General features: G+C 54.4%; 127 protein-coding genes, 1 tRNA gene and 4 pseudogenes (1 of these 132 only partly in view). 43 read left to right on the top strand and 89 right to left on the bottom strand.

Annotation, left to right across the window (positions count from 1 at the left end; genetic code table 11):
* The 4 genes from SynBIOSE41_RS07585 to SynBIOSE41_RS07570 form a co-directional block, all read left to right on the top strand.
* Positions 1 to 96 carry the 3' end of an SGNH/GDSL hydrolase family protein gene (locus SynBIOSE41_RS07585; RefSeq protein WP_186540264.1) on the top strand. It extends 597 nt beyond the left edge of the window, so 96 of the gene's 693 nt are visible here — the last part of the coding sequence; the start codon falls outside the window, past its left edge; the stop codon is at positions 94 to 96.
* A 73-nt stretch (positions 97 to 169) separates the two neighbouring features.
* Positions 170 to 613, top strand: a complete 444-nt coding sequence (locus SynBIOSE41_RS07580) for a LexA family transcriptional regulator (RefSeq protein WP_066906419.1) — start codon at positions 170 to 172, stop codon at positions 611 to 613.
* 5 nt (positions 614 to 618) lie between these two features.
* Positions 619 to 1,893, top strand: coding sequence for a Y-family DNA polymerase (locus SynBIOSE41_RS07575; protein WP_186540262.1), 1,275 nt, complete (start codon positions 619 to 621; stop codon positions 1,891 to 1,893).
* A 74-nt stretch (positions 1,894 to 1,967) separates the two neighbouring features.
* A complete protein-coding gene (locus tag SynBIOSE41_RS07570; protein ID WP_255475999.1) occupies positions 1,968 to 2,852 on the top strand; it encodes a DUF481 domain-containing protein in 885 nt (294 codons plus the stop codon).
* Between the two features lie 13 nt (positions 2,853 to 2,865).
* Here the strand turns inward: SynBIOSE41_RS07570 and SynBIOSE41_RS07565 are convergent, their stop codons facing one another.
* From SynBIOSE41_RS07565 to SynBIOSE41_RS07550, 3 genes and pseudogenes are all read right to left on the bottom strand, one after another.
* Complete coding sequence (locus tag SynBIOSE41_RS07565) at positions 2,866 to 3,114, bottom strand: hypothetical protein (protein ID WP_231857022.1); 249 nt, start codon at positions 3,112 to 3,114, stop codon at positions 2,866 to 2,868.
* 204 nt (positions 3,115 to 3,318) lie between these two features.
* Positions 3,319 to 4,692 (bottom strand): annotated as a pseudogene (locus tag SynBIOSE41_RS18060) (sugar porter family MFS transporter).
* Positions 4,693 to 5,141: 449 nt separating this feature from the next.
* Positions 5,142 to 5,324 carry a hypothetical protein gene (locus tag SynBIOSE41_RS07550; RefSeq protein ID WP_066906425.1) on the bottom strand — a complete coding sequence of 61 codons (183 nt, stop codon included), beginning with the start codon at positions 5,322 to 5,324 and terminating at the stop codon, positions 5,142 to 5,144.
* A 196-nt stretch (positions 5,325 to 5,520) separates the two neighbouring features.
* On the opposite strand from SynBIOSE41_RS07550, the gene SynBIOSE41_RS07545 reads away from it, so the two are divergent.
* On the top strand, positions 5,521 to 5,685 hold the full coding sequence (locus tag SynBIOSE41_RS07545) for a hypothetical protein (protein WP_186540258.1): 165 nt from the start codon (positions 5,521 to 5,523) through the stop codon (positions 5,683 to 5,685).
* Positions 5,686 to 6,203: 518 nt separating this feature from the next.
* On the top strand, positions 6,204 to 6,428 hold the full coding sequence (locus SynBIOSE41_RS07540; protein ID WP_186540256.1) for a hypothetical protein: 225 nt from the start codon (positions 6,204 to 6,206) through the stop codon (positions 6,426 to 6,428).
* 120 nt (positions 6,429 to 6,548) lie between these two features.
* Here SynBIOSE41_RS07540 and SynBIOSE41_RS07535 read toward each other — a convergent pair whose 3' ends face one another.
* A complete protein-coding gene (locus tag SynBIOSE41_RS07535) occupies positions 6,549 to 7,025 on the bottom strand; it encodes a hypothetical protein (protein ID WP_186540254.1) in 477 nt (158 codons plus the stop codon).
* Positions 7,026 to 7,239: 214 nt separating this feature from the next.
* Between SynBIOSE41_RS07535 and SynBIOSE41_RS07530 the strand changes: the two genes are divergently transcribed.
* Positions 7,240 to 7,413 (top strand): hypothetical protein, encoded by a 174-nt coding sequence (locus tag SynBIOSE41_RS07530; RefSeq protein ID WP_186541447.1) that lies wholly within the window; start codon positions 7,240 to 7,242, stop codon positions 7,411 to 7,413.
* A 572-nt stretch (positions 7,414 to 7,985) separates the two neighbouring features.
* Here SynBIOSE41_RS07530 and SynBIOSE41_RS07525 read toward each other — a convergent pair.
* The gene (locus SynBIOSE41_RS07525; RefSeq protein WP_186540252.1) at positions 7,986 to 8,390 is read right to left on the bottom strand and encodes a hypothetical protein; all 405 of its coding nucleotides are present in this window, start codon (positions 8,388 to 8,390) and stop codon (positions 7,986 to 7,988) included.
* A 235-nt stretch (positions 8,391 to 8,625) separates the two neighbouring features.
* Between SynBIOSE41_RS07525 and SynBIOSE41_RS07520 the strand changes: the two genes are divergently transcribed.
* Positions 8,626 to 8,784 carry a metallothionein gene (locus SynBIOSE41_RS07520; RefSeq protein WP_186540250.1) on the top strand — a complete coding sequence of 53 codons (159 nt, stop codon included), beginning with the start codon at positions 8,626 to 8,628 and terminating at the stop codon, positions 8,782 to 8,784.
* Between the two features lie 900 nt (positions 8,785 to 9,684).
* Here SynBIOSE41_RS07520 and SynBIOSE41_RS07515 read toward each other — a convergent pair.
* The 4 genes from SynBIOSE41_RS07515 to SynBIOSE41_RS07505 all read right to left on the bottom strand — a co-directional run bounded on the left by SynBIOSE41_RS07515 (position 9,685) and on the right by SynBIOSE41_RS07505 (position 10,894).
* Positions 9,685 to 9,855, bottom strand: a complete 171-nt coding sequence (locus tag SynBIOSE41_RS07515; RefSeq protein WP_074159291.1) for a DUF4278 domain-containing protein — start codon at positions 9,853 to 9,855, stop codon at positions 9,685 to 9,687.
* Positions 9,856 to 10,079: 224 nt separating this feature from the next.
* Entirely contained in the window at positions 10,080 to 10,211 is a 132-nt protein-coding gene (locus tag SynBIOSE41_RS18055; protein WP_255355632.1) for a hypothetical protein, read from the bottom strand.
* A 129-nt stretch (positions 10,212 to 10,340) separates the two neighbouring features.
* A complete protein-coding gene (locus SynBIOSE41_RS07510; protein ID WP_067097922.1) occupies positions 10,341 to 10,637 on the bottom strand; it encodes a hypothetical protein in 297 nt (98 codons plus the stop codon).
* Complete coding sequence (locus SynBIOSE41_RS07505; protein ID WP_186540248.1) at positions 10,637 to 10,894, bottom strand: hypothetical protein; 258 nt, start codon at positions 10,892 to 10,894, stop codon at positions 10,637 to 10,639. Before SynBIOSE41_RS07505 ends, SynBIOSE41_RS07510 begins: the two co-directional genes overlap by 1 nt.
* A 97-nt stretch (positions 10,895 to 10,991) precedes the next feature.
* Between SynBIOSE41_RS07505 and SynBIOSE41_RS07500 the strand changes: the two genes are divergently transcribed.
* Positions 10,992 to 11,759 (top strand): SDR family oxidoreductase, encoded by a 768-nt coding sequence (locus SynBIOSE41_RS07500; protein WP_066906460.1) that lies wholly within the window; start codon positions 10,992 to 10,994, stop codon positions 11,757 to 11,759.
* Entirely contained in the window at positions 11,744 to 12,811 is a 1,068-nt protein-coding gene (locus tag SynBIOSE41_RS07495; protein WP_255475998.1) for a hypothetical protein, read from the top strand. The genes SynBIOSE41_RS07500 and SynBIOSE41_RS07495 overlap by 16 nt, the downstream gene beginning before the upstream one ends.
* Here the strand turns inward: SynBIOSE41_RS07495 and dnaG are convergent.
* The 14 genes and pseudogenes from dnaG to SynBIOSE41_RS07425 all read right to left on the bottom strand — a co-directional run bounded on the left by dnaG (position 12,763) and on the right by SynBIOSE41_RS07425 (position 24,683).
* The gene (dnaG, locus tag SynBIOSE41_RS07490; protein WP_186540246.1) at positions 12,763 to 14,850 is read right to left on the bottom strand and encodes a DNA primase; all 2,088 of its coding nucleotides are present in this window, start codon (positions 14,848 to 14,850) and stop codon (positions 12,763 to 12,765) included. The two genes, SynBIOSE41_RS07495 and dnaG, sit on opposite strands and share 49 nt — an antisense overlap.
* A 2,146-nt stretch (positions 14,851 to 16,996) precedes the next feature.
* Positions 16,997 to 17,872: an EamA family transporter gene (locus tag SynBIOSE41_RS07485; protein ID WP_186540244.1), complete on the bottom strand. Its 876-nt coding sequence runs from the start codon at positions 17,870 to 17,872 to the stop codon at positions 16,997 to 16,999.
* A gap of 836 nt (positions 17,873 to 18,708) precedes the next feature.
* Positions 18,709 to 19,449 (bottom strand): alpha/beta fold hydrolase, encoded by a 741-nt coding sequence (locus SynBIOSE41_RS07480; RefSeq protein ID WP_186540242.1) that lies wholly within the window; start codon positions 19,447 to 19,449, stop codon positions 18,709 to 18,711.
* A gap of 311 nt (positions 19,450 to 19,760) precedes the next feature.
* Positions 19,761 to 19,949 (bottom strand): Nif11-like leader peptide family RiPP precursor, encoded by a 189-nt coding sequence (locus tag SynBIOSE41_RS07475; protein WP_255476036.1) that lies wholly within the window; start codon positions 19,947 to 19,949, stop codon positions 19,761 to 19,763.
* A gap of 392 nt (positions 19,950 to 20,341) precedes the next feature.
* Positions 20,342 to 20,587 (bottom strand): Nif11-like leader peptide family natural product precursor, encoded by a 246-nt coding sequence (locus SynBIOSE41_RS07470; protein WP_186540241.1) that lies wholly within the window; start codon positions 20,585 to 20,587, stop codon positions 20,342 to 20,344.
* A gap of 324 nt (positions 20,588 to 20,911) precedes the next feature.
* Positions 20,912 to 21,175 carry a Nif11-like leader peptide family natural product precursor gene (locus SynBIOSE41_RS07465; RefSeq protein ID WP_186540240.1) on the bottom strand — a complete coding sequence of 88 codons (264 nt, stop codon included), beginning with the start codon at positions 21,173 to 21,175 and terminating at the stop codon, positions 20,912 to 20,914.
* 241 nt (positions 21,176 to 21,416) lie between these two features.
* Positions 21,417 to 21,668, bottom strand: a complete 252-nt coding sequence (locus SynBIOSE41_RS07460) for a Nif11-like leader peptide family natural product precursor (RefSeq protein WP_186540239.1) — start codon at positions 21,666 to 21,668, stop codon at positions 21,417 to 21,419.
* 154 nt (positions 21,669 to 21,822) lie between these two features.
* Positions 21,823 to 22,068, bottom strand: coding sequence for a Nif11-like leader peptide family natural product precursor (locus tag SynBIOSE41_RS07455; RefSeq protein ID WP_186540238.1), 246 nt, complete (start codon positions 22,066 to 22,068; stop codon positions 21,823 to 21,825).
* A 205-nt stretch (positions 22,069 to 22,273) separates the two neighbouring features.
* On the bottom strand, positions 22,274 to 22,549 hold the full coding sequence (locus SynBIOSE41_RS07450) for a Nif11-like leader peptide family natural product precursor (protein WP_186540237.1): 276 nt from the start codon (positions 22,547 to 22,549) through the stop codon (positions 22,274 to 22,276).
* A 270-nt stretch (positions 22,550 to 22,819) separates the two neighbouring features.
* Entirely contained in the window at positions 22,820 to 23,080 is a 261-nt protein-coding gene (locus SynBIOSE41_RS07445) for a Nif11-like leader peptide family RiPP precursor (protein WP_186540236.1), read from the bottom strand.
* A gap of 280 nt (positions 23,081 to 23,360) precedes the next feature.
* Positions 23,361 to 23,510: pseudogene (locus tag SynBIOSE41_RS07440) on the bottom strand (Nif11-like leader peptide family natural product precursor).
* Positions 23,511 to 23,533: 23 nt separating this feature from the next.
* Positions 23,534 to 23,764 carry a Nif11-like leader peptide family natural product precursor gene (locus SynBIOSE41_RS07435; RefSeq protein WP_186540235.1) on the bottom strand — a complete coding sequence of 77 codons (231 nt, stop codon included), beginning with the start codon at positions 23,762 to 23,764 and terminating at the stop codon, positions 23,534 to 23,536.
* A 147-nt stretch (positions 23,765 to 23,911) separates the two neighbouring features.
* On the bottom strand, positions 23,912 to 24,238 hold the full coding sequence (locus tag SynBIOSE41_RS07430) for a Nif11-like leader peptide family natural product precursor (protein ID WP_186540234.1): 327 nt from the start codon (positions 24,236 to 24,238) through the stop codon (positions 23,912 to 23,914).
* 178 nt (positions 24,239 to 24,416) lie between these two features.
* Positions 24,417 to 24,683, bottom strand: coding sequence for a Nif11-like leader peptide family natural product precursor (locus tag SynBIOSE41_RS07425; protein ID WP_186540233.1), 267 nt, complete (start codon positions 24,681 to 24,683; stop codon positions 24,417 to 24,419).
* Positions 24,684 to 24,713: 30 nt separating this feature from the next.
* Here SynBIOSE41_RS07425 and SynBIOSE41_RS07420 point away from each other — a divergent pair, with 30 nt between their 5' ends.
* Positions 24,714 to 25,142 carry a DUF3104 domain-containing protein gene (locus tag SynBIOSE41_RS07420; RefSeq protein WP_370594196.1) on the top strand — a complete coding sequence of 143 codons (429 nt, stop codon included), beginning with the start codon at positions 24,714 to 24,716 and terminating at the stop codon, positions 25,140 to 25,142.
* A gap of 18 nt (positions 25,143 to 25,160) precedes the next feature.
* On the opposite strand, the gene SynBIOSE41_RS07415 is transcribed toward SynBIOSE41_RS07420, so the two are convergent.
* From SynBIOSE41_RS07415 to SynBIOSE41_RS17810, 19 genes and pseudogenes are all read right to left on the bottom strand, one after another.
* Positions 25,161 to 25,460: a hypothetical protein gene (locus SynBIOSE41_RS07415; protein WP_186540231.1), complete on the bottom strand. Its 300-nt coding sequence runs from the start codon at positions 25,458 to 25,460 to the stop codon at positions 25,161 to 25,163.
* Between the two features lie 322 nt (positions 25,461 to 25,782).
* Positions 25,783 to 26,045, bottom strand: a pseudogene (locus SynBIOSE41_RS07410) (Nif11-like leader peptide family natural product precursor).
* Positions 26,046 to 26,227: 182 nt separating this feature from the next.
* Positions 26,228 to 26,383, bottom strand: a pseudogene (locus SynBIOSE41_RS07405) (Nif11-like leader peptide family natural product precursor); the annotation flags it as partial.
* Between the two features lie 146 nt (positions 26,384 to 26,529).
* Positions 26,530 to 26,598 (bottom strand): hypothetical protein, encoded by a 69-nt coding sequence (locus tag SynBIOSE41_RS18050; RefSeq protein WP_255476035.1) that lies wholly within the window; start codon positions 26,596 to 26,598, stop codon positions 26,530 to 26,532.
* Positions 26,599 to 26,862: 264 nt separating this feature from the next.
* Positions 26,863 to 27,084: a Nif11-like leader peptide family RiPP precursor gene (locus SynBIOSE41_RS07395; protein WP_186540230.1), complete on the bottom strand. Its 222-nt coding sequence runs from the start codon at positions 27,082 to 27,084 to the stop codon at positions 26,863 to 26,865.
* A 220-nt stretch (positions 27,085 to 27,304) separates the two neighbouring features.
* The gene (locus SynBIOSE41_RS07390) at positions 27,305 to 27,559 is read right to left on the bottom strand and encodes a Nif11-like leader peptide family natural product precursor (RefSeq protein ID WP_186540229.1); all 255 of its coding nucleotides are present in this window, start codon (positions 27,557 to 27,559) and stop codon (positions 27,305 to 27,307) included.
* 181 nt (positions 27,560 to 27,740) lie between these two features.
* Entirely contained in the window at positions 27,741 to 28,004 is a 264-nt protein-coding gene (locus SynBIOSE41_RS07385) for a Nif11-like leader peptide family natural product precursor (RefSeq protein ID WP_186540228.1), read from the bottom strand.
* A 171-nt stretch (positions 28,005 to 28,175) separates the two neighbouring features.
* The gene (locus SynBIOSE41_RS07380) at positions 28,176 to 28,445 is read right to left on the bottom strand and encodes a Nif11-like leader peptide family natural product precursor (protein WP_186540227.1); all 270 of its coding nucleotides are present in this window, start codon (positions 28,443 to 28,445) and stop codon (positions 28,176 to 28,178) included.
* A 212-nt stretch (positions 28,446 to 28,657) separates the two neighbouring features.
* Positions 28,658 to 28,930, bottom strand: a complete 273-nt coding sequence (locus SynBIOSE41_RS07375; protein WP_186540226.1) for a Nif11-like leader peptide family natural product precursor — start codon at positions 28,928 to 28,930, stop codon at positions 28,658 to 28,660.
* A gap of 190 nt (positions 28,931 to 29,120) precedes the next feature.
* Positions 29,121 to 29,372 (bottom strand): Nif11-like leader peptide family natural product precursor, encoded by a 252-nt coding sequence (locus SynBIOSE41_RS07370; RefSeq protein ID WP_186540225.1) that lies wholly within the window; start codon positions 29,370 to 29,372, stop codon positions 29,121 to 29,123.
* Between the two features lie 163 nt (positions 29,373 to 29,535).
* A complete protein-coding gene (locus tag SynBIOSE41_RS07365; RefSeq protein ID WP_186540224.1) occupies positions 29,536 to 29,796 on the bottom strand; it encodes a Nif11-like leader peptide family natural product precursor in 261 nt (86 codons plus the stop codon).
* Positions 29,797 to 30,009: 213 nt separating this feature from the next.
* A complete protein-coding gene (locus tag SynBIOSE41_RS07360; protein WP_186540223.1) occupies positions 30,010 to 30,267 on the bottom strand; it encodes a Nif11-like leader peptide family RiPP precursor in 258 nt (85 codons plus the stop codon).
* A 325-nt stretch (positions 30,268 to 30,592) separates the two neighbouring features.
* Complete coding sequence (locus SynBIOSE41_RS07355; RefSeq protein ID WP_186540222.1) at positions 30,593 to 30,847, bottom strand: Nif11-like leader peptide family natural product precursor; 255 nt, start codon at positions 30,845 to 30,847, stop codon at positions 30,593 to 30,595.
* Positions 30,848 to 31,019: 172 nt separating this feature from the next.
* A complete protein-coding gene (locus tag SynBIOSE41_RS07350; RefSeq protein WP_186540221.1) occupies positions 31,020 to 31,262 on the bottom strand; it encodes a Nif11-like leader peptide family natural product precursor in 243 nt (80 codons plus the stop codon).
* 188 nt (positions 31,263 to 31,450) lie between these two features.
* Positions 31,451 to 31,681: a Nif11-like leader peptide family natural product precursor gene (locus SynBIOSE41_RS07345; RefSeq protein WP_186540220.1), complete on the bottom strand. Its 231-nt coding sequence runs from the start codon at positions 31,679 to 31,681 to the stop codon at positions 31,451 to 31,453.
* Between the two features lie 188 nt (positions 31,682 to 31,869).
* The gene (locus SynBIOSE41_RS07340; RefSeq protein ID WP_186540219.1) at positions 31,870 to 32,100 is read right to left on the bottom strand and encodes a Nif11-like leader peptide family natural product precursor; all 231 of its coding nucleotides are present in this window, start codon (positions 32,098 to 32,100) and stop codon (positions 31,870 to 31,872) included.
* Positions 32,101 to 32,296: 196 nt separating this feature from the next.
* Entirely contained in the window at positions 32,297 to 32,527 is a 231-nt protein-coding gene (locus SynBIOSE41_RS07335; protein WP_186540218.1) for a Nif11-like leader peptide family natural product precursor, read from the bottom strand.
* Between the two features lie 940 nt (positions 32,528 to 33,467).
* Entirely contained in the window at positions 33,468 to 33,785 is a 318-nt protein-coding gene (locus tag SynBIOSE41_RS07330; protein WP_186540217.1) for a hypothetical protein, read from the bottom strand.
* Between the two features lie 50 nt (positions 33,786 to 33,835).
* Complete coding sequence (locus SynBIOSE41_RS17810) at positions 33,836 to 34,093, bottom strand: hypothetical protein (RefSeq protein WP_222930594.1); 258 nt, start codon at positions 34,091 to 34,093, stop codon at positions 33,836 to 33,838.
* 89 nt (positions 34,094 to 34,182) lie between these two features.
* Between SynBIOSE41_RS17810 and SynBIOSE41_RS07325 the strand changes: the two genes are divergently transcribed.
* From SynBIOSE41_RS07325 to SynBIOSE41_RS07310, 4 genes are all read left to right on the top strand, one after another.
* The gene (locus tag SynBIOSE41_RS07325; protein WP_186540216.1) at positions 34,183 to 35,175 is read left to right on the top strand and encodes an efflux RND transporter periplasmic adaptor subunit; all 993 of its coding nucleotides are present in this window, start codon (positions 34,183 to 34,185) and stop codon (positions 35,173 to 35,175) included.
* 10 nt (positions 35,176 to 35,185) lie between these two features.
* A complete protein-coding gene (gene devC, locus SynBIOSE41_RS07320; protein ID WP_186540215.1) occupies positions 35,186 to 36,346 on the top strand; it encodes an ABC transporter permease DevC in 1,161 nt (386 codons plus the stop codon).
* Between the two features lie 2 nt (positions 36,347 to 36,348).
* The gene (locus SynBIOSE41_RS07315) at positions 36,349 to 37,041 is read left to right on the top strand and encodes an ATP-binding cassette domain-containing protein (RefSeq protein ID WP_186540214.1); all 693 of its coding nucleotides are present in this window, start codon (positions 36,349 to 36,351) and stop codon (positions 37,039 to 37,041) included.
* An 80-nt stretch (positions 37,042 to 37,121) separates the two neighbouring features.
* Positions 37,122 to 38,042, top strand: coding sequence for a DMT family transporter (locus SynBIOSE41_RS07310; protein ID WP_186540213.1), 921 nt, complete (start codon positions 37,122 to 37,124; stop codon positions 38,040 to 38,042).
* Here SynBIOSE41_RS07310 and SynBIOSE41_RS07305 read toward each other — a convergent pair.
* The 3 genes from SynBIOSE41_RS07305 to SynBIOSE41_RS07295 form a co-directional block, all read right to left on the bottom strand.
* Positions 38,015 to 38,416 (bottom strand): hypothetical protein, encoded by a 402-nt coding sequence (locus tag SynBIOSE41_RS07305; protein ID WP_370594195.1) that lies wholly within the window; start codon positions 38,414 to 38,416, stop codon positions 38,015 to 38,017. The two genes, SynBIOSE41_RS07310 and SynBIOSE41_RS07305, sit on opposite strands and share 28 nt — an antisense overlap.
* A gap of 227 nt (positions 38,417 to 38,643) precedes the next feature.
* The gene (locus SynBIOSE41_RS07300; protein WP_067097931.1) at positions 38,644 to 39,006 is read right to left on the bottom strand and encodes a DUF2834 domain-containing protein; all 363 of its coding nucleotides are present in this window, start codon (positions 39,004 to 39,006) and stop codon (positions 38,644 to 38,646) included.
* A 136-nt stretch (positions 39,007 to 39,142) separates the two neighbouring features.
* The gene (locus tag SynBIOSE41_RS07295; RefSeq protein ID WP_255475995.1) at positions 39,143 to 39,286 is read right to left on the bottom strand and encodes a hypothetical protein; all 144 of its coding nucleotides are present in this window, start codon (positions 39,284 to 39,286) and stop codon (positions 39,143 to 39,145) included.
* Positions 39,287 to 39,894: 608 nt separating this feature from the next.
* Between SynBIOSE41_RS07295 and SynBIOSE41_RS07290 the strand changes: the two genes are divergently transcribed.
* From SynBIOSE41_RS07290 to SynBIOSE41_RS07275, 4 genes are all read left to right on the top strand, one after another.
* Positions 39,895 to 40,278, top strand: a complete 384-nt coding sequence (locus SynBIOSE41_RS07290) for a hypothetical protein (protein ID WP_186540211.1) — start codon at positions 39,895 to 39,897, stop codon at positions 40,276 to 40,278.
* Between the two features lie 671 nt (positions 40,279 to 40,949).
* A complete protein-coding gene (gene ruvA, locus SynBIOSE41_RS07285; protein ID WP_186540210.1) occupies positions 40,950 to 41,597 on the top strand; it encodes a Holliday junction branch migration protein RuvA in 648 nt (215 codons plus the stop codon).
* Between the two features lie 55 nt (positions 41,598 to 41,652).
* Entirely contained in the window at positions 41,653 to 41,922 is a 270-nt protein-coding gene (gene rpsO / locus SynBIOSE41_RS07280) for a 30S ribosomal protein S15 (RefSeq protein ID WP_186540209.1), read from the top strand.
* 26 nt (positions 41,923 to 41,948) lie between these two features.
* Positions 41,949 to 42,326: a PAM68 family protein gene (locus SynBIOSE41_RS07275; protein WP_186540208.1), complete on the top strand. Its 378-nt coding sequence runs from the start codon at positions 41,949 to 41,951 to the stop codon at positions 42,324 to 42,326.
* A gap of 19 nt (positions 42,327 to 42,345) precedes the next feature.
* Here SynBIOSE41_RS07275 and SynBIOSE41_RS07270 read toward each other — a convergent pair whose 3' ends face one another.
* The 8 genes from SynBIOSE41_RS07270 to trpD all read right to left on the bottom strand — a co-directional run bounded on the left by SynBIOSE41_RS07270 (position 42,346) and on the right by trpD (position 52,670).
* The gene (locus tag SynBIOSE41_RS07270) at positions 42,346 to 45,867 is read right to left on the bottom strand and encodes a DNA polymerase III subunit alpha (protein WP_186540207.1); all 3,522 of its coding nucleotides are present in this window, start codon (positions 45,865 to 45,867) and stop codon (positions 42,346 to 42,348) included.
* 89 nt (positions 45,868 to 45,956) lie between these two features.
* Positions 45,957 to 47,420, bottom strand: coding sequence for an Asp-tRNA(Asn)/Glu-tRNA(Gln) amidotransferase subunit GatA (gene gatA, locus SynBIOSE41_RS07265; RefSeq protein WP_186540206.1), 1,464 nt, complete (start codon positions 47,418 to 47,420; stop codon positions 45,957 to 45,959).
* 59 nt (positions 47,421 to 47,479) lie between these two features.
* On the bottom strand, positions 47,480 to 47,725 hold the full coding sequence (locus SynBIOSE41_RS07260; RefSeq protein ID WP_066906505.1) for a DUF1816 domain-containing protein: 246 nt from the start codon (positions 47,723 to 47,725) through the stop codon (positions 47,480 to 47,482).
* Between the two features lie 100 nt (positions 47,726 to 47,825).
* The gene (rlmB, locus tag SynBIOSE41_RS07255; protein ID WP_186540205.1) at positions 47,826 to 49,592 is read right to left on the bottom strand and encodes a 23S rRNA (guanosine(2251)-2'-O)-methyltransferase RlmB; all 1,767 of its coding nucleotides are present in this window, start codon (positions 49,590 to 49,592) and stop codon (positions 47,826 to 47,828) included.
* An 11-nt stretch (positions 49,593 to 49,603) separates the two neighbouring features.
* The gene (locus SynBIOSE41_RS07250; protein ID WP_186540204.1) at positions 49,604 to 50,014 is read right to left on the bottom strand and encodes a ribonuclease III domain-containing protein; all 411 of its coding nucleotides are present in this window, start codon (positions 50,012 to 50,014) and stop codon (positions 49,604 to 49,606) included.
* A complete protein-coding gene (locus tag SynBIOSE41_RS07245; RefSeq protein ID WP_074160780.1) occupies positions 50,011 to 50,358 on the bottom strand; it encodes an STAS domain-containing protein in 348 nt (115 codons plus the stop codon). The genes SynBIOSE41_RS07250 and SynBIOSE41_RS07245 overlap by 4 nt, the downstream gene beginning before the upstream one ends.
* Positions 50,359 to 50,446: 88 nt before the next feature.
* Positions 50,447 to 51,589, bottom strand: coding sequence for a glutamine-hydrolyzing carbamoyl-phosphate synthase small subunit (gene carA / locus SynBIOSE41_RS07240; RefSeq protein ID WP_186540203.1), 1,143 nt, complete (start codon positions 51,587 to 51,589; stop codon positions 50,447 to 50,449).
* Positions 51,590 to 51,623: 34 nt separating this feature from the next.
* Entirely contained in the window at positions 51,624 to 52,670 is a 1,047-nt protein-coding gene (gene trpD / locus SynBIOSE41_RS07235) for an anthranilate phosphoribosyltransferase (RefSeq protein WP_186540202.1), read from the bottom strand.
* 208 nt (positions 52,671 to 52,878) lie between these two features.
* Between trpD and SynBIOSE41_RS07230 the strand changes: the two genes are divergently transcribed.
* The 6 genes from SynBIOSE41_RS07230 (at position 52,879) to SynBIOSE41_RS07205 (ending at position 56,436) form a co-directional block, all read left to right on the top strand.
* Positions 52,879 to 54,630 carry an ABC transporter ATP-binding protein gene (locus SynBIOSE41_RS07230; protein ID WP_186540201.1) on the top strand — a complete coding sequence of 584 codons (1,752 nt, stop codon included), beginning with the start codon at positions 52,879 to 52,881 and terminating at the stop codon, positions 54,628 to 54,630.
* Positions 54,631 to 54,702: 72 nt separating this feature from the next.
* Positions 54,703 to 54,954, top strand: coding sequence for a hypothetical protein (locus SynBIOSE41_RS07225; RefSeq protein ID WP_066906518.1), 252 nt, complete (start codon positions 54,703 to 54,705; stop codon positions 54,952 to 54,954).
* 24 nt (positions 54,955 to 54,978) lie between these two features.
* Positions 54,979 to 55,701 carry a peptide-methionine (S)-S-oxide reductase MsrA gene (gene msrA, locus SynBIOSE41_RS07220; RefSeq protein WP_186540200.1) on the top strand — a complete coding sequence of 241 codons (723 nt, stop codon included), beginning with the start codon at positions 54,979 to 54,981 and terminating at the stop codon, positions 55,699 to 55,701.
* Positions 55,698 to 55,931, top strand: coding sequence for a hypothetical protein (locus SynBIOSE41_RS07215; protein WP_186541446.1), 234 nt, complete (start codon positions 55,698 to 55,700; stop codon positions 55,929 to 55,931). The genes msrA and SynBIOSE41_RS07215 overlap by 4 nt, the downstream gene beginning before the upstream one ends.
* Positions 55,932 to 55,997: 66 nt before the next feature.
* On the top strand, positions 55,998 to 56,345 hold the full coding sequence (locus SynBIOSE41_RS07210) for a hypothetical protein (RefSeq protein WP_066906524.1): 348 nt from the start codon (positions 55,998 to 56,000) through the stop codon (positions 56,343 to 56,345).
* A gap of 17 nt (positions 56,346 to 56,362) precedes the next feature.
* Positions 56,363 to 56,436, top strand: a tRNA-Pro gene (locus SynBIOSE41_RS07205).
* Between the two features lie 132 nt (positions 56,437 to 56,568).
* Here the strand turns inward: SynBIOSE41_RS07205 and SynBIOSE41_RS07200 are convergent.
* From SynBIOSE41_RS07200 to SynBIOSE41_RS07185, 4 genes are all read right to left on the bottom strand, one after another.
* Positions 56,569 to 57,147, bottom strand: a complete 579-nt coding sequence (locus SynBIOSE41_RS07200; protein WP_255476034.1) for a Crp/Fnr family transcriptional regulator — start codon at positions 57,145 to 57,147, stop codon at positions 56,569 to 56,571.
* 221 nt (positions 57,148 to 57,368) lie between these two features.
* Positions 57,369 to 58,349: a PstS family phosphate ABC transporter substrate-binding protein gene (locus tag SynBIOSE41_RS07195; protein WP_186540198.1), complete on the bottom strand. Its 981-nt coding sequence runs from the start codon at positions 58,347 to 58,349 to the stop codon at positions 57,369 to 57,371.
* A 100-nt stretch (positions 58,350 to 58,449) separates the two neighbouring features.
* Positions 58,450 to 58,710 (bottom strand): hypothetical protein, encoded by a 261-nt coding sequence (locus SynBIOSE41_RS07190; protein WP_186540197.1) that lies wholly within the window; start codon positions 58,708 to 58,710, stop codon positions 58,450 to 58,452.
* Between the two features lie 70 nt (positions 58,711 to 58,780).
* Positions 58,781 to 59,656: a 3'-5' exonuclease gene (locus tag SynBIOSE41_RS07185; RefSeq protein WP_186540196.1), complete on the bottom strand. Its 876-nt coding sequence runs from the start codon at positions 59,654 to 59,656 to the stop codon at positions 58,781 to 58,783.
* Positions 59,657 to 59,740: 84 nt separating this feature from the next.
* On the opposite strand from SynBIOSE41_RS07185, the gene SynBIOSE41_RS07180 reads away from it, so the two are divergent.
* Together SynBIOSE41_RS07180 and SynBIOSE41_RS07175 are read left to right on the top strand one after the other, a co-directional pair.
* Positions 59,741 to 60,202 (top strand): peroxiredoxin, encoded by a 462-nt coding sequence (locus SynBIOSE41_RS07180; RefSeq protein ID WP_066906532.1) that lies wholly within the window; start codon positions 59,741 to 59,743, stop codon positions 60,200 to 60,202.
* The gene (locus tag SynBIOSE41_RS07175; RefSeq protein ID WP_066906534.1) at positions 60,199 to 60,945 is read left to right on the top strand and encodes a DUF1350 family protein; all 747 of its coding nucleotides are present in this window, start codon (positions 60,199 to 60,201) and stop codon (positions 60,943 to 60,945) included. The genes SynBIOSE41_RS07180 and SynBIOSE41_RS07175 overlap by 4 nt, the downstream gene beginning before the upstream one ends.
* Here the strand turns inward: SynBIOSE41_RS07175 and SynBIOSE41_RS07170 are convergent.
* Complete coding sequence (locus tag SynBIOSE41_RS07170; RefSeq protein ID WP_186540195.1) at positions 60,894 to 61,328, bottom strand: VOC family protein; 435 nt, start codon at positions 61,326 to 61,328, stop codon at positions 60,894 to 60,896. The genes SynBIOSE41_RS07175 and SynBIOSE41_RS07170 overlap by 52 nt on opposite strands.
* Positions 61,329 to 61,461: 133 nt before the next feature.
* Positions 61,462 to 63,435, bottom strand: coding sequence for an acetate--CoA ligase (gene acs, locus SynBIOSE41_RS07165; protein ID WP_186540194.1), 1,974 nt, complete (start codon positions 63,433 to 63,435; stop codon positions 61,462 to 61,464).
* 396 nt (positions 63,436 to 63,831) lie between these two features.
* Between acs and SynBIOSE41_RS07160 the strand changes: the two genes are divergently transcribed.
* Positions 63,832 to 64,083: a hypothetical protein gene (locus tag SynBIOSE41_RS07160; RefSeq protein ID WP_186540193.1), complete on the top strand. Its 252-nt coding sequence runs from the start codon at positions 63,832 to 63,834 to the stop codon at positions 64,081 to 64,083.
* Positions 64,084 to 64,567: 484 nt separating this feature from the next.
* Positions 64,568 to 65,338, top strand: coding sequence for an HAD family phosphatase (locus tag SynBIOSE41_RS07155; protein ID WP_255475992.1), 771 nt, complete (start codon positions 64,568 to 64,570; stop codon positions 65,336 to 65,338).
* Here SynBIOSE41_RS07155 and sds read toward each other — a convergent pair.
* Genes sds through SynBIOSE41_RS07130 form a run of 5 tightly spaced genes read right to left on the bottom strand, consistent with a single transcriptional unit; the run spans position 65,322 to position 69,830 of the window.
* Entirely contained in the window at positions 65,322 to 66,293 is a 972-nt protein-coding gene (gene sds, locus SynBIOSE41_RS07150; protein ID WP_186540192.1) for a solanesyl diphosphate synthase, read from the bottom strand. The genes SynBIOSE41_RS07155 and sds overlap by 17 nt on opposite strands.
* 22 nt (positions 66,294 to 66,315) lie before the next feature.
* The gene (murI, locus tag SynBIOSE41_RS07145; protein WP_186540191.1) at positions 66,316 to 67,122 is read right to left on the bottom strand and encodes a glutamate racemase; all 807 of its coding nucleotides are present in this window, start codon (positions 67,120 to 67,122) and stop codon (positions 66,316 to 66,318) included.
* Positions 67,119 to 68,210 (bottom strand): N-acetylmuramoyl-L-alanine amidase, encoded by a 1,092-nt coding sequence (locus SynBIOSE41_RS07140; protein WP_186540921.1) that lies wholly within the window; start codon positions 68,208 to 68,210, stop codon positions 67,119 to 67,121. Before SynBIOSE41_RS07140 ends, murI begins: the two co-directional genes overlap by 4 nt.
* Before the next feature lie 5 nt (positions 68,211 to 68,215).
* Positions 68,216 to 69,037 carry a carbon-nitrogen hydrolase family protein gene (locus SynBIOSE41_RS07135; protein WP_186540190.1) on the bottom strand — a complete coding sequence of 274 codons (822 nt, stop codon included), beginning with the start codon at positions 69,035 to 69,037 and terminating at the stop codon, positions 68,216 to 68,218.
* Positions 69,038 to 69,089: 52 nt separating this feature from the next.
* Complete coding sequence (locus tag SynBIOSE41_RS07130) at positions 69,090 to 69,830, bottom strand: 2-phosphosulfolactate phosphatase family protein (RefSeq protein ID WP_186540189.1); 741 nt, start codon at positions 69,828 to 69,830, stop codon at positions 69,090 to 69,092.
* Positions 69,831 to 69,893: 63 nt separating this feature from the next.
* Between SynBIOSE41_RS07130 and SynBIOSE41_RS07125 the strand changes: the two genes are divergently transcribed.
* Positions 69,894 to 71,453, top strand: a complete 1,560-nt coding sequence (locus tag SynBIOSE41_RS07125; RefSeq protein WP_066906545.1) for a UbiD family decarboxylase — start codon at positions 69,894 to 69,896, stop codon at positions 71,451 to 71,453.
* On the opposite strand, the gene SynBIOSE41_RS07120 is transcribed toward SynBIOSE41_RS07125, so the two are convergent.
* Positions 71,428 to 72,429 carry an extracellular solute-binding protein gene (locus tag SynBIOSE41_RS07120; protein WP_186540188.1) on the bottom strand — a complete coding sequence of 334 codons (1,002 nt, stop codon included), beginning with the start codon at positions 72,427 to 72,429 and terminating at the stop codon, positions 71,428 to 71,430. The two genes, SynBIOSE41_RS07125 and SynBIOSE41_RS07120, sit on opposite strands and share 26 nt — an antisense overlap.
* A gap of 100 nt (positions 72,430 to 72,529) precedes the next feature.
* Here SynBIOSE41_RS07120 and SynBIOSE41_RS07115 point away from each other — a divergent pair, with 100 nt between their 5' ends.
* Both SynBIOSE41_RS07115 and SynBIOSE41_RS07110 read left to right on the top strand, forming a co-directional pair.
* Positions 72,530 to 73,189 (top strand): Fe2+-dependent dioxygenase, encoded by a 660-nt coding sequence (locus tag SynBIOSE41_RS07115; RefSeq protein ID WP_186540187.1) that lies wholly within the window; start codon positions 72,530 to 72,532, stop codon positions 73,187 to 73,189.
* A 58-nt stretch (positions 73,190 to 73,247) separates the two neighbouring features.
* Positions 73,248 to 73,484, top strand: coding sequence for a hypothetical protein (locus SynBIOSE41_RS07110; RefSeq protein ID WP_066906654.1), 237 nt, complete (start codon positions 73,248 to 73,250; stop codon positions 73,482 to 73,484).
* A 123-nt stretch (positions 73,485 to 73,607) separates the two neighbouring features.
* Here SynBIOSE41_RS07110 and SynBIOSE41_RS07105 read toward each other — a convergent pair whose 3' ends face one another.
* Together SynBIOSE41_RS07105 and SynBIOSE41_RS07100 are read right to left on the bottom strand one after the other, a co-directional pair.
* Complete coding sequence (locus SynBIOSE41_RS07105; protein ID WP_186540186.1) at positions 73,608 to 75,335, bottom strand: iron uptake porin; 1,728 nt, start codon at positions 75,333 to 75,335, stop codon at positions 73,608 to 73,610.
* 558 nt (positions 75,336 to 75,893) lie between these two features.
* Positions 75,894 to 76,121 carry a hypothetical protein gene (locus tag SynBIOSE41_RS07100; RefSeq protein ID WP_186540185.1) on the bottom strand — a complete coding sequence of 76 codons (228 nt, stop codon included), beginning with the start codon at positions 76,119 to 76,121 and terminating at the stop codon, positions 75,894 to 75,896.
* Positions 76,122 to 76,470: 349 nt separating this feature from the next.
* Here SynBIOSE41_RS07100 and aroA point away from each other — a divergent pair, with 349 nt between their 5' ends.
* The 3 genes from aroA to SynBIOSE41_RS07085 all read left to right on the top strand — a co-directional run bounded on the left by aroA (position 76,471) and on the right by SynBIOSE41_RS07085 (position 79,173).
* Complete coding sequence (gene aroA, locus SynBIOSE41_RS07095; protein ID WP_186540184.1) at positions 76,471 to 77,790, top strand: 3-phosphoshikimate 1-carboxyvinyltransferase; 1,320 nt, start codon at positions 76,471 to 76,473, stop codon at positions 77,788 to 77,790.
* Complete coding sequence (locus SynBIOSE41_RS07090; RefSeq protein ID WP_186540183.1) at positions 77,787 to 78,737, top strand: tRNA (5-methylaminomethyl-2-thiouridine)(34)-methyltransferase MnmD; 951 nt, start codon at positions 77,787 to 77,789, stop codon at positions 78,735 to 78,737. Before aroA ends, SynBIOSE41_RS07090 begins: the two co-directional genes overlap by 4 nt.
* Positions 78,738 to 78,987: 250 nt before the next feature.
* Positions 78,988 to 79,173 (top strand): hypothetical protein, encoded by a 186-nt coding sequence (locus SynBIOSE41_RS07085; RefSeq protein WP_066906656.1) that lies wholly within the window; start codon positions 78,988 to 78,990, stop codon positions 79,171 to 79,173.
* Between the two features lie 163 nt (positions 79,174 to 79,336).
* Here SynBIOSE41_RS07085 and SynBIOSE41_RS07080 read toward each other — a convergent pair whose 3' ends face one another.
* The 7 genes from SynBIOSE41_RS07080 to SynBIOSE41_RS07050 all read right to left on the bottom strand — a co-directional run bounded on the left by SynBIOSE41_RS07080 (position 79,337) and on the right by SynBIOSE41_RS07050 (position 83,740).
* On the bottom strand, positions 79,337 to 80,035 hold the full coding sequence (locus SynBIOSE41_RS07080) for a hypothetical protein (protein ID WP_186540182.1): 699 nt from the start codon (positions 80,033 to 80,035) through the stop codon (positions 79,337 to 79,339).
* Positions 80,036 to 80,119: 84 nt separating this feature from the next.
* Positions 80,120 to 80,596, bottom strand: coding sequence for a hypothetical protein (locus SynBIOSE41_RS07075; RefSeq protein WP_186540181.1), 477 nt, complete (start codon positions 80,594 to 80,596; stop codon positions 80,120 to 80,122).
* Between the two features lie 191 nt (positions 80,597 to 80,787).
* Positions 80,788 to 81,039 carry a hypothetical protein gene (locus SynBIOSE41_RS07070; RefSeq protein WP_186540180.1) on the bottom strand — a complete coding sequence of 84 codons (252 nt, stop codon included), beginning with the start codon at positions 81,037 to 81,039 and terminating at the stop codon, positions 80,788 to 80,790.
* 931 nt (positions 81,040 to 81,970) lie between these two features.
* Positions 81,971 to 82,345, bottom strand: a complete 375-nt coding sequence (locus SynBIOSE41_RS07065) for a hypothetical protein (protein ID WP_222930593.1) — start codon at positions 82,343 to 82,345, stop codon at positions 81,971 to 81,973.
* Positions 82,346 to 82,350: 5 nt separating this feature from the next.
* On the bottom strand, positions 82,351 to 82,686 hold the full coding sequence (locus SynBIOSE41_RS07060; RefSeq protein ID WP_186540178.1) for a hypothetical protein: 336 nt from the start codon (positions 82,684 to 82,686) through the stop codon (positions 82,351 to 82,353).
* Positions 82,683 to 83,048 carry a hypothetical protein gene (locus tag SynBIOSE41_RS07055; RefSeq protein ID WP_222930592.1) on the bottom strand — a complete coding sequence of 122 codons (366 nt, stop codon included), beginning with the start codon at positions 83,046 to 83,048 and terminating at the stop codon, positions 82,683 to 82,685. The genes SynBIOSE41_RS07060 and SynBIOSE41_RS07055 overlap by 4 nt, the downstream gene beginning before the upstream one ends.
* A 5-nt stretch (positions 83,049 to 83,053) precedes the next feature.
* Complete coding sequence (locus SynBIOSE41_RS07050) at positions 83,054 to 83,740, bottom strand: hypothetical protein (protein WP_186540176.1); 687 nt, start codon at positions 83,738 to 83,740, stop codon at positions 83,054 to 83,056.
* Positions 83,741 to 84,040: 300 nt separating this feature from the next.
* Here SynBIOSE41_RS07050 and SynBIOSE41_RS07045 point away from each other — a divergent pair, with 300 nt between their 5' ends.
* Positions 84,041 to 84,343, top strand: coding sequence for a Nif11-like leader peptide family RiPP precursor (locus SynBIOSE41_RS07045; protein ID WP_186540175.1), 303 nt, complete (start codon positions 84,041 to 84,043; stop codon positions 84,341 to 84,343).
* An 872-nt stretch (positions 84,344 to 85,215) separates the two neighbouring features.
* On the opposite strand, the gene SynBIOSE41_RS07040 is transcribed toward SynBIOSE41_RS07045, so the two are convergent.
* The 7 genes from SynBIOSE41_RS07040 to SynBIOSE41_RS07010 form a co-directional block, all read right to left on the bottom strand.
* Positions 85,216 to 85,467, bottom strand: coding sequence for a Nif11-like leader peptide family natural product precursor (locus SynBIOSE41_RS07040; protein WP_186540174.1), 252 nt, complete (start codon positions 85,465 to 85,467; stop codon positions 85,216 to 85,218).
* Positions 85,468 to 85,568: 101 nt separating this feature from the next.
* Positions 85,569 to 85,835, bottom strand: a complete 267-nt coding sequence (locus tag SynBIOSE41_RS07035; RefSeq protein ID WP_186540173.1) for a Nif11-like leader peptide family natural product precursor — start codon at positions 85,833 to 85,835, stop codon at positions 85,569 to 85,571.
* A 260-nt stretch (positions 85,836 to 86,095) separates the two neighbouring features.
* Entirely contained in the window at positions 86,096 to 86,317 is a 222-nt protein-coding gene (locus SynBIOSE41_RS07030) for a Nif11-like leader peptide family natural product precursor (protein ID WP_186540172.1), read from the bottom strand.
* A gap of 163 nt (positions 86,318 to 86,480) precedes the next feature.
* A complete protein-coding gene (locus tag SynBIOSE41_RS07025) occupies positions 86,481 to 86,729 on the bottom strand; it encodes a Nif11-like leader peptide family natural product precursor (RefSeq protein ID WP_186540171.1) in 249 nt (82 codons plus the stop codon).
* Between the two features lie 161 nt (positions 86,730 to 86,890).
* Entirely contained in the window at positions 86,891 to 87,127 is a 237-nt protein-coding gene (locus SynBIOSE41_RS07020; protein ID WP_186540170.1) for a Nif11-like leader peptide family natural product precursor, read from the bottom strand.
* Positions 87,128 to 87,342: 215 nt separating this feature from the next.
* Positions 87,343 to 87,600, bottom strand: a complete 258-nt coding sequence (locus SynBIOSE41_RS07015; RefSeq protein ID WP_186540169.1) for a Nif11-like leader peptide family natural product precursor — start codon at positions 87,598 to 87,600, stop codon at positions 87,343 to 87,345.
* 616 nt (positions 87,601 to 88,216) lie between these two features.
* Positions 88,217 to 89,380: a DUF6538 domain-containing protein gene (locus SynBIOSE41_RS07010; protein WP_186540168.1), complete on the bottom strand. Its 1,164-nt coding sequence runs from the start codon at positions 89,378 to 89,380 to the stop codon at positions 88,217 to 88,219.
* Positions 89,381 to 89,515: 135 nt separating this feature from the next.
* Here SynBIOSE41_RS07010 and glmU point away from each other — a divergent pair, with 135 nt between their 5' ends.
* The 4 genes from glmU (at position 89,516) to SynBIOSE41_RS06990 (ending at position 94,364) form a co-directional block, all read left to right on the top strand.
* A complete protein-coding gene (gene glmU, locus SynBIOSE41_RS07005) occupies positions 89,516 to 90,868 on the top strand; it encodes a bifunctional UDP-N-acetylglucosamine diphosphorylase/glucosamine-1-phosphate N-acetyltransferase GlmU (RefSeq protein WP_186540167.1) in 1,353 nt (450 codons plus the stop codon).
* 289 nt (positions 90,869 to 91,157) lie between these two features.
* The gene (locus SynBIOSE41_RS07000; RefSeq protein WP_186540166.1) at positions 91,158 to 92,465 is read left to right on the top strand and encodes a diacylglycerol kinase family protein; all 1,308 of its coding nucleotides are present in this window, start codon (positions 91,158 to 91,160) and stop codon (positions 92,463 to 92,465) included.
* Complete coding sequence (locus SynBIOSE41_RS06995) at positions 92,462 to 94,039, top strand: metallophosphoesterase (protein WP_186540165.1); 1,578 nt, start codon at positions 92,462 to 92,464, stop codon at positions 94,037 to 94,039. The genes SynBIOSE41_RS07000 and SynBIOSE41_RS06995 overlap by 4 nt, the downstream gene beginning before the upstream one ends.
* Positions 94,040 to 94,169: 130 nt before the next feature.
* Positions 94,170 to 94,364: a hypothetical protein gene (locus SynBIOSE41_RS06990; protein WP_186540164.1), complete on the top strand. Its 195-nt coding sequence runs from the start codon at positions 94,170 to 94,172 to the stop codon at positions 94,362 to 94,364.
* 10 nt (positions 94,365 to 94,374) lie between these two features.
* Here SynBIOSE41_RS06990 and murF read toward each other — a convergent pair whose 3' ends face one another.
* The 6 genes from murF to menD all read right to left on the bottom strand — a co-directional run bounded on the left by murF (position 94,375) and on the right by menD (position 101,576).
* The gene (gene murF, locus SynBIOSE41_RS06985) at positions 94,375 to 95,763 is read right to left on the bottom strand and encodes a UDP-N-acetylmuramoyl-tripeptide--D-alanyl-D-alanine ligase (RefSeq protein WP_186540163.1); all 1,389 of its coding nucleotides are present in this window, start codon (positions 95,761 to 95,763) and stop codon (positions 94,375 to 94,377) included.
* A complete protein-coding gene (locus SynBIOSE41_RS06980) occupies positions 95,760 to 96,539 on the bottom strand; it encodes a hypothetical protein (protein ID WP_186540162.1) in 780 nt (259 codons plus the stop codon). The genes murF and SynBIOSE41_RS06980 overlap by 4 nt, the downstream gene beginning before the upstream one ends.
* A 96-nt stretch (positions 96,540 to 96,635) precedes the next feature.
* The gene (gene glgA / locus SynBIOSE41_RS06975) at positions 96,636 to 98,180 is read right to left on the bottom strand and encodes a glycogen synthase GlgA (protein ID WP_186540161.1); all 1,545 of its coding nucleotides are present in this window, start codon (positions 98,178 to 98,180) and stop codon (positions 96,636 to 96,638) included.
* A 72-nt stretch (positions 98,181 to 98,252) separates the two neighbouring features.
* Positions 98,253 to 98,921 carry a L,D-transpeptidase gene (locus tag SynBIOSE41_RS06970; RefSeq protein WP_186540160.1) on the bottom strand — a complete coding sequence of 223 codons (669 nt, stop codon included), beginning with the start codon at positions 98,919 to 98,921 and terminating at the stop codon, positions 98,253 to 98,255.
* 34 nt (positions 98,922 to 98,955) lie between these two features.
* Positions 98,956 to 99,831, bottom strand: coding sequence for a 1,4-dihydroxy-2-naphthoyl-CoA synthase (gene menB, locus SynBIOSE41_RS06965; RefSeq protein WP_186540159.1), 876 nt, complete (start codon positions 99,829 to 99,831; stop codon positions 98,956 to 98,958).
* Between the two features lie 14 nt (positions 99,832 to 99,845).
* Positions 99,846 to 101,576 (bottom strand): 2-succinyl-5-enolpyruvyl-6-hydroxy-3-cyclohexene-1-carboxylic-acid synthase, encoded by a 1,731-nt coding sequence (menD, locus tag SynBIOSE41_RS06960; RefSeq protein WP_255476033.1) that lies wholly within the window; start codon positions 101,574 to 101,576, stop codon positions 99,846 to 99,848.
* A 100-nt stretch (positions 101,577 to 101,676) separates the two neighbouring features.
* On the opposite strand from menD, the gene lepB reads away from it, so the two are divergent.
* Positions 101,677 to 102,294, top strand: a complete 618-nt coding sequence (gene lepB, locus SynBIOSE41_RS06955; RefSeq protein WP_186540158.1) for a signal peptidase I — start codon at positions 101,677 to 101,679, stop codon at positions 102,292 to 102,294.
* Between the two features lie 14 nt (positions 102,295 to 102,308).
* Positions 102,309 to 102,656 (top strand): DUF760 domain-containing protein, encoded by a 348-nt coding sequence (locus SynBIOSE41_RS06950; protein WP_186540918.1) that lies wholly within the window; start codon positions 102,309 to 102,311, stop codon positions 102,654 to 102,656.
* A 49-nt stretch (positions 102,657 to 102,705) separates the two neighbouring features.
* Here SynBIOSE41_RS06950 and SynBIOSE41_RS06945 read toward each other — a convergent pair whose 3' ends face one another.
* Both SynBIOSE41_RS06945 and chrA read right to left on the bottom strand, forming a co-directional pair.
* Positions 102,706 to 103,893 (bottom strand): DUF4336 domain-containing protein, encoded by a 1,188-nt coding sequence (locus SynBIOSE41_RS06945; protein ID WP_186540157.1) that lies wholly within the window; start codon positions 103,891 to 103,893, stop codon positions 102,706 to 102,708.
* 28 nt (positions 103,894 to 103,921) lie between these two features.
* On the bottom strand, positions 103,922 to 105,106 hold the full coding sequence (chrA, locus tag SynBIOSE41_RS06940) for a chromate efflux transporter (RefSeq protein WP_186540916.1): 1,185 nt from the start codon (positions 105,104 to 105,106) through the stop codon (positions 103,922 to 103,924).
* Positions 105,107 to 105,680: 574 nt separating this feature from the next.
* Between chrA and SynBIOSE41_RS06935 the strand changes: the two genes are divergently transcribed.
* Positions 105,681 to 108,598: LVIVD repeat-containing protein (locus SynBIOSE41_RS06935; RefSeq protein WP_222930591.1), on the top strand; the 2,918-nt coding region annotated here is incomplete at its 3' end.

The following is a 108,598-nucleotide window of genomic DNA, read 5'->3' as shown; positions in this document are numbered from 1 at the left end:
GTGGCGACGGCCTCATCCCTGGATGGCATCCATTTCGACAGCCAGGCCCAGTCCGCGATTGCTTCAGGCCTTGCCGATCTCATCGCCCAAATCTGAGCGGCGCACCCAGAACAACCGCTATAGAACATTTGTACTATTCTAGGCGTGTTGGTTTATTGGCCCCATGGCAATGGAGATCGATCGCTCCTTTCTCCAGCCACCACAACCCCTGCGCCCCCAGCGAACGCCAAGGCAGCTGCCACTGGCGGGAGAGCGGGTGGCCGCTGGCTTTCCCTCCCCGGCAGAGGACTACGTGGACGTGGGGATCGACCTCAACGACCAATTGATCCGTCATCCCACCAGCACCTTCTTCCTGCGTGTCAGCGGAGACTCCATGACCGGTGCCGGCATTCATGACGGCGACCTTCTGGTCGTGGACCGCAGCCTTAACCCCTGTCCCGGACGAGTGGTGGTGGCCGTTCTCGACGGCGGCTTCACCCTCAAACGCCTGATGCGCCATCAGGGCCGGCTGCGCCTGGAAGCGGCCAATCCCAGCTATCCACCTCTCGATCTGCAGTCCTGCGACGACGTGCAGATCTGGGGGGTCGCCATCCATGTGATTCACCCCCTCTGAACGCCATGGCTCAGGTCACCGCCCTCATCGACGCCAACAACTTCTATGCCTCCTGCGAGCAGAGCCTCGATCCAGCCCTGATCGGCCGCCCCGTGGTGGTGCTCTCCAACAACGACGGCTGCATCGTGGCCCGCAGCGCCGAAGCCCGTGCACTCGGCATTGCCATGGGTACGCCGTATTTCAAGGCCAAGCAGACGCTGGAACGCTGCGGAGTGGTGGTGCGCAGTTCCAACTACGCCCTCTACGCCGACATGAGCCAACGGCTGATGAGCCTCCTGGAAAGTCAGGTGGAGGAACTGGAGGTGTATTCCATCGATGAAGCATTCGCTCGCATCAGTCGTCCAGCGGCAGCGGATCTGCGGCCCTGGGGACGGCAACTGCGTGCCCTGGTCCGTCGCAATCTGGGGCTGCCGATCGCCATCGGTCTGGGAGCCAGCAAAGGCCAGGCGAAGCTGGCGAACCGTCTGGCCAAGGTGGAGGCAGGCCATGCAGGCCTGTTCGACCTTGGGCACTGCAGCCATCGGGACCACTGGCTGGAAACGATCGCCATCGAAGACGTGTGGGGGATCGGGCGCAAACTGGCCTACTGGTGCCGATTGCGTGGTGTGCGCAACGCCCGGGAACTGCGGGACATGGCCAGCGGACCACTACGGGCCAAGGCAGGTGTGGTCGGCCTGCGTCTGCAGAGGGAACTCCAGGGGCATGCCTGTCTCCCCCTCGACCTGGCCCCATCCCCGAAACAGGAAACCTGTGTCAGCAGAAGTTTCAGTCGACCGATCACGTCCCTGGTGGAGCTGAGAGAAGCCGTGGCGACCTACGTGGTGCGCGCCGCGGAAAAGCTGCGCAAACAGCAGCAACGCGCCGCATCCCTGAGCGTTTACACCCGCACCAGCCCATTCGTGCCAGCCTTCTACAGCCGCAGCGCCAGCACCCAGCTGGACCTCCCCAGCAACGACACCCAGACGCTGCTGAACGCAGCGTTACCACTGGTGGAACGGATCTTTCAGCCAAACCGTCAGCTCGCCAAGGCCGGCGTCCTGATGGAGCATCTGCAGGACACGGAGCAACTGCAGCACCACTTGCTGGTGCCGTGCAGTGCAGCGAACCTGCAACGGCGGGACACCCTGATGAACACCATTGATGGCCTCAACCGCCGCTATGGACGAGGCACCGTGCAGTGGGCAGCCTGCGGCCTGCATTCCAGCTGGTCCATGCGACGGGAACGCCTGGGCCGGGCAGCCACCACACGCCTGAGTGACGTGCCGGTGGTCAAGACCTGAACAGCAGACACGGGGTTGTATGAAAAAATCTGGCCTTTAGAGACGAAAGGGTTGTGTTGCGGCGAATCCCGATCATGACTGCGGGGCTTGTCCTGCTGGGAGCCCAAGCGACTTTCGCCGAGCAGGTCACCCTCAAGCTGAGCAACGGCGACACCCTGCACGGAGAACTCATCCCATCCGAAAGCACAGACACCACAACGGTGCTGCAGCACCCGGTGCTGGGACGGTTGAGCATTCCGAAAACGGCGCTGATGCCCGAACCCAAGCCGAAACCATGGAAGCTGAGTCTTTCCAGCGGAATCACGGGATCCAACACCGACAACGATCTCTCCGCCGGGGGAACAGCGCAGCTCGACACCAGCTACAGCGCAGGCGCCGACAAGGTGTCGTTGAAAGTGAGTGCCCAATACGAGGTGTCCCGTGACGAGGGAGAGAGCGGCAATACAACAGACACAAATGAGGGCGATGCCGAGCTGCGCTACATCCGCAACCTGAACAGCCGCCTGCACGCCTATGCAGGTGCGCGCTTCAATTACGACACACTGAACTTCACCGGTACCGATGTTTTTGAAAGCTCGATTGGTCTTGGCTACGACCTGATCAAGACTCCAAAAACACGACTCACCGTGTCCCTCGGTCCCTCGATCGAGACGATCTGGGGAGGAGATGGCTGCCTCGCAGATCCGGTCTGCGGCGAGACATTCGCAGCATCAACGGCCAGAGCTGAGCTGGAGTGGAAGCCCAGCTCAGCCGCCAGTCTCACGCTGACCAACACCTATACCGGGGCTTACGTCAACGGGATCTCAACCAACAACATCTTTTCCATCGCGTTGAAGGTTTTCCCCATGAACAATCAGCGCCTGTTCACATCCCTGAACGGTCAGACGATCTACAACGAACTGCGCAGTCCGAAAGTGAACAACAGCATCTCGATGCAGGTGGGCGTGAAGCTGGATTGAGACTGAGCGGACATCATTGAGGCGACTCCGGCCAGATGGTTATGCATTGCGGGTCTCTCGAGAGTGCAGCGGATTTTGCCCGCTCTGTTTCTTCTGAATCGAGGTAGTGCGCCGTCAGCAGCAGCATCAGACGCTTCAGAGCCTTCCTTCCCTGATCGGCAGTGATCCACCCCAATCCGTAGTAGGTGCAAGTGGCATCAAGCCATCCCTTGGCTTCACCCTGCAATCTGAGTTCCAGATCATCCATGGCCGGAATAGCCATCACCGGAGAATGCAAAAGACAGGAAGCAGCAGCGAGAGCGATGAAAAAACGATGCACTGAACAACAACAGCTCAAGACATCCTGACGACTCAGGCCAAGCGTGTTCTCAAAATGGTGCACTCAGAAGTCCGCGTTGCACGGAACAACAGTTGCGGAACAAACCGCAACAACTGAACTGCAAAGAAACTGATCTGTCGAAAATGATCAACCCATCTGTTCAAGTTCGCGACCGCGGTTTTCTCGCAGCGCAAACAGGACATAAATGAACGAGATCAAGCTGAACACAGCAAAGCAGGCGAATGGAAGCGATGGTCCTGCATGCTTGAGCCAAAGAGGAAAGCTCAGGGAAATCAGAATCGTGGCCAACCATTTGGCAGTGACAGAAACACCGAGGGCTTTTTCACGAATGCGGTTGCTGAACAACTCACCAAGCAGAATCCAGAGCACGGGACCCCAGGAACAGCCGAATGAGAACACAAACAAATTCACCGCAATCATCACCACAACAGTTGAAGAAACGCAGAGCGAATCAGGACCCTGCGGCATCCCAAGACCTCTGAGCCCGATGGACAATGCCAGCAGGCTCAAGGTCATCCCGGCGGAACCGATCAGAAGGAGCTGTTTGCAGCCCAGTCGATCCACAAGCAACATCGTGATGAATGTGGCAAGCAGATTGTCGGCTGCTGTCACCACACTCCATCCGAGACTGACTTCTGGCGAAAAACCAATCGATCGCCAGATCAGAGTTGAGTAATAAAAAACGGCATTGATGCCATTGAATTGCTGAGAACAGGCCAGAACGATTCCACTCCAGACAACCGGTAAAGCAAGGACCTGTCAGAGGCCAATGGCATCTGTTTGCTGAGAACCTTTCACTTTCACCGCCAATGAATTCTGAACCTGCAGCACCAGACGGTGAGGATCAGAGACACCGCAAACACTGAACACCCTGCGAGCCTGCTCAAGCCGACCTTCACGCACCAACACCCGTGGACTCTCCGGAACCCGTGGCAGCAGAAGCAGATAAAGCAGTGCTCCGGAGAACAGCATCCAGCGCCAGAGTTCCATCGATCCGAGACGCTGGACAGGCTCAGCACCAGGCACAGCAAGAGCGAGCAACGCCTCGAACACCAGGGCGAGCAGAATCCCCAGTCCAATGGCGCAATACATGACACTGCCGATCCGGCCACGCATGCTGGCTGGAGCAATTTCAGTGAGATAGGCCGGAACCACAACGCTGGCGAGGCCAATGCCGATCCCACCGAGCAGTCGCCACAGAAACAGTGAGGGCATCGCGCTGCTGAGCGCTGAGCCGATGAAGGAGCCCATGAAGGCCAACGCTGCCAACTGCATTCCCGGCACCCTGCCGATGGAAGCTGTCATTCGGGTACTGAACAGAACCGTGAGCACAGCTCCTATCGGAGCAGCCGCAACAACAAGGCCCAGATGCGCCGGAGTCAAACCCAAGCTGACGCGAAGCGGATCTGCTGCTCCATTGACAATGACCTCGGCGTACCCGAAAAGGAAGCCGCCCAGAGCAGCGGAGATGACAGGCCAAAGAATCGACAATGCAGCCATGGCCATGGCTCAGTCCCCACCGCAGTTATCAAACTGATCACAAAACGGGCCAGAGACAACGTTGTCGTTTGGGTGCATCAACAAACGACGGGAATCATCATTCTCTGGGGACGGGGAGCCAGACAGAAGCGAAGGATGTGCAAACTCGGTGAAATGCCTCCGGGTGCCATGCGCGATTTCACCGTTGTCACAACAGATCAACGGCTGAAAAAAGACAACAAAAATGAAGATGTCCACGACTGCCAACGCTGATTGAATAGCGTCATTAGTGATCGTGCAGATCACAATCCAAACATTGGAGAATAAAACAAGAGTGCATATTGCCAGAAACTTGAATCCCCTGGCTTGATTTCAAATGATGGGTTGAACAACAGGTAAGCGAACGCGTTGGATGCTTTGCTAACGCGAGGGACGGCCCAACTCAGGCAGGAGAAGCAACAGCGAAGCGTTTAAGCCGTGAGCTGGAGAGATTGCTCAGCCAGAGCTCGGAAAATCTCCTGCTTCTTGCATTCAAGAAAATCCTGCTCATTGGGATCACCTCCGGGCCAGTTGCGCAACGCATCACAGGTGGTCTTGTATTCCAACCGCAGAGCGTTCAAGTCGTACGAGAAGGTGGCGACAGGCTCGTTCATGGGAAACACGAAGGGATGAAGAAATTATTACAAGTTTTCATGCCGCCTTGACGTAGCAGCAGCAACAGTATCCACTTTTCGCGGGAACGTTAGACAGCAGCTGATCTGTTCGCGAGCCGCAACTGTGCGGATATCTCGATCACGGACAACAACCGGATTTAGCGATGGTTTCGATGTTCTTCAACTGCTGGTTCTGATGACTTACGAAATCCGCAACTGGGCCGTGATCGCTGCGGCCATGGAAAAGCAAGGCGCCACTGACAGCCAGATGTATCGACGTGCAAAAGCAATGGCCAACGGCGGCATTGACCCGATGCCGACAAGCTATCCGGCAGCTCCCTACAGCATCTCAGTGGCCTGAACGCTCCCGAGACAATGCTGATCCTGGGGGAGGCTGGACAATCAGACCTCCCTTTTTTGATGGGTCCACACCACTGAGCGGAGCCGGTCATGCGCTCCTCGGCATCGATTCAGAGGCATCTGGTGATCAAGCCCATCTGAATTGATCACGTCGGTTCGCGCCACTCCAGCAATCAGCCGCCGACTGTTCTGCGAGAAAACCGCAGAAAACAGGTCTGATTTGCTGCTGAGTCGAAGTGCACGGAGGGGCCGACCTGGGTTACACCGGAAAGAACCGCTTTTGGTGCTATGCCGTCAATCGACAAGAACGCAACGCAACAGAAGAAAGCCGAAGCGCCAAAACCCCTGACGCTCCTGGCCCGTCCCGTGTATCCGGGAACACGCGGAACACCTCACTCCAACAGCTGAAGGACGACCACTCAGCTTCAAATCGCTGGCATCCGAAGGGCTCAAAACATCAGCCCTTCAGATGCCATCAACACGCACTGGAGCCATGATTGAACCAGGACACGTGGCGGCATGAATGACAGCGACACCACTGACTCCTGGATCCATATCGAACAATTCAGCGAAAAGCACTCCTGGAGGCAAACCTGGATCTTTCTGGGTGGTGCAGTGGTGGTGTTTGCTTTCGCACTGCTCTATGAGATCGACAAAGACCTGAATTGCAAGTCTGATCAGGTTTCGATCAACTCTTTGACACAGACACAAGCCATAACCCTTCACAACGCCATCAAAAAGTGATCAACTCAGCAATCCTGACGGGTAGTTCTCGTCTACAGAACAACAGATCTGGCCATTAAGAGAGAGATTAAACAGTCAAGAAAAGATTATATTTGCATTTAAAAACCCACCAACATAGCCTTACAGAACGTCCTGAACAGCTTTTAAAGCGGCTTGCTGGATTTGGAAAATATAGTTTTCGTTCAAAGCGAGAGTATCCTTGGTCATCAGAATCTCGAGCTGCATTAGCTGCTGATAGTGGGGGTGCCGGCAGAGCTCAAAAATGAAATCGAGCTGATCCGGGCTGCAAGTCTCGGCATACACCTTGATGTAATCCTGCTCAACCTCATTCCAGCTGAAAAGCTGACCGATCGCACGTGTCGCGGCCACCTCCAGACGTTGGCGAACAATGGATGTCAACTGACTTCCAGCACCCATCTTGAAAACGGTTTGCGCCCCCAGGTCGCGCCCAGGAGTGAAACGCTCTTCAAGCTTTTGGCAACGCATCACAGCCTGAATACGACGCTCCTGTTCCTGCGCATGAGACGGATTGACACCGGCAAAGAGAATCGACACGATCACAACCAGCAGCTGACGCCTGCGGAAAAGAACGTTCAAGAAGGGTGAATCAGCATCACGGCAACGAGTTTGACCGCTCAAGCCAAGCCAAGCTTGAACAAGCCTTGGACAACGGGGTCTGTATCCAGAGACAGATGTCTTGTTCAACCTGATTCGAAGATGTCAGCACAAATGACACGGCACGCGCTTTTGGCACAACCAACAACAGATGCACGCCCTTAAGGTTTTCTCAATAATTATTTGATTGTCTCTTTTGCAGTTCACGAATTCACCTCTAGGGCCCCGGCAGACGACTGCTGACCCTGTCAATCTCTACACCGAACGCCTGAATGGACGCATGGCCATGCTGGGGTTGGCCATCGGGGTCACCGTTGAAGCAGTGACCGGCAAAGGAATCCTCGATCAGGTGTTGGGTCTGTTCAGTTGACCCCAATGGGTTGAATTCCCGATGCTCTTCGACGGTCCATGAGCTACGACTGAAGCATCGGTACGTTGAGCATGACCGAACTCTTCAGCAATCCATCTTCAGGTCGTTCTTCAGATGTCTTGATTCATCTTTCCGAGTGGCTCGCGATGATCTGCATGCAGACGCTTCTGACCCTCGCTTTGTGGCCACTGAAATTGATGTACAAGCGTCCAAGGCCTGAAGAATCGTGGCCAGCCTGGCACGCCAACCAGAAACTCTGCCGGACTGACCAGCGCTACTGCTGAGCAATCATCAAGAGGGGTCCCAACAACAGCCCTAAATGATCACGGTGAAAGCTGATTCAAGCGTTGGCCAGAAGAGACCACTCTTCTCTTCACAGAAGGCCTGGCGTCAGCGCAGAGCCTGGATCGGGCGCTAAAAGATCAACAACCTGGTGCAGGCAGTGGTCGACAGAACCCTGTTCATTCAGCGAGCTGGTGAGACTGTCGACAACACTGCGCTTCAGAGGTGGGCATCTCCAATGTCACCCGAGTTGAGCAACAACACATCACCCGAAAGAGGGATTCATCAGTTCAAGCAGAGGGAGTTGAGTTGGCGAGAATTTCACAGGTTCCGGTCACAGGAGGTGCTCCCAACCCGGGGATATCACTGGTGAGTGCTCCGGTTGAACGGTCCAAGACATTGAAAAGGTATGACCCTGTGTGGGGCAGCTCCTTGCCAAAACGAACTTTTGCGCTGGTGAATTCAGCTGGATATTCAGTGCTGCTCAGGAATGAAGGCTGGTAAGTCCATGCTTTACCAGCCTCCTCGTCGAGGGTGATCTCCCAGAAAGTTCGGTTCACTCCAGACACATCGCAGCGCAGATAGACCTGATCGGCCTTGGCAAAGTTGATCCATCCTTCCATTGCTGAAAGCGCAGCTGCAGCAAACAGCCCGCCAACAGCAGAACCAACGACAACCCGACGCAGACAGACCATTCATCGAAACAAGTTGGAGCAAGACTCTTTGATCCAGACGCAGAACACATCCCCCCAGCGAGCGATCGTGCATCCTGGCGATCAGTAAAAATCCTGAACTTGCTGAAGAGCCAGAGCCCTGGCAAGCGGGTGAATGGCCACTGCACTGAGGTGATGGACTGGAGACGAGCACCCATTTGGGGGATGAGTCCGGACACAACCCGTCGTAGAAAGGATTGACTAAAGAGGACTGCTTATGTCGATCCCAACCCCAACCTGCGCCTGTGAGCCCTGCGATTGCACGATTGCTCCCCAAACAGCTGTCGAAAAAGACGGCAAGCTGTTTTGCTCTCAGCCTTGCGCTGATGGACATGCCGGAGGGGATCAGTGCTGCAGCAGCTGCGAGTGCTGCTGATTTCTGACCACACGCTTTGAATAAACCAGGCCCCGCCCGATCGAGTGGGGTTTTTTGTTTGTCCTTGCAAAGACCGTCATCAGCGCACAGGAGCACTGATGGACAAAAGGGCTTGCAGCTGCGCATGGCGGCTGGCGTCCATGGCGAGCAGCCTGTCGAACGCTTCATTGGCACGCTGCATCTGGAGTCGCGACCACCTCAGCTCACAATTTTCGATCCAGGCCAGTCGGACCTCTCCCCAACGGATAACGGGCAGATATCAAGGGTGCGATAACCGCGAATGATCAGGATCTCAGCAGCAGATGCCTTGGCCGAGAATGCAAGCCTTGCCCTGGCAAGCAGCTTGATTGCTGTTGATCAAAGCTGTCTCGGATCTCGCCTGCTTCCGAATCAGGGCACGCCATTCCCACTATTGAAGCTTTTCTCAGCGAAGGCAATGCGCGATTCGACTGATGCCCAAAGCACCACAGCGGGTGGATAGTAAGGCCACGCAACCGGAGGAACCAAACATGGTCGATACTCCACCTGAGCAGATCGAAGAAGCAGACTGACTTCTGGCCCCTGCTCCAACAGTTTCAACAATGACCTGGGTTGGTCGATTGGTTAGGTACACATCAGAGACGTCACGCCAATCGCCGCTTCGTTTGCACCGCCTGAGGTGCCCCAGAAGGAAACAACCCGACACCTAGAGCGATGGCCCCAGGGCGCCTCTAGCCAGAAGCTTCGACCCCTTCCTATCTCCACAAGCGAAGGGTTGAACAATGCACAAACGAGCGAGTTAGGCCGTCTTTCCAGCGGGAAGGGCGGCCTTCCTCTTTGTGGACCAACCCGCGTTGTGACATCAGACTTCGACAAAAAAAGCCTCGCCGAGGCGAGGCCACATACCAAAGCGATGTTGGATTACCTGGCGTAGGAAACACCGCGATAGGCAAGCTTGGGATGAAGGTCCCGCGCTGCCTGCCTGCGACGGGCGTTGTAGTGCTCGCGCCGGTAGGTGAGTTCAACACTCTGCTTTGGAACAGCAGTGTGATGAGGGGTGTAGGTCTGACCTCTGTAGATAAGAGCTGTCATGAATGGTTCCTCGAAGCAAGTTCAGGTCCCCGTTCCTTGGCCTGAATCGAACTGCGCCTCTCTGAAGCAAGAGGTGAACGTTGTTGGTAGCTGTTGCTACAGACTTCTTATAGAACAAACGCCAATGGTTTAGTCGTTCAAATGGATACAAAACGCATCCAACATCTCAGGGAAGGGGTCTCAGCTGTTCAGCACAGAAGCTGCTCTAGTCAGAAGCTCAGTGTTCAAAGGTGGGGATAAGCATTCGCCAACCCCCAGACCGCCAGTGCTGTAATACAGGCGAAGGTCATTGCAGCCCAGGCCGCGGTGCTGGAGCTGGAGCTTTTCGACAGTGGAAGCTGAATTTTGCGTGCCATCACGTGGACATCGACTCACCTCCTTAGTGGCTCAATCAAGCCCAGATCGCCAGTGATATCCGTGACCCCTAACCATTCACCAAGACCGGGAAAGGCGCCACTGGTTTTCAAAATGTTGCCAGCGTCTGCTCAGACAGGGCAGACCAACTGCACTGCATTGGATCTGGAGGAAAACAAGAGCACAAAATTATCGCCATGGCCATTCAATCCAGTTTGCTCGCGCAGCAAATCAGTGCTGGCAAGGGCCAGGCCACAGGTCTCGCAGAACAACACCGGCAACGTTGCAGCACTGCCCTGCATGGCCTGAAGATCCAAAGCCTGGCGAACTGCACGCTGCGAACGCTCCAGTCCGAGTCGCTCCACAAGAGCAGGCCAGAGGTCGTTCACTGGAGCGCTGGCCGCAAAATCAACTGAAGGATGGGACATCAGACAGGCAGCTGTTCAATCGCCACCACAATCATCTGTGGTGAGACCTCGATCACCTCCAGAGGATCCTTGTTATCGAGGTAGGCCTCAAACGACGAAAACCGCTCAATCCGGGGAGCAGCCTCCTTCACGGCACAGGCCGCAATCCAGTCGTTGTCATCCGGTTTAACGGACACATAGGCCTGCAACGCCTCCTCCAAATCTCCGCCATCGCCAATGCCCTCCCCATGCCAGAACGCTTCAAAGAATTCAGACATCGGACACGGGAAACGAGCTTGTTGATCATGGCTCCGACCTGGGCCACTGCACAGTGCCTGAAAGCTCGAGAATGGGGATTGAGGGACCGGCAGAACAATGCAGGATTCGCTGTTCAGGCTTGATGGTCAGGTGGTACTGGTGACGGGCTGCCGGCGTGGGATCGGCCAGGCCATGGCGGATGCACTGGCCGAAGCAGGAGCGGACATTGTTGGCATCAGCGCATCGCTCAACCCCGACAGCAGTGAAGTGGGAGATGCAATCCGTAAGCGTGGTCGTCGATTTTCCGGTTTTCGCTGCGACCTCAGCGACCGCCACACCGTCGACCTCGTTCTGGACCAGGTTCTCAGCCAGCATCCGGTCATCGACGTGTTGGTGAACAACGCCGGCATCGTGCGCAGATCACCGGCGGAGGAGCACAGCGATGAGCTCTGGGACACGGTGCTGGAGGTCAACCTCAGTGCAGCATTCAGAGTCAGTCGCAGGATCGGGGCAGTGATGCTGGCTCGCGGCAAGGGAAGCATCATTTCCACAGCCTCCGTGCTCAGCGATCAGGGTGGATTGAATGTGGCGAGCTATGCCGCCAGCAAAGCGGGCCTGGCCAACCTCACACGCTCACTGGCCAATGAATGGGCAGGACGCGGTGTGAGAGTGAACGCCATCGCACCCGGGTACGTGGACACAGAGATGACTGAGGCGCTGCAGTCAGATCCACTCAGATCGCGGCAGATTCTGGAACGCATCCCCGCCGGGCGCCTGGGATCACCTGATGATCTGCGCGGACCGGTGGTGTTTCTGGCCAGTGAGGCCTCGCGCTACGTGCATGGAGAGACACTGGTCGTGGATGGCGGTTGGATGGGTCGCTGAGCTCTCAGGAGATCAGGAGAGAGCGTTTGGATGCGGCATGGCTAGACACGGGGCAGCGAAGTCGGTGGCCCATGCAGACGCTGGAGGAGTATTGCCGGAGATTTAAAGAGGCCGACGCCATCTGGCCCGATCTGCCGATGGCCGCCGATGACCGGCAACAGTGGTGGGAGCGCTGGCTTGCGGACAGGGACCCTGCGGGATGTTGGGATGATCTCCGTCAGCTCCTGCCGCAGCTGTTACTGCAACCGGGAATCGACGTACACAGCAGCGATGCCTATCAACGACTGGTGATGCGGGGTGAACAAGCACAGGCTGCAGACCTCAAGCTCGCGCCAGTCCTGCGTGACCCGTCAGGAACAACGCTCACCATTGCGCAGCATCCGACCGGTGCCGTTCCAGTGCTGACCTTTCGCAACCATGAGGATTTCGTGCTGGCCGTACGCTGTCTGGCCCACCGCTGTGAAGCGGTTCCGATTCAACCCACTGTGCACGCTCAGGCGATTTCAGGCCTGATCCACTGGGGTTTGATCCGCGCGTTAGGCGTGCAGGCACGATGCCAGATCCTCCTTTTACACCGGGCTCCCTACGCCTCTTTATCGATAGAAACAATTCCTGGTGAGCCACCAATGGAACGCTGGCTGGACCTGTCGCAGACCTGGAGGCTGGAACATGAACTCACCCATATCGCCTGCCGCAGGCTGGTTGGTGAGATGCGCATCAATCTGTACGACGAAATCGTCGCCGATGCCATGGGGATGACGGCAGCGTTGGGACACTTTGATGCCGATCTGTTCCGGAGAGGTCTCGGCCTCTCGATTGAGGGAGTCCCAAACACGGAGGCAAGGGCTCACGTCTATGTCTCAACGCTTGAGCCAAGCCAGCATCAGAAGGCCTTTGAGCTCACACTCCAACGTGCGGGCGAACTGGAAAAGCTGCTGAAAGAGCAGCGCTGGCCAGGGCACTCAATGGCGTTGTTTGCACGACTGGTCCGCGGCCAGCTGACTCAACCGTTGACGGAAGCAGAAGGAGCGGAGCTGGTGTCCGAGGCATAACCGGCACAGCGCTGTTGATCGAGATGTTGGATGTGTCGACGCTCGCTGTAATACAGCTCCTGAAAACGCAGGGCTTCAGCGTTGAGGTCTTCGAACATGGCGTGAATGCGCTGCTCCATGTCCACTTCCATCTCAGCAGCGGGAGTTGACTGCTCATCTTTCTCCTGCTCGATCAAGACGGCGATGCATCGCTCCAGGGTCTGCAGACGCTGTCCAGTCCAGGCTTCGAGCAAATGCCGGCAGCGTTTGTGACTCTTCTGACGCTCGAGCATCGCTGCAGTTCCCCGCAGCTGATCCATGGGCCGCGAGAGTGACACACGCTGCAGCTCATCCGGTTCGAGCAGGGGTGTAAGGCGCGCCACCAGATCACTGTTTTCCAGCAGGAGCTGATCGGTGAGCAGTCGAGGCAGATCGAGATCCGCCAATTCGTCGCCGCGATCCTCACCGCGACTGATCGCTTCCAGACGCATACTGCCGAGATTGCCTTCCTCGAGATCCGTGATGCCTGACCAGAGCAGCCGGTGGTGCTGAAGTGCAAAGTCCTCGAGCTCTCTGCTCCTCAATTCCTGGCGGATGCCAGCCCGATGGGATGGGCAATGGAGATAAAGCAGCAGGATCTCCGCCTCCGAACGTTCACGCTGGGAAGCTTCTCCAGCCTTTTCATGTCGGGTTGAACGACCATGCCAACGCTGACCCTGGACTTGCTGACGGAGATCCTCTTCCAGCTGCAGAGCAAGACGGCCTTGCCCACCGCTGAGGCGCTCTGCCACCTGCTGGATGTAGTGGGTGCGAATGGCGGACTGGGGAAGCTTGCCCAGCAACGCAACCAGCGAAGCCACCGAACGCTGGAACTGATCCGCCTTGCTTAGATCTCTGCCTTCAAGGACCTGATCGATCTGCCAGTCAAGCCACAGCGGCGCCTGATCCAGCAAAGCCCGATAATCACCGGCGCCGTGATCCTTGAGAAATTCATCAGGGTCCTTTCCGGATGGAAGGTGCAGGACCCTCAACTCGAGTTGTCCCTGGAGTGCGAGCTGCTCCACCTCACCAATCGCCCGGTTGGCGGCACGGACGCCGGCTCCATCGGCATCAAAATTCAAAATGATGCGTTTGCCATCACTGCACCGGCACAGCTGGGTGATCTGCTGACTACTGAGAGCAGTGCCTAGGGAGGCCACCGCATTGGTGATACCTGCCGCATGCAGTGCGATGACATCGAAGTAACCCTCCACAACGACAGCACGGTCGTCCTTGCGGATTGCCGAAGAGGCTCGGTCGAGCCCGAAAAGATGCTTTCCTTTCTCGAACACCTCTGTTTCAGGTGAGTTGAGGTACTTGGGCTCACTGCCATCAAGGCTGCGCCCACCGAACCCGATCACCCGGCCCTGTCGATCACGGATGGGAACGATCACCCGATGGCGGAAGCGGTCATAAAAACCGTTCCCCCCCTTGCGGGGAACCACCAGACCAGCCGCCTCCAGAAGTTCGGGCGCGAGACCCTCCACCTGCCGCAGATGCCTGAGCAGGCCGTCCCATTGATCCGGCGCATAGCCGAGCTCAAACTGGTCGAGAGTGGTTTCGCTCAGTCCACGCGTCTCACGCAGGTAGCGAAGAGCCTCAGAACCGGCGTCGGTCCTGAGCTGTGCACGAAACCAGCCGGAAGCCAGCGCAAGTGCCCGGTGGAGCTTGTCGCGACGGGAGAGCTGCTGTTTGAGTTTCTCCTGCTGAGGACCGTCGACGGTCTCCACCGGCAGCTGGTAGCGGCGGGCAAGATCAAGGACGACCTCACTGAAACTCTGGCGTTGAAACTCCATCAGGAATTTGATGGAGTTCCCTCCTGCGCCGCACGAGAAGCAGTAATAGAACTGCTTGGCAGGAGACACCGTCATGGACGGCTTGCTGTCATCGTGAAACGGGCAGATCCCGACGAACTCACGGCCCTTCTTCTTAAGCACAACGTGCTCACCGACCACATCCACGATGTCGGCGCGTTCCTTAACGGCCTCAATGGTGCGGGGGTGAAGTCGTGGGCTGACCATCAGACCATTCTGCGAGAGACCGAGCTCAACGTCGATCGGGATCGCTGATGAAAAGACCCTTAGCAATACGGAGGGGAGAGTTATGGCATGAACAATGGGGTCTGGCGGTTTGTTGTGAGCGCAGCTTGTAACGCCTGGCTGTTAATGAATATCAAAGATCATCCAACACAAAGGACGTTCGAGGTCGATCTGCCCATCTCAGTACCTGCCAAACGTCGCAAGTTGCTGAGAACCGACGCAATCCAGAGGAAGGCAGGCAACACACGAAAAGAATCCATCTAGAACCGTCCAGTAGTGCGGGCGATCTGACGAATCTTCATCAGAGCATCTATGTGTTCAATTGAACAGTGGTACTTTGATTAGCAAGATCCATTGGGCCGCAATTGATCACAGAAAAACAGACACCAACAGAAGAAAAGAAAGCAATTTTCCAAAGAACATTTGTCATGGTTCCTGAAGAAATGAGCCACTTTCAATGCCCACATGGAGCGAATCGCGGTCAGCAAGTCGGATGAGAAGGAACTGAGAAGAACCAGCAGCTCAGACAGATCAAAAAAATGCGATCCTTCACGTGAAGCAACGGGAAAGAGGCACTGTCAATCACGCTAAATCGATGGAATATCAGGCTGCAAAAGAGTCTTAGTAGCAGTCATAGCTGACACTGAAACACTGCCTTCTGACATCCAGATGATTCCTAAAGCTACATATCTATTATTCAATCTGAAAAAACACTGATGTATAAAAACAAAACTATTTGATGAGCAAGCTCGATGAAGAAACAAGCGTGTCAAAGCACTAGCCCTTTATGCAGCGATTGCTGTTAATGACGAAGAAAAACTTAGTAACCGTCGTGAGAAACATCAAACTCGCGATAAAGTGCATCGGCATCCTGCAAATGCTTATTCATAAGCAAGTACTGGATACGATCCTTCCACCACTGTTCAGTCAAACCATTATCGGCTTTGACAAAAGTGTATTTGGGCAATTCCATAAACCTCCTTTAATCCATGCAGGTATAGAGGCTTTTCCTCTACATACCAATTAATCCTTACATTACTTAAGTAGCCTGCAATACATGTATAAGGACCGGCACATCTGGAACAAACCGTCTTATCACCAAGCTGATTGATACTTAAAAAGGGTTATTCAACATAGTCCAACCAACTATATAAAAGATGCCACTCCTAAAAAATGATGGCGAACCAATCTCTGCAGGACCTGGTTCATTCCTTAATAAAATCAAATCAATTGTAGAACTTTAGTCTGATGCAATACAATCTGCTCAAAAGGAACGAATGAGAGTCATTGCAAAGATTGCTGAGTATCAACAAGGGCTGCAACAACAACCCATCAACAATCATGCATTTTCCAAGGCAATGGAAGCGGAAGATTGAAGCAAAGAGATAATCTCCACGCAAGATAATGCTAATCAAGAGTTCAACGGTTAAAAACTCACACTGCTCCGAAGTTCCAAGCCCTAGTTGCTAAAGCTAGCTCCATAAACCAGCATGGAATCGTTGCAGACAAAGGTACTCTCAAGAATGACACTGCTATGCACCTGAAGCGATCCGGCACGATATCCAGTCACAAAGCCATGATGAGTAACAAGAGAGGTCACGACAACAGCAGGTTCAAGCCATTTCGATGTGCTCTCACTCATGCAGCACCCCAGCGAAGAAAGAAGGTAAGCCTGTATTTGAACATCACCAGGAGAGCCCCAATTGATCAAGGTGACTACTGTACCCAATAAAGTGCGGTTACTAATTACTAATACCGAGTCGGATACTCGGTCAGCGTCAAAGGATCTTGAGAAAATCAATACTGCTGGATGAAATGGTCAGTACGTAACCCTGGCTCTTCAGCAGTCAACTCTCAAAAAATCTGTGGACAAAAGAGTTTGATGAAATAAATACTTTGATACTAATTTACTTTTGGTTCTATTAGTCGAAATATTGAGAATCACAATAGGCCGTCTTTGCGACGATGATTCAGATTTGACAAGCAGCCGAGAGTGAGACAAAACGATTTATATCAAGGCATAAAGGTCCTCTTATAGACAAGAACTAATGCTTTGCAGCTGCTAAAAATTGTTAACAATGCCAAAGAATTGAGCAAAAAGAAATATGCCAACAATGAATTTATTTTTTTAGAGTGCTTTGAGGCGTTTCTGACCGGAAAAGATCGCGCTAAGGGCAGATAGCATGATAAGTACAACACCAATCCACTGATAGAAATCTAGATGAATATCGAATATCCAGGATTCTGCAAATGCAACAATCGGCAGATTAAGCAGTAATATATTCTGGAATGTCACAGGTGGCAGGGCAAATACAGTCTTTGATGCAGTAAAGCTTTCCAGCATTTTCAAAATACCTGCAGCTAGCAATAAAATCCAAAGAACTGCTAGTGCAGGGTAAGATGCAGCAGGTAATCTAGATATTAGAATCAAGCCTAAACAAGCAAATGCAACTTTGCTCAGCTGTTTTGAAAAAACGACTTCTTTCACGTTGACCATTCCACGCATTCTACCGGTCAAAATGTCAGCGCTAGTGCTAAATATCAGAGTTGAAACCCCAAACAACAAGCCAACGAATGGAAATGTCTGAATCTTCACTCCTAAGACCAGAAAAGCGCCTGCAGCAGCAAAGACAACAGCTGCTAGTTCCAATGGTATCGGCGGTCTTGATTCAATGCTACAGGTTCTGAGAAGTAGCACAACAGAGGACAGACTGAGGAACATTGCAGCAATTGATGCAGGCAAGTAATTAATACACAAGAGTGCAGAAAAATTAAATAGTCCACTCAATAAAGCCATTGAGACAACAAGTCTCCACTGTCTCCGATTCCACTCTTTGTAAACATGACGTCGCTTTATAATTGATGGTAATAAAGCAACAATTCCGACACCAGAAGCTAGCAGCAGCCACGGGGAAGCGAAATGCCCGAGAAGATATTTAGATAACACAATGTAGACGCTAAAGAGGAAAGAAGTGCTGATTCCCCAAGCGATTCCCTTGAGCATGATCGCAGGCTGCTGTATTGATAGCCTACAAGGTCTTGGAATTGAATTATCATGGCATCACGATAGGTCAGCAATTTTGCAGTTCATAACTTATTCAAACCCCAGATGATAATCAGTGCCAAAGCAGGATCATAGATGTAACAAACGATGCAGAAATTCCTATTGACCCAATCCAAATATTAAGGCGGAAAACTGGCATTCATAAGACTTCAATTGCTATTAGACAACATAGAAAAATTACTCGAGATTCTTGGTAAGCAATGATGGCTGCCAATTAAACTTAAGCAACGATATAACTTGTCTGGAATCGTGAACTGATCAAAACGAAGCCACATGCTATGAAGAGCAAAAAATAAGGCAGAAGGCACTGATTAGTCACTATCGATCTCCGAAAAAAATAGACTCGCATTGAGAGTTGATTTTTAACTTTGGAGGCGATTGAAACAGAAAAAAACGGCAAAGGAAGGAACAACGCTGTCTGCTCAGACGAACCCTACCGCCATATCCCTAGAGATCTAGTGAACCTCAGCAGCTGCATGATCATGCAGCAACACTCAGCAAAAACATATTAAAACTAGATTATATGGTTGTTTACAACCAACACACTCTAACAATCTGAAATAGAGAAACAGTCATTCGCTCTTTCCGGCTATTCTTCAAAAATCCTTGATTGAACGTTGTTCACATCAGAAACAAAGCATCTTTCGCAATCCCAATAAGTGCATACGAAATAGATGATCATTAGAAGCAAGAAAAATCAGCACACATGGAAGAGTTATTGAGATAATTTTACTTATAACTAGCGAAAGGTTTTGAGATACCCCTAGGTCTAAATATTAATATCTCTCCTTTAAATCGATATTCAAACGAATCCATTGATCAACAGTTTTAGAAAGTAATAATGGCCTCTCCCAGATTAAATTATGACCGCATAGGTCAAGTATTTGTGTTTCACACTTCTTATGATACTGCACGTATTCAAATTGTTCAGAAGGCTTTAGCAGTGCGTCCTCGGCTCCAGCAATTGCAAGTATTGGACATTGAATATTAGGAATATTTTCACTCACACCTGGCTTTTCAAGTATAGCTTTTAATTGCCTGAGAAAAGTTTCAGGACCTATTCTTTTAGCCATTGATAACCAACGATCAGCCATGGAATAACTGGTCTGTTGGTTGATAAATCCCTCTTCAACAATTGATCTAAATGAATCCAATGCTTTCCCCGATCTCAGGTCATTATAGAGACTATGAATAACTTGAAGATATTGAAAAGGTGCTTCTGACCAAGACGAAATCAACACCAGACCTTTCACCTGAGATCTCATCCTGCTTGCCACTTCCTGTGCGACCCAACCACCCATTGAAAACCCGAACAAAAGAAGCTCTGAGTCAGAATATTGCTTAACAACTTTACAAGCCATTTCCTCTAATGATACTTCTGAAGTGAATAACTCGCATCTTGTACGACTGACACTGGGAGATTCATTTAGAGCATGATCTAATTCCAACATGGAGTCGAGATCACAAGCAAATCCGGGCAACAAAACCGCTGATAATTTTGTGTTAGGTAAAGTCATCTTGAATCAAACCTTGATTTTGTCAATTGGCAACGTTTCTACTGAACACTGGAATCATGCTTGGCTTTAGTGAGAAATACCTTGAGTTGGTCGAGCTACATGGGTATCAGATCTGTATAGGGTTTATAGCAACAGTCTGTAGCAGCGTCATTGGCTAGCAATTACTGCACTTAATCGTGCCACACATTGGAGACTGAATTGTAAGCTTTTAGGGATGATTGAAGCAATATATTCCCACTGCTAATACAAAGGCTTTTAGTATGTAGGCTGACCCTAAAAGAGTGGCCACAGTCAGGGATAGGAAGAACATATTACCAACAGCAATAGGACACAATGTCGGAAGTACAAAAGTCGGAAACTTTCCCACCAGCCAAAGTTTCAATCTCAGCATCAGATGGGAATTGGCGATGCTCTTCTAATTCTTCTGTAGTGATCGAAAAGCCTGCAGATTTAGCAATAGCAACAGGGTCTGCACCTTCAGCCTTTAACTGTTCCTGCAGTGATGTATCGACTTAAACTTTGGCGATGAATGCCTTCAGTTGCTCTTCTGACATGGGTAACAGGTCTGTTCAACAGTTCTAGCAACGGTACACTTGAGCGTCCTTAGATAATAATTACTGAGCTCAATCGTGGCAGGTATTATCCCAAGCTGATCATGGAAGTGTTGACCCTGACGAACTGACAGCGCAACGAGAACTTGTCGCTGCTTAACCGTAGACAAAGAAAAGGCCCGACGAGTGCATGCGTCGAGCCTCTCTCTATCCTTGAGCAAAAGCAATTGAACTGAACACTTTTACCATTTCTAATCCTAACATTAAACGACAAAAAATGTATCTTGGAATTAGATCAATCATGAATGTTTGAGAAGAGATTACCAAGACTACATTCATTTTCAACCACCAACGCAGGTAGTATTCCACATGGGACCGCTCCACGACGCTCCACCAGCCACTCCTTCGAGCACTTCATCAGGAATGTCTGATTGAGCTCTCTTCAAGTCATCAACAGAAATAGTAAATCCTACTTCTTTAGCAATGGCAGCAACAGCATTGGTATCAGCCGCTGCCTTGAGCCTTTCCTGAAGGCTGATGTTGCCTTTGGCGTTAGCAATGAAAATTGTGAGTTGTTCTTGTGTCATGGTTCTAAAGAGTGAATGAATGGAGGTGTAGCCCCCTCGACTCCTTTAAGATCACAGCTCTTCTGGTGAACACCACTACACAGTTCTGGTGGAAACCCCGCAGGGTTCTGGTGAGCAAATGGTGTATGTCTCAGAACCTTGTCACTACTTAGTTATATAAGGCATCCGCCTCTCGGATTCCTGCTCAACTGCTCTTAACCGTACCAGGTATTGAAAGCTAATTTATGAGCTTTAAGAGTTTATTAAAAAAGACTCTACAGAGTCAGAAGCTTTGATAAGTTTACTAAATCTATGTTTTCTATCCTTATCCTTCATGAGGTAATATCATCCCAATCCCCAAGTATTAACAGTACATGAGGTAACATCATCCCATGTACAGTGACAAAGACACTCATACTCACCGCCAGCAGCTCTTTCCAGCTCACTATCTGAAATCTCGTTCTGAACGTCATCAGCAGAAATACTAAAGCCAGCATCTTTCGCAATTGCAAGAGCTGCGTCAACGTCAGCAGCTGCTTTTAGCTTCTCCTGGAGGCTGGTGTCGCCTTTGACTTTTTCTAAAAAGGCTTTGAGTTGATCTTCTGACATTGGGATAGATAGTCTTTAATGGTTATAGCAACCATATCTCGCAGTGTCTCCATCTAATAATTACTGCACTCAATCGTGACAGGTGTTGAAGGCTTATTGATGGGATCAGTTAGGCTATTGAAGCAATCAAAGTTATTGCAGAGGCAGGTGCTTTGCTGGGCAGCAGGGGGTAAGCAAGAGGGTGACTGGAAATTTTAGAGTAGGCGTAGGAACAACAAAGTGAGTAATATTAATTCATTTCTCAATCACAGACAACAATACACAATCTCATTCTATTACATAGCGTAAAATTCTCGCCATCCCCCCCAGCGGCAGCTCGTTCCAGCTCCTCTTCTGAAATCTCGGTCCGAACGTCATCAGCAGAAATCGTCAACCCAGCCACCTTTGCAATATCAAGAACAGCATCAACAACAGCTGCAGCTTTGAGCTTTTCCTGAAGAGTGGTGTCAGCGTTCACTTTTTCTAGAAAAGCTTTGAGTTGCTCTTCTGACATAAGTAGCAGGTCTGTTCAGCAGTTAAAGCCACGGTCTGCTGCCGTGCCTTTGGTTAATAATTGCTGCGCTCAATCGTTCCAGGTATTGAGGGCTGATTTGTTGGGTTATTGACTGATCCTTCCTGTTCCGATTGTGCTCAAAAAGTCTGAGATCTTATCCAAAGGTCAAACTAATTAAAGTTCCATGACACTCGCATTTAGTAAAAAGCTCACAACCCCCAGAGGCACCTTCCAGCTCTCTTTCACTTAATTTAGAAATATTATCAGTCGTGAATTCGTGGCCGTATTGCTTAGCGATGCTTACGACGTCCTCAGGAGTTTTCGCTGCTTTTAGTTTCTCCTGAAGGCTGGTGTCGCCTTTGACTTTCTCCAGGAAAGCCTTGAGTTGATCTTCTGACATGGGTATGAGGTCTGTTAAGCAATCATAGCAACGGTCTGTTGCAGATGCTTTGGATAGTATTCACTACGCTCAATCGGGCCAGGCCTTGAAGACTGATTTATTGGATTACTGGCATGATTGAAGAAATAAAAAGCCCCTGTGGCGGCAGTTTTAGGTGTTATGTGAACTCCAAGAGCCAGATACTTAAACATGCCAGCATTAACGTTTACGGCAGCTTCGACATTTCTTCAGATATTGGACGGCACAAGCAACAGACAGGAAATGGGGGTGTATTTATATTGCCCAACCCAGCAGCACCTTCAAGCTCCTTTTCAGAAAGCTCTGATTGAGCGTTATTCAAGTCATCGACAGAGATACTAAATCCTGCTTCTTTGGCAATAGAGACCACATCATCAGGGTTAGCAGCTGCTTTTAGCTTCTCCTGAAGGCTAGTGTCAGCTTTTACTTTTTCAATAAAGGCTTTGAGTTGTTCTTCTGACATATGTATGAAGTCTATTCAGAATTCATAGCAACGGCGTGCTGTAGCGTCATTAACTAGTATTTACTGCGCTTAATCATGCCAGGTATTGGAGGCTGATTGGTGGTCTTTTTGGGGTGATTGAAGAAATAAAAAACCACTGCGGCAGGGGGTTTGATGAGCAGCAGGGGGTTAGCAGGTGGGGACTAGGAATTGCTGGAGCAGGAGTAGGAGTAGGAACAGCAAATTTAGTACTGTAGGTTAGTACTTCTGAAATCCTAGTAGATAGCTTTTTCAGCACGCATACGAGCAATCATCCCGACTAGTAGATAGCGTAGGACAACCAAGTTCGTCTTTCGTCTGCTCCCCTCCTGCAGCTCTTTCCAACTCATTATCTGAAATCTTGGTCCGAACGTCATCAGCAGAAATCATAAACCCAGCCTCTTTCGCAATTGCAAGAGCTGCGTCAACATCAGCGGCTGCTTTAAGCTTGTCTTGCAGGCTGGTGTCTGCTTTGACCTTGTCTAAAAAGGCTTTGAGTTGCTCTTCTGACATAGCTATCGGGAGTCTTTAAGGGTTATAGCCATAATGTCTTGAAGTGTCTTTGGCTAATACTTACTGCGCTCAATCGTGCCAAGTAGTGAGGGCTGATTTGTAAGCTGTTTGGGCTGATTGAAGAAATGAAAAGCCCCTGCGAGAACAGGGGCTTGGGGTAAGTAAACTCCACTGAGTTCAGTGACAGCACTCCCAAAGTCAGCCGTCGCATTCCAGCTCCTCTTCGCTCCAAGCTCGGCAGCCATCCGCCAGTTGCGCCTTCCAGCTCCTCTTCGCTGAGCTAGTCGATCTTATCAGCAGTGAATTCGTGGCCATGTTCTTTAGCAATTCCTACAATATCTTCAGGTGACTTAGCTGCTTTTAGTTACTCCTGAAGATTGGAATCGTCTTTGACTTTGGCGAGGAATGCCTTGAGTTGTTCTAGGGACATAATTATTTATAAGTGATGTACTCTCAACACTCACCAGCACACCAAGAGATTGTGATACCGCCAGACACGCCTTCCAGCTCTTCTTCAGAAAGTTCTGATTGAGCCTTCTTCAAATCGCCAGCCGAAATACTAAACCCAGCCTCCTTGGCGATCGCAATAACTGCGTCAGAATCAGCTGCAGCTTTGAGCTTCCCCTGAAGGCTGGTGTCGCCTTTGACCTTTTCCAGGAACGCTTTGAGTTGTTCTTCTGACATGAGTAGCAGATCTTTTCAACATTCATAGCAACGGTCTGCAGCAGTGTCTTTGATTAATAATTACTGCGCTCAATCGTGACGAGTTTTAATATATATCTGATGATTATAAGAGTATTTTTCTTGACAAGGTTTCTGGAGAACACAAATTCAGGCCGTGCATTCATTTCCAATAATTTGCAGCACTAAATTGTGTACTTGAGATGTTAATTTAAACAGGTTTGACAAATCGCATCTCTTGCAGTGAAAAGTTCCAACTACGCATTCTGTGCATCCCCATATGCTGAGCCCTCCGCCTGCCAGGCATTCTAGCTCATCTTCCCTGAGTCGACTGATCTTGTCACAAGTGAATTCATGACCGTGTACTTTAGCGATGCCCACAACATCTTCAGGTGACTTGGCTGCTTTTAGTTTCTCCTGAAGATTGGAATCAGCTTTGACCTTATCTAGGAAGGCATTGAGTTGCTCTTCTGACATGGATGCAGAGCTATTCAGGAGATATAGCAACGGTTTGGTGTAGTGTCTATGGCTTATATTTGATGCGCTCAATCGTGCCAATTATTAAATGCCGATTTATAGGCTTTTTGGAGTGATTGGAGAAACAAAAACCTTGCGCCGACAGGGGCTCTTATGAATAAATTTCTATAACCACTCTCTACAAGGTGAAATAACAGCACGCTTGTGGCTCAAAACAGGTGTTGTTTGTCAAGCACGCCGTTTCGGCACCTCCAGCCGCGCCTTCCAGTTCCTCTTCAGAAATCTCTGATTGAGCCTTCTTCAAGTTGTCAGCAGAGACGCTAAAGCCAGCATCTTTCGCTATCGCAACAACTGCATCAACATCAGCAGCTGCTTTGAGCTTTTCCTGAAGGCTGGTGTCGCCTTTGACCTTTTCGAGGAAGGCTTTGAGCTGGTCTTCTGACATAGGTGATTGGCCAGTACAGAAGACCTAGCCATGGCCAGCAGCGGCGTCATCCGCACTCAGGGCAGCATCCGGCCTCGTCTTACCAAAAGAACTTGGGCAGACCTGCTGTTTCGTTGCTGGTACAGGTGTCCTATGTTCGAGAGCGTGTCAGTCGATCACGGGATCTACAACCAACAGGACCCCTCAGAGCAGCCGAACTTCCTGAGCGTGGTTCCAGACAAAACGGTGATCGTGCAGCACGACTGTCTGTCCGGAGAGAAGAGAGACAAGGATTGGTGGATGGGGCAGGTAATCCACTGCGGCGGCGGTGCCCGAGAACCGAACATCCACAACCTCTTTCAAATCGCATATGTGGATTCTGGCGTGATTTGTTGGATAAACGCCGACCTGGTAAAGCACATCCTGCCGAGGGAACCAGGGCAATTAAAAACCCCGCTCGTGGCGAAACGGGGCTGGTAATGGATTGTTAATAGTCCTTCAGAAGCGCAGCTGTATTCCAAATCCAGCGGGAGCCCCATAAACATTCCCATACCTGAGCCCATATACAGGAATCACAAGTGGATAGCGATTAACTTCTCGGTGATAGGCACGCCGAGCACGCTGGAAATCACGCGTTTCGCGGCGAATCTCCCGCCGCAGCTGTCTCAGCTCATGCCGCCTTTGCTGTTCGTAGCTCCGCGCCTCAGCGGCAGGAGCCAAAGCAGTCGTTGTGGCTCCGATCAATCCAACACAAAGTACGGCTGCGGTGACCTTTTTCACTTTATTGAATGTGGTCATGGTTTTAGGGAGTGAATGTTTAGGGGTTCTGCCCCCTGGACTCTTTCAAGATCACAGCCCTTCTGGTGAACCCCACTGCAAAGCTCTGGTGCAGAAGCGTAGAGGATCTGGTGAGGATCTGGTGAATTATTCAGATCCTTTTCACTGCATAGGCTAGTAGGGCATTCATACGCTTGATCTCTTCTCAACTGCACTCAATGTGACATATATCAGAGGCTGATTACTGAGCTTATTGACGAGATTGAAGAAATAAACAGCCCCTGCTACCGCAGGGGCTTTGATAAGTAAACTTAATCTCTTTAATATTGTTTTTCTAAAAAAATCAGAGCGGTCTGCTGGTAGAACATGCTCCTATAGTACAACACGGCGCCTTACATCCTGCTTCGAGTGAAAAATAACCCCCAGCCGCTCCTTCCAGTTCCTCATCTGAAATCTCTCTGCGGACGTCATCAACAGAAATACTAAACCCAGCCTCTTTCGCAATTGCAAGACCTGCGTCAACATCAGCAGCAGTTTTAAGCTTTTCCTGAAGGCTGGTGTCTGCTTTGACCTTCTCAAGGATGCTTTGAGTTGTTCTTCTGACATTGGCATCGGAAGTCTTTAGTGGTTATAGCAATGGTCTGCTGCAGAGACTTTGGATAATATTTACTGCCTTCAATTGTGCCAGGAATTGAAGGCTGGTTTGTGGGATTACTGGCAAGAGTGAAGCAATTAGAATTCGCTGTGGCAGCAGAGGCTTTGATAATGAGTAAATATATAAAAGTGGGCTACTGTCCACAACAAATTGTGCGACCTCTGTCATGAACTGTCCAGCCACCAGCCACGCCTTCTAGTTCCTCTTCACTGAGCTCAGTAAACATATCAGCAGTGAATTCGTAAGCATATTCTTTAGCGATAACCACAACATCCTCAGGTAACTTAGCTGCTTTGAGCTTTGACTAAAGACTGGAGTCGCCTTTGACTTTTCCGAGGAATGCCTTGAGTTGTTCTGAAGTCATAATTATTTAAAAGCAATGTACTCTCAACAATAACCTGTACAACAAGTAATTGTCCCACCGCGAGCCACACCTTATAGATCTTCTTCACTGAGTTCAGTAATCTTATTAGCAGTGAATTCATGACCGTGCTCTTTAGCGATCCCTACGACGTCTTCAGGTGACTTAGCTGCTTTAAGTTTTTCCTAAAGTGTAGTGTCGACTTTGACCTTTTTTAGGAAGGGCTTTGAGTTGTTCTTCTGATATTGGAGTGCGTTGAGCTACAGCCTGGACGTAGCAACGGTTGGCAGTGATGTCAGACGGCAACTGACACTCAGCAAAGCCCAAATTTTCTGGTAGTCGGAGCTGATTGTTGATGATCAGCAGCTACCCCTCCAGTTGACGAAGCCACCTCCACCAGTGGGGGCTTATGATTTCCAAAATCCAGCGACAACGTGTATGTCAAGCTCGTTTCCTGAAAGTTCTTTGATACCAGATTGAGCCTGCTTGATCTCATCGGTTGTAATGACAAACCCAGCTTCTTTCGTAATCGCAAAAGCTGCGTCAACATCATCACCTTTAAGCTTATCTTGCAGGCTGGTGTCTGCTTTGACCTTTTCTAGGAAAGCTTTGAGTTGTTCTTCTGACACGAATAGCGGGTCTTTTCAGAAGTCATAGCAACGCTCTGCTGCAACGTCTTTGATTAATATTTACTGTGCTCAATCGCACCAGGTATTGGAGGCTGATTGATGAGCTTATTTTGAGAGAGGGGGTGGGGCGATTGAAGCAAATACCCCATTCATCACAGAGCTTTTCTGGCTAAAATTGTAGGATTGGCCAAAAATAGGCTTCGCACTATCCACTCAAAACCTATTTGTGGGTCCAACGCAAGATACAAGGACAGGCAGCAAGAGAGCGGATATTCGTCCCACCAGTCACGCCTTCTAACTCCTCCTCAGAAATCTCAGATTGAGCATTCTTCAAATCATCAGCAGAAATCATAAACCCAGCCTCTTTCGCAATTACAAGAACTGCGTCTGAATCAGCAGCAGCTATGAGCTTCTCCTGAAGATTGGAATCGCCTTTGGCTTTGGCAATAAAGTTTTTGAGTTGTTCTAGGGACATGGGTATCAAGTCTGTTCAGCAGTCATAGCAACGATCTGCTGCAGTGTCTTTAGCTAATAATTACTACGCTCAATCGAGCAAGGTATTGAAGATTAATTCTTGGAGCCTGGAGTGATTAAAGCAATAAAAACTCCTGACAAATAATGGGGTTCAAGTTTGATTTAAGTTAATGGAGAGATAATCAACGCAAAACTTCCCAAGAAACGTATTTACAGCTCTTGCACTCCGCGAAGCAGTCACTGCTTTTCCCCCCAGCTACGCCTTCCAGTTCTTCTTCAGAAATCACTAATTGAGCGTTCCTTAAATCATCAGCAGTGATCATGAATCCCGACTCTTTGGCAATCTCAGAAACAGCATCGGTATCGGCTGCTGCTTTGAACTTTTCCTGAAGGCTTGTGTCAGCTTTGATTTTTTCAAGGAAGGCTTTGAGTTGTTCTTCTGACATGGTTAGCAGGTCGGTTCAGCAGTCATAGCTACGGTATACTGGAGTGTCACTGACTGACAATTACTGCGCTAAATCGTGCCTGGGTGGAGGGAGATTTGTTAGGAAAAGGTTGTGATTAAAGGAATAATAAGACAATTACTGCATATGGTGAGCGGATTGCGATTGCAACTTTCAATTGCAAATATTTTGACAATGTGACTGGCAAAAATAAGACCAAAGTGACCCAACATCACCACCAGCATCACCGCCGGCCATTCTTTCAAGTTCTTTGCCTGAAAGCTCTGGCTGAGCTTCCTTCAAGTCCTCAGTCGAGATGCTGAAACCTGCTTCTTTGGCAGTCGCCACAACGGCGTCAGTATCGGCAGCTGCTTTGAGCTTTTCCTGAAGAGTGGTGTTGCCTCTGACTTTTTCCAGGAATGGTTTGAGTTGTTTTTTAGTCATGCGTATCTCCAAAAGGGACTCTTTGGTTCTACGCCTGTTGCACTGCAGGGAGCAGAGGGGGAAGCCGAACTCAGCGGTACGGTTTCATGTGCTATCTAGACGATTTGCAATGAGAGAATAAAAAATTTGATTGTGTTACCTTTGGCTTGGTGGATAGCGGGTTTGGTGCGTAGATTGACCAACCTTAACAATATGCCACTTCTTGATTTTTCCTAGCAAGTTCCAGCCACGCCACTGCATTGACTGAACTTATTCCAGCAAGAATGGCATCTATAATAGTTTGAACCACCAGCCACGGTTTCAAGTTCTTCAGCTGAAAGTTCTGATTGCTGAACGTTCTTCAAATCATCAGCAGAGATGCTAAAGCCAGCCTCTTTAGCAATCGCACGGACTGCATCAGCATCAGCAGCTGCTTTGAGTTTCTCCTGAAGGATAGTGTCGCCTTTAACCTTCTCCAGAAAGGCTTTGAGTTGTTCTTCTGACATGGTTATTGGGAATCTCTAACGGTTATAGCAACAATGTCTTGAACCGTCTTTGGCTAACAATTACTGAGCTCAATCGTGCCAGGTATTGAAGGCTGATTGATGGTCTTGTTGGTGTGATTTGAAGCATTAAAAAAAGCTGCGACAATATGGTGGGTGGATGGAGTAGGAAAGGGGTTTAATTTACAAAATTCTAGAACGCAAGTGTCCGACAAACCGCGGTTAGACAGCAATTTTTTGATCTCTCTCCCCCAGCCGCGCCTTCCAGCTCTTCTTCTGAAACCTCTGATTGAACCTTCTTCAAATCGTCAGCAGAGATACTAAATCCCGCCTCTTTCGCAATCGCAGAAACTGCGTCTGATTCAGTAGCTGCTTTGAGCTTCTCCTGAAGACTGTTGTCTGATTTAACTTTCTCCAGGAAAGCTTGGAGTTGCTCTTCTGACATCGGTATAAGGGTCTTTAACGGTTATAGCAATGGTTTGCTGCAGTGTCTGTGGCTAACAATTAGAGTGCTCAATCGTGCCAAGTATTGGAGGCTGTATTATGGGATTATTCAAGCTATTGAAGCAATTAAATCCCCTGCTAATGCTAGCGATTTGATGAGTAAACTACAGCTCTACTTCCTTATCCTTTCCTATCGTCAGCAGGTAAATATTAACACAGCTAACGTTCCCGCATTCACCTCCTGCCGCCCTTTCCAATTCATCATCTGAAATCTTGGTCCGAACGTCATCAGCAGAAATACTAAACCCAGCCTCTTTTGCAATTGCAAGACCTGCGTCAACATCGGTAGCTGCTTTGAGCTTTTCCTGAAGGCTGGTGTCTGCTTTGACCTTCTGAATGAAAGCTTTAAGTTGTTCTTCTGACATGGGTTTCAGGAGTCTTTAACGGTTATAGCAATGTTCTTCTGCAGTGTCTTTGGTTAATACTTACTGTGCTCAATCGTGCCACGTATTGGAGGCTGATTGATGGGGTTAGTCAGGGTATTGAAGAAATATGCCCCCCCCGTGGTGGCGGGGGCATTAGACGATGAGTAGTCCAAAAAATCAAGGTCTTATTTTCGTTGTCAACATGTGTCGTGGTCAGCAAAACCAACATTTACATAGATCACATGACGCTGACCATTCGCATGTTTCAGCTCTAGCACCAGCCGCACCTTCCAGTTCTTTTTCTGAAAATCTTGACTGAGCCTTGTTGGGGCCATCAACATTGATAATAAATCCTACTTCTTTAGTAATTGCAGCAACAGCATTGACATCAGCTGCGGCTTTAAGTTGCTCCTGAAGGCTGGTGTTGCCTTTGACATTAGCCAGGAAAGCTGCGAGTTGTTCTTGTGTCATGGTTCTAAGGAGTGAACGTTTAGAGGCGTTGCCCCCTGGACTCCTTCGAGATCACAACCCTTCTGGTGAACCACACTACACGGCGCTGGTGCGTAATCCGTGAAGTTCTGGTGCGCGTCTGGTGAATCGGTCAGAACCTTGTCACTACTAAGGTCAGTAACGGATTCGTTTGCCTAATTACTACTCAACTGCGCTCAATCGTGCCAGGTATCGGAGGCTGATTTGTTGGCTTTTTGGGGTGATTGAAGAAATAAAACCCCTGTAGTGGCAGGAGCTTTTGGTGAATTAGCTTAAAGGGTTTCAAGTAGACTGCCAATCAGTAAGTTCAGCACTTCCTGCAGCCAAGGGTGTTTACCGTAAGAGCACAGCGCCCAAAAGAAGTCCAGTCTCCCCCAGCCACAACCTCAAGCTCTGCATCAGACAGGTTTTGGCGATGAGTGTCTAAGTCTTCTGCGGTAATGGAGAAGCCAGCGGCTTTGGCAATGACTACAACATCAGCACCTTCTGCTTTGAGCTGTTCCTGCAGTGAAGTATCGGCTTGAACTTTGGTAATGAATGCCTTCAGTTGTTCTTTTGCCATGGGTAGCAGGTTTTTTCAGCAGTCATAGCAACCATTTCCTGAAGCGTCTTTGTCTATCGATTAATACGCCCAATCGTGCCAAGTATTGAACCCTAATTGTGGTTTTAGGGGTTGATCTAAGAGCAACGAACTACCTGCTTTCCCTGGACACAAGTATGGGTACAATAAATATTCAAACTGGTGGCTTGACACCTGTCATAACTTTACCATCGGGCATAATCGCACAGGTACCACCAGACACTCCTTCAAGCTCTTCTTCACTGAGCTGGTTGATCTTATCAGCAGTGAATTCATGACCATGTTCTTTAGCGATACCTACAACATCCTCAGGTGACTTAGCTGCTTTTAGTTTCTCTTGAAGATTGGAATCGCCCTTGACTTTGGCGAGGAATGCCTTGAGTTGTTCTAGGGACATGGGTATCAGGTCACTTGAGTAGTCATAGCAACGGTCTGCTGCAGTGTCTTTGGTTAATAATTACTGCGCTCAATTGTGCCAGGTACTGGAGGCTGATTTGCGGGCTGTTTGGGCTGATTAAGGCAATAAAAAGCCCCTGGCAATGCAGAGGCTTTGAGTGTTTAAGTTTTGAAGCCGAGGGTAAAAAGTTATTGACAGCCACACCTGGCACTCTCTGTAATAGCAACAGTCCAGCCTCCAGCCATGCCTTCTAGTTCCTCTTCACTGAGTTCAGTAATCTTATCAACAGTGAATTCGTGGCCGTGTTTTTTAGCGATGCCCACAACGTCTTCAGGTGACTTTGCTGCCTTTAGTTTGTCCTGAATGGTCTGATCATTCTTTGCTTTGGCAATGAAGGCTTTAAGTTGCTCGTCTGACATGGCTATCGGGAGTATTTAGCGGTTATAGCAACAATGTCTTGAAGTGTCTTTGGCTAATAATTATTTCGCTCAATCGTGCCAGGTATTGGAAGCTATTTATAGGATTGGTCAGGCTATTAAAGAAATAAAGAACCCCTTCAGCGGTAGTGTGGTTAATACGCAAACCTCTCACCTGTTAGCGAAAAGATCTACCCTTTACTACAGTTATAAAGATCATTGCAAGTCGGATGACCTCCAGCCGCGTTTTTCAGCTCATCATCTGAAACTGATGCCCGAACGTCATCAGCAGAAATACTAAACCCAGCCTCTTTCGCAATTGCAAGACCTGCATCAACATCAGCGGCTGCTTTGAGCTTCTCCTGAAGACTGTAGTCGACTTTGACTTTTTCTATAAAGGCTTTGAGTTGTTCTTCTGACATGTGTATGAAGTCTGTTCATCATTCATAACAACGGCGTGCTGCAGCGTCTTTGACTAGTATTTACTGCGCTCAATCGTGCCAGGAAGTAAAGGCTAATTTATGGGATTAGTCAAGCATTTGAAGAAAAAATGCCCCTGTGATGACAAGAGCTTTGATGAGTAGACTACTAATCAACACTCAGAACAAAAAGGTAACATCACCATGGTCCTCGCCAGCTCTCTTCTAGAACTCCTCCAGACACGCCTTCCAGCGCTTCTTCAGAAATCTCTGATTGAGCGTTCTTCAAGTCATCAGCAGAGAGACTAAATCCCGCCTCTTTCGCAATCGCAAGAACTGCATCTGAATCAGCTGCAGCTTCGAGCTTCTCCTGAAGCGTGGTGTCGCCTTTGACTTTTTCCAGGAAGGCTTTAAGTTGTTCTTCTGACATGAGTATCGGGACTCTTTAACGGTTGTAGCATTGATATCTGCTAGTGTCTTTGTCTGATAACTAAAAGCATTCTACTTAATCGACAACCTCTCGTAGTACAAAAGCTAGAAGCATCTTCTCAAGCTCCTGTCTTGCGATCAGAACCCTGGTGAGCTCTTCTTCTTCTACCTATTCTTTATGCTTACGTTGCCAGATGTCGTCTTCCATGATCACTTCTTCTCCTCAAGATAACGAGCTACCAGTTGATCATGGTCTGCCAGGAAGGAACTCAAGACATGCCTGATACTGTTGGCTCTATCGCAATCGATGTGCATTGCATACCAAGTGAGAAAGCCTTCTTCAAAGTCAGTAAGCCTGACAGTGATTTGATTATTTCGTTTAGGTGTCGTACTCATGATTCGTAGTCAGTAAGTGAAAAATTGAAGAAGCCTGGAGTACCTGGCTTATGTGAACGCAGGAGCTGGAAGCAAGGACTGATGAACTGTTTCTGTGTCTTTCCCATGAAGGGGCAGAGATAACGCCACTGCTTATCGCTTTCGTTGGCGTAGTGGATTAGCGTTCCAATCCCAATGGCAGAAGTCTCGCTGAAGCGTTCCCAGTTCTGCTCCATATAGGACCAGGCTCTCCACTAGTGACCGTCGTCAAACCGTTAACAGGTTGCAAGCCATGGCTCCTCGAGGTCATCACTGATTCCTCGACAAGCCATACCAACCTTGGCAGCAACAGTGACCACGGTCATTCCGCAGAAGCTGACGAATAATCAAGCCAGCAGGAGCTATAGTTTCAGTGGACATAATTAATGATCATTATTGATCTTTACATAGGTAATGCGCATAGGCACAGCTGACAGCAATTTGGATATCAATCAATTAGCTACGCTTTCAACAATACAAAGAATTATTGACATTGTGGATAAGCTTTTGAAATCTTATCCAGGCTCTTATCCCTGCGAATTCTGCTCACCATGCATCTTGAGCAGGCGCTCAAGTATTACGTTATCAACGAACCTTTTGTCTTTGGTACTCATTCCAGGCACCTTGTCCCCGTACCAGTCTGCGTCCCATTTTACACTCTCCTCTCTCTGGATTTGCGTGAGTGTATTTACTATTTCTTGTTCATTGTTCGCCATAGATACTGCAGCAACAAACCACTTCTCCGCAGCCTGATAGTTCCTCACTGCTTTGTTTCTGTCTTCAGCTGCCTTTCCCGTGGCATCTCTCTCATTTAAGAGCAGCACAGCCAGCACGAAGGAGATCACCACTAAAGCAAAAGTCAAACTGTTTCACTCGAGATATAGATACTTTAGTTCTATGCGCTCAGCAGTTCAAGCGCCTGCTCTGTTGCTGACTGATTGAGGAGAGAAACAGATCCAAATGTCGCTTTCATCATCTGCTTGGTCTCACAACATTCTTCAAAGACTCTCGCCGTCTTATTCACAAAATGAGCAGGGGCTGATGACATTTCACCTTGACGACGTTCCAGGTCATACAGGCAATAGCTGCTTTCACAAACGACAGGCTCGGTATCGACGAACTCAACATCAGCTACGCAAATTAACTGGTACAAATGGAGGTTCAGAGACTGATGAGGATTGCGAGATATCTGATGACAATCCCCAGAGAGCTCAATACGATCTCTGCAAAGGTCGGGGCACCATGAATCAAGGGTCCTCACTGCTTATCACCCTTGGATTATCGGCTGCAATCCTGAGTGGATGCGGTGCTTCTGAAAAGCAAGAAGTATCCACAGCAAGTCTCCAACCCCGTCGGGTTTCTGCCCTTGGACGAATCGAGCCTCTCGACGGAATCCTCAAAGTGAGTCTTCCGAATTCACTCAGCAACGACAGCATCCGCCAGGTTCTGGTGGAGGAAGGAGAGGTTGTTGAACAGGGTCAGCCCCTCGCTCTGCTCGAGACTCAGCCCGTCCTCAAAGCGAATCTGATCAAGGCGGAAGCCGAGGTCACAGCATCACAACGGGCACTGGATGCTCAGATCTCAGTGATTGACCGCTACAGAGCTGAACAGCGTCGGGCTCAGGCTGAAGCAAGCCGCGGCAGGGAGCTTTACCAGAATGGTGCGACCAGTCTTCAGCGCTATGAAGCGCTTCAGGCCGACTCGGACGCAGCCCTGGCGCAGCTCAACGAGGCACTGGCCAACGAGATGACGCTCAAGGCGGATGTGAACGTCAAACAGGCTCAGGTGAAGCAGGCCAGGGCTGACCTGGACCAGGCGACTGTGAAAGCCCCGTCAAAAGGCACCATCCTTGAAATTCTGGCTCGTCCAGGAAACCGAGTCGGAGAAGACGGACTGCTGCTGCTGGGCGACACCACCAGGATGGGCGTGGTTGCTGAGGTTTACCAGAGTGATCTACCCGAAATTCGTCCTGGGCAAACGGCAACCATCAGCGCCAACGGCTTCCCCGGCAGAAGCCAGCAAGCCACGGTCACTGAGATTGCACAACAGATCAGCAGTCAAAGCGTGGCCACCGGCGAGGCTGGCGACAAGGTCGACAAACGGGTGGTGAAAGTAAAACTTGCTCTCCCGAAAGAAAGCCTGGCCATCGCCAGCAGAATCAACAACCTCCAGGTGAACGTTCTGTTCAACCCGCTGACGGACGAGCAACGTCGCATCAGACCCCAGCAACCCTGAAGGTAGTGTTGTGAAACTGATCAAGCGCACTCCAATCGCCTGGCTTCAGTTGTCTCATCGTCCTCTGCGCCTGGCCGCGGCTCTGGCAGGTGTGGGATTTGCCAATGTCCTGGTGTTTTTCCAGCTCGGTCTCTCCGGAGGGCTCTACGACAGCCAGAAACGGCCGATTCAACAGTTCAACGGATCTCTGGCTGTGATCCCTCGTCGGTACACCAATTTCGGAGAACCCGCTGGTTTCCCCAGATCACGGTTGACGCAGGTCCTTGGCTTCCAGGGTGTGCGTGGAGTCAGTCCTTTGCGACTGGGCAAACTGCAGTGGTTGAATCCGAAGACTCAGGAATCAACGCAGGCTTTGGTGATGGGCGTTGACCCCGGCAATCCTGCGCTGAAGCTTCCGGAGCTGACGATGCAGCGATCGTCGCTGCAACTGCAAGCTGGCGTTCTGTTCGACAAGGCTTCCAAAACATCAGCCGGACCTGTGACTTCAAGCCTTGAGCAGGGTCAGTCGTTCACCACTGAACTCAATGGTCAACGCACCAGTGTGAATGGGTTGTTTCAACTTGGCCTCACCTTCGCTGCTGATATCAATCTGATCACTTCAACCAGCAATTTTCAGAGTCTTTTCCCGGAACGTGATCCCGATGAAATTCAGATCGGAGTGGTTCAACTTCACTCTGGTGCTGATGCCAGCGATGTTCAAAGCCAACTGAACAAGGTTCTGGGACCTTCGCTGCAGGTTCTCAGCATGGAGGAGCTGCAGCTGCGGGAAGTGAAGCATTGGAAACGCAACACATCTTTCGGATTGATTTTCGGTCTTGGAGTTCTTGTGGGTTTCAGCGTTGGCGGAATCGTTGTTTATCAGATTCTTTATTCAGAAGTGAGTGAACACATCAGTGAATATGCCACCATGAAAGCAATGGGATACGACGATCGGTTCGTTGTAGCGATTATTATTCAAGAATCGGTGATACTTGCAAGTCTCGCTTTTTTGCCAAGCCTGCTTGTTTCAACTCTGCTTTACAGAGTTCTGATGCAAGCCACTGGTTTGCTGGTGGTGATGTCGTTCAGTCGTGCCGCACTTGTATTCACCATGACGCTGCTTCTTTGTTCAGGCTCAGGTTGGCTGGCCACATCAAAGTTAAGGCGCCTTGATCCAGCCGATGTGTTCTGATCATGAGTGAGCAAAAGCCATTGGTTGAAATCAGGAATTTGAATCACTGGTTCGGAGATGGAGATCAACGCAAACAAGTTTTGCGGTCAATCAATCTCACGGTTCAACCAGGAGAGATCACAATTCTGCTGGGGCCTTCCGGATCCGGCAAAACAACGTTGCTAACAATGGTTGGCGGACTGCGCTCGGCGCAGGATGGCAGTCTGCGAATCTTCAACGAAGAATTACGGGAAGCATCGAAGACCAATCTCACAAGACTGCGCCGCAAAGTGGGTTTTATTTTTCAGGCTCACAACCTGATGCCGTATCTCAACTCTCAACAGAACGTCCGGCTTGGATTGGAGGTAGTCCCTGAATGGCTGGAGCGAGGCCAGGCGGCCATGAACGATCGCTGCAACGAGATGCTTGAGCGGGTGGGCCTTGGGGAACGCCGCGAGTACTTCCCTTCAAAACTCTCGGGTGGGCAGAAGCAACGCGTTGCGATTGCCAGAGCACTTGCCGCTTCACCCCAGCTGCTGCTCGCCGATGAACCCACCGCCGCTCTCGACAAGGACTCCGGTCGCGATGTGGTGGATTTGTTCAGGGCCCTGGCCCGTGACACCAAGACCGCAATCGTGATGGTGACCCACGACAACAAAATTCTCGACATCGCTGATCGGATCGTGAAACTCGAACAGGGCTCGCTGGTGGAATGAGGCCTTCCTGATGTCACCAGCCAGGCTCATCGAGGAACCGCGTCAGTGGCATCGTTGAGAATTAGCGTGCAGACCGTTGAATGCGAGGCCTGCTGACAACCATCCGCGGATCGCAGTCCCCTGAGGAATGGAAGGCCTGCCTGAGTCTGGTAGGAGCGGCATTGGCCTTCAGCCTGATGACCGTTTGCGTCAAGCACCTTGGAGGTCGCTTGCCAGTCGCTGAGGTCGTGCTGATTCGATCGCTGATCAGCCTCGTGATCACGCTCACCATGCTGTCACGACTGGGAGTGTCGCCCTGGGGCCACCAGAGGGGATTACTGCTGGTGAGAGGTGTGCTCGGTACTGGCGCGCTGTTGATGTTTTTCCAGGCCATTTCCAGCCTGCCCCTGGCCGCAGCCACCCTTCTTCAGTACACCTACCCGACCCTCACAACGGTTTGCGCCTGGGCCTTGCTGCGGGAACCGGTACGCAAGCGCATCAGCCTGGCGGTCGTGCTGGGACTGTTCGGCGTTCTGCTTGTCGTGCAGCCTGAATGGGCAGGACAGACGATGGCAGGGCTTCCGCCTCTCTCGGCACTGATCGGACTTGGTGGAGCCCTGCTAACCGCTCTGGCTTACGTGAGCGTGCGCCAACTGTCTGTGCGGGAGCACCCTCTGGTGATCGTGTTCTACTTCCCGCTCGTGTCCGTACCGGCGACATTGCCGTTACTGGTGAACAAGGTGGTGCTGCCAACAGGAAGCGACTGGCTGTGGTTGGTGGGAGTCGGTCTGCTCACGCAGATTGGGCAGGTTTGGCTCACCGAGGGGCTGGCGGCTCTGCCAGCGGCGCGCGCAACTTCGATCAATTACGTGCAGGTGGTGTTCGCAACCCTCTGGGGTGTATTGATCTTTGCTGAACCGGTGACAGGTACCGTCATCGTCGGTGCCCTTTGCGTGCTTGGCGCCACGCTGATCAGCCTCAGTGCCAAACAACGTCAGGCTGGATCAATGGCCAGCGGGTAAGTGATCCAAGTCTGGGAACTGCCGTCATCGGATCCACTCGGCAAAGCCAGTCGCCAGCTCTGGCCGCGTTCACCCCGCTCGAGAAACAGCTCGAAGGGACTATCGACCTTGACCGCATCTCCGGACAATCGCCAATCGAAGCGTCCAATCAGATGCACACCTTTCTGATCACCAATGCTCAAACTCTCCTGCTCCTCAAGACGGACCCTGGTCACCTCTGGAGCCCCAGATGCCTCGAGGTCCAGCGACTGGGCGATCGCACTCTGGGTGAGCTGAATCTGCTGACCCAGGGCGCTGAGAATCACACCACGCGGAGGGCGATCGCCAAGTGAACAGGAGCTCAGCCCGAGGCAGATCAGACATGCCAGCACCATGTTCAGAAGCCATCTCTGCGTGCGGCATAGAGATTGAATCACTGCAAAACGTCGTGAACGATCAGACGCGCTGAAATCTGCAATCTCGCTGAACTGGATGCCAATCATTGCTGGTGTCTGGAGTGATCACCCTGGAAGAACCACTCCAGGCTAGTGGCAGCAGGAATGCTGGAGCCACACTCTTCTGCCTGAAGAGAACATGGCCCCGCTTTCGTGACGCTCAACAACTAGTCGCTCGCTGAGGCAGCAGCCATGTTCCGCTCCCTGTTGAACATGAAAAGACCAAACGAAAAAGCAAAGGAAATAGCAAAGGTAACTGCAATATAGAGATACCAGAACTTCATTTTTAAGCGAATACCTTCAGCCGCGTAAAACACAAACGACGCAATCAGCACAAGTGTGAGATCTGCAGCAATAAAACCTGCAGAGGCATTGGCCCAGACTCCCTGCGAAAACAAATTAACGATTTCAATTGGGTCTGTCAGGCCTAGGGCTTCTGTTTCTTGAATGAACTGATAAATGCAATACCAGGGCCACGCAATACCAGCAAGTGCAGTAGCCCCATAAAGGCCAAGTCGTAACTTTGCCATGTGTCAGAAATCAATCACCCACGATCTCACAGGATAAGCACCAATCAGGTGACGAAAGCTACAAAGACTAAGCAGGGAATAGATTCTTCTGTGGATTGATCAAACAAGTCATTCAAAGACGACGTCATTCAAAAGATCAACGCTCTGAACCTGCCCAAAGACCTTCGTGAGAGCCATGCAGAGGATGACCCGGATGCTGACGCCCCTCTGCGTAATACAGCTTTTCTGCCATCAGATCACCAACCAACGGGCGCGCATCCGATTTCAAAGGGAAAGCCATCAGAACTAGGGCAGCAAGAGAAGCAAATAATTTCATATTCAGCCACAAATAAAAACGTGGAAGCGATCAACATCGTCGACCAGAGCTAAAGCTCCAGGTTCTCCAGCCAGGATTGGCTGAATAAAGCGGAGCAGGGAGCTTGATGCCAAACGATATAGAGGGGTTGTGTTATTCAAAGAGTTCACAACCAGGTGATTCTTTGTACTCCAGCTTCAGGCCAACGTGAAGTGAGGAGAGCCGCCCTAGAAGGTACGGTCAGCGACTTGAAAAACAATCTGCAACGCTCGCTCCCCAGCCCTAGACCATTGTCATGAGAGCAGAGCAGTCAGAACACCGGGTGAACAGCAATCGTTATTCGACGACAAGCAGGGCAGGCCATTTGCTGCTGAAGATGATTCTCAAAAGCAAACAAACACCACTTGGCGATGATTCTCACTTGCAGACAATTCAGGACCGATGTTCAACTTTGAGACATTTCTGAGCGCCAAGAAATAATCCATAACAAAACAATCATGCCGTCGGCGCAGAAGCTGACTAAGCCGCCGGTGGCTCAAGGAATCACGTTGTTTCAAGAGGCTTAGGCGAGCACACTGTGAATGGACGAGCCGATGTCACAGCAACTGATGGACCTGATACAGGCTCAACCCAGGATGGAAAGCCCATGGGCTGCTGGATCCTTCACGACCGTCACCTGGTTTGGCCAACGCGACGCGGATGCCGGCGTGACCCTGAAGCTGCATCAGCAAAGCCAACCGATGCAGAACCAGGCTGCACGGCATGCAGTTGATCGGATCTCCAAAGATCAGACCGTTGAACGCAACAACTTTGAACCACCGCTACAGATCTGGAACGTCATCGGGGATCTGGTCAATGAAATGTTCTCCGTGGAGGCAGAGATCACGTCACTGATTCAGCAGCTGTGCCTAAGCGGTGAAGCTGATCAGGGGCTGAGCACGACAGTGTTTCATGATCGCGCTGGCGGCGGACAATGACAATCGGAGCACGAAGCGGCTGATTCGCTCCAACGCATAAAGTCGCTGAAAATCAGCCTGCGGCATTGAAGATCAACGATGCAGACCCAAGAAAAGATGATCAAATAGGGCGAAACTGACAATCTGAAGACACCACCATCAGCAAGATTGGCAGAACGCCAGTTCACAACGCATAGTCACATATAAAGATGTCAATAACAGCACAAAACACGATCAATGCGATTTTTTAGCAATGCTTGATACCGTTTAAGCAGACAACTCATGAAAACATATGGAACATTATTAAACTTCCAGAGATTCACAATTGAACTGCATCAATAACGAAGCCATGAACAGACACTTCAAAAGTTCAGGGACGAAAAGGATTCCAAACAAATCGGGGCAAGCCCATCGCGATTCCTGGACTGGGTATGAATCCCCTCAACGCCGGCGCTACCTGCGCAGCCTTAAGGACCTGGAGCAATCCGAACAGAATCAGCCCGCCTGAAGCCAGGTTTGCAGAAGCGGTATTTGGCAACAGTTTTCAACCTACCAAGCAAGCGAAATCGACACCCCTACTCTGCAAGGCTGCCAGGCATTGATCAACGCTCTAAATCAAACTGTTCTGCCCTGAATTGAGCTTTTAGCGGCATGATTGGAATCGATCAGTATTCAAAGGACAGGAGCGTTTCATGATCGGCTGGCTTCAGGGTGAAAGGATCCAGACCTGGGAGCAGGGAGGCCGCAGGGGTGTTGTCATCGCCTGTTCAGGGGTCGGTTATGAGGTGCAGCTGACCAGACGCGACCAGGAGGCTCAAACAGGTGACAACTGCACGGTCTGGATCCATCAGGTTCAGCGAGACGACGGTTCAACCCTCTATGGATTTCCACAGCAAAGGGATCGAGATCTGTTTCGAACCCTGATTGCAGTGAATGGCGTAGGCCCCCAGATGGCCCTCTCCCTGCTCGATTGCTGCTCAGCGCCGGAACTGGTGATGGCGATCATTGAAGGGGACCTGAAGCGGCTGACCCAGGCACAGGGAGTCGGCAAGCGCACCGCCGAGCGGATCGCTGTGGAACTGCGCGATCGCCTTGGATCCTGGGCACCCGAGGCCAACGAGGCATCACTGTCCATCGTGGACCGCAGCGACGTGAAAGCCCTCCCGATTCAGCCTGATTCACTCCAAGAGCTGCAACTCACCCTCGAGACTCTCGGTTATGAGGACCTCGAGATTCGACGGGCCATGCGGGCTGTTGCCGGCAGTTCCGAGGTGCCTGAAGACAACGACAGTGAAGGATGGCTGCGCGCCAGTTTGCGTTGGCTCAGCGAATCGGCCTGAGGGGACCGCGGGAAGGTAAGTTGGTTCTTTGCTCTGTCAGGGCCAGAAGCCGCGCATGTCGCTCGATACCACCGAAAAGCAGCAGCTGATCAACACCCACCAGACCCATGCCACCGATACCGGGTCGGCTGAGGTTCAGGTGGCCATGCTGAGCGAGCGCATTTCGAAGCTCAGCAGCCACCTCCAGCAGAACAGCCACGACTACTCCTCTCGTCAGGGGTTGTTGAAGATGATCGGTCGCCGCAAGCGGCTGCTCAGCTATATGAGAGGCAAGAGCGAGCAGCGCTACACCAGCCTCATCGCCAAACTGGGGATCCGCGGTTGAGCCGCATCCCGGAATCTGCATGAGCCATGGCTGAAAAGCGCGATCCTCTTCCCTTTGAACCGCGTCGTTCAGCTCCAGAAACCACCCGTAATCAAGCGATTCCCAGAGAAGTGGCCAACAGAATGGCCCGACGCGTTGCCATTGCCACAGGGGTTCCATCCCTGATGGGAATGGCCGTCTTTGTGATCAGCTACCTCGTGGTGAGTCGAGGCATTCTCGATGTGCCGCCAAGCATCACCCTGCTGGGCTCGGGCTTCTTCTTTCTGTTGGGCCTGGTCGGCCTGAGCTACGGGGTTCTGTCCGCCAGCTGGGAATCCCAGCCTGGATCACTTCTGGGACTTGAGCACCTGAAGCCCAATCTGCAACGTCTGCGCAGCTCAGTGAAAGCCCAGAAGCAGGGCTGATCCGGACACCGGTTCAGCGTCAACTCATCAACGGGTCGCTGCAGCTGACGGTGAACGCACTGTTCTGCAGATGTTGCTGAGCCGCGGCCACATCCTTGACACAGAACTGGGGGCCAAGGCGCACATAACGCACCTCGGGGCCTTTGCGCACGGCAGCCACCACGGGAACGCGCACACCAAGCTCATCCTGATCCGGACGATGGGCCTGGAGGCACTCCCTGAGTTTGTGCTGAACCGCCACATCAGAGGCCTGATCAGGATCCAGCTCCACCAAAAGCAGACGCAGATCATCAATTGCGCGGCAGTCATCCACGATCAGTTGCACGCGTTCATCGCGTCGATCCACAGCGGCCCAGACCAGCAATCTGGCCTCAGCCATGAGGTGATCGGAGAGCCTTGCATAACTTTTCGGGAACACCACGGCTTCACATGAACCGGTGAGGTCCTCAAGCTGAAGAATCGCCATGCGATCACCTTTTCGGGTGGTGACCTGACGCATTTCACTCACCATGGCGATGGCACTGACCTTCGACTTGTCAGCCTGCTCTTCCAGACTGGCCAGTCCGATCGGTGCCAGCAGACGGGCGGGTGCTGTGAGCTGCTTCAGAGGATGATCGGAAAGATAGAAGCCCACCAGGTCCTTTTCGAGCTTCAGTTTTTCGCTGGGGTGATAGTCCTTCACGGGAGCTGCCTTCGGGGCAAGGCTGAGATCCGTGCTGGTGTCGGTTTCATCCTCTGCGGGGGCCGCCATCAGATCAAAGAGATTGCCCTGACCGCTGGCACGGTCCCTTGCCCGGGATCCGGCCCAGTCGAGCAGGAGATCAAGATCGGCAATCAATTGAGCGCGGTTGGCTTCTGGCTCCAGTGCGTCGAGTGCACCGCAATGAATCAGCGATTCCAGGCTGCGCCGGTTGAGCACGCTGGAGGGAACCCGATCACAGAGATCAGCGAGTGACTGGAAGATTCCATCGGATTGCCTGGAGCGAATCAGGGCACGGATCGCACCATCACCAAGATTGCGCACGGCTGACAGTCCAAAGAGGATGCGGCTGTCCTTAGGGGTGAAGTCGGTTCCCGAGGCGTTCACATCCGGCGGCATCACTTCGATGCCCATGGCGTTGCAGTTGGAGATGTACCGCTGAACCTTGTCGCTGGCTCCGGCATTCACCGTGAGCAGCGCTGCCATGTAAGCCACTGGATAGTGCGCTTTGAGATAGGCGGTTTGGTAAGTCACCGCTCCATAGGCCGTGGAATGGCTCTTGTTGAAGCAGTACTCGGCAAACAACACCATCTGGTCGAACAACTCGTCGGCGACCTTGGTGTCAACGCCTCGCTCCGTTGCTCCCTTCACGAAGATGCCGCGATGCTTCTGCATCTCCGAAACCTTTTTCTTGCCCATGGCCCGACGCAGCAGATCCGCTTCTCCAAGGGAGTAGCCGGCCAGGTCCTGCGCGATGCGCATGATCTGCTCCTGGTACACCATGATTCCGTAGGTCTCGCTCAGAATCGGTTCCAGGGTGCTGTGGGCGAAGTCGATTGCTTCGCGGCCGTGCTTGCGGTTGATGAACTTGGGAATCAGGCCAGCATCGAGGGGGCCAGGCCGGTAGAGAGCCAGGATCGAGGAGATGTCTTCCAGAGATGAAGGCTTCAGATCACGCACGATCTGACGCATTCCGGTGGACTCAAGCTGGAAGATGCCCTCAAGGTCACCACGGGCCAGCAGAGCGAAGGTCCCCTCATCTTCAGGGGGCAACTGATCGGGATCGATCCTCGTACCACTGGTCTGCTCGACAAGCTCCAGAGTCTTGTCGATCATCGTGAGGTTTTTGAGGCCGAGGAAATCCATCTTCAGCAGTCCCATCGACTCCACGTCTTCCATGAAGTACTGGGTGATCACCTGACCGTCGTTGTTGCGCTGAAGAGGAACCAGTTCATCGAGGGGGTCAGCGGCTATGACCACGCCAGCGGCATGGACGCCAAAGGTTTTGTTGGTTCCTTCGATGCGCATGGCCATGTCGACCCAGCGCTTCACAGTGGGATCCTTCTCGTAGCGCTCCTTGAAGTCGGGATTCGGCGACTCGTCGCCGATCATGGCCTTGAGTTTGGCGGGCTTGCCCCTCACCACGGGGATCAGCTTGGCTAGCCGGTCCGCATCACCGTAGGGAATATCCAGGACCCGGGCCACATCCTTCAACACGGCCTTTGAAGTCATACGGTTGAAGGTGATGATCTGAGCCACCTTTTCATCGCCGTAACGTCGGGTGACGTAATCGATCACCTCGCCGCGGCGCTCAATGCAGAAGTCGGTGTCGATATCAGGCATCGACTTGCGTTCCGGATTGAGAAACCTCTCAAACAACAGGCCGTTGCTCACCGGATCGATGTTGGTGATCCCGAGCGCATAGGCCACCAGTGAGCCTGCTGCCGAACCACGACCCGGACCCACAGGGATACTCTGTTCGCGAGCAAAACGGATGTAATCCCAGACAACCAGGAAATAGGTGGGAAACCCCATCTGTTCCATGATCTTTAGTTCGTACACCATCCGATCCGCGTACACCGCCTCGATGGTGTCTGTCGCTGTCAGGTCGAGACGGTCGCGCAGGCCCTGCTCGGTGACTTCTCGCAGATAGGTGACAGGGGTATGGCCATCAGGGATCGGAAAACGGGGCATCTGATAGCGACCCAGGATGTCGTAGTCCTCGACTTTTTCTGCGACGGCAACAGTGTTGGCAATCGCTTCCTGTACCACCTCAGGCTCGAGGTGATCGGCGAAGAGATGGCCCATCTCCTCCTCCGATTTGAGGTATTCGGTACCGGTGTAGCGAAGGCGCTTTTCGTCGCTGATCAGCTTGCCCGTGAGCACACACAGCAGAGCGTCATGGGCCTCCACATCGTTGCGCGTGAGGTAGTGCGCATCGTTGGTGGCCACAACCTTGATGCCCAGTTCACTGGCGATCTTGACGATCTCCACATTGACGATGCGATCTTCCGGCGACCCGTGATCCTGAATTTCCAGATAGAAGTCATCACCGAAAACGCTCTGATACCATCGGGCAACATCACGGGCCACATCAGGTCGTTCACGCATGATGGCCTGGGGAATCTCCCCACCCAGGCAGGCTGTGGCAACGATCAGACCCTCGGAATACTGAGCAAGTAGGTGCTTATCAATGCAGGCGCGTGAAAAAATTCCGCGGCCACGCATGCCACGCAGGTGACTGATGCTGGTGAGCTTGACGAGATTGCGATATCCAACGGCATTTTTGGCGAGCACCACCAGGTGATATCGACGCTCCTTCTTCGGTTGGGGGTCATCAATCGAACCGTTGATGACATACATCTCGTTGCCGATGATCGGCTTCACACCACTGCCCTTGCAGAGCTTGAGCAGCTCAACAGCGCCGTACATCACCCCATGATCGGTGAGAGCCAGAGCCGGCATTCCCAGCTCCTTGGCGCGTTCCACCATCTGAGGCAGCTGGGAAGCACCATCCAGCAGGCTGTAGTCGCTGTGGTTGTGGAGAGGGACGAATGCCATGCACCCAGCCTAGGCGCATGCGCAAGATGCAGCGCACAGGTAACCAAGGCAACACCAGATGCGGTGCCGCCCAGGCTCCACCGTTGCTGTCAAGCCGGCACAAGCGCAGCTTCGGGCCTTGACTTCATCACCTCCGCAGCCTGCTCGTACTGATGCGCTACCTGAAGCAGAAGGGGCTCCTCCAGCACATTGCCGATCAGCTGCACGCCGATTGGCAGACCACCAGCATCGAAACCACAGGGGACACTGATGGCCGGTAGGCCAGCGAGATTGGCCGGGATAGTTAGCAGATCCGAGAGATACATGGCCAGGGGATCATCCGCATGGGCCCCGTTGCGGAACGCCGTGCTTGGGGCAGTGGGTGTCAACAGCACATCCACCGACTCGAAAGCCGAGTCAAAATCGCGCCGGATCAGCGTTCTCACCTGCTGAGCTTTTTTGTAGTAAGCATCGACATAACCGGCTGAAAGGGCATAAGTGCCGATCAAGATCCGGCGTTGCACCTCACTGCCGAAACCCTCCGCACGACTTTGGGCCGTCATGGCCGCCAGAGATGTTGCATCCTCGGCTCGATAGCCGTATTTCACACCGTCGTAGCGAGCGAGATTGGCGGAGGCCTCCGAGGGAGCGATCACGTAATAGGTGGCGATGCCATCGTTGAAGCGGGGGCAGCTCACATCCACCAGTTCGGCCCCAAGGGCCTGGAGCTGATCTGCAGCCGCCAGCACCGACGCCTTCACCTGTGGGTCCAATCCGTCCTGGTCAAAGCACTCGGTGACCAGACCTACTCGCAAACCCTTCACCGGAGCGGCAAGAGCAGAGGTGTAGTCAGGAACTGGAACATTTAGACAGGTCGAATCACGAGGATCAGAACCTGCCATGACCTGAAGCAGTTCAGCGGTATCCGCCACCGATGAACTGAAGGGTCCCACCTGATCAAGGGAGCTGGCAAAAGCCACCAAGCCGTAGCGACTCACTCGCCCGTAGGTGGGCTTGAGGCCAACCACCCCACAGAAGGATGCGGGCTGACGAATCGAACCACCGGTGTCGGAGCCGATGGAGGCCAGGCACTCGCCAGCGGCAACAGCAGCGGCACTGCCACCGGAACTGCCCCCAGGCACATGTTCAGGATTCCAGGGATTGGCAGTGGCACCGAAGGCGGAGGTTTCGGTTGAGCCACCCATGGCGAATTCGTCCAGGTTGGTCTTGCCCAGAAGAACCGCTCCGGAAGCCCAGAGCCGATCGGTCACCGTGGATTCATAGGGAGGTACGAACTGCTCAAGCATGCGACTGGAGCAAGTTGTGCGCACTCCCCTGGTGCAGAGATTGTCTTTGATACCAAGGGGAATCCCAGCCAATGGGGGCAGATCCTCGCCGGCAGATCGCGCCTCATCAATGCGATCGGCGTCGGCGCGGGCGCGCTCTGCCGTGACTTCAAGAAAGGCATGCACGCTGGGGTCGACCGCATCAATCCTGGCCAGGTGATGGTCGGTGAGTTCCCTCGCGGACACCTCCCCGTTCGCCAGTTGCTGACGCCATTCGGCGATCGCCATGGTCAGGATTTGCGTGCAGCTGAGACGCTATCAGTCAGATGCGTTCGCATCGAACTCAATCAGCCCTGAGATTCGATCGTGAACGGTTCTGAACGACGACAACGCACGCAGGAATGATCGAGTGAAGCAGGCGATTCCGAAGCCACATCACTGAGAAATGCCGGAAGCTCCCGCTCTAGGGTGGAGCGACGCACAAAAGGACCGAACCAATAGGTGACGTCTGGGCCATGGGTCTGAACCCTGGCCCACCAGGCCATTCCTAGACCGTTGGCAAGTGAGCGCATCGGTCGGTTCAGAGGGCCCATGGCGGAGCGATAAAGACAAGGTCATTGTGCACTGATTCACCGTTGGCGTAAGGATTCCAACCATCGCTGTTCAGAGTCCCTGAAGTTCACCGCCCTGCATTCAGAGATCAACGCTGCCTTCAAAGCGTGGTTCCGCGGTCTGCGCAAGACGTTCGATCTGCAGGTCAATCCCTGGTTGCTCGGGCAGTGAGTGAGAGGCATCAGATTCGCCTGAGGGCTGAATCCCAGTGGTATCGGATGCTTCCACCGGTGATGTTTCTGCCGATGATGCCACTGCTGTTGATGCCACTGCTGTTGCTGACTCTGCGGGAGATCCAGCGGGCGCTCCGTTCTGTGAAACCTCCAGTTGCTCCAACGGCGGCGATGGCGGAGGGGAGATCTGGGGCCTCACGATGCGGGGAGAGGGGTTCTGGCCCTGAAGCCCCTTCATCCAGCCTCGACGTGCCACCTCATACAGGCAGAGCGCCGTCGCAACGGAAGCGTTCAGGCTGGGCGTCACACCACGCAACGGGATACGAATCAACTGATCGCAATGCCGACGGGTGAGCATGGACAGCCCCTGCCCCTCGGAACCCGTGACCACCACCAGCGGTCCTTCCAGATCGACTTCTTCAAGGGTCTGATCACCTTCCTCGGCAAGACCAACCACGCGATAACCAGCATCCTTGAGGGTTTCCAGGGAGCGGTTGAGATTGACAACCCGCGCGACAGGCAGATGCTCCAGGGCTCCAGCCGCAACTTTGGCCACGGATCCCGTGAGACCTGCACTGCGGCGCTGAGGCAGAACCACTCCATGCGCCCCCAAGGCTTCAGCGGAACGGACGATCGCACCAAGATTGTGGGGATCAGTGAGGCCATCCAGGGCCAGTAGCAGTGGAGGTTCATTGAGCTCACTGCAGCCATCAATCAGATCAGGGAGGTTCAGGGTGTCGGCGGCTGCGGTCTGCAGAGCGATTCCTTGATGCACTGCACCACCGGTCATCTGAGCCAGACGCGCCCAGGTGACCTCCTCCACCAGAACTCCGGAGGCCTTGGCATCCCGAAGAAGCTGCATGAATTTCGGAGCACTGCGCATCTCACTGGTGCACCAGATGCGATGGATGGGTCGACCCGCCTCCAGCGCTGCCTGCGTGGCATGCCGACCCCAGAGCAGATCATCTGCCACGGGATCAGCCCCATGGGGAGCCGCTTCGCCGCGGGATTGTTCTGGAACCTGCTGACGATCATGGTGTTCGGCACGTCCAGGACGGAGACTGCGGGAATCGCCATCACTGAAGCGACGGCCTCCAGGACGACGGTCCGTCAAACGTCTGTCTTGGGAACGACTCCCCTTAAAGCGCTGATCAGTTTCGCGGCGGTCCTCAAAACGCCTGTCTTGCAAACGCCGGTTTCCATCACGGCGGTCTCGATCATGACGGTCACCTTCACGACGGTCACCTTCACGACGGTCACCGTCACGGCGATCGTCAAAGCGCCTTTCACTGAAACGTCGATCGTCGGAGCGGCGATTTTCGAAGCGGCGGTCACCCTGACGACGGTCTTCAAAGCGGCGTTCATCCGGTCGGCGTTGTTCAAAACGCCGGTCCCCTTCACGTCGGTCTCCCCGGCCAGCAGGTCTTGATGCCTCTCGTGGGCCGCCTCGGAATGCGCTATTCCTGGACGGGCCGCGTCCTCGGAACTCTCCATCACGAGATCCACGCCAGGGCGTTTCAGTACGACTGTCGTCTGCCTCCCGCCGCCGAGATCCTGTAGGACTGCCATCCACTCTCGGACGACGACCACGAGGCCCGCCACGAGAGGGTCGACCACCTGCTGAATCACCACCACGGGAGGGGCGGCCGGGGCGGCGATCAAAACGGGAGCTCATGGGATCGATGGTTATGACAGGGCGGATTCGGTCTCCTCGAGTCGATCCAGAAGCTGGGCAAGCCGCGTCGGATTCTGCAAAAAGAGCCAGCCAACCATTGTCTCAAACCCCGTGGCCTTTCCATAGGCCGCAGGGTCGGCCCCGCGTGGGCCGCGGCCGGCACGATTGCGGCCACGACGCACAAGATCTTTCTCCTCCTCAGTGAGCCAGGGCTCAAGCCGCTTGAGGGCAATCGCCTGGGCATCGGCACGAACCTCGGCCACCACGGCTCTGTGCAGATCTTTGGATCGTCCCGCCTGTCGGCAATGCCGCAAACGCTGATGAAGCTCCCAGACGGCATCTCCGAGCCAGGCGAGCTGCAGGGCGCCTAGATCGGTGGCGCCTGCCGGAAGAGAGTGCTGCAGCCGGATCCAGTCGCTCAAGCAGCAAGCTGGGTGTAAGCCGTCTCCAAATCATTCACCAGATGAAGGAATGATTCCAGTCGGACCAGTTTCACGGTCTGGGTGACACGGGCATTGCCAACCACCACGAAGCTGCGCTTGGCGTCTTTGCATTGTTTGGCCAGCTGCACAAGGGCTCCGAGACCCGAGGAATCGAGAAAGTCGATTTTGCTCAGGTCAAAGACAGCCGGAAAGGCATTGGCCTTCAAAACATCCATCACATAAGTGATGAACTGCTTTTCGGAGTAGGCATCCAACTGGCCGGTGAAATGAAACACCAGGCAGCCATCCTTCTGCTCAAAGCCTCCACGGAGCGAAACCGTCAGTCGCTGCAGTTCAGTGATGGGACCAGACCCCCCATGTTGCGTCGTCGTCGTGCGAAGTGTAGTGATGCTCTTCGAGACAGACCACGCATCAGCGTCGATCTGACATCAGCGAAACGAAACGGGCGAAATGATGATCGGCATCGTGGGGGCCAGGACTCGCCTCAGGGTGATATTGCACGCCAAACAGCGGCTGCTGCCGATGGGCCATCGCTGCCACGGTGCGGTCGTTGAGATTGAGGTGGGTCACCTCGATGCTCTCGGCAGGGAGACTCGCCGCATCCAGGGCAAACCCATGGTTTTGACTCGTGATCTCCACCTGCCCGGTGGTTCCGCAGGGATGGTTGAGACCGCGATGCCCATAGCCGAGTTTGAAGGTGGTGCCCCCCATGGCCAGTCCGAGAATCTGATGGCCGAGGCAGATGCCGAACAAGGGAAGATCTCGCTGCTGAATCAGGCCGCGGGCCAGAGCGATCCCGTCACTGACGGCAGCCGGATCACCCGGTCCGTTGGACAGAAACACACCCTCAGGCTTGCAAGCCAGCACGCTCTGCAGATCAGAGGCTGCCGGCATGACTGTCACGTCACAACCATGACTGACCAATCGATCGAGGATGGCGCGCTTGATGCCGAAATCGATCGCGACGACGCGGTACGGACTGTCCGGTCGGCCACTTTGCAAACGTCTGTCGAAATCCACTGCACAGGGAGCGTTCCACTCATATGAAGTGGTTGTCGAAACCTTGTCGGCGAGATTCAGACCTTCCATCGAGGGCGCTGAACGCACCACCTCAAGCAGCTCAGCAGGCGACCGTCCATCGGAACTGATCACCCCGTTCATGGCACCTGTTTCACGCAGATGGCGAACCAGGGCGCGGGTGTCGATGCCATGGATACCAACAACGCCATGGGCCTCCAACCAGTCCTGCAGACTCTGACGCGAGCGCCAGTTGCTGGCCGCCGGCGACAACTGGCGGGCGATCAGACCTTGGGCGTGCGGCTTGTCGGCCTCCTGATCATCGGGATTGACCCCGGTGTTTCCCAGCTCCGGGTAGGTGAAGGTGACCAGCTGTCCGGAATAGCTGGGATCCGTCATCACCTCCTGGTACCCGGTCATGCCGGTGTTGAAAACAACCTCACCGACCACGCTGCCACCGGCGCCACAGGGCAGTCCGGAGAAGACAGTGCCATCGGCCAGCACCAGCCATGCCGACTCACTGGATGAAGCAGTCATCAGCAGACGAATCTCCTCAACAACGCTGGAGCACTCATCCTCCCTCGGCGGGGGTCAGTCCGAGGCGCAACTGCTCAAGACGCTCCCAGGCAAGGCCATCACGCAGAGCCGAAAGTGCTCGCTGGGCACCGGACTTCAGATCCACTTCCACACCGGCCACCCAAAGCGCCAGAGCGCAGTTGAAGGCAACCACTTCGGCCTGGGCCTGGGTGCCTCGCCCCTGGAGCAGATCACTCAGGATCGCCTGATTGCAGGCAAGATCTCCGCCGCGCAGCGCTTCGAGCGGTGCCACCTGAAGACCGAGATCTCCAGGTGAAATGGACTCTGAGCGCAGCACTCCCTTTTCGAGAATGCGCAGGGAATTGGGTCCCGCAAGTGACGCTTCATCCAGACCGCCGGCTCCGTGAACCACAACGGCCCGTTCCTGGCGAAGACTCTGCAGTGCCTCCGCCATTGGATCCAGGAGGTCCTCAGTGGCCACGCCCAGCACCTGACCGTTGGGTCTCAGGGGATTCACAAGAGGGCCTAAAAGATTGAACACGGTGCGAACGCCAAGACTGCGGCGCAGTGGCGCCAGGTTCACCAGAGCCGGATGCCATGCCGGCGCGAACAAGAAGGTCACTCCAGCCTGAGAGAGAGCCTCCACCACCTGTGCAGCTGGTGCCTGCAGATGCAGGCCTAGACCTTCGAGCACATCCGCTGAGCCCACCTTGCCGCTGGCGCTTCGATTGCCGTGCTTGGCCACATGGGCACCGCAGGCTGCGGCCGTAAACGCCACGGCGGTGGAGATGTTGAAGGTGTCCGCCCCGTCACCCCCCGTGCCGCAGGTATCCACCATCAGCAGTTCCGGGCGTGCCCCTGGCAGAGGACAGGCTTCACGCAACACGGCCGCCATGGCTCCGAGTTCACCGCCGTTGACACCACGGGCCCGAATGGCAGCCAGAAAAGCCCCTGTCTGCACAGGAGTGAGTTCCTCGCAGAGCCAGGCTCTCATCAAGGCCGCTGCCTGGTCAGGAACGAGCACGCCTCCGTTCAGCAGAAGCTCCAGTGTCTGAGGCCAGGAAGGGCATTGGGAGACCATGGGAATAAGAGGCCTGGAGCCTTGGGGATCGGCGGACAGAAAAAAGCCCGGGTGCAGATGCACTCCGGGCCGGGTGATGGGGACATCAACACTATCCCTTAAAAAAGATGCGATGGCCAGTTCGACGCCAATCTCAACCGTTCCAGGGTCTGGGTGCTCTCCTGAGGATCAGCTCAATGCCTAGGTTGTTCATTGTGCAGGGTTCGCGATGGCCCCTTTCCGCCTCGATCTGATCGGCCGCTACCTGAAACCCCATCGACGCACGGTGCTGATGGGTGCGATCGCTCTGGTCGTCGTGAACATTCTCAGCGTCACCATCCCCCTCGAGATCCGACGGGTGATTGATGACCTGCAGGAGGGTTTCGCCTTTTCGGATGTACTGGCACAGGCGGGCTGGATTGTGCTGCTCGCCACGAGCATGGGGGTGGCGAGGCTCATTTCGCGCCAGCTGGTCTTCGGAGTCGGGCGCCAGGTGGAAGTTGAGCTTCGTCAGAAGCTGTTTGATCAAATGCTCCAGCAGGAGCCCGGTTGGGTCCAGCAAACGGGCAGCGGTGAAGTGATCAGCCGTGCCACAAGCGATGTCGAGAACGTCAGGCGCCTGCTGGGTTTTGCCGTGCTGAGTCTGACGAACACCGTTCTGGCCTACACCTTCACGCTGCCGGCCATGCTGGCGATTGATCCCGTTCTCACCGTTGCTGCAATCTCCCCTTATCCAGTGATGCTCGGCGCCGTTCGCCTGTTCGGAGGCCGCATGATGCGAGAACAGCGGCGCCAGCAGGAAGAACTGGCAGGTCTCAGTGAACTGATCCAGGAAGACCTTTCAGGCATCGCAGCCATCAAGATCTACAGCCAGGAACAGCAGGAGCTGAATGCATTCAGTTCCCGCAACCGCGGATATCGCGATACGGCCATTCAGCTGGCACGCACGCGCAGCACCCTTTTCCCCCTGCTGGAGGGAATCTCATCCATCTCCCTGTTGCTGCTGCTTGCACTCGGAAGCGGCCAGCTCCAGCAAGGAACCCTGTCGATCGGCGGCCTGGTCGCCCTGATCTTTTACGTGGGGCAACTCGTGTTTCCCACCGCTCTGCTTGGTTTCACGCTGAACACCTTCCAAACCGGACAGGTGAGCCTGGAGCGAGTCGAGGAACTGTTGTCGCGCCGACCGCTGATCAGTGATCCGCACGAACCGGAGCATCTGAAACTTCCCGTGCGCGGAGAACTGCAAGCTCGCAATCTGCACATCCGCTACGACGGATCCGATTGCGACACCCTTAACGGCCTCAGTTTCCAGATTCGCTCTGGAGAACTGGTGGCCGTCGTCGGTCCAGTTGGCTGTGGCAAGACCACGCTGGCACGTGCTCTGGGCCGCATGGTGGAGGTGCCAGCCCATCAGCTGTTCCTTGATGGACATGACATCACCAACTTGCGCCTGGACGACCTGCGTGAACAGATCGCCCTCGTCCCCCAGGAGGGTTACCTGTTCACAAGCAGCCTGGCGGACAACCTTCGCTACGGCGAACCCGAAGCCGACATGCAACGGGTTGAGGCAGCGGCTGAACAGGCCCGCTTACTGGGAGATGTGCGCGGATTTCCCGATGGCATGAACACCCTTGTCGGCGAACGCGGGATCACCCTCAGTGGAGGCCAGAGGCAGCGCACCGCCCTGGGCAGGGCTTTGCTGCTCAAAGCTCCTGTTCTGGTCCTGGACGACGCGCTGGCAAGCGTTGACAACAACACAGCAGCCGAAATTCTCGCCTCGGTGCGACGCCAGACGCAGCGCACGATTGTGATGATCAGCCATCAACTGTCGGCAGCCGCGGCATGCGACAGGATCCTGGTGCTGGATCAGGGGCGATTGGTGCAACAGGGGCACCATTCCGATCTGATCAGGGAAAAGGGCCTCTACCGGAGTCTGTGGGAACGGGAACAGGCGGCTGAACGGCTGGAAACGGTGGCCTGACGCAAAGGTTGTGCAACTTACGGGCGACAAACCCTCCAGCCTCGGCTTAGCTGGAGTCTCTGCTGCCGAACCATGACGTCAGGTACCCCTTTCTCGGTCCGCTGCACCCTGACGTTCGGGGATATCTACGGACAGATTTTGGCTTGGATGGCCGTGATCTTTGTGAGCCTTGCCGCAGGACTGGCTCTCATGGGGTCTTCAAGACCGGTGTTTGCCCTGGTGGGAGTCGGTTTAATTCTTGTACTCAGCGTTCCGTTTCTGCTGTTCGCCTTCGTCACCACACTGCTCAATCACATCCGCCTGGATCCGATGACATCTGCCTAAGGTTGCCGAACAGACAAGAATGTGATGCTGCCCAACTGGCTCACGGGTTCTCAGCAGGGACAATCAGACGGCAACAGCGACGAGCGTCACGTTGTTCTCGGAACGCCACTCAAGGCACCGCTGATGGAGGACCAGGAGGAAATTGTTTTCGGCTGCGGATGCTTCTGGGGCGCTGAAAAAGGTTTCTGGCGTCTACCGGGTGTTGTGTCCACGGCAGTTGGCTATGCCGGCGGCCAGACTCCAGCTCCCAGCTATGAGCAGGTCTGCAGTGGACGGACTGGACACACCGAAGTGGTCCGCGTGGTCTACAGCACCCCAGCCATCGACGTCAGCGATCTGCTCAAGCTGTTCTGGGAATGTCATGACCCCACACAGGGAGACCGTCAGGGCAATGACCAGGGCAGCCAGTACCGATCAGCGATCTACACCACCACCCCCAGGCAGATGCAACTGGCCCTGACCAGTCGTGACTGGTATCAACAGGCCCTCACCCAGGCCGAACGGGACAGCATCACGACCGAAATCGCAGCTGACCGCACCTTCCATTTCGCCGAGAATTACCACCAGCAATATCTTGCACGTCCCGGCAGCAGGCCTTACTGCTCCGCCATGCCCACAGGGATCAACCTCGGCGCCTTTGAAGCAGCCGACTACCGCTTGCCCAGTCAGGTCTGGAGCCATTACGACTGGAGCATCAGTCACTGCGTCCTGCGAGGTGACAACAGTCCGATCCAGCTGCAGACATGAACGACTCCCTTCCCGACAGGGTGGTGATCGCCGTCATTGCACTGACGGTGGTCCTGGTCTTCGCCGTGGCCTTCTCCCTGAAACCCCGGTCGGATCAAGAGCGTCCTTTTCTCTGGCGCGATCCATCCCCTGCCCCTCCTGCCCAGGTCATCTCGCCCCCGTCGAGTGCAACTCTGTCGAGGGCAACTCTGGCGAGGGGAACTTTGGCGAAGGGAACCATGCCGATCTGACCACTCCCTCCCATCTGGTTAAACCGACCTGGCAAGGTTGGGAGCGACTGGAACACCTTGCACGGCGTGCCCACCATTCCTGAGCAAAAGCCACCTCGACGTCTGCATCCACTGCCGAGCGGCCTGGTGGAGCTCTATGGCTTGATCGCAGTGCTGGTGGTGCTGATTCCGGAGTGGATCGCTGATGGAACCTTGAGTCTTGGAGACAACAAACGACGTTCCACCCTGCCGATCGCCTCCAGAGCCTGGAGAACGCTGCCGGAGCTGCAGCTGGCCTCGATGAATCTGTCATCGCTGCGTCAGCTGGGCAGACAACTGCGAATCTGGGGGTATTCAAGCGACAGCCGTGACAAGCTCACCACAAGGCTGCTGACACGCATCAAGCGACACACGAAGAGCGGGAATGCCTTGTGATAGCTTGCATCTGCCGTCGGGGCGTGGCGCAGCTTGGTAGCGCACTACTTTGGGGTAGTAGGGGTCGTGGGTTCAAATCCCGCCGCTCCGATGTCAAAGTCCAATCCAAAACAAAGGCTCCTCAAACGAGGAGCCTTTTTTTATTGAATGCTCTGTAATCCGCTCAAAGCAAACAACAACAACCCCGAATGAAGAGTCTAAAAATCACTCGCTCTGCACCAGTTTATTTGCAGGGCGAATGGGTGATCACGAGATGACGCTGACCGTCGATTTTGAGCCAACCCTCATCTCTGAGCAGACCGATGACCCTGGTCACGGTTACACGGGTGGTACTCAGGGCACTTGCCATCTCCTGATGAGTCAGGCGCAGATTGAGGCGCAATCCCTGCTCACAGGGCTGGCCATAATCCTGAGCAAGCAGCTCCAGAAAACCTCTAACGCGCTCCTCAACTCGACGTAGCCCAAGTAGAGAGAGCAGGTACTCCGACTGGCGATGACGAAGCACGACCGCTCCCAGCAGATCGTTGGCAAGATCCTGTGACTCACGCACCTCGCCCATCGTCATGCAAAGAAGATCCGAGTCGGCGAGGGTGACGGCCTCATAGGCCTGGACCGTGCTCAATGGTTCGCCGAAGGTCTCGTTGGGACCTGCCAGGCCCAGCAGTAGCTCATCTCCATGCACAGAAACCGCCCCGAGCTTCACCATGCCACTAACAACAAGCCACAACCTGTTTTTGTGAAGTGGCACCACGTTTCCCGCGGCGAGGTGCAAGCGATTTCGATTTTGAAAACTGAAGTCCAGAAGGCAGTGCCTTGCTTTTTGTGTTTTTGATTCTGAAGGAGATTCGACAGCACCGACTGACGATTCCCTACCGACGAGTGTATGGAGCGCAACATCACACACCCAGACGAAGAGCCCGCAATCGAATCAATAAGGAGTATTCAAAAGTATCGAAAGATCAGGGCAAAAATGACCAATCGACGGGTGTCAAAGCTGGCAATGATCGATCAGAAAGGCTGCGATTACTGACTAATCCGTTCAATCACTGGCCGCGACTTGCTGAGTATTTCAGTCTCAAGGGGAATCAAACCGAGCTCGGCAACCCGGCCCTGGGCCTGGCTGCTCAGCATGAAGTCAAGAGCCGCTCTGACCGCCTGCGTGTTGTCGCCGTTTCCAGACCTGTAGGCCAGACCCCAGATCAGCGTGACGATCGGATAGGCACCCTGGACCGAAGGGTTGGGGTTGCTGCCGGCGAGATTGAAATCCAGTTCGATGCCCTTGAGGGTCTGAGCGCTGGAGACCACGCTGGGTCGCAGGAATTCTCCAGCTTTGTTCTGCACTGCAGCGGACCTCAGACTGCCGCTGAGATGGGACAGACCGAGATAGCCGATGGCACCTCGCCTGTTTTCAATGGCAGCGGCAACACCGGAGTTTCCTTCTGCGGCGATCGCATTGGCTGCTGGCCAGCGAATCGATTGACCTGTCCCCAGCGACCATTGAGAGGAAAACGCCTGCATTGTGAGAGTGAAGGCCTCGGTGGTGCCAGAGGCATCCGATCGATGCACCCAGGTCAGAGCACCCGGCTTGCAGCCGAGCTGTTTCCAGTCGGTGATCCTGCCACTGGCCACCTGTACGGCCTGCTGTTGGGTCAGCTTCAGGTCGCAACCTGGCTGGTTGTATCCAAACGTGATGGCTTCTCCAGCGATGGGAATCTGAACCACACCACGCCTCACCTTGGCCAGGTCCCTGGGCTGTATCGGAGCATCGGACACTGCGAAATCAACGGTCTGCCTGATCAGGGCCCATTGAGCCTCGGCTGAGCTGACGGGTCGAAAACTGACCTCAGGACCGCCTGAACTGGTGATCTGGGCAAACCAGTTTCGATAAAGCCTGGCGGGGAGTGCGGCACCAACTGCGGTCAGAGAAGAATCCGAGGAGGCGGAGACACCGGATGCCACAGCGAGCAGGGAAAACAGGATGAAAGCCTGCCTGGCAAAGCTCATGGGTGGCCTGGAAGAAACCGACCTACCCCTAGCGGAGAGCAGGTCCAGGCAGCGTTCATCAGCGATGTTCGTGAGCGCTTAAGTGCGTTTGAACAGTGAATCAAGGCTTATGGGTGGACGCCCCTGAAGGCAATCGCGTCGAAGCCGAGTAACGCGTCAGCCATCGATTCACCCGCGACCGCTGACAGGACGGGACCTCCTCCAGCAAATGCGAGAGCTCCAGTGCACCGAGTCGCTTGAGTTCGCGCACATCCACATGCCAGAGGCATTCCGCCTCGCGAATCAGGCGCGCCCAAGTCCGTACCTGCTGCCAACGCTGCAGGCGAGAACGAACGGAAGGCGGATGCCTGGGAAGTTCCATGACATCAGCCTGGCTGCCAGATCTCCAGCACGGTCAAACCCTCCGCGAGGTTTCGGACTGATGAAGCAAATCAGGACGCCAGGGGCAAAGGAGGGTCAACAGGCACAACGGTAAAGTCGAGATTGGAGGCCTCCCTCGCCGACAGGCGCCTGGCCCAGGCTCCTTTCACCGGCTCGTTCCAGCGGAAACCGGCATCCCGGGCGAGATGACGGTTGTCGTAAGACACCTGGGCACGCATCAGCTGACGCGGCTCCAGGCCATGCTCGATCAACTGTTCAAGGTCTTCACATCGCCGGAAGACCTCAGCCAGGTAGATGCAATCGGTCAGAGCACGATGGGCAGCCCAGACAGGGATTTCATAGGCCAGGGCCAGATCACGCACCGAAGGCCTGGACCTGAGCTGGCGGTCCGGTGGCCAGCGCATGTCCTCCATGCTGCAGAGCCAGCGCTTGTCCGTCGCCGGCAGGTGACCTCGGCCGAACCACTGACGATCAAAGGCGGCGTTGTGCGCCACGAGCAGATCGGCGGCATCCAGCAACGACTGGAGATAGCCGAGGGCAGGACGCCAGGGCTGGGGCAGGTTGGTGGCGGAGGCGGGAATGCGATTGATCGCTTCCGCGGCATTGGACTCCACCGGTAACAGAAATGATTGTTGAGCCAGCAGCTGACGGCTTGGCACGTCAAAGAGAATCACACCGACTTCCAGGCAGTGATCCAGCTGCGGATCCAGCCCAGTGGTCTCGGTGTCAACAATCAACAGGGTGCGTGCTGCAGGGTGACGTTCAGCTCCTGACTGCGGCGACGGACTGGTCAAAGGCCGCTCCAGCAATTGCGGCGGTGATTGCGGCAAAGACTGAGGTGATGATTGCGGTGGCGAAGCCGGTGCCGGTTGGCCGCCGCTCAACGACAGCAGATCGAGCTGACCCGGTACCGATGGGTTCTCCATGCGCTTGCCTCCCTCCTGGATCGAACCATTCTCCGTCCTCCACTCGCGCTTCCTAAGGTTTCGCCACTAATTCGATCCCTCGTCATGGCCCTCACCGTGGGTGACAGCGTTCCGTCCATCAACCTGGAGGACCACGAAGGCAACAGCTGCGCGATCGGTGAGCGCAACGGCACACCCCTGGTGCTGTTCTTCTATCCCAAGGACGAAACCCCAGGTTGCACCGCAGAAGCCTGCGGTTTCCGTGATTCCCATCAGGAACTTCAACAGCTCGGTGCTCAGGTCTGGGGTGTCAGCGGTGACGATCTGGTCAGCCATCGCCGCTTCGCCGAACGTCATCAGCTTCCGTTTCCGCTTCTGAGTGACAGTGATCAACGTCTGCGCAGAGCCTTCGGCGTCCCCAAGACTTTCGGTTTGCTGCCGTCGCGCGTCACCTACGTGATTGACGGCCAGGGTGTGATCCGGCACGTGTTCAACAACCTGCTCGATGGCCCCGCCCATGTGCGCGAGGCGATGCAGGTGCTTCGTTCGCTGCAACCCAGCCAATGAGCAGCTGGGTTCGATTCCGTGACTGCTGGACCCTGTATCCGCGCCAGCCAAGGGGTCTGGTGGAATTTGTGGGTGGCAGTTATCTGGCAGCCACCCCTCAGATCAGCTACCGACGCCTGCTCGAAGGACTTGCTGCCCGCGGAGTTGCTGTGCATGCCTGGAGCTATGTGCCTGGTTTCGACCACCAACTCCAGGCACGTGAGGCCTGGAGTGCCATGCGCGCCTGTCGGACCCGAATGCAAGACCGCCTGGGACAGCTTTCACCACCTCTGCGTCTCGGTCACAGCCTGGGTTGCAAACTGCATCTGCTTGCTCCCGATGGAGGGCGTAACTGCAGCGGCCTTGTGGCGCTCAGCTTCAACAACTTCACCGCAGATCAGTCGATTCCCCTGCTCGGCGTGGTTGCTCCAAGCCTGGGGGTGAACACCGAATTCAGTCCGAGCCCCAAGGAAACCCTGAGACTGATCAAGCGTCAGTACCTGCAACCCCGTAATCAGGTGGTGCGATTTAACAGGGATCAGATCGACCAGAGCCTCGACCTGATCACCGCTCTGCAGTGTCGCCAGGGAGACCGCAGCGAGCTTCTCAGGTTGCCTGGAGATCACCTCACACCCGCCAGTGCCGGCCTGCGCAGACAGTTCCTGGGCGACTGGGCGGAAGGCAGCGACCGGCAGCAGCAGGTGAACCGGCTTCAGGACCTGATCACCTCCTGGGCGCTGAGCGGCACGGTCTCCTCCGGGTAGATCACTGAACTGGCCTTGGGTTCTCCCCATATCTCATCTTCAGTGAGCTCCGTTTCGATCAGCTCAATCGGGACACCTTCCTCTTCGATGATGGCCACCCTGAAGCTGCTGAACGGTTCATAGGGCCCGAGAAGCAACCGCTCATCAGCCACTGCGGCCTCCAGATCATCCACCTGAAATGCCACATGTGGGGTGGACTGAATCAGTGGGTGCAGGCAGCTCCCGGATTCAAAACGATGAAACTGAATCCGGAATCCTCCGGGATCCTCGCCACCGGATGTGTACATCCGAAATGTGGAGCTGTAGTGCTCATCAGGGCGTTGCTCAGACGTGGGAACGCCCATGTGGTGGTAGCGGTAGCTGACGTTGGGCTTGCGTTTCATCACTGTTGAACACGTCTGAATTCATCATGTGCTGCGACCTGGTGAGGGACTGGTGAACGACAGGAGAGTTTTCAGGCCTATCAGCAACGTCCACCGTCGATCGATCGCCACGCCCCGCACCTAAATGGCGGAATCAGGCGCGCAGCTTGTCCAGCACTGAGCGATCCTCAAGCGTGCTGGTGTCTCCTGTGACTTCCTGACCAGCAGCGAGGGCACGAAGGATCCGGCGCATGATCTTGCCGCTGCGGGTCTTGGGCAGGGCATCGCTGCAGCGGATCTCATCGGGCCTCGCAATCGGGCCGATCTCCTTGCCGACATGGGCCCGCAGTTCTGTGATCAGGGCATCCTCCGGTTCACGTCCCGCCTCAAGGGTGACGAAGGCAACAATGCCCTCACCCTTGAGATCATCTGGACGACCGACAACAGCTGCCTCAGCCACAGAGGGATGACTGACCAGAGCAGATTCGATCTCCATGGTGCCGAGGCGGTGACCGGAGACGTTGATCACGTCATCCACCCGCCCCATCACCCAGAAGTAGCCATCCGCATCACGACGGGCGCCATCGCCGGCGAAATAGATGTGACTGCCGTCAGCCGGACGGATGTGCTCCCAGTAGCTCTCACGGAAACGCTGAGGATTGCCGTGCACCGTGCGCATCATCCCGGGCCAGGGACGTCGCACCACCAGGTAACCACCTTCATCGGCTCCAACCGAGTTGCCGTCCGCATCGACCACGTCGGCTTCAATACCCGGCAACGGCAGTGTGGCTGAACCGGGCTTCGTGGGGGTCGCACCCGGGAGAGGACTGATCATCACGCCACCGGTTTCGGTCTGCCACCAGGTATCGATGATCGGGCAACGACCGGAGCCGATCACATCCCTGTACCACATCCAGGCCTCGGGATTGATCGGTTCTCCCACAGTTCCCAGCAGACGCAGGCTGCTCATGTCGTACTGATCAGGCACCTCACGCCCGTTTTTCATGAACGCGCGGATTGCCGTGGGAGCGGTGTAGAAGATCGTGATGCCATGTTTTTGAATCAACTCCCAGAACGCCCCGGGCTTGGAGGGACGCGGCGCTCCCTCATACATCACCGTGGTGGCACCGTTGGAAAGCGGGCCGTAAACGATGTAACTGTGACCGGTGATCCAGCCCACATCCGCTGTGCACCAGTAGACATCATCGTCGCGAATGTCGAAGATCCATTGGAATGTGAGGTGAGCCCAGAGGTTGTATCCCGCCGTGCTGTGCACAACACCCTTGGGCTTACCCGTGGAGCCTGAGGTGTACAAGACGAAAAGACGGTCTTCACTGGCCATCGGTTCCGCGGGGCAATCGGCGCTCTGCGCCTCGACCAGTTCATGCCACCACTGATCACGCCCTTCCGTCATCTCAACCGACTGCTTGGTGCGCTGCACCACCAGAACGGACTGCACGGTTGGACAGCTGCCATCGGCAAGAGCCGCATCAACAGCAGGCTTCAGCGATACAGGTTTGTCCTTGCGGAAGCCTCCATCGGCCGTGATCACCGCTTTGGCTTCACCGTCGATCAGACGATCGCGAAGTGCTTCAGCTGAAAAACCACCGAACACGACGGAATGGGGCGCACCGATGCGAGCGCAGGCGAGCATGGCGATCGCCGCCTCAGGCACCATCGGCATATACAGAGCAACGAGGTCACCCTTACCGATGCCCATCGCTTTGAGGGCATTGGCGGCTTTGCAGACCTCGGCATGCAGTTCTCGGTAGGTGAACCGTCGCACGTCACCGGGCTCTCCCTCCCAGATCAGTGCCGTTTTGTTGGCCTTCTCACTCTGAAGATGGCGATCCAGGCAGTTGTGGGAGATGTTGGTGGTACCACCTTCAAACCAGCGGGCAAAAGGTGCCTCCGACCAATCCAGGACAGTGTCGAAAGGCGTGAACCAGAAGAGTTGCTTGCGTGCTGCATCTCCCCAGAACGCTTCGGGATCCTGACGCGCTGCATTAGCCATCGCCCTGTAAGTTTCCAGACCGCCGATGCGTGCAGAACGGGAGAAATCGGGAGACGGCTCGAAAATGCGCTGCTCATCAAGCACGCTCTCGATGGTTGATTTCTCGCTCGTCATCTGGAGTTTCCCTGTTATGCCTAGGGCAAAAGATAGTTGCCAAAGCACATTCAGACAGAACCTTGGATCAAACCGTTTCGCAGGCAGATTGCGATCTCCTGTGATGACAGCTGGAAAGTCCGTAACAATCCGGGCAAGATCCGCCACAGGCAGTGGGGATCAGCTTTAGCCCTGCCCCACACTCAGCAGATCTTTAAGCGGTGGAATGGTGGACAGGTAGGCCTGGCTGCGGCTGCTCCGACTCAAAGACAAGCAGTCGTCAGCGCGAACCTGAGCGGTGTACTGAGGCCATTTGCACGGTCAGGGGCATGAAACCGAACCTTTCAGGGCGGTGACCCTGTCTTCCAAGCGGCAACGCACGGGCATAGACCGAAAAAGTCCCATCCGGGCACCGCAATGACAACCTTTTCTGACTTCATTGACAACGTGCCTGCGACTGAAGCCATCGACTTCTATGACAGAGAGACACAAATTCTGATGGAAGAACTTGGTGACATCGATTTTTATCGACGTAGAGAACTTTCCATGCTGGCAGCACGCAGAAAGCGAAAGTTGATTCTTGATGTGCACTGGTTAAACCTCTGCCTGGCTGCGAAAGACATAGGACATTCACCAACCGGCACCTGGAAGCGATGCCCACCTGATTGATGATGCTGAAAATCCTGCAGGCCTGAACAGTTGCTGGTGGCCGTGGTCCTGGCGGGCATTCAGCAAGGCAAGCAACAAACCGATCTCAGCCCAGTGGAAACAAAGGACGCACTGAAACGACTTTGACAGGAACACCTTGACCAGGCCGTGCTGCTCAGGAAATGACGGTTGATTGGTGGACTGCTTGATTCCGCGGCACGTTCTCGATTCTTGATGTCTTGCTGATCAACAGTTTTTTCTTGTGGATGTGCAGGCTCTGGTGTGTTGAACAGACGGATCATTGCAACAGACAGACTTTGTCAGAAGGCCGATGGGGACACTTCGGATCAGGGAGGGGGCCTTTGAATCAGGAAATCAAAGGATCAATGTCATGCATAGGCAGGTCGGAAGAAGCTTGGATCTCACTGCTGCTAACCCCCGAACGCCCTCATCCCCTTGATCGAGGTCCTTGGTCAGTGGGCAATCAACCCAAGCCCCGATCAGAATGGTTGAGGTTCAAGCAGCAGCCTGTCTGGACTGGATGCCCACATCAGACCCGTTTCCGCTGAGTCATCAGCTCACCACCCAACCCAAGGCCTGCCTGTTCGATCTGGACGGCCTGTTGCTGGACACCGAGCCCCTTCATGCGCGCGCCTGGCAACAGGCAGCACAACAGTTCGGAACAGATCTTGCAACGGATCAGCTGATCAAACTGCAAGGGCGCCGGCGGCTCGAGAATGCCAGGCTCGTTTGCACCTGGATCGATCCGTCGATCACACCGGAACAACTGCTTGCCGTCAGGCAGCCGATCGCAGAACAGCTTCTGCCTGAAGCCAAAGCGATGGAGGGTGCGGAATCGCTGGTGCGAACAGCCGGCCGCCTTGGCATTCCGATGGCTCTTGTGACCAGCAGTGACCGGGAATCAGTACAACGCAAGATTGGAAATCACCCCTGGGTGAATCGCCTGCAGCTGATGATCTGCGGCGATGAACCAGGGCTGAGAGCCGGCAAACCAGCTCCGCATCCTTTCCTGATGGGAGCGGAACGACTGAAGGTCAGACCTCAAGACTGCTGGGCCTTTGAAGATTCCAAGGCGGGATGCGAATCAGCATTGGCTGCTGGTTGCCTGGTTTGGCGCCTGATCAGAAAGACAGAAGATGTTCATCAGCCGGCTTCTGAAGCGCAAGCTTTGATGCATGATGAGCGACTGTTTGCGATCAACCAGCTCAGCGAAGCCCAGAGTTGGCTTGAAGCGTTGGTCAGTAAAGACGACTGAGCACGAAATCGGGGAGTTCCAACAAGGCTGTGCGATAGGGAGAATCGGGAAGCCAGGTGAGAGCTTCGCGTGACTCCTGGGCAAAGGTCTCAGCTAGTTGACGGGTACGGGCAATCGCATCCGACTGACGCACCATGCCCAGCGCCTCATCGAGATCTCCCTCGTTGCTGAATTCGCGTTCGATCAGAACACCCATGGCTGGATTCCTTTCCAGGGCATACAAAGCAGGTGCGGTGAGATATCCACTGGACAGATCGCTGGCGGCAGGCTTACCAAGCTGCTGATCACTGGCCGTGAAATCAAGAATGTCGTCCACCACCTGGAAGGCCAGACCCAGCTGACGTCCGTAGCGGTAGAGAGATTCCAGCTGAGGTTCGGTGCAGCCGCTGAGAACCCCTGCTGCACGGGCACTATTGGCAACCAGAGAAGCCGTCTTGCAGTAACTCTTTTCCAGGTAGGTCTCGAAGGTTTGCCCTGTGTCGTATCGGTACAGACCCTGCTTCACCTCACCGTCAGCGAGATCCATGATCACGCGGCTGAGCAGTTTCACCACATCGAGGTTGTCGAGGTTGGCAAGATGCCAACTGGCCTGAGCAAACAGGAAATCACCTGCCAGAACAGCCACACGGTGATTGAATCGACTGTGAACGGTTTCAACGCCACGCCGGGTTGCCGCTTCATCCACGACATCGTCGTGAACCAGTGAAGCGGTATGGATCATCTCGGTGATCTCAGCCAACCGGCGGTGACGGGAGGTGAGACCGCCAGCACTGTCAAGAGCTCTTGAGATCAACAAGACAATGCCAGGCCGCAGGCGCTTGCCACCAGCACTGAACAGATGCTCTGCAGCGGCCTGAAGAATTGGATGACCTGCTCCGATCAGATTGCGGAGATCGCTGAGCAGAATCTCCAGATCCGCCTCAACTGGCTCCAGCAAATCGGTGACGGTGGTCATGAATCCTCTCAGTGCGCAGATCCTAGAAGGCTCCGACCTGTCTCTGCAGTTGCACCAGCTCAACCCGTGGCCGTTGCCCCAGCCAGGGCGTGGCGCGGTCAGCAAATCCCTCGGCGTCAGCCGTCACACAAATACGGGTTGCCCCCATGGCTAGGGGCTGATCCAGGCCTCCAGGCACTGGCTTTCCCAGCAAGGCATCGAGCTGACTGGCCATAGCCATGGCCGGATCAATCAGCCGAATGGATTGCGGCAACAGGTTGTTGAGCAGCGGCACCAGCAAGGGATAGTGAGTACAGCCGAGCACCACCGACTCCACTGAAGCCTCCATCAGGGGTTGCAGATAGCGGGTTGCGGCATCGCGCAGGGAGTCGGAACGCAGATCTCCCGTTTCAATCAAGGGAACGAACTCAGGACAGGCCTGCTGCACCACCAGCGTCCCAGGATGCAAAGCCTCGATGCTTTCGCGATAGGCCCCCGATGCGACGGTTGCGGGTGTTGCCAGCACCCCGACCCGGGTTTCCCGAACCATCGCCGCAGCTGCACCGATGAGGCCGACCACAGGCACACCTGCTTGACCTTCGGCGACGTCCCTGGCCAGGGCATTGGTGGTATTGCAGGCCATCACCACAGTTGAAATCTGATGCTGGCTCAGCCAACTCACCACTTCTGAGGCAATGGTGCGGATTTCAGCCGCTGAACGACTGCCATAGGGAACCCTGGCCGTATCGCCGAGATAGATCACCTGAAGGGATCCGTGGCGTTCCAGAACCCGACGCAGAACCGTGAGTCCCCCCAGGCCACTGTCAAACATGCCGAGGCGGATGGTCATCGCACCCCCTGGAGATACTCAAGGATGCCGGTGGCAATGGCCAGAGAGAGCCGACGGCGATGTGATGCGGTGGCCAGCCTTGGGGAATCGAGACTGCCCGTGACAAACCCTGTTTCCACCAATACCGAAGGCATGGTGGTGCGGCGAATCACGAAGAAGCGTCCGCGACGGACGCCGCGATTGGGACTTCCGGGAGACACATTCAGCACCTGCTGCTGAATGTGAGCGGCCAGCCGTGCGGAGCGGGGATCGGAGAAATAAAAGGTTTCAATGCCGTTCACTTCCGGACGGGACATGCTGATTGCATTGGCATGGATGCTCACAAACGCTGTTGCACCAAGTCGGTTGGCAAGTGAGACCCTCGGCGGCAGATCAACATCCACTTCTGCAGTACGGGTCAGGGTGACCTGAACACCCTTGGCCTCAAGCAAGCGAGCCACCTGAAGAGAGATATCGAGAACGATTTCCGACTCGCGAATCCCTCTAATCCCCACCGCGCCGGGGTCAGGCCCACCATGACCTGGATCGATCACAACTCTGTAACGGCCGCGAGGAACAGTCGGGAGCCCTGCTGCATTGACAGGCGTCCGCGTGGGCTTGATGCGAACGCCACCCCAGCGGCCGGAACTTGCCCGATTGAGATCGCCTTCCCCGATGGTGCGGAGGCCTCTGGTGGCCAGCCCCTCGAACATCAACTTCCAGCGATCCGGCGAGGTACCGATCAGTCGCAACTGACCAGGGTCGAGTTCAACGCCTGGATTGAACTCGATGACCAGACGCGTGGCACCAGGGTTGGGCTTTCCCAGTCGAACCTCGCGGACGGGACCGGAGCCTCGAAGTTTGCGGGCGCGGCTCAGCTCACCGGGGAAGTCGATCCAGACCCTTGGCCCACGACCGGCTTCCCCGGCTTCAAAGAAGGCATCGAGGCGCGCACCTGTGGCCGTGCGCAATTGAAGAACCCCATCACTACCCAGAGACCAGGCAGCAAGGGCACTGGCGGCCCGAGCGGGCAACGCCATCAGCAAACCTGCGCTCTGCAGGGCGAGGGCAACCAGCAGGGCACTGAAACGACGAGGTGGCCGAGGCATCAGCTTCAGAACAGTGCGGTTCTGCGGTGCTTGAGGCAAGGCATCTGCCTGCGGATGCGCTCGAGATGATCCAGGTCAATCGGAGCGACGGCGGCACCAGGGCTGACCCCGGCATCGGCCAGCACGGTTCCCCATGGGTCAATCACCATGGAATGCCCATGGTTCTGACGTCGTCCTGCGTAGACACCAGTCTGTGCAGGGGCAAGCACGTAGGAGGTGTTTTCGATCGCACGCGCCTGAAGCAGCACCTGCCAGTGGTCCTTACCCGTGAAGGCGGTGAAAGCGGCGGGAATCATCAACAACTCAGCTCCTGCTCCGATCAGATCTCGGTAGAGCTCAGGGAAGCGCACGTCGTAGCAGATGGACAGCCCTACCCGACAGAGTCCAGGCACATCCACAACGGGCGGAGACGTCATCCCAGGGCTGAAAGAGGCTGACTCTCGATAGGAACTGCCGTCTGCCAGGTCGACATCGAACAGATGGAGTTTGTCGTAACTGGCAAGGATCTGACCATCTCGACCCACCAGCTGAGCGCGTTGATAGCTGTGTTCACCGTCACCGACGGGGACAGGGAAACCGCCGCCCATGATCACCACCTGATAGCGACGCGCCATGGTGACCAGGAAACTGGAGGCCTGTTCAGCAAGGTCGGACGCCAGTTCCAGACGCCTTGAATCCTCCCCGAGAAAGGCAAAGTTCTCAGGAAGGCCGATCAACTCGGCTCCCCTGCGTGCAGCAAGGTCGATCTGTTCCTCGGCAGCAGTGAAATTGCTCTGCGGATCGGAACCGCTGGTGAGTTGCACGGCCGCCGCCAGGAAATCACGCACAGAGGTCAGGGTTCAGTCGATGAAATGGTATGGCTGACGAGAGCTCCGCGCTTCAGACAGGAACGGCTCGTAAAACACCGGGTTCGACCTGGGTCGGAACGACCTGAATCTGATCCAGTGCCGCGCAACAACTGAAATCAGCATCGTGGTTGCCGATCCCGATCAGCCTCTGACCATGCGAAGCGGTGCGTAGGCAGGACTCAGGGTCATGCTTCCACTGATTCCAGAGGGACAGTGCCGCATGAAGTTCATCATTCGCTACCGAAGCTCCTGCCGACACAAGCAGCTCTCCGATCGCGCCAGCAGCCAGCGAATCCTCCAGGGAATAGCTGCCTTCCCAACCACTGCCAAGAATGAGGATCCGTTGGTGTTTCCCTGCCAGCAGCCTTTCTGCGACAGCGCGTCGGTTGGGCAGAGCCGCCGTGACAACACAAGCGACATCGCGAACCCGCTGCAGTGCACGGGTGCCGTTGGTGGTGCTCATCAGCAATCGCTTGCCATGCACCAGCTCAGGGGTCACCGCCACAGGGGAATTGCCAAGGTCAAAGCCCTCGAGCATGCAACCACCACGCTCCCCCAACAGCAGTCGAGCAGATTCAGGCCATTGCTGCGCCTCAGCGCGCAAGGCATCGAGATCAGCGAACGCCTGAACCGCCTCGGCACCGTTGTGCAGCGCCCAGGCAATCGTGGTCGTGGCACGCAAAACATCGATCACGACCGCTGCGTCAGGACCATCAGCGGAACCGACCGTGTCGGGAACATCCGCGGCCGCATGAAAATAGGAAACCTGCATGGCCACACTCACCGTCAGCGTGCGTCACAGTACCGAGATCACCCTCGCTGAGGTGGCTTCCAGATGGCTCTGTTCCGCTCCGGTCCCGGCACCAGGGATCTGCGCGCCTTCATTCAATTGCTGGAGGAGCGGGGTCAACTGAAGCGGATCACGGCACCGGTCGATCCGGATCTCGAGTTGGCGGCCATTGCTGATCGCGTCCTGGCCAGCGGAGGACCGGGGTTGTTGTTCGAGAACGTGATCGGATCCTCCATGCCGGTCGCCGTCAACCTGCTCGGCACCGTGGAGCGCGTTGTCTGGAGCATGGGCCTTGATCATCCAGAGCAACTGGAGGAGCTGGGCGAGCGCCTGGCGTTGCTCCAGCAGCCACGCCCACCCAAGGGATTAGGCGAAACCAAGAAATTTGCCCGGGTGTTCTGGGACCTGGTGAAAGCAAGACCGGACCGGGATCTGTTGCCGCCCTGCCGTCAGCAGGTTTTTGAAGGCGATGAGGTCAACCTCCATAACATCCCTCTGATCCGTCCCTGGCCAGGCGACGCAGGCGGCGTGATCACGCTCGGACTGGTGATCACGAAAGACCCCGAAACTGGGGTCCCCAACGTGGGGGTTTATCGGCTTCAGAAACAGTCGGTCAACACCATGACCGTGCACTGGCTCAGCGTCCGCGGCGGTGCTCGTCATCTGCGCAAGGCGTCTGCTCTCGGACAGAAGCTGGAGATCGCCATCGCCATCGGTGTCCATCCACTGCTGGTGATGGCCGCAGCCACGCCAATTCCAGTGCAGTTAAGCGAATGGTTATTCGCAGGGATTTATGCCGGGGAAGGCGTCAGGCTCGCTCCCTGCAAAACAGTTGATCTTCAGGTGCCGAGTCACAGTGAAGTGGTGCTGGAGGGCACGATCACACCAGGCGAAGTGATGCCGGATGGCCCCTTTGGTGACCACATGGGGTTTTACGGCGGTGTTGAGGACTCACCGCTGGTGCGGTTCCACTGCATGACGCAACGCAAGGATCCGGTTTTTCTGACCACCTTCAGCGGACGGCCTCCCAAGGAAGAAGCGATGCTTGCCATCGCACTGAACAGGATCTACACACCGATCCTGCGCCAGCAGATCCCCGAGATCAAAGATTTCTTCCTGCCGATGGAAGCGCTGAGCTACAAACTCGCGGTGATCTCGATCGACAAGGCCTACCCAGGTCAAGCGAAGCGAGCCGCGATGGCCTTCTGGAGCGCCTTGCCACAGTTCACCTACACCAAGTTCGTGGTGGTGGTCGACAGTCACATCAACGTGCGCGATCCTCGCCAGGTGGTCTGGGCCATCGCTGCTCAGGTGGATCCGCAAAGGGATCTGTTCACCCTGGAGAACACGCCATTCGACAGCCTGGACTTCGCCAGTGAGCAACTTGGCCTTGGCGGCAGACTGGCAATCGACGCCACAACAAAAGTTGGCCCTGAGAAAAACCATCCCTGGGGCAAACCGCTCAGCAGACCAGACGATCTCGAACAGCACGTCACTGATCGTCTGGACGAACTGGGTTTAAGCGACATCAGCAACAGGGAGCCGAACCCCGAATTGTTCGGCTACCTGCTGGATCAACTCATTGCCAACCGGCCTGGGCCATGAGCTGAATGGCCTTGGGATTCAATGCACTCAGCTGAGCGATTGTCACATTATCTGGTGTGAACTTTGTCATCCCTTTGAGATAGGTTGAGCCACCAACCCCAGTCAGTGGGAACTCGAAGGTGGGACCCGCAATACCTCTGCTTCCGTTAGGAGAAGCCAAGAACTCGATGAGCTTGACAGCAGCTGATTTGTTTTTGGCGTATTTAGAAACCGCTGCAGCACTGATATTCACGTGCGCAGGATTCGGCATCACAATTTTCACCTGATTACCGAGCTTCTGATCCTTCGCCCCATTAATCCCTGCACGCATGCGGGCCAAATAGTAATGATTGACCACGCCAACACCACACTTGCCCTGGGCAACAGCACGAATCAAGGCGATATCACCAGGGAAGTAAGGCTGTGAAACATTGGAAACCAAACCCTTTAGCCAAGCCTTGGTTTTTGCCTCGCCGCGGATCGCGAGCTGATCAGCAACCAAAGACTGGTTGTAGACATTTTTACGATTACGCAGACAGACTTTGCCTTTGAGTTCAGGAGAAGCCAACTGCGCATAAGTTTTAACCTGCGAAGGCTTAACCTGGTTAGGGTTAATCACGATGGCACGAACACGTCGTGAAATTCCGAACCAACGATTACCTGGATCCCGATAACGTGCTGGGACTTCGGAATTCAGCTTGGCCGAGTTGATCGGCTGAAACAATCCTGCTTTTGCTGCATTATTAATTCTGGCTGCGTCAACAAGAATGATCACATCAGCCTTGGTATTGCTTCCTTCGCGCTTGAGGCGCTCAACCAGGGAGATCCCGGAAGCTTCGATCAGTCGAACCTTGATACCGGTTTTATCGGAAAAAGCCTTGTAACTCTGTCGGTCGGTATTGTAATGACGACCGGAGTAAACACGAACTTCTTCAGCCTGCGCAGCAGCCGTCAGAAAAGACAGTGATGCAAGCAAGGGAAAGGCAAGCAGCTTCATAAAACACAAGAACCCACCTGAGGTTGTCTGCGAAAAACCAAAACGTCGCATTCAGTCGATACAACCTGTTTAAATATTTTATACAAGTACACTGTGCTCAATGAACCACATCAAGCTCCAGCTTTTCAATCCCCAGCAGTGCCAGGCAATGCTGGACAACATCAAGAACGGTGAATGGATTGACGGCAGGACAACGGCTGGAGCACAAGCCAGAGACGGGAAAATCAATGAACAGATCGTTCACACATCTGCACTTAGAGCCGAGATTCAAAACCTCGTACAACAGGCAATGTGGGCACATCCAGCGATCAAAAGCTTCTGTGTGCCGCGAAAACTGCACCGGTTTTTGATCAGCCGAACAAGAACCGGAGGTGGATATGACAGCCATGTTGACAACGCCTACATGAGCAGCGGCAGAAGCGACCTTTCCTTCACGCTCTGCTTGTCTGACCAGCATTCGTTCGCAGGCGGTTCACTGGAAGTCGACACGCTGACGGACTCCCTGGAACTTGCACTTCAGCAGGGAGAGATCGTGATCTATCCCAGCTCCACCATGCATCGCGTCAACACAGTCACCAGCGGAGAACGCGTTGCTTGCGTGGGTTGGATCGAAAGCTATCTGAAGAACGAAACAGATCGCGTGACCTTATTTCAACTGGATACGGGTGCCAGAGGATTACTCGCCAAACACGGTCGCAGCGAAGAACTCGACCTGGTGTTTTTGGCGTATACAAATTTACTGCGATCACTGGGCACCTGATCAACGCAGTTGAAACGACTTAGAATTGAAAGAGCCTATATCAATGGTGATTACTGGAATGAAGAGGTCAACTCTTTCCATCTTTCTCGCCGGTGCAGCTGCACTGAGCAGCCAGGTTGCAGTTCCAGCTGCACTTGCTGACACCAACCCTATGGGTGGTGGATTGCAGGAGTGGAGCACTGATCAGGACATCGACGCCGAAGCCAAGAAGGATGCCGATGCCAAGAAAGCAGCTGAGAAAGCTGCAGAAGAGGATATTTGCGTGCCGATTGGTGAGGGCGAAAACTGCTGGTAACCAATTCAGCCAGTCAGGATCAATACGGAAGGAGGCCTGAAAACCTCCTTTTTTTATTGAACTAAATCACAAAAAGAAAGCTCCCTCAAAGAGGGAGCCTGGAGAAACATCAACCGATCTGAATCAGAAACGGAAGGTGGTCTTCACGAGGTAGCCGAAGGTGTTGAAGCTTTCAGCATTTTCGCCACCGGTGCGAGGACCGCTGCCGGTGAGCTCACCGAAGGGACGGGAGACGTAGAAGATGGCGGGAGTCACAGCAATGTTGTCGGTGACTTGGAACTGGTAGTACAGCTCCATGGCGTAGTTGCCGTCATCGGGAGTGCCGTTCTCACGCTCGGTCTCGAACTGAGGCTGGCCGATGGCGAAACCAAGCAGGTTGCCCTTGAGGAATGCATCCTTCCAGTTCAGACCAACGGTCCAACCCTGGGAAGCCTGCTTTCTCTTGTTTCTGCCGTCGAAAGTGGTGCCGTCAACGGTGATTGCACCTTGATCGTTGTCGTGGCTGAAGGACGTGTAGTCCCAACCAAGGGTGATGGAGGGAACCCAGCTTGCCTCGGAGGGCTGCCACCAGGCACGCAGGGCGAACGCATTGGCGTCACTGAAACCACGAGATGCGGACTCGTCGTCACCACCTTGAACTTTGGTGGTAGCACCCAGAGGTGTGCCGTAACCGACGGTCATGCCGTCCTGGATGTAGGCATAGCCAGCGTTGATGTTCCACTGAGGACCGCCGTAGCCGATCTGAGCCAGGAACTTACCCTTGGAGGTGTCGGTGCCGATACCGCCGCCTGTCTGGGGGTTGCCCTTGGCGCCATTCTTGGCGGTGTAGTTCACAGCAACAGTGAACTTGGGATCGTAAGGATCGTTCAGGCTGTTGGGCTTCCAGACGATACCTGCACCAGGAGAGGTGCTGGCGCCATAAACGCCGTAGTAACCACCCAGTTTGAAGTCCTTGAGAATCTCGCGATACACGGTGGCGGGAGCGCCAAGCATGTAGTAATTCTCAATCTTGGCACCCAGATAAACCTGGAAGTCGGCACCCAGAGGGAACTGATACCAGAGCTTGTCGACCTTCAGGGCATCACCCGTTGACTTAGCAACGGTCAGCTGGGTGATGTTGCCGGTGTAACCCTTACCGGAGAAGGCGTTGGTGTTGAAGTTACCGGAACGCAGGCGGGTATACAGCAGGTCCTTACCCGTGAAGCTGGTGTTCAGGTTCAGGGTGGCGCGGTAGTTGAACGTGAAAGCGTCCTGACCGAGGTACTTGCCCTTGTCCTTGTAGTAGATGGCGTCGCCGTCGTCGGTGGTACCGATCTGACGGGTAGGAATGGTCAGGTCGTAGTCCTCACCGCCGTAGCTGACGCCGCCCATGACGAAGTCAACTTTACCTTTCAGTTTGGTCGTGGTGGAGAATTGGGTTGCTTCCAGTTCGCCAACACGAGCTTCCAGTCCGTCAACACGGCCCTTGACGATGGCGAGTTCTTTTTCGAACTCCTTCATCAGACGCTTGAGCTCGTCGGTCACTTCGGTGACGCGGTCGAGACAGGCGTTCAACAGTGCGGCCGCCTCAAAGCGGGTCATGGCACGGTTGCCGCGGTAGGTGCCGTTGGGATAACCGGCGACACAGCCGTAGCGCTCAATCAGGTTGCTGAGAGCCTGATAGGCCCAGTCGGTCGGGTAGACGTCAGAGAACTGGGTGATGCTGGTGACCTGATCCACAGCAACCGCATCCTGAGACACGGGGGCGTAGTCGGAAACACCGGCAACATTGACTTCAGTTGCACCGGCAGCCATCGGAGCCAGCAGGCCCAGAGCAGCAGGAGCAACAAGCAGTTGCTTGAACAGTTTCATTGATCCTCACACCAATAAAAGAGGAAGAGGCATTTGCCTCGCCCCGTATTAAAACGCACAGACAGCGACTTTGCTACCTGAAAAGCAGTTGAAGACACACCGAACAGAGCCCCAAATGGCACAAACGTCCGCCAAGGAGATAGTTCAAACAACACCATGCCAGCTCCAGAGACTTCGAAAAGCTGAGCTTCTCCAGAACCAATCGAGGCCGCCAAGGCACGCTATCGGCCCAGAGCAGAAAAGGCCTCAAGCCCAGACCCCTTGTCATCACTGGATTTAACCAAAGAAAAATCAAACCCGACGCCATCGAAAGCCGGGACCGTCCCTCGATGGATCAAACAATCCCCGACTTACCAAGCCGCAGACTGAACTCAGAAAACACAACAGGACCGCCAAACCACAAACCGACCACCCTTGTGACGGATGCAACCTTCACTTGCAAAGCAGCGTGACAGAACTGAAATACCAAGAGACATCTTCGGCGCCATTGCGCAGACCCAAAACAATCCGCGTCAACTCCAATAAACGACGAGGATTCATTGATCACCCTGGAACGCATCAGAACTTCGCCCGGGCCACCAAAACCATCCATAAATTATTCAAAGCAAATGCGAAATCATGGACGTTGCGCACGAGCTCCATCGGCAACAACTCATCAAGGCCTACATCAACGCTGTAAAGAGAAAAGACTGGCAAGCGGCCAAGAATTATCGCGACGAACTTAATATTCTGATTGCCAGAAGAGTCGCATTGTCTTGAATTAAATTTCAAAACAAGCGCATTCACGGATCACAACCAGGAGTACTTTTCGTGAATTTTCAGTGAAAAACTATTACCAACAAGGTATTAATCTATAAATATCTTGAAATTGCCCTCAGCCAAATAGTTGTCAGGCATTTACAATTAATTCACGATCAGAAACAATGCACTTCCACCGGTCAACGGTCAGGCCGATGTTTCTCTTCAGAAACAATCTGATTTTCAAAGGTCTTCTTTCAAAGCATCAATCGCCTAGACATCTTGGGAAAGACCTGAAGCCCATCACTGAAAATCTGTGGCTTGAATCAACAGCGAGATACGAATTGGTGCAGGAGCATTCGACTCATAGAATCCGACCACCAAGCGATGAGAGAACGTGCCGGGAACCCCAGGCGATCCCCGTCAACTGAGATCCGGCGGAAGTCTCAATGGTCACGTGAGGGTTCCCGGAGACAAATCGATCTCTCACAGGGCCTTGCTCTTCGGAGCGATTGCCGAAGGCAGAACCACGATTGAAGGGCTGCTTCCTGCAGAGGATCCGATCAGCACGGCAGCCTGCCTGCGCGCGATGGGAGCTGAGATCAGTCCTGTTGCCGGCGGCGACATCATCACCGTTGAAGGAGTGGGTCTGGATGGTTTGCAAGAGCCCAGTGAAGTGCTCGACTGCGGAAATTCCGGCACAACCATGCGTCTGATGCTCGGATTACTGGCCGGACGGGATGGTCGGCATTTTGTGCTGAGCGGGGATGATTCCCTCAAGCGAAGACCGATGCAAAGAGTTGGACTTCCGCTCTCGATGATGGGTGCCGAGGTTCGCGGCCGCGGTCAGGGCAACTTCGCCCCCCTGGCTGTGCAGGGACGCAAGCTGCGCGGGGCCGTTGTCGGCACACCTGTTGCCAGTGCACAGGTCAAATCTGCCTTGCTGCTTGCTGCGCTGACTGCGGATGGAACCAGCACGGTGATTGAACCTGCCCACTCCCGTGATCACAGCGAACGAATGCTGAAGGCCTTTGGTGCCGATCTGGATGTAGGTGGCGAAATGGGACGCCACATCACCATTCGCCCCGGTGCTCGCCTGCAAGGTCAGCATGTGGTGGTTCCCGGCGACATCAGCTCAGCGGCGTTCTGGCTGATCGCTGGTGCGCTGGTTCCCGGAGCCAATCTCACTGTTGAAAATGTGGGACTGAATCCAACCCGCACCGGAGTGCTGGAGGTTCTGGAGCAGATGGAAGCCCGGATCGAAGTACTCAACCAGCGAGATGTGGCCGGAGAACCGGTGGGGGATCTGCGTGTCACGCACGGATCACTCAAACCCTTCCGCTTTGGAGAGGAGATCATGCCGCGGCTGGTGGATGAAGTCCCGATCCTGAGCGTGGCTGCATGCTTCTGCGAGGGCGAAAGCCGGATTACAGGAGCGGCTGAACTGAGGGTGAAAGAGACTGATCGTTTGGCGGTGATGGCACGCCAGCTCACAGCCATGGGCGCAGACATCGAGGAGCATCCCGACGGTCTGACCATCAGAGGAGGCAGACCACTCAAAGGTGCGCAACTCGACAGCGAGACCGACCATCGTGTGGCCATGAGCCTCGCGGTGGCAGCCTTGATGGCCAAGGGCGATTCAACACTGGTGCGAAGTGAAGCCGCAGCAGTGAGTTACCCCACCTTCTGGGCTGATCTCGAACGACTGCAGCGTTGAACCTGAACCATCCGCTCGGGCAACTCAGGGCGCTCGAAACGGCTGACGGAAGCCTGAGTCTTCACAGCGATCACTTTGATGAGGCCTTTCACAGCTCCGCAGGAGCCCTGGAGGAAGCGGAAGCGAAATTTGTTCGCCCAGCCGAGCTGGGGAGGTTTTCGCAGGCCAGCGAACTGAAGCTGCTCGATGTCTGCTTCGGACTGGGATACAACAGCGCCGCCGTGATGCGTTCACTACCCCAAACCAGTGCACCCAGGCTTCAGTGGTGGGGACTTGAGCTGGATCAGCGGCCTCTCGAATGGGCCTTGAATCACCCACCGTTTTGTGACCTTTGGCCCGGTGCAGTACTGCAGCGACTTGCAGGGCTGCAACAAAGCGGTCGCTGGCATGACTGCGGAGGCCAGGGAACGATGCTCTGGGGTGATGCCCGTCAAAACCTGAAGGCCCTACCAAGCAACAGCCAGCTTGACCTGATCCTCCTGGATGCCTTTTCTCCAGGGTGTTGCCCACAACTCTGGAGCGAGGAATTCCTCGGGGCCCTGGCCAGCCGCCTGGCACCGGGAGGACGCCTGCTCACCTACTGCAGAGCTGCTGCGGTGAGAAGCAGCCTTCGGCGAGCGGGCCTGACACTTCGCTCACTGCTGACGACAGGCGGTCAGCGGCGCGAATGGAGCTCCGGCACTCTGGCCGTAAAACCGGTCATCACAACTCCATTCGCAGCTGAGGGGCCCGGCTGGACCTCACTGAGTGCCATGGAAGAGGAGCATCTCAACACAAGAGCTTCAGTGCCCTATCGAGATCCCAAGGGTATAGATGAGGCCAGAATCATCCAGCAAAGGCGAGAGCGCGAACAGCAGTCCTGTGATCTTGAGAGCACCAGTTCCTGGCAACGCCGCTGGTTGATCGATCAATCTCCCAGGCATGGTTCAGATATCACCTGGGCGTGATCCTGAAGCGCATTGACAGGACTGGAAGATCCAGACGGCAGCGACATCAAAAACGGGTTGTGCAGGCTGGATCAAAATGATCTGATCAAACAGTTTTCGCTGCCCACATCAACCTTCGCCCTTATGAAAAACAAGGCCTATGAGGGGATGTTGTTGGTCTTTTCTGTTGATTCATGATGGTGAGTTCAAGACATCGTCGACTTCGGGCCCGCGAAGGTGCAGGCTGAATGAAGTGATGTGCATCTCTGCCATGACTTTCACCCTGTCCGGCTTCGATGCCTGGACATTTCAGATCGTCTTTTACGGCAGTCTTCTGGTTCTTGAAGCCCTGCATGACGACGAGCGCCTCAGCACAGTGCTCCAACCAATGGACTGCACCCGCCAACGCGCCCATGCCTTGATCCGTCAGCCCAGTTGCACCCTGGTCGGCCGTTGAAAAAACGACTGAGCCTTCTGCTGGGCTGAACCGGCTGGATCCCGGTAGGATCATCCTTCCGTTTCCCTGAGATCCATTCCAGTAACTGCAAGGTCTCCCGGTCAAGCTACTTTTTAAAGTGTGCCCTTTTGTGTGGGTAGTTGGAGGGTGCTTTCAGGGTTCTTCAGAAGTCCAATGAACCGTCTTTGCGGTACTCCTCAACGCGGAACTCATCCATGAAGGACTGGCTCTCTTCCCATCGCTTGTCCTGCAGCTTCCAGAACCTGCGGGTCTCTTCTCTAAAAGCTGCTGCCTCTTCACGCTCTTTCTGAGCAGCCTCCATCTCAAGGAATTGATTCACAGCAATCTTGTGGATGGCTGCCTGAATGAGTCCAACCTTTTCGCTGAGTACCTCATGGTCACCACCCAGCCCATGGAGGAGTGACTTGTTTGAGATGTAGTGGTTCTGCTCGTTTGTGACCTGCTTGGCTGAGAGCTTGTTAGCAGCACTCAGACGGGGATCAATCTTGTCTGAGACCTTCTGGGCAACACGGTCTTCGATGTTGGCGTTAGCCAGATCCTGCTGAGCAATCTGCTCTTCAGTCGCTCTGAAGACCTTGCTCTCAGGTCGAGCCATGGTCTCTTCAGGACGGTCTTGCTCTGGAAGGGACTTGACCCACTGAGCACCGTCGTTTGTCCACTGACCTTCATGACCGTGGAGCGTCAAGAATGCTCCTTTCAGTGGATCAGCATTGACCTGAATGGGAGCCCAGTTTTCTAGGGGAGCTGACTTGAACTCAGCGGGTTCTGCTTTGAGGGTGAATGTCGGTTGGTTGGTTGTTTCCGGTTGTCCGGCATTCAGCTTGTTTGAGGCGTTGTCCAACAGTGAGAATTTTGATTCAAGCCACTGAGACTAGTGGTGAAGTTGTCAAGCATCACTGTTTTGACACTAGGGATGGCGTCTCGGTCAGATCAACCCTGCCGCCTTCATGGCTTTGAGCTTCTTCAGAAGCTTGAGGTCTTCAAGAAGATCATCGTCTTCCTCAGGTGCATCAGGAACAGTCTTGTTCTGAGTGTCTTCAGAGGGTTGGTGATCGAATTTGCCACCTTCACCACGAGGCACATCCCAAGGATCAGCTCCGTAGCCATTGGCGACAAGCGACTCAAGGCCGCCTAGCGGTTCCATCTGACTGACAGCAGAGAACAAAGGCACCTGAGAGCCAAAGCTTGTCTCTTTGAAATCCTCTTCAAGACCAAAGAAGGCATGCAGGTAGTGCTCAAGCTTGATTCCGTCTTCAGGGTATCGAGCCAGGTGCGTCAGACCAAACTGCAAAAGACCGTGAGCGAGCTTGGAAACGCTCAGATCATTTCGCTGAGCAAGCTCCTTTAGAAGCAGGTCGTCAGATTCACTGACCATGACCTGAACGCGGACCTTAGGAGCCATGGGTGTAAGCCTCTTGGTAAGGAGTTTAGTAAGGGAGTAAGGGGGTCACTCAGGATCTGGCTCAGAAGGAAAGAAAGTCTCTCCGTCTTGATCGAGAACCTCAACGACGTTCACGCGCTTTAGGGACTGGGTCTTGTAGTTCTCTTCATCGACCTCAGAAAGCACCAAACGCTTTAGGTACTGACTGCTCATTAGCCGACCGATGTGGAATGGCTACGAATGTTTGAGCCGTTGACGTTCAGGTTGATGTTTAGGTCAACAGCATTAGATGCAAGGGAATGAGTATTAGTCTTGAGAGCTTCTAGGTCTGCGATCTGGCCAGGGATCTCATCAAGAGCCGCTTGAATTGCTGCCATCTGTAGTTCGTACTGAGCCTTGGTGGTCTTCAGATCTTCGATTTGGTCATTGACAACATCAAGGATTTGGTTGTAGTTGTGAGACATTAGTAAGCCTTAATAAGATTGTTTTTGGAATTGTCGATCTTTAGAAATGCCATCCACTGTTCAATCGACCTGGCAGTGATGTGATTCATCTTGATTTCAGATTGACCATGCAGGAACTGTGAGTAGTTGTCTTTAAGGAGGTTGGCCATGGTGATTGCGTGCTTAAGGTCTTCAAACAGAAATTCCTTAGCCAGGCCATTGGCATCTCTTAGTCCCTGCAGTGCATTGACGAATCTTTTGTGAGCAGCTTCTGCATGGGATGTAATGAAAGATCAGTCTACATTCATTGGATTAAATTTAAAAAATCGGCTGAGACGGTAATGCTCCGTCAAACAAAAGGTTCGGGTCCACCCTTCCCTCTCCTGTTGCATCTAGCTTCTAGTCAGCCATTAATGGAGGCAGTCAAACGATTAGATTTAAACCTGCCTCAGTGTCCCTTCGGACAAAGCTTGTTAACTAGCAACCGCTCCAGGCAGTTCTAGTCATGTGCATGATCAATTACGCCGAACCCCACCAAGAGAACGACACACCTGTGCATCGGTGCTAACTAGTGGCGAGAATGAGTAATGCGAGTTCACTCTTGTTGTCACCTAGAAGAAATTTGACTCTTCGCTGTCATCTCCATAGCCGTTGTCATAAAGGAGTTGAGCAAAATGCCTCTCTTGACCATCAAGACCAGGCTCATAGGGTGACTCCATATGCTCTTCCCACATAACGTCATTGATTGAGTCACTTTCAACACCTTCAGTCAGGTTGTCCCTTACGTTTGCGCTTAACTGGCTTCTGATAATTCACCTGGAGTGCAGTCAGACCACCTTTAATGCCTTCGCGTCTTGGACGTTGGATAGCGGTCTTAGATTTCTTCTGACCAGACTGAACTGTCAATCTTTCAGAAAGTGGAGGACGTTCAACAAACCCGCCGTAGTCATTCTCAGTCATCATCATTACCTATACGCATTACGTAATTCACGTAACCATCAAAAGAATCGCGAAACATCTTCTCAGTAATTACTTCGACACCTAGAGCAGCCTGCAAACTAAGGATGGTTGTCAGTGTGATTGTCTCGCGTGTATTCAGCAAATCGACCACCACCACATCAGAAAGGGGCAAACGGCTATTAACACTGAATTGTGTTTCAGTGCGTATGCTGGATCCTCCGATAGCAGCAAGAGGTTCTGGTGTTGCTGCATTCCTCTTTTCGTAATAGGCAGTCTTGAGTTGCTTGCGTTGATCCTCAGTAAGACGAACACGGGCTGAGCACAAGATATTGAGCTTTGCTTTATGCTCTGTTTGGATAAATTTCATTGGTTTCATTTCTTTGATCTTTTAGTAGGTTGAATGTTTCGTTTTTGTAGGTCTTTGTTGTTTGCATCTGAAATAGCTTGCTCCCATTGAACAGCTCTAGGATCATTACCAAGCACTGGGACATCAATCAGAGATTCTCTAGCTTTGTTTTTCTGTTGATTAAAGAGCTTCAGGTCATCAGGAGTAGCGCCAGAATGTTGCACCTTTAGACCGCTGATGCCTCTACTTTCATTGGCTTCTAATTCAGGCAACTGGTCAACTACCAGATCACCAGCAGAATCAATAACAAGACCAGCAGAATAAGAGGGACAAACAAAATAAAGTTCTTCCTCTTCCATCATCCAATCCTGAGAATCTTGCTGTTAGGACTAGGTCCGCCAATCTTCTTAGTTGGCTCAAGTCCAGTACTTGGTGTTGCAATGGTTGGGCCGCCAATCTTTGCAGTAAGAATCTTCGCTTCGATTTCATTCTTGAGATGTTGCTTCCAATCCAAGTTCTTTGAACCAGCTTGTCGTTTAAGCGCATCAATATCACTTTGAGCTAGTTTCATCGTAAAAGATGCAAGCTTCTGTTTCGCTTTGATCTTCTCTTCGATCTGTTGTGTCTCCATCTTTGGAAAACCACCGACAACATCAGCATTAAGTAGCTTCTCGACAACAGCAGGATTGTTCAAATCAAGTTCCATTTTCGTGTTTTTAATCATTAGTTTCAGTTCGCGTTGTTATAGGTTTCTTCAAGCCATTGAATCATTTGAGATTTATAGTCGTGGTCTGGAGAGTCCATGGCTCTATCGTAAGCAGCAATATCAGCAGGAGATAAATTCTCACTAGCCCAAGACACCATCTCTTGATAACCATCTTCAGAGAAGTGTTCAAAGACTGAATTGTTGTATTCATAATCTGCTTGTTCCTGGTCAAAGTCCTGTTCCTCATATTCTTCACTGTCATATGCATCTTCTGCTGTCCAGTTTTCTAGGTAGAGGTTGTACAGGACTTGGATAGCTTCCTCCATCTGTGGATAGTCGTTTGACAGCATAATGTTGTTAAACTGTTCGACGAACTCTAGATGGACATTGGTAGCTGCCCATTGTATAAGAGCTCCGTATTGTTCAGAATCACCGACAATAGCTTTGAGCTGATCAATATCTTCGGGAAGCAACTCGCTTCCTCTAAGAAAGTCATCACTGTGCGTGTTTTCGAATTCATGTTCTAACTCTCCGTTAAATTCGTTAATGCTTAAGAGTTCGTCTTGGTGTCCATCAAACTCCGTAAGGACTTGATCACGTTGACCAGCCCAATCAATGTTTGCATTGTCGTAGCTGATAAACTCTTCGCCGTTCTGTGGGTCATATCCAATGTCAGGAGTAACTGTTGCACCCCTATTAAAACTATCCATAGTCAATCAATCAATTCGTTTATAAATCAATCAGAGCGGAAATCGCCTGAGTTTGTATTTCCTAAAAAGGCAAAGAGGGGGAAGACGAGCAAAATACCGCCTATCTTGGCAGCAAATATACCAAGAAATGCTCAAAAATATACAAGCAAAGCCAGTCAATGCATCAACTCAAGAGAAACTAATCCTTTTGGACTCTTTTGTACAGCTCACCTGAGGAGCGCTTTAAATTATTAAAAAATTTAGTTTTTTTCGATCGCTCTTAGGGTCTATGGCTAACTATTATATGGTTACGCTAATCTTATGTCCGTCCAAGAAGATCTATTAAATAGCATCACGACAAATGCTGAGTTGAGGGAATCTATTACAACAGCCACAACTGCAGAAGAGGCCGTGAAGATTGCCGCAAATCACGGTATTGAAATCAGTACTGAGGACCTTCTAACAGCATTCAAATCAAAGATGTCAGAGCTATCGAAAGAGGAACTAGAAGCGGTTTCTGGAGGGAAAGGAGCACCGCAACAGGCTCACTGTCCTGCTGCGGCCAAGGCTGCTACTAAGGAATTAAATGGCCAGTTACTGGGAATAGAGTTGGATCTGTTATGAAGCAATCGACCGACGTGATCAGTTGATGAACGGCTTCGATGTCCTGAGGTAATTCAGTGACACCGTATTTACGGTTGACCCACTCTTTGCATAGGGTCTTGTGTTCTGTTGCTGAGGCCATGATAGTAATTACATTGTTGAATTAATTGGTGGTGGTTTTATACTTGGAATATTTGAATCCTTGTGAGATGTTCTTGGCACATCTTGAGAATGGATACTTGTAGCAGTTAATGACTGGTGATTATTGATCGCGTACAGATAGGCATGGAATAGAGGTGTTCGCAATAAAGAAAGCTTATTGCGAACAGACTGGATTGGTTGAGAATATTGATTGCTATTGATTGGCTCTAGTAATAAATACTTATTGATATGCCCTTGATCCTGTCCAGTAGCCCTGTGATCTATGCAGTAACTCTGGACATTTGGCCAAGCTGGTTTACCAATCCGACTCGAACAGCATCATCAATCCCTGAGATCCCTTGCTATCACTGGGCTATCGCGTCATGCTGTCAAAGGCGCAGGTCCCGAGCGCGTACAGGAAATAAAAAAAATCCAGCTCCGGTTCCAGCGAGCCTTGCACTTATGCCCGAGTGCATACATATATGTATCCCTTCGAACTTTGCTCAGCCACCCGCCGCCAGCAGACCGGAATGGGGGGTCGCGCCAGGCGGTGCGTATATAGATATGACCTCAGACATTTGTCATTTTTTATCGGGTTAAACGATGATAACGGACAAATAATTAGTGCCAGTTATATCAACTTGTCATTACCAATTGAAGGCTGATTTGTGGGCTATTTGGGGTGATTGAAGAAATGAAAACCCACTGCCGTTGTAGGGGCTTTGATGAGTTAGAAGCCCCATGTCAAGCATTTACTCACAAATACATTGACTACCAAAAATGGTGTTCTGTTTACAAAGAATGGTTTTCTGTATTAACCCCCCAGACACGCCTTCCAGTTCCTCATCACTGAGCTGGTTGATCTTATCAGCAGTGATTTCGTGGCCATGTTCTTTAGCAATGCCTACAACATCTTCAGGTGACTTAGCTGCTTTTAGTTTCTCCTGAAGATTGGAATCACCTTTGACTTTGGAGAGAAATGCCTTGAGTTGTTCTAGGGACATGGGTATTAGGTCTGTTCAGCATTTATAGCAACGGTCTGCTGTAGTGTCTTTAGCTAATGCTTAAGCGCTCAATCGTGCCAGGTATTAAAGTTTGCTTTGTGTTATTTATTATTTATGCAAATGGGGTAATCCCAAGTGCACCATGGATCCCCGCCCTGAGGATTAGCAGATCCGGCACCACCAAGGATAGCCTCTAGCTCTTTTTCAGAAATGTTTTCTCGAAGTAAATTTATGTCGTCAGGCGTGATAGAGAAACCAGCAGCCTTAGCAATAGCTACAACATCAACACGCTCAGCCTTGAGCTTCTCCTGAAGGCTGGTGTCTGCTTTGACTTTTTCGAGGAAGGCTTTGAGTTGTTCTTCTGACATGGGTATCGGGAGTATCTAGCGGTTATAGCAACAATACCTTGAAGTGTCTTTGGCTAATAATTACTGCGCACAATCGTGCCAGGTATTGAAGGCTGATTGATGGTCTTTTGGGGGTGATTGAAGCAATAAAAAGCCCCTGCGTTTGCAGGGGCTTTGATTCATCCTTCAATATACTAAAGTCGCTAGGCTCTAGGAGGTCGGCACCGTCCCCAGCTCACATCAATAAGGTCCACCGCCAGCTAAGCAATGCCGCCAGATTCTTAATCCAGATACTTAATTGAGCACTCAATAACAATGCCGCCAGCCACGCCTTCCAGTTCCTCTTCACTGAGTTCAGCGATCTTATCAGCAGTGAATTCGTGGCCGTGTTCTTTAGCGATGCCCACAACATCTTCAGGTGACTTAGCTGCTTTTAGTTTCTCCTGAAGATTGGAATCGCCTTTGACCTTGGCGAGGAATGCCTTGAGTTGTTCTAGGGACATGGGTATCGAGAGTCTTTAATGGTTATAGCAACACCCTGCTACAATATCTTTGGCTAATATTTACAGCGTTCAATCGTGCCAACTTGAAGGCTGATTTATGGGGTTAGTCAGACTATTGATGTAATAAAAAGCCCCTGCTAATGCAAGGTCTTTGATTCATCCTTCAATACGACAGTGGCGACCAGTTCTTCGAATTCCTGTCCACACATGATTTCCAGCATCCGCCGCCAGCCACGCCTTCCAGTTCCTCTTTACTGAGTTCACCGTCAATCTTATCAGCAGTGAATTCATGACCATGTTCTTTTGCAATTCCTACGACATCGTCAGGTGACTTAGCTGCTTTTAGTTTCTCTTGAAGATTGGAATCACCTTTGACTTTGGCGAGGAATGCCTTGAGTTGTTCTAGGGACATGGGTATCGAGAGTCTTCAATGGTTATAGCAACACCCTGCTGCAATATCTTTGGCTAACAATTACTGCGCTCAATCGTGCCAGGTATTGAAGGCTTATTTATGGGATTAGTTGGGCTATTGAAGCAATAAGAAACCCCTATCAATGCAGGGGCTTTATTGAGTTAGGCTAAATTCGGACAACTTGTCAACACGTTGGTTATCTCACAGTTGCCTCCACCAGACAGGCCTTCCAGCTCCTCTTGACTGAGCTCTTCGATCTTATCAGCAGTGAATTCATGACCATGTTCTTTTGCAATTCCTACGACATCGTCAGGTGACTTAGCTGCTTTTAGTTTTACTTGAAGATTGGAATCACCTTTGACCTTGGCGAGGAATGCCTTGAGTTGTTCTAGCGACATGGGTGTCTAGTCTGTTGAGTAGTCATAGCAACGTTCTGCTGCAGCGTCTTTGGCTAATACTCCTGCGCTCAATCGTGCCAGGTATTGAAGGCTGATTGATGGGGTTAGTCAGACTAATGAAGCAATAAAAAGCCCCTGCTAATGCAAGCGCTTTGAATGTGTAGGCTTAGCCGGTTGCGCAGCTCTCCAGATTCCTCTGTTTTATCACTTTTTGTTCAGTCACACCTCCACGTATCAGCACACTCCCACGTGGGGCATCCTGGCGTGCAAAATGTTTCTACACCTCCAGCCGCAACTTCCAGCTCAGCATCAGACAGGGCTTGGCGACGCTCTTTTAAGTCTTCTGTGGAGATCGAGAACCCAGCAGCTTTGGCAATGGCTACAACATCAGCTCCTTCTACTTTGAGCTGTTCCTGTAGTGAAGTATCGGCTTGAACTTTGGCGAGGAAAGCCTTAAGTTGCTCTTCTGACATTTGGAATAGTCCAGATATTCCATCATAGCCAAACCTTCAAAAACGGACAATTAAAGGCTCTGTAAGCCGTTTAAACATCAAATGGATGTATCACCCATAGAACCAATTACAGGCACCTTGTAGAGGCTTCTGGCGAAAGTAGAAGTCGTTATAACTAGGATTTAGCGGTCCGGTATTTGGCAGTGTACCTCTCATAGAAAGAACCTCTAGCAGCAGCTACGCCACAGTTATGATTGAACTGCTTTTGTGAAAGGTTATAGGTAGATTGTTGAATAGCTCTTTCAGCTAATTCTCGTTCTCTTTGTGTCATTAGTTTTAATTTTTTTATTTTTTCAGAGTCAGCTCGCTGGCTCGCTGGTGCATATCACCTTGGGTAAGTTGGAGTAATGAAGGGACGCAGCCTGTCTGTGTCACGAAATTGCTCCTAGTTGATGTATGAATAAGTAACGATTAAATGCTGCATCGTATAATTCTTCAATCAACTGGGAAAAGCTTCAAGAGGAATCGAACCTCTTTGGTGTTACCAAACAAAGCTAGGTTTAAAAGTTGTGGCCTTACATGTCAAAGACTGGCTAAAGCTTTTTCCAATGCCACGAATTATTTATTTCAGGTGCAATCAGCCTGTGATATCTTCTATTAGATCCCAGACCTTTTGAGTTTCCCTTAACAGCACCTCATCTGGAAATTCACCGTAGGAACGATTAGAAGAAGAACCACTAGACGAACCATGACCACAGACTTCATCAATGATCCTGGCATCACAGCCTGCTCTTCTAGAGAGTTCAATGAAGGTGTGCCTAGCACTATGTAAGACAACATCGGTATCTGGAATTAAGTCTCTTAGTCTTTTCCTTAGTATTCTTTGATTGCGGTCAAGACGCTTGTAGGACTTAGGTAATGGAACACGACGGTAACTAGACAGTGTCTTAGGTCTGAAGATGAGTTTGTCATTCTTCCAGACCTCATTAATGACGAACATGTCTTTGTCAACTACACCGTGCTCTAGCTCTTCAATCCTTAGACCCATCATTGTGAGGAGTAGTGCTTCAGGATGCTTGTGTTTGATCAAGCAAAGCTCATCATCAGTAAAGGAACGTCTGTCAGACTTATTCTTAACTGAGTAAGAGATTGATTTAAAGAGGTTTACTTCAAGATGATCTAACTGCACGAGCACTTCCGTGATGGCAGAGAGATTCTTTAGGTAAGAGGCAACAGTGTTGGGTTGTTTGCCTAGCTCCTCTTGGTCTTCAATGAAGTCCCAGATCAGTTGTTTAGTTAGCTGATGAGGTGATCCATAGGGTTGGATCAGTTTGATCTGAGCTGTGGCGTGTTTGATGGAACCGGCTGCCAGTGGTCTGGAATTAGTGCGGTTCTTCAGCTTGATCCACAGCTGCATTGCCTCTTCCCAGTCCACAGGGATGGGTTTACCGGTGCTGAGAGCCTCGTAAACCAGCTTCTGCTTCTGGGTTGGGTTGGGCATGTCAAAGCCAACCAACAGGTCAGTGAGGATTGCTGGGTTGTCGTCATATCCCCTGTTCGCCTCTACGTGCTCTCTGAGGTCTGCCAGCCCATTGGGCTTCTGCAGTGCCTCTAGCTCCCGTTCAAGCTGCAGGTAGGTAGGTCCGTAGCGGGTCAGAGCAACGTTGTAGCTAGTGGTCTTAAGGCTTCTGGTGAGGCATGTTTTACCGACAACCTCTCGTAGCCTTGGCGGCACGATCAAACGGCAGTAATAAGTAGGCCCCTTGGAGGTCTTGTAGGGACCTTTTCTGTTCCTCCCCATGGGCTTAGCAGAAGCTCAGCACGGATTTAGTGTGCCCTTTAGTGTGGTTAGTTTAAACCCCAAACCTGTTGCGGCAAGAGGTTTTGACAAAAAGTTGGGCATCCGGTAGATTCCGCCCGATCCGCATTGCTGTTCATGCTCGCCGTCGCTGTTCTGGCCGCAGGCAAAGGCACCCGCATGAAGAGTGCATTGCCGAAGGTGTTGCAGCCTCTTGCAGGAGCCACTCTGGTGGAAAGGGTTCTTGCCAGTGCCGGCAATCTGCAGCCTGAGCGCCGGATCCTGATTGTTGGCCATCAGGCCGGTCGTGTTGAACAACAGTTGAGTCCTATCGGCGGGCTCGAGTTTGTGCTGCAGGATCCTCAGAACGGCACGGGCCATGCCGTGCAACAGCTGCTTACGCCACTGCAGGATTTTGAGGGTGAGCTGCTGGTTTTGAACGGCGACGTTCCGCTGCTGCGTGCGGAAACCATCGATAAATTGGTGGCAACCCACCGCAGCAGTGGTGCCGATGTGACGCTGCTGACGGCACGACTGGATGATCCCACTGGCTATGGCCGAGTTTTTGCGACTGCTGATGGCATTGTCAGCGCAATCGTTGAGCATCGCGACTGCAGTGAAGAACAACGCTGCAACAACCTCACCAATGCGGGCATCTACTGCTTCAACTGGCGCAAGCTCGCGGCCGTGCTCCCAACGCTGAGCACTGACAACGATCAAGGAGAGTTGTACCTCACCGACACCGTTGGCATGCTCGATCGAGCCATGCACCTGGAAGTGCAGGACTCCGACGAAGTAAACGGCATCAACAACCGCCGCCAGCTGGCTCAATGCGAGGCCCTGTTGCAGCAGCGCCTCAAGGAGCACTGGATGGACGAGGGCGTCACCTTCATTGATCCTGACAGCTGCAGCCTGAGTGAAACCTGCCAGTTCGGACGCGATGTGGTGATCGAAGCTCAGACACACCTGCGTGGAACCTGCCAGATCGGCGACAACTGTCAACTAGGACCCGGCAGCCTTCTGGAGAATGCGGTTCTTGGTGATGGTGTCACCGTGCTCCATTCGGTGATCAACACGGCTGAGGTGGGACGCAACACAACGTTGGGGCCGTTTGCCCACCTGCGTCCGGCGGCAGCAATCGGCGATGACTGCAAGATCGGCAATTTCGTGGAGGTTAAAAAGAGCACCATTGCCAGCGGCAGCAAGGTGAATCACCTCAGCTACATCGGCGATGCCGAGCTGGGAACCAATGTGAATGTTGGAGCTGGCACGATCACGGCCAATTACGACGGCGTCAACAAACACCGCACCGTGATCGGTGACAACAGCAAAACAGGTGCGAATTCAGTGCTGGTCGCACCGATCACCCTGGGCAAGAGTGTCACGGTGGCCGCAGGTTCAACACTCACCAAGAACGTTGCTGATGGCGCTCTCGCCATTGGACGCGCCAAACAGATGATCAAAGAGAACTGGTCTGCAGAAAAGCCCTAGAGCCAAAACTCCGAGCCGAGCCTTCACCAGATCTGTTGAGCAACATCCTGGCTGCTCCCAACCATAGTTGGAGATGAAACCTGCACCTCTAGGCAAGCAACCTCAGCACTTTTGGGATCTGTCAGCCTCAATCATCAGCTGACGCTGAACGTTCGATCCACTACCAACAAGGGTGTCGTGGATGGTGAATTTGCCATCAATCGCGGCCGACAGACTGTCAGAGAAGGATCGTGCACTCAATGACACGACCAATCCGGTTCCTGACGTCCGACCTCATGCCTGAGCATCGATGCCGTCGAAGATTGTTCTCAATGCCGATCTGAACGTCTGTTCAGCACTCAGATCCTGGGTCGGGAACAACAGTGAAGTGCTCAAAGGTTTCGATCTTCTGGTTGCCGAGGATGTGCTTGAGCGCATGACCAGCGGCGGAAGCCTCGACAATCTCGCTGTTACGTCTTCGCGAGCTATCGCTGATGGGGGCGATATCGAACTGGCCGCGACGATTCTCCACGGCGATGTCAGCGGCCTTGTCCATTTCCCTGCCCCAGGTGCTGAACGGGCCGGAGATGTGCTTGCAGAGCCCCTGCTACGCGCAGCGCTGCTCAACAACCTGCCGATTGCTCTCAATCCCGCCACCGCGTCGGCAATCCTTCGTGGCATCAAGGGAAGTCGCCGAGGCTTTCTGATCTTCAACCCCGTCGCCGGGCAAGGTGATCCCAACGCCGAACTCGCCGAGATCCGCAACTATCTCGAGCCGCAGATCATGCTTGAGGTGTGGATGACCAAACCCGGGCTGGATCCGGGCGTGCAGGCCCACGAACTGATCAAGGAGATCAACGCCTTCGATCAGGAGGGTCAGGGTAAATCGCTGATCATTGCCTCAGGTGGCGATGGCACGGTGGGTGCCGTGGCCAGTGCACTGCGAGGCACGGACATTCCACTGGGCATCATTCCCCGGGGCACGGCCAATGCCTTCTCCGTGGCGCTGGGAATTCCAACGTCCGTCAAGGCTGCCTGCACCAATCTGATCCTTGGCAACACGCGGCTGGTGGATGTGGCGCTCTGCAATGACAAACCGATGATCCTGCTGGCAGGACTTGGCTTCGAAGCCGGCATGGTGAACAAAGCCAGCCGCGAGCTCAAGAACATGCTGGGACCGATGGCTTACATCTTTTCGGGAGCCCGGCAGCTGGTCGAACAGCAACCCTTCGATGCCAAATTGATGATCGATGGCGAAACAACGGAAGTGCATGCCAGCGCCATCACCGTGGCCAATGCCGCGCCGGCCACATCCGTGATGGCTCAGGGATTTGGACAAGTGATCCCCGATGACGGCCAGCTTGAGGTGATCATCGCTTCGCCACGGGGACGGATGGGCGGATTCTCGGTGTTATCGAGCCTGGCGAAATCGGCAGTTCTCAAGAACAGCGCCAACAATGCCGATATCTTCTGCGTACGAACCCATCAACTGAGCGTGACGCTTCCAAAACCGCAGACCATGGTGATTGATGGTGAGATCGAGGAAACCGACCGCATGACCGTGTCGGTGATTCCTGATGCGCTGAAGGTCATCGCACCGATCCGTCTCAGCCCTTGAACCTCGCCAGCGACCCGCCGATCGAGCGCAAGATCATGCGCATGGCGCATCGTGTTCGCTGGCAGCACCCAGCGATCAGCGCTCGCGGGATTGACCAGACACGGCTGGTGATCGAGCAGCCAGGCATGCACAGCAAGGAGCACTCCGCCTTTCACTTTCTGGTGCTCGGCGACAGTGGAACCGGCCGCCATCGACGCCACAGCCCCCCACGACACATCGCTGAACGTCTGCTACCGCACAAAGACAAGGCCGCTTTCCTGCTGCATACAGGTGATGTGGTGTACCTGGTGGGCGCCGCGGCCCAATACCGCAACAATTTCATCCGCCCCTACCGGGAATGGCTTTGCGGCGGTGAGGACTGGGAAAGCATCAACCCGCAGAAACTGGTATTCAACAAGCCGTTTCTGCCGGTGCTCGGCAACCACGACTACTACGATCTGGCACCGATCATCTCAGCACTGGCCGGATTGACCCTGCCGCTGCGTCGCTATCTGCAGTGGTTTCACGACGTGGACACCGGATGGCGCGGATCCGATCAGGGAGGCTGCTTTGCCAATGCATTCATGGATGTGCTGTCAGATGTGCCCAGCAGCCAATTGGACGACTATCTCGACCGGCACTACAAAGCTGAATGGGATGGTCAACGCTGCCTGCATTACCAACCCGGCCATCACACCAGATTGCCGAACCGCTACTACCGGTTTCGCCATGCCGGTGTAGACGTCTTCGCGCTCGACTCCAACACCCTGATTGCTCCGTTGAGCAGTCACGATGACCAGGGGCTGCTGCGACAACAGCTGAAATCTCTGGACGAAAAGCAGAATCGCTGCCTCAAGGCCCTGTCTCTGCAAACCCGTGACGAACAAAAACGAGATCGATTGATGGACGATCTCGAAACCCTGCAGGAGGAACGGCTCGATCTGCAACGGAGGCTTCACCATCACGCCGCCGAGGATGGCGAACAGCTGACTTGGTTGCGCGACGGACTGATCGCATCCCATCGGGATCCCAGTGCACGCGGCCGGATTCTTACCCTGCATCACCCTCCCTACGTGACAGAGAGAACCAAATGGTCTCAGGCCGACACACTCGGCATCCGGCAACGTCTGCGCAATGTTCTGGATGATGTCAACACAGCCCTCGGCAAACAAAGCCGAAACATCCGCACCGTCGATCTCGTGCTCAGCGGACATGCGCACTGCCTGGAGATTCTGAGAACTCACGACACCGGTCACGGCGATTCATTCACCAACTGGGCTGTCTGCGGTGGCAGCGGCTACAGCCTTCGTGACCAACGCGGACAGGGACCGCACCTGAGCGAATCACAGAGCAACGGAAAGCAGCAACGAGTCGCCAGCAGTGACCTTTATGTGGGCAGAAGCTGGGCTGACTGTGATGGCGGCAAGGCTTACAGCGCCCTGCGAGTCGACATCAGCGAGGGCAGTCCTCTGCAGATCCGACTGACTCCCCTGATCTCCAATCGAGAGGAGGATGGCTGGAATGAGGTCACGATGGATCCGATTGAACTGCCACAGGCTGATCAACTCAAAACAATGTTCTCAACTACCGATTGAAGGATTAGCAACACTTGTTGCAGGCCAGATCAACCAGGAAAACTGATACGAATCCCCCGATTCTCTTCAGGTGTTGCTGATGGCCTGAGGCTGATCATGCGTGACTTTGGGTGCATCCATCACTGGATCCATGAACGATCAGAAGCGCTACACAGTGAGTTATCGCGATGCCAGCAGCCAGCGGATCGAGTCCTGTTATTACGCCAGTGATGCATTCGAAGCCAGAGTGCTGGCGATGGAAGCGGTTCCCTACATCCGCAACCATCCCCATTCCATCGATCTGATTCGCTGCGAAGACGCCAAGTCAGGCGAGATTGCGGCCTAAGCCCCAATCCTCAAGGTTGCTTGAGCAAAGGAATCAATCGCTCAAGAGCCACTCCGCGGCTGGCCTTGAGCAACAGCGTGTCGCCCGGCTGCAGCCATTGGTTGAGTGCCTCTGCAGCCAGTTCGGGCGACTCCACAAGAGCAAAGCGGTTTAAAGGCTCCGCCGCTCGCTGCATGGCAGCGGCCTCCTCTCCCGACGCCACCGTCACCAGACCATCCAGTCCGAGCTGGACGGCTCTAGAGACAACGGCCTGATGCAGCTCGATGCTGCTGGCGCCGAGTTCGAGCATGGTGCCGAGTACGGCGAATCGACGACCAGGCTGCTGCGCCAGAAGATCCAAAGCTGCGAACACGGCTTCCGGCGAGGCGTTGTAGGTCTCATCCAAAAGATTGAGTGTGCCGATGCTCAGGCGCCTGTTGCGGCCACCGGGAACGCTCACCTCGAGGCCCTGAAGATCGGCCAAGGGAACACCGAGTTCCGAAGCAACAGCCAGAGCCAGCATCAGGTTGCGGGCATTGTGACGCCCCTCCAGCGGACAGGAGAAGCGCAATCCCTCCAGGTTGAGCAGACCCTGCTGTGGCTCATAAACCCCGGTCAGATCCGCAGCGGGACAATCACTCTCATGGAGGCCAGCGTCTCCATCACCCTCAAGGGCAACACGCAGCGTGCGTCCATTCCAGCAGCGCGACAGGGCCTCTTCCAGCAGGGGATCACCTGCTGGAATCACGATCACTCCCTGGGGAGACAGAGCGGCTGTGATCTCACATTTGGCCGTTGCGATGGCTTCACGGCTGCCAAGCCGACCGATGTGAGCCGTACCAATGTTGGTGATCACGGCAACCTGCGGCTCAGCGCAACGGGAGAGACGTTCAATCTCACCCAGGCCGCGCATGCCCATTTCCAACACCACAGCAGCATGGCCTTGGTGTGCACCCATCAGGGTGAGCGGCACGCCGATGTCGTTGTTGTTGTTGCTGACCGTGGCCTGAACGTCTCCAAGAGGCTCCAGCGCTGCACGGATCAGCTCACGGGTGGTCGTCTTCCCGGCTGAACCGGTCACGGCCACAACGCCGGCCTTCAACTGACGCCTGTGCAGCGTTGCCAGCTGCTGATAGGCCCAAAGCGTGTCTTCAACCTGCCAGTGCAGCAGACCCTCCGGCAGGGGACCGTTCCAGTCACTGGCCACAACGGCAGCTTGCGCTCCCAGTTGCGAGGCTTGGTTCAGAAAGGTATGCCCATCAAAACGCTCACCGCGCAGGGGGATGAAGAACGCACCCGGTTGCAGCTGACGACTGTCAGTGCAGACAGGCCCGAGCTCGCGCTCTAGATCCGCAGCTGTTGCCGGACCTCCCTCGGGACGCCCCCAGAGCTGCACAAGCTGAGCAAGCTGCAGCGTCATGGCGAAGGCAACGGATCGAACATGATCATGCCGCCACCCACCCGAGCCGGTCTGGCCAGTAGATGCTGATCGACATCTTCGAGGGTGATGGCGTCATACCCCTGATCCTGCAGTGTCTGCCACCAGCTTTCAGCACGCTCGCGTCGGAGAGCCTGAGGCAGGTCCGACCACAGATCTGAATCCACAACCAGTACCGCAGCATTCTCAGCAGGAACAGGACGCGCGGACAGCAACAAGCCCGTTGGAGCAGCGCTATCAGCATCCACTTGCGCCAGCAGTTTCAACAAAGGATCCACCTGCAGGACAGGCGGCTCAGGCTTGAAGGATTCGAGAGGCTCAGGTGCCGGTGATACAAGCGGCATCGGCAACTGTTGAGGAGACGCTGGCGGAGAAATCTGGGGTGGATCTTCATCAGCCGGCAAGATGTCCGACTCTGTCATCAGCGGGCGGGCCTCAGGCAGTGGTGTCGTGCGAATGCGTTCGACAGCCGGAACGGGATCTGCATCGGTGACGCTCAACGCTGCTCTCAGCTGGACGACACCGAGGGCAAGCACCAGCAAGCCAACGGCCAGCAGCAGAGGCCAGAACAGAGGGGCCAGATCCTGCGGCCAGAATCCAGGAGTGGAGAGATCACCTTCACGATTACGGCGCCAGAGTTCCTGAAAGCGCAGGCGCAGATCGGCAGCCGCAGCTGGAAGGTCCTGACGCAGGGCTTGCCAAGGGCTCTGGTAAGGAGCCGGAAGCGAACGGTCATCCCTTGCGTCCTGATCCTGCATCACTCAAGCATTGGGGGATGGATACCCGGTGCTGCCCAGTCAGTGCACAGCAAATCCCCACCCATCATGGCCTTTTCTGACGGCGATACGCTGGTTTTAGGAGCGTGACTGACGCAGCAAACGGGCCAGGGGGTTGCGACTGCCGCGACCGCGGCCATCGGCTTGCGGTGCTTGATCGGACTGCGGATCAACGGCTCCGTTGCGTGATGGATCAGCGTCCTGGCCCTGAGAGAAACGCTCGACAGCCGCCGCATCGGGACCGGGTTCCTTCAGACCGCACACATCCTTATACATCTGGTCGTACTCCAGTGCCGAGCGCGCCCAGCTGTAGTCCTCACGCATGCCTCGCAGCTGGAGCTGTTTCCAGCTGTCCTGATGTCGGTAGGCCTCCCAGGCACGAACCAGCGCGGTGTAGAAGTCGACAGCTTCAAAGCGATCGAAACAGAATCCTGTCCCGACAGCGTTGCGGGGATCATGCGGCGGGACGGTGTCAACCAGCCCCCCCACCTTGCGAACAACAGGCACACTGCCGTAACGCATGGCATTGAGCTGACTGATACCGCAGGGTTCAAAACGACTCGGCATCAGGAAGGCATCACTGCCGGCATAGATGAGTCGGGACAGTGCGTCGTCGTAGGTGAGGAACACCGAAACCCTGCCGGGATGTCGGGAGGCGAGCTGCCACAGACCGGACTCCAGGCCTCGTTCACCGGTCCCGAGCACAACAATCTGGGTATCGGTGTAAGCCAGAAGTCGATCGGCAACCTGAAGGAGCAGATCCACGCCTTTCTGATCAACCAGGCGTGTCACCATGCCCAATATAAAGGCGTCATCGCGCACCTCAAGCCCCATCCGCTCCTGCAGTACGCGCTTGCAAACCAGCTTTCCACTGAGGTCATCAGCGCTGTAATTCGCTGGCAGGGTCTTGTCTGTGGCCGGATTCCAGGCCTCAAGATCGATGCCATTAAGGATGCCGCGCAGCTTGCCGGAGATGTAGTTCAGCAACCCCTCCAGTTTTTCGCCGTACTCAGAGGTGCGGATTTCCTGCGCATAGGTCGGCGACACAGCATTGACACCCTCTGCATAGAGGAGTGCTGCAGCCATCGTGTGGTCACCCTGCATGTACCAGGGGCACCAGGTCATGCGATCCAGCTTCCAGCGCCAAGGCCCCTGGTATTTGAGGTTATGGATGGTGAAGACCGTGCTGATTTCAGGGTCCTGATGCATCCAGACCGGGATCATCCCTGTGTGCCAGTCATGGCAATGCAGCACCTGCGGCTTCCACACATTCCAGGAAAATTCCGCCGCAGCACTGGCGAAGAAAGTGAAACGCCAGTCTTCGTCTTCGCCGCCGTAGATCCGCTCCGGATCGAACACGGGATGGCCCACCAGGTACAGAGGAAGGCCATTGGTGGGATGGCGGGTCTCGAACACTGCGAACTCAGTGCCCATGGTCTGCGCTCGCCAGATGGGTTCAGCCGGAATATCCAGCTGGCTCCAGAGCTTGCTGTAGCCGGGCATGATCAGGCGCACGTCGTGGCCGAGCTGGGTCAGTGCCGGAGGCAGGGAGCCAACCACATCGCCCATGCCGCCCACCTTCACCATGGGTGCACATTCAGCGGCGGCAAACAGCACACGCATGGACGATCGATCCGGCTAAGCGGCGCGACTGTAAGCGCAATGCCGTTTGATCAGGCCTGGTGATCAGTTCGATCAGGGCAGCACGGTGACCGGAGTGCCGACACGCACCAGCTCGAAGACCTCCTGCACGTTCTCCTCGTAAAGACGCACACACCCGTGGGACACAGCGCGACCCACCGTCCAGCGATAGGGGGTGCCGTGGAAGCCGGCCACCGTGCAGCCATCGATATCGAGGTACTGCTCTCCATCCCAGCCTTCGCGGCCTTTGCAGTCGCGGTAGAAGCCAATCCAGCGGCTGCCCAGAGGATTGGTCTCATCCTCCGGGCCTAGCTTCTTGCCATTCACCGGGTGGGTCCACACCGGTTTCTTCACCTTCTGCATCACGCGAAAACGGCCTGCAGGGGTTTCCCAGCCCACAGTGCCGACTGCGGCTGGAAAGCGTCGGGTGAGCACACCGTCGTGCAGCACAAGCAGCTGACGATGTTGACGATCAAGAACCAGTTGCAAACCCAGCCGCTGCAGCAGATCATCGGGAACCCGTTGCATGGATTCAGCGTCCGAGACCGGCGCAGCCAGAGGGGGGATCGGGTCGGGTTCGCGCTTGGAAGAGGGCTGAGTTGTCTGCTCGGCAGAGTCAACGCTGAGAGACTCACTTTCAACGGACAGCGCTGCCCCAGGAAGCGGCAACAGCAATGCGGCAAGAGCCGTCAGGCCTGAAACCAAGGGGATGCGAACCGGCATCGCTGCGCCAAGCAGGGGATTTGTCCCTGTTTAGCTAGGGCAACCAGGGAGAAGAAGAGAAATCGGGATCACGCTTCTCCAGAAAAGCGTTACGCCCCTCCTGACCCTCCTCCGTTCGGTAGAAGAGATGGGTGGCCTGACCCGCCAGCTCCTGAAGCCCGGCCAGACCGTCGGTCTCGGCATTGAAGGCAGCCTTGAGGCAGCGGATCGCCGTGGGGCTGTGCTGCAACACCTCCTGGGCCCAGCGAACACCCTCGGCCTCCAGCTCCTGCAGGGGAACCACAGCATTGACAAGCCCCATGGCGAGTGCCTGCTCAGCGCCATAACGACGACAGAGAAACCAGATCTCCCGCGCCTTGCGCTGGCCCACCACCCGGGCCAGGTAGCCGGCACCGAATCCACCATCGAAGCTGCCGACCCTCGGTCCGGTCTGGCCGAATACGGCATTGTCGGCCGCCAGGCTGAGGTCGCAGAGCAGGTGCAGCACCTGGCCGCCGCCGATCGCATAGCCCGCCACAAGGGCGATCACCACCTTGGGAAGGCTGCGGATCATCCGCTGCAGATCGAGAACATTGAGGCGCGCAAGACCCTGTTCATCGAGATAACCGCCATCGCCACGGACGCTCTGATCACCGCCGGCGCAGAAGGCATAGCCACCGTCTTCTGCAGGTCCGACCCCGGTGAACAACACCACGCCAATGCTGCTGTCGTCACGGATGCGGGCGAACGCATCACAGAGCTCCGCCACGGTGCGGGGACGGAAGGCATTGCGCTTGCGAGGTCGATTGATGGCAACCCTGGCGATGCCTGAGTCGTTGCGATCAAGCAACACATCCTCGTAGTGCCCCCAGGGTTGCCAGATCACCCCCGGATCACCGGGTAAGACCGCGCGGGAAAACGAGTCAGCCATGGCAGCGACGACGATCAGGCTTCCGTTGTACCGCCCCGGGACTGCTGAAGTGCGGCGACCGTGAACTCACGCAGCTGCCGGCGCAATTCAGCATCGGCGGTTCGATCAGTGCAGATGCGCAGCAATGCCGTGCGCTGCTGTGCCAGTCCCCACTCCAGAGCTGACGGCAGATCCTCAAGCCGGCTCAGCTGACGAGCGGGCACCGCATGGGCCGCTGCCAGAGCAAGGGGGTCCAGGCGCTGGGGCATGGCGAACAGCTGATCGAACGAGCTGGATGCAATCGAGGCAATCGGCAGCTGGGCAAAAATCCCGCCACCGGCGTTGTCGATCAGCAGCACCAGCAGAGGGGGGGAGGGTTCGCTGGCCAGCAGCCAGCCGTTGCTGTCGTGCTGCAGCGCAAGATCACCGCAGATCAGCACGGTGGGGCCCTGAACACGGGCCAGGCCGATTGCCAGCGACAGGGTGCCGTCGATGCCGGAAGCCCCGCGGAAGCTGAAACAGCGACGTGACCCGAGATCGGCCGCAGCGAAGGTTTGCCAGTCGCGCACAGGACTGCTGGCGGCGAGCATCAGCGGCAGCCCCTGCGGCAACAGTGCAGGCAGGGCCTTCATCAGTGCGGGCTCAGTGACACCGCCTGCAGCCGGCAGGTGCTGATCCAGAACGCCTCGCACCTTTGCATCGGCCTCACTCCAGGCCGAGAGCAGCTCCCTGCAATTGAGAGGAGCGAAGCGGGCATCAGCGCTGACGGCGTTCCACCAGGCCGCCAGGCCACTGCTGCATTGCCGCGACAACCCCAGTGGATCAAGGCAGCGGGGGTCGCCTTCAGTGATCAGAAGCTGGCCCGAACCAAACCTGCGTAACCAGCTCTCCAGACGCCGGCTTGCAGGAAGTGGACCCAAGCGCAGAACCTGAAGGCCTGCCTCAGCAGCCGGCAGAAACTGCGGCAACAGCAGCTCCCAGTGGCGAATCAGATTGGGCAGGTCTGCGGGAATCGCGGCCAGCTGGTCGGCCAGCACAGGCCAGCCGGTGGATTCGGCGACAGCCCTGAGTGCCTGCTGATAAGCGGGCCTGTCTGCTTCAAGGCCTCGCCAGGGTCCGGCCACCACCACGCCGGGACGGGACCATTCGAGGCGATCGGTTGGTGGGTTGGCAGCCGAGGCCGATGGCCGGCGAAGCTGCCCCTGCTGAGGCACAACGCAATCCCAGCCTGACCAGGCCCGTTGCTGGTCTTCGCGGCTGGGATGCAGGGGCTCCTCGAAGGGGAGATTGAGGTGCACCGGTCCGGGTTGGACGAGCGTCTGCAGCCAGGACTCGCTCGCCAGCGAGTCCAGCTGGGTTGGCGAGAGCCGGTGCAGACCCTCCAGGGGGCCAGTCGAGAACAACCGACAAACGGGTGCCAGAAAGTCCTCCTGATTGACCGTCTGGTTGGCACCGCAGTTCTTGAGGCGCTGCGGACGATCGGCGGTGAGCAACAGCAGCGGCAGACCTGAGCGATCGGCCTCCACCGCAGCGGGCAACAGATTGGCCACGGCAGTGCCTGACGTGGTGATCACAGCCGCAGCATGACCGGATGCAGCTGCCATACCGAGGGCGTAGAAGGCGGCGGAGCGCTCATCAATGGCCGTGGTCAGCCACAGGACTCCCCGATCAGCCAGGCCACCCGCCGCCAGCGCCAGTGGTGCGGAACGACTGCCAGGGCAGAGCACCACCCTTTCCAGCCCTTGCCGCTGCAGGCACAGCAACAGACCGATCGCTGCAGCAAGATTGTCGGCGGCGTGACTCAGACCTGATGCCGAGGCTGATGCGATCCTCGGTCAACGCCAACCCTCATTGCTGACGCTGCTGATGAGCGAACCGTCCGCCGACTCCACCAAACGTCAGGGGAGCTGGCGCTCCTTGCTGATCTGGGTGCTGCTGGCACTGCTGCTGCGCTGGATCGTGGTGGAGCCGCGCTGGATTCCATCTGGATCGATGCTGCCCACCCTGCAACTGCAGGACAGGATTCTGGTGGAGAAACTGCGTCCACGCTTTGACCGGGCGCGCCATCAACCACTGCCCCTGAACAGCATCGTGGTGTTCAGGGTTCCCGAGCCGCTGGTGCAGGCCGGCTATGACCCGGATGCGGCCTTGATCAAGCGAGTGGTGGGCAGGCCCGGTGACCTGCTGGAGGTGCGTGATGGCCAGCTCAGGCGCAATGGAGAAGCCGTGAATGAGCCCTGGCTGAACGAAGCCATCAACTACGAGATGGCTCCGGTCACCGTGCCAGAGGATGAGCTCTGGGTTATGGGTGACAACCGCAATGCCAGCCTTGATTCTCACCTCTGGGGGCCCTTGCCGCAGGCGGATGTGATCGGAACGGCAATCCTGCGCTATTGGCCGCTCAGCAGGTTCGGTCCGATTCGGTTCTCCCGACCGGACGCCTTAGTGACGGAGAGCACAGCTGCGATAAGGTCTAGGGCATGACGGAGATCGATGGGATGTTCAACCCTGAGTTTCTGACCACTGACAGCCAGGAGGGTCAGCCCGTCAATGGCTTGATTCAGTACCTGCAGGATCAATCACCTGACGTGCTTCAACGCGTGGCCAAATCGGCCAGTCCGGACATTCAGGACATCATTCGCCACAACGTTCAAGGTCTGCTGGGAATGCTTCCCGGTGAACAGTTCGAAGTGAAGGTGACCTCCAATCGCGACAATCTGGCCAACATGCTCGCCTCGGCGATGATGACGGGTTACTTCCTGCGCCAGATGGAGCAACGCAAGGAGCTGGAAGAAACTCTTTTCGGCGACGATGAGATGGCGATTGACTCTGATTCAGATCTCTGAATCCGACGAGTTGCTGACTTGGATCAACGCTTCAGTCGTTCAAACACATTCACGACTGAGAAGCGTTGGGAACAACGCCGAGATCGAGCAGCGTTTGATCAATGCTTCCGAGGAATTCCCAGTTGCCTTCACTGGGGGCCCATGGCCTCATCATCAGTTGTTCGCGCAGCTGCACAATCTGCAGGGTTGAAAACGCGAGGGGAGCTGAATAGTGGGCCGGCACCAGCCAGCGCACCTCCTTCAGCTGCTCCACACACGCGAGCCAACTGATCAACGCCTGTCGTTCCCGCGGGAGAACCAATCGCTCCAGCACCGGGGCCACCTGCAATCTCGGTTGGTCGTCTCCCATCAGGGCGTCAGCGGAGTCAAGCCATCCTGGTTTCCAGGCAAAGGGATAGATCCCGAAATGGGCCCGCGCACTGCGCAGCCCGGGGCGGAAAGCATGCCGGATCACCTGCAGCAGGCCGGGCACATCGAGGGGTTCGGGGCGCAGGTAGGAGGCAAACAGCACAAGCCGCGCCCAGCCACGGCGGCGGTTGTCAGGAGTGTCCTCAAAGGGTTGATCACCGCGATCACGGGCATGAAACAGCAATGGAGTTGGATCGCGCTCAAAGACCTCCGGTGGTTGCGAGGAAATTCCCAGCAGAGCGTCTGTCACCAGTAAGGCACCGGATGGGCGATGCAGACAGCTCACCTCCTGAAAGCAGCCGACACCCAGGTCAAGGGGGCCAAGTGAAATCCACTCGCACACCTCGGGATGGGGAACACCATCGTCGAGCAGCACCCGTGTTCTGGCTGCGGGGATCCCAAGCCAGGAGAGTGGGAGCTGAAGCGGAAAGCTCCACTGGTTGGGGCAGACCCAGAGATCAGCATCAGGAAAGGCCCGGGCCAGAGGACCCATCGGCAATTTGTGCTCCAGGCCCGAGGCTGTGGGCAACACGATGCTGCACACCGGACCGTGCTCAGATTCAAGGGTGCGAATCAAAGCGCGGAGCTCGCCGGTGGGAGGCAGCGGATTCACCAGCATCAAACCGCCGGGAACCTTCACCACCGTGAGCCGGATCGGGACCGCCACGTAATACACGCCCTGAAGCTGCTCAAGGCTCCAAACCTGTCCTGGAATCAGCTCTTCAAAGTGAGTGGCACGGCGGCCATACGGATACAACGGCAGCAGCGGCCACCAAGGCCAGCGCTGATCAGCAGGATTCACACCAGCTCCAACCACCACGCTTCCCATCAATGCAGTGATTCTGCAGAGGAATCGATCAGGCCAGGGTCAAACCACCCACTCCGGCGCAGAACAGCACCACCCGCCACGCCGGTTGCCGCCAGCTCACCAACAGCACAAACGCCACCAAGGCCAGGCTGAACTCAGCGCCACCGCGGATGCCTGTTTGCCAGACGGGTTGAAACAACGCTGCAAGCAGGATGCCCACCACCGAAGCGTTGATGCCCAGCAGGGCTCGACGCATCGGAGCCAATCGGCCCAGGTCACTCCAGAAGGGCAAGAGCCCGCCAATCAACAAGAACGAGGGAAAAAAGAGGGCAACGAGCGCCATTACAGAACCGGTAGTGCCCTGAAGCCCAGGCTGCAGATCAAAACCAAGAAAGGCCGCGAAACTGAACATCGGCCCCGGCACCGCCTGGGCGGCGCCGTACCCCGCCAGAAACTGCTGCAGGTCAATCCACCCGCTCGGCACCAACGCTTGCTCCAACAGGGGAAGCACCACATGGCCACCGCCAAACACCAAAGCGCCCGTGCGAAGGAATGCACTGAGCTGCTGCACCTGCAGCGGCCTGGCCTCAGCGGACAGCCAGGGCAGGGCCACCAACAGCAGCACAGCAACACCAAGCAATCCAACCGCCACCGAGCGCCGAAGCGGAACCACGAGACGTTTTGTTGCCAATGGCTCCAGAGCAGGCGGCGTCAAGGCACACAACCCCACCAACCCTCCGAGCAGTAAGGCCAACAGCTGAGCCCAGACGCGAGGCACCAACAGCACCAGCACGGCAGCGGCCACCATCAAGCTGGTCCGCTGCCGATCGGGAGCCAGTTTGCGCTGCAGGCCCAGAACGGCCTGGGCCACCACGGCCACAGCCGCCACCATTAAGCCATGCACCCAGCCCCCGTTCATCCAACTGGAATGGGCTGAGAGCAGCGACGCCGCCAGCACCATCAACACAGCGGAAGGCAAGGTAAATCCTGCCCAAGCCGCCAGACCGCCAAGCCATCCAGCCCGAATCAGACCTAAACCCATGCCCACCTGGGAACTCGAAGGTCCGGGCAAAAGCTGACAGAGCCCAACGAGATCGGCGTAGGCCTCAGTGGTGATCCAACGCTCCCGCTGCACAAAGCGCTCGTGGAAGTAACCAAGGTGCGCCACCGGGCCACCGAAGGAGGTCAGTCCCAACACGAAGAACTGAACAAACACCTTCAGCGGCAGGGGCATCTCGACACCAGAACCAGTAACGACTGCCAACAAACAACGGCCAGTGAGATTACGAAGTCCATGGCATCTGCCCAAGACCTCAACAGTGGTGATGAGGACCACACTGATAGCCATTCAGGCTGCGAATCAGAACTAGCCCAGATTCACGCTCAGTTGCACAACAAATCAGAGACAACTCAGGGCCAAGCCCTTGAAATTGATTTCGTATCTGAGAGCCAATTGGCAGCAGCGGCCACCAAGGCCAGCTCTGGTGATCATGTTGGGAGCCGTTTGACACCACTCAGTTGAGGTTTCGTACTCACGACTCTGCCGAGGAGTTGAGCCATACAGCGGCTGCTTTGAAACAGACCAGAAGCAACCGGAATTAGCAAAAGATCTGAAGCTGAAATCAATCACCAAACGTGTTGGGAATATTTCACACAAGGGACTCAATCAGCACAGTTGCTTCTTCTCTTGATAGGTAACCGATAGTACCAACCGCCAGCGGCAATGCTTATTGCCCTCTAAAAACAGGGAAGACACCAGTGAACCCTTGGCATCACTACCTCTATCTAACGTCGGAAATGATGTGAATGTGGAGCCCAGCCAGGTATTGACCACAGCGATGCACGCTGTGGATCAACGCCTGCGGCGTTGGCGATCAAAACCAGAGACGTGGCAAAAACTGCTGCTGGAGGTCTTTGGTCGTTCTGAGGCTGTTGAGCTCGGTGGCATCAGCATCGAGATTCTCGATGGCCAAACCATGGAGGGGCTGCATGGCGCCTACGCCCATGTAGGCCCGATGGGAGAAGAACGGATCTATCTCAATGCCGATTGGCTGAATTCAGCAAGCGCTACCGCAGTGGAAGCGGTGCTGCTGGAAGAGCTTGGCCATGCCCTTGATTGGCGAATCAATGGCAGCAATGACAGCTCCGGTGACGAAGGAGCGATCTTTTCGGCTCTGATCCGAGGCGTTGAGATTGCTGATGTGGAGAGAAGTCAGAACGACCATCACATCCTGAGCATCAATGGCCAGCGCATTGCGGTCGAGGCAGCCACCCCGACTCTTTCGACAGCTGCAAGCCCGGAACTAACGACAATTACAGAAGACCCTGGAACACCATCTGGCTCAGTTGGAACCCTCGTTTCCGCTCTGATTGATTCAGGCGGAAGCCTCAACAACTTCAGCGATGCCGATGGTGATTCACCCGCCATCGCCATTGTCAACACCAACCTCGCTGGTGGAACGCTCTACTACTCCACCAACAACGGCACGTCTTGGAGTGATGTCGGTGCTGTATCGGCGAGTTCAGCGCGGGTTCTCTATGCCGACAGCAACACCCGCCTGGCCTTTGTTCCAGCAACACATTTCACCGGAACGATCAGTGATCTGATCACCTTCAAAGCCTGGGATCGCACCGGCGCGGAGACAATCTCAACAAACCCATCACACACCGCCACTCTCAACACCTCTGGCGATGTCGTTGGCGTCACCCTCTCGGCCGATGGCAACACCGCCTTCGTTGCGGATGGCATCAGCGGCCTGCGGATCATTAATGTCAGCAACCCCGCCAGCCCGACCCTCACAGGCACCCTCGACACCACCGGCTTTGCCAGAGACGTCACCCTCTCCGCCGATGGCAACACCGCCTTTGTTGCTGATTTCGTCAGCGGTTTGCAGATCATTAATGTCAGCAACCCCGCCAACCCTTCACTCACCGCCACCCTCGACACCACCGGCCTTGCCAGGAGCGTCACCCTCTCCGCCGATGGCAACACCGCCTTTGTTGCTGATTTCGGCAGCGGTTTGCAGATCATTGATGTCAGCAACCCCGCCAGCCCAACCCCCATAACCACCCTCGACACCTCGGGCAGTGCCACAAGCGTCTTTCTTTCTGCCGATGGCAACACCGCCTTTGTTGCTGTTCTCGGCAGCGGTTTGCAGATCATTGATGTCAGCAACCCCGCCAGCCCAACCCCCATCACCACCCTCGACACCTCGGGGGCTGCCTATGACGTCACCCTCTCAGCCGATGGCAACACCGCCTTCGTGGCTGATGACACCAGCGGTTTGCAGATCATCAACGTCAGCAACCCCGCCAGCCCAACCCCCATAACCACCCTCGACACCACCGGCGATGCCTTGGGCGTCACCCTCTCGGCCGACGGCAACACCGCCTTCGTGGCTGATTACACCAGCGGTTTGAAGATCATTGATATCAGCAACCCCGCCAGCCCAACCCTCACCGCCACCTACGACACCACCGGCGTTGCCTTCGGCGTCACCCTCTCCGCCGATGGCAACACCGCCTTCGTTGCTAATGACACCAACGGTTTGCAGATCATTGATGTAGTCGATCCAGTCGCCAACGGCGCTACGGCGATAGCTACAAGCCCTTCGATTAAGGGCAACTTTGACACCTCAGGAAGGACCTTTGGCTTTACCCTCTCCGCCGATGGCAACACCGCCTTCGTGGCGGACTTCTCAGACGGCCTGGACATCATTGATATCAGTGATCCCACCAACCCAACGTTTAAGGGGAACTTTGACACTTCTGGCTTTGCCAAAGACGTCACCCTCTCAGCCGATGGCAACACCGCCTTTGTGGCCGATGGCTCTGACGGTCTGGACATCATTGATATCAGTGATCCCACCAACCCAACGTTTAAGGGGAACTTTGACACCACCGGCGATGCCTGGGGCGTCACCCTCTCAGCCGATGGCAACACCGCCTTTGTTGCTGATGGCTCTGACGGTCTGGACATCATTGATGTCAGTGATCCCACCAACCCAACGTTTAAGGGGAACTTTGACACTGCCTATGCCAGAGACGTCACCCTCTCAGCCGATGGCAACACCGCCTTTGTTGCTGATAACTCCAGCGGTTTGCAGATCATTGATGTCAGCAACCCCGCCAGCCCAACTCTCACCGCCACCCGCGACACCTCGGACCTTGCCTGGGCCGTAACCCTCTCAGCCGATGGCAACACCGCCTTTGTGGCCGATGGCACTAACGGTCTGGACATCATTGATGTCAGTGATCCCACCAACCCAACGTTTAAGGGGAACTTTGACACCCCTGGCACAGCCAATGGCGTGACCCTCTCGCCCGATGGCAACACCGCCTTTGTGGCCGATGGCGTAAAAGGATTGCAAATCATTGACGTTACTGATTCCTCTAATCCAAAAGATATTACAAATATTTCATCCAATAATATAGCCTATGCCGTCACTTTGTCTGCTGACGGCAACACCGCCTTCGTGGCGGACGATTCAAGTGGTTTGACAATTTTTGATGTAGGCGCAACACAATCTTTCTCTAGCGATAGCGATACAGCAAAAATCGAAGTTTCGAATGTCAATGACACTCCAACAGGTTCGGTCACCATCAGCGGCACGCCAACACAAGGGCAAACATTAACGGCATCAAACACCCTCGCTGATGCTGATGGCCTCGGCACGATTTCCAACCAATGGAAACGAGCAGGAACTGCAATTAGTGGTGCAACTTC

Origin of the sequence: Synechococcus sp. BIOS-E4-1 (assembly GCF_014279995.1) — a bacterium.
GTDB lineage: Bacteria > Cyanobacteriota > Cyanobacteriia > PCC-6307 > Cyanobiaceae > Synechococcus_C.
The sequence above is the reverse complement of the archived record's forward strand: the minus strand, read 5'-3'. Positions and strand labels throughout refer to the sequence as shown.

Coding starts and splice junctions, on each gene's coding strand:
- SynBIOSE41_RS07580 (WP_066906419.1), top strand. CDS start 170: ATGGAGATCGATCGCTCCTTTCTCCAGCCACCACAACCCCTGCGCCCC.
- SynBIOSE41_RS07575 (WP_186540262.1), top strand. CDS start 619: ATGGCTCAGGTCACCGCCCTCATCGACGCCAACAACTTCTATGCCTCC.
- SynBIOSE41_RS07570 (WP_255475999.1), top strand. CDS start 1,968: ATGACTGCGGGGCTTGTCCTGCTGGGAGCCCAAGCGACTTTCGCCGAG.
- SynBIOSE41_RS07565 (WP_231857022.1), bottom strand. CDS start 3,114: ATGGCTATTCCGGCCATGGATGATCTGGAACTCAGATTGCAGGGTGAA.
- SynBIOSE41_RS07550 (WP_066906425.1), bottom strand. CDS start 5,324: ATGAACGAGCCTGTCGCCACCTTCTCGTACGACTTGAACGCTCTGCGG.
- SynBIOSE41_RS07545 (WP_186540258.1), top strand. CDS start 5,521: ATGACTTACGAAATCCGCAACTGGGCCGTGATCGCTGCGGCCATGGAA.
- SynBIOSE41_RS07540 (WP_186540256.1), top strand. CDS start 6,204: ATGAATGACAGCGACACCACTGACTCCTGGATCCATATCGAACAATTC.
- SynBIOSE41_RS07525 (WP_186540252.1), bottom strand. CDS start 8,390: ATGGTCTGTCTGCGTCGGGTTGTCGTTGGTTCTGCTGTTGGCGGGCTG.
- SynBIOSE41_RS07520 (WP_186540250.1), top strand. CDS start 8,626: ATGTCGATCCCAACCCCAACCTGCGCCTGTGAGCCCTGCGATTGCACG.
- SynBIOSE41_RS07515 (WP_074159291.1), bottom strand. CDS start 9,855: ATGACAGCTCTTATCTACAGAGGTCAGACCTACACCCCTCATCACACT.
- SynBIOSE41_RS18055 (WP_255355632.1), bottom strand. CDS start 10,211: ATGGCACGCAAAATTCAGCTTCCACTGTCGAAAAGCTCCAGCTCCAGC.
- SynBIOSE41_RS07510 (WP_067097922.1), bottom strand. CDS start 10,637: ATGTCCCATCCTTCAGTTGATTTTGCGGCCAGCGCTCCAGTGAACGAC.
- SynBIOSE41_RS07505 (WP_186540248.1), bottom strand. CDS start 10,894: ATGTCTGAATTCTTTGAAGCGTTCTGGCATGGGGAGGGCATTGGCGAT.
- SynBIOSE41_RS07500 (WP_066906460.1), top strand. CDS start 10,992: ATGCAGGATTCGCTGTTCAGGCTTGATGGTCAGGTGGTACTGGTGACG.
- dnaG (WP_186540246.1), bottom strand. CDS start 14,850: ATGGTCAGCCCACGACTTCACCCCCGCACCATTGAGGCCGTTAAGGAA.
- SynBIOSE41_RS07485 (WP_186540244.1), bottom strand. CDS start 17,872: ATGCTCAAGGGAATCGCTTGGGGAATCAGCACTTCTTTCCTCTTTAGC.
- SynBIOSE41_RS07480 (WP_186540242.1), bottom strand. CDS start 19,449: ATGACTTTACCTAACACAAAATTATCAGCGGTTTTGTTGCCCGGATTT.
- SynBIOSE41_RS07470 (WP_186540241.1), bottom strand. CDS start 20,587: ATGACACAAGAACAACTCACAATTTTCATTGCTAACGCCAAAGGCAAC.
- SynBIOSE41_RS07465 (WP_186540240.1), bottom strand. CDS start 21,175: ATGTCAGAAGATCAACTCAAAGCCTTTTTAGAAAAAGTCAAAGGCGAC.
- SynBIOSE41_RS07460 (WP_186540239.1), bottom strand. CDS start 21,668: ATGTCAGAAGAGCAACTCAAAGCTTTTCTAGAAAAAGTGAACGCTGAC.
- SynBIOSE41_RS07455 (WP_186540238.1), bottom strand. CDS start 22,068: ATGTCAGAAGATCAACTCAAGGCTTTCCTGGAGAAAGTCAAAGGCGAC.
- SynBIOSE41_RS07450 (WP_186540237.1), bottom strand. CDS start 22,549: ATGTCAGAAGAACAACTCAAAGCCTTTATTGAAAAAGTAAAAGCTGAC.
- SynBIOSE41_RS07445 (WP_186540236.1), bottom strand. CDS start 23,080: ATGTCAGAAGAGCAACTCAAAGCCTTTTTAGACAAGGTCAAAGCAGAC.
- SynBIOSE41_RS07435 (WP_186540235.1), bottom strand. CDS start 23,764: ATGTCAGAAGAACAACTCAAAGCGTTCCTGGAAAAGGTCAAAGGCGAC.
- SynBIOSE41_RS07430 (WP_186540234.1), bottom strand. CDS start 24,238: ATGTCAGAAGAGCAACTCAATGCCTTCCTAGATAAGGTCAAAGCTGAT.
- SynBIOSE41_RS07425 (WP_186540233.1), bottom strand. CDS start 24,683: ATGTCAGAAGACCAGCTCAAAGCCTTCCTCGAAAAGGTCAAAGGCGAC.
- SynBIOSE41_RS07420 (WP_370594196.1), top strand. CDS start 24,714: ATGGCCAGCAGCGGCGTCATCCGCACTCAGGGCAGCATCCGGCCTCGT.
- SynBIOSE41_RS07415 (WP_186540231.1), bottom strand. CDS start 25,460: ATGACCACATTCAATAAAGTGAAAAAGGTCACCGCAGCCGTACTTTGT.
- SynBIOSE41_RS07390 (WP_186540229.1), bottom strand. CDS start 27,559: ATGTCCCTAGAACAACTCAAAAACTTTATTGCCAAAGCCAAAGGCGAT.
- SynBIOSE41_RS07385 (WP_186540228.1), bottom strand. CDS start 28,004: ATGTCAGAAGAACAACTCAAAGCCTTCCTTGAAAAAATCAAAGCTGAC.
- SynBIOSE41_RS07380 (WP_186540227.1), bottom strand. CDS start 28,445: ATGACTAAAAAACAACTCAAACCATTCCTGGAAAAAGTCAGAGGCAAC.
- SynBIOSE41_RS07375 (WP_186540226.1), bottom strand. CDS start 28,930: ATGTCAGAAGAACAACTCAAAGCCTTTCTGGAGAAGGTTAAAGGCGAC.
- SynBIOSE41_RS07370 (WP_186540225.1), bottom strand. CDS start 29,372: ATGTCAGAAGAGCAACTCCAAGCTTTCCTGGAGAAAGTTAAATCAGAC.
- SynBIOSE41_RS07365 (WP_186540224.1), bottom strand. CDS start 29,796: ATGTCAGAAGAACAACTTAAAGCTTTCATTCAGAAGGTCAAAGCAGAC.
- SynBIOSE41_RS07360 (WP_186540223.1), bottom strand. CDS start 30,267: ATGACACAAGAACAACTCGCAGCTTTCCTGGCTAATGTCAAAGGCAAC.
- SynBIOSE41_RS07355 (WP_186540222.1), bottom strand. CDS start 30,847: ATGGCAAAAGAACAACTGAAGGCATTCATTACCAAAGTTCAAGCCGAT.
- SynBIOSE41_RS07350 (WP_186540221.1), bottom strand. CDS start 31,262: ATGTCCCTAGAACAACTCAAGGCATTCCTCGCCAAAGTCAAGGGCGAT.
- SynBIOSE41_RS07345 (WP_186540220.1), bottom strand. CDS start 31,681: ATGTCAGACGAGCAACTTAAAGCCTTCATTGCCAAAGCAAAGAATGAT.
- SynBIOSE41_RS07340 (WP_186540219.1), bottom strand. CDS start 32,100: ATGTCAGAAGAACAACTCAAAGCCTTTATAGAAAAAGTCAAAGTCGAC.
- SynBIOSE41_RS07335 (WP_186540218.1), bottom strand. CDS start 32,527: ATGTCAGAAGAACAACTTAAAGCCTTCCTGGAAAAAGTCAAAGGCGAC.
- SynBIOSE41_RS07325 (WP_186540216.1), top strand. CDS start 34,183: ATGAATCAAGGGTCCTCACTGCTTATCACCCTTGGATTATCGGCTGCA.
- SynBIOSE41_RS07315 (WP_186540214.1), top strand. CDS start 36,349: ATGAGTGAGCAAAAGCCATTGGTTGAAATCAGGAATTTGAATCACTGG.
- SynBIOSE41_RS07310 (WP_186540213.1), top strand. CDS start 37,122: ATGCGAGGCCTGCTGACAACCATCCGCGGATCGCAGTCCCCTGAGGAA.
- SynBIOSE41_RS07305 (WP_370594195.1), bottom strand. CDS start 38,416: ATGGTGCTGGCATGTCTGATCTGCCTCGGGCTGAGCTCCTGTTCACTT.
- SynBIOSE41_RS07300 (WP_067097931.1), bottom strand. CDS start 39,006: ATGGCAAAGTTACGACTTGGCCTTTATGGGGCTACTGCACTTGCTGGT.
- SynBIOSE41_RS07295 (WP_255475995.1), bottom strand. CDS start 39,286: ATGGCTTTCCCTTTGAAATCGGATGCGCGCCCGTTGGTTGGTGATCTG.
- SynBIOSE41_RS07290 (WP_186540211.1), top strand. CDS start 39,895: ATGTCACAGCAACTGATGGACCTGATACAGGCTCAACCCAGGATGGAA.
- ruvA (WP_186540210.1), top strand. CDS start 40,950: ATGATCGGCTGGCTTCAGGGTGAAAGGATCCAGACCTGGGAGCAGGGA.
- rpsO (WP_186540209.1), top strand. CDS start 41,653: ATGTCGCTCGATACCACCGAAAAGCAGCAGCTGATCAACACCCACCAG.
- SynBIOSE41_RS07275 (WP_186540208.1), top strand. CDS start 41,949: ATGGCTGAAAAGCGCGATCCTCTTCCCTTTGAACCGCGTCGTTCAGCT.
- SynBIOSE41_RS07270 (WP_186540207.1), bottom strand. CDS start 45,867: ATGGCATTCGTCCCTCTCCACAACCACAGCGACTACAGCCTGCTGGAT.
- gatA (WP_186540206.1), bottom strand. CDS start 47,420: ATGGCGATCGCCGAATGGCGTCAGCAACTGGCGAACGGGGAGGTGTCC.
- SynBIOSE41_RS07260 (WP_066906505.1), bottom strand. CDS start 47,725: ATGGGCCCTCTGAACCGACCGATGCGCTCACTTGCCAACGGTCTAGGA.
- rlmB (WP_186540205.1), bottom strand. CDS start 49,592: ATGAGCTCCCGTTTTGATCGCCGCCCCGGCCGCCCCTCCCGTGGTGGT.
- carA (WP_186540203.1), bottom strand. CDS start 51,589: ATGACTGCTTCATCCAGTGAGTCGGCATGGCTGGTGCTGGCCGATGGC.
- trpD (WP_186540202.1), bottom strand. CDS start 52,670: ATGGTCTCCCAATGCCCTTCCTGGCCTCAGACACTGGAGCTTCTGCTG.
- SynBIOSE41_RS07230 (WP_186540201.1), top strand. CDS start 52,879: ATGGCCCCTTTCCGCCTCGATCTGATCGGCCGCTACCTGAAACCCCAT.
- SynBIOSE41_RS07225 (WP_066906518.1), top strand. CDS start 54,703: ATGACGTCAGGTACCCCTTTCTCGGTCCGCTGCACCCTGACGTTCGGG.
- msrA (WP_186540200.1), top strand. CDS start 54,979: ATGCTGCCCAACTGGCTCACGGGTTCTCAGCAGGGACAATCAGACGGC.
- SynBIOSE41_RS07215 (WP_186541446.1), top strand. CDS start 55,698: ATGAACGACTCCCTTCCCGACAGGGTGGTGATCGCCGTCATTGCACTG.
- SynBIOSE41_RS07195 (WP_186540198.1), bottom strand. CDS start 58,349: ATGAGCTTTGCCAGGCAGGCTTTCATCCTGTTTTCCCTGCTCGCTGTG.
- SynBIOSE41_RS07190 (WP_186540197.1), bottom strand. CDS start 58,710: ATGGAACTTCCCAGGCATCCGCCTTCCGTTCGTTCTCGCCTGCAGCGT.
- SynBIOSE41_RS07185 (WP_186540196.1), bottom strand. CDS start 59,656: ATGGAGAACCCATCGGTACCGGGTCAGCTCGATCTGCTGTCGTTGAGC.
- SynBIOSE41_RS07180 (WP_066906532.1), top strand. CDS start 59,741: ATGGCCCTCACCGTGGGTGACAGCGTTCCGTCCATCAACCTGGAGGAC.
- SynBIOSE41_RS07175 (WP_066906534.1), top strand. CDS start 60,199: ATGAGCAGCTGGGTTCGATTCCGTGACTGCTGGACCCTGTATCCGCGC.
- SynBIOSE41_RS07170 (WP_186540195.1), bottom strand. CDS start 61,328: ATGAAACGCAAGCCCAACGTCAGCTACCGCTACCACCACATGGGCGTT.
- acs (WP_186540194.1), bottom strand. CDS start 63,435: ATGACGAGCGAGAAATCAACCATCGAGAGCGTGCTTGATGAGCAGCGC.
- SynBIOSE41_RS07160 (WP_186540193.1), top strand. CDS start 63,832: ATGACAACCTTTTCTGACTTCATTGACAACGTGCCTGCGACTGAAGCC.
- SynBIOSE41_RS07155 (WP_255475992.1), top strand. CDS start 64,568: ATGGTTGAGGTTCAAGCAGCAGCCTGTCTGGACTGGATGCCCACATCA.
- sds (WP_186540192.1), bottom strand. CDS start 66,293: ATGACCACCGTCACCGATTTGCTGGAGCCAGTTGAGGCGGATCTGGAG.
- murI (WP_186540191.1), bottom strand. CDS start 67,122: ATGACCATCCGCCTCGGCATGTTTGACAGTGGCCTGGGGGGACTCACG.
- SynBIOSE41_RS07140 (WP_186540921.1), bottom strand. CDS start 68,210: ATGCCTCGGCCACCTCGTCGTTTCAGTGCCCTGCTGGTTGCCCTCGCC.
- SynBIOSE41_RS07130 (WP_186540189.1), bottom strand. CDS start 69,830: ATGCAGGTTTCCTATTTTCATGCGGCCGCGGATGTTCCCGACACGGTC.
- SynBIOSE41_RS07125 (WP_066906545.1), top strand. CDS start 69,894: ATGGCTCTGTTCCGCTCCGGTCCCGGCACCAGGGATCTGCGCGCCTTC.
- SynBIOSE41_RS07120 (WP_186540188.1), bottom strand. CDS start 72,429: ATGAAGCTGCTTGCCTTTCCCTTGCTTGCATCACTGTCTTTTCTGACG.
- SynBIOSE41_RS07115 (WP_186540187.1), top strand. CDS start 72,530: ATGAACCACATCAAGCTCCAGCTTTTCAATCCCCAGCAGTGCCAGGCA.
- SynBIOSE41_RS07110 (WP_066906654.1), top strand. CDS start 73,248: ATGAAGAGGTCAACTCTTTCCATCTTTCTCGCCGGTGCAGCTGCACTG.
- SynBIOSE41_RS07105 (WP_186540186.1), bottom strand. CDS start 75,335: ATGAAACTGTTCAAGCAACTGCTTGTTGCTCCTGCTGCTCTGGGCCTG.
- SynBIOSE41_RS07085 (WP_066906656.1), top strand. CDS start 78,988: ATGACTTTCACCCTGTCCGGCTTCGATGCCTGGACATTTCAGATCGTC.
- SynBIOSE41_RS07075 (WP_186540181.1), bottom strand. CDS start 80,596: ATGGCTCCTAAGGTCCGCGTTCAGGTCATGGTCAGTGAATCTGACGAC.
- SynBIOSE41_RS07070 (WP_186540180.1), bottom strand. CDS start 81,039: ATGTCTCACAACTACAACCAAATCCTTGATGTTGTCAATGACCAAATC.
- SynBIOSE41_RS07065 (WP_222930593.1), bottom strand. CDS start 82,345: ATGAAATTTATCCAAACAGAGCATAAAGCAAAGCTCAATATCTTGTGC.
- SynBIOSE41_RS07060 (WP_186540178.1), bottom strand. CDS start 82,686: ATGATGGAAGAGGAAGAACTTTATTTTGTTTGTCCCTCTTATTCTGCT.
- SynBIOSE41_RS07055 (WP_222930592.1), bottom strand. CDS start 83,048: ATGATTAAAAACACGAAAATGGAACTTGATTTGAACAATCCTGCTGTT.
- SynBIOSE41_RS07050 (WP_186540176.1), bottom strand. CDS start 83,740: ATGGATAGTTTTAATAGGGGTGCAACAGTTACTCCTGACATTGGATAT.
- SynBIOSE41_RS07045 (WP_186540175.1), top strand. CDS start 84,041: ATGTCCGTCCAAGAAGATCTATTAAATAGCATCACGACAAATGCTGAG.
- SynBIOSE41_RS07040 (WP_186540174.1), bottom strand. CDS start 85,467: ATGTCCCTAGAACAACTCAAGGCATTTCTCTCCAAAGTCAAAGGTGAT.
- SynBIOSE41_RS07035 (WP_186540173.1), bottom strand. CDS start 85,835: ATGTCAGAAGAACAACTCAAAGCCTTCCTCGAAAAAGTCAAAGCAGAC.
- SynBIOSE41_RS07030 (WP_186540172.1), bottom strand. CDS start 86,317: ATGTCCCTAGAACAACTCAAGGCATTCCTCGCCAAGGTCAAAGGCGAT.
- SynBIOSE41_RS07025 (WP_186540171.1), bottom strand. CDS start 86,729: ATGTCCCTAGAACAACTCAAGGCATTCCTCGCCAAAGTCAAAGGTGAT.
- SynBIOSE41_RS07020 (WP_186540170.1), bottom strand. CDS start 87,127: ATGTCGCTAGAACAACTCAAGGCATTCCTCGCCAAGGTCAAAGGTGAT.
- SynBIOSE41_RS07015 (WP_186540169.1), bottom strand. CDS start 87,600: ATGTCAGAAGAGCAACTTAAGGCTTTCCTCGCCAAAGTTCAAGCCGAT.
- SynBIOSE41_RS07010 (WP_186540168.1), bottom strand. CDS start 89,380: ATGGGGAGGAACAGAAAAGGTCCCTACAAGACCTCCAAGGGGCCTACT.
- glmU (WP_186540167.1), top strand. CDS start 89,516: ATGCTCGCCGTCGCTGTTCTGGCCGCAGGCAAAGGCACCCGCATGAAG.
- SynBIOSE41_RS07000 (WP_186540166.1), top strand. CDS start 91,158: ATGCCGTCGAAGATTGTTCTCAATGCCGATCTGAACGTCTGTTCAGCA.
- SynBIOSE41_RS06990 (WP_186540164.1), top strand. CDS start 94,170: ATGAACGATCAGAAGCGCTACACAGTGAGTTATCGCGATGCCAGCAGC.
- murF (WP_186540163.1), bottom strand. CDS start 95,763: ATGACGCTGCAGCTTGCTCAGCTTGTGCAGCTCTGGGGGCGTCCCGAG.
- SynBIOSE41_RS06980 (WP_186540162.1), bottom strand. CDS start 96,539: ATGCAGGATCAGGACGCAAGGGATGACCGTTCGCTTCCGGCTCCTTAC.
- glgA (WP_186540161.1), bottom strand. CDS start 98,180: ATGCGTGTGCTGTTTGCCGCCGCTGAATGTGCACCCATGGTGAAGGTG.
- SynBIOSE41_RS06970 (WP_186540160.1), bottom strand. CDS start 98,921: ATGCCGGTTCGCATCCCCTTGGTTTCAGGCCTGACGGCTCTTGCCGCA.
- menB (WP_186540159.1), bottom strand. CDS start 99,831: ATGGCTGACTCGTTTTCCCGCGCGGTCTTACCCGGTGATCCGGGGGTG.
- lepB (WP_186540158.1), top strand. CDS start 101,677: ATGAGCGAACCGTCCGCCGACTCCACCAAACGTCAGGGGAGCTGGCGC.
- SynBIOSE41_RS06950 (WP_186540918.1), top strand. CDS start 102,309: ATGTTCAACCCTGAGTTTCTGACCACTGACAGCCAGGAGGGTCAGCCC.
- SynBIOSE41_RS06945 (WP_186540157.1), bottom strand. CDS start 103,893: ATGGGAAGCGTGGTGGTTGGAGCTGGTGTGAATCCTGCTGATCAGCGC.
- chrA (WP_186540916.1), bottom strand. CDS start 105,106: ATGCCCCTGCCGCTGAAGGTGTTTGTTCAGTTCTTCGTGTTGGGACTG.